Below are 91,513 nucleotides of genomic sequence, written 5' to 3'. Positions count from 1 at the left end.
TTTGATAAACACAACCCTACTCCCCCCGGGCCCCCCCCCCTCACCCCACCCCCCCCCCCCGGCGCAGCGGTCTCGCGGGGCGGACGGCACCGGGCCCGCCGTGCCGACCGCCCCCACCACCGGCCGGGAGGCGAGGGCAGGGCCTCAGGCAGGCCCGCCGAGGAAGGCCTGCGCTCTCGCCACGAACCCCGCGGCGTCCCGCCATGGATAGTGACCCGCGTCCGGCTGCACGGTGAGTTCGCCCTTCGGAAACAGCTCGGCGAACTCCCGCATCACCCGCGGCGGAGCCGCCACGTCCCACTGGCCGGCGAGGAGGAGGACCGGGGACAGGAAGTCGGCGAGAGACCGGCGGGTGACCGTGGGCGTGAAAGCACCCTCGGCTGCATACCCGGCCGCGGCCTCGGGGTTCTTGGCCCGCTCACCGGCCTCGTCGAGGGCCCGGGCCGCCTCGTCCCAGCGGGAGTGCCAGAAGGGGGCGACCGCCTGCCAGGAGTCGGCCGTGGCTCGGCCCACGGTGACCGCCTCCAGGGCCTCGTACGCAGGCGTGAACCAAGGCTCGTCGCGCCGTAGGCGGGCGGTCGCCAGACGGTCCTCGGCGGTGATCTCGAGACCGACGGCGAACACGCTCGGGGTGATCAGCAGGAGACGGGCGACGCGGTCGGGGTGCCGGGCGGCGTAGAGAACCGCCAGGTTGGCTCCGCCGGAGTGCGCGAGCAGGTCGACGCGGTCGAGCCCGAGGTGCTCGCGCAGCGCCTCGATGTCATCGACCTGACGATCGCAGCGGTACGACGTCACGTCCTCCGGGGTCGCCGACTCCCCCGTACCTCTCGGATCCAGTCCGATCAGCCGGCGGTGGGAGGTGAGCCCGCCGAGATCTCCCAGGTAGGCGGCGGACTGCATGGGGCCGCCGGGCAGGCAGACCAGAGACGGGCCGTCTCCCGACTCGTGATAGGCGAGACGGGTTCCGTCGGGTGCGGTGAAGGTGGGCATGAGCGCGAGCGTTTCAGGGCGGTGGGGACACGACAACCGGAATACCCACCGGTGCCCGCCCGCGCTCTGGCCCTGGGCATGGGCATGGGCATGGGCATGGGCATGGGCATGGGCATGGGCATGGGCATGGACGCATGTCCTTCACTGTTCGATGCGACCTTTCCCGTATCCGGAGAGTCCGCCTCCCTATGCACACGCACGTCCTGAACACGCAGGCCCAGGCGGACCGACTCGCCCCTCGACCGGGCCTTCCCGGCCCTGCCGGGCCTTGCCTGCCGGTCACACCGACCCCGCCCTCCGAGTGAGTCCCCGTTGATCGACAGCACGACCTCCAGCCGGGACGGACTCACTTCCGTCCCACCCACCGCCCTCCCGGACGTACGCGCGGACCGCCGCCGCCTGATCGAGTCGATACGTGCCCTCCGCCGTCTGCTCGACAAGCACCGCCCGTTCGAGCTCGCCGACCGCCGCCGCCTGAACCGCGAGGCGAGGGACCGGAGCCGCGCGGAAGCCACCCGTGGCAAGGCACTGCAACGCATCCACGAGAAGCAGGCGCGCCAGGAGCGTTCCCTCACCCGCCGGCTGAACGGCCTCGACGGCAAACGGGACCACCAGGAAAGACAAGCTCTCGCCGTCCTGCGCCGTGAGTCCATCGAGCGCACGCTCAACAGCAGCCGCCTCAGTGCAAGCGAGGTGAACGGCATCGGCAGCGGCCTGGTCCGGGCCCTCGCAGCCCAGGGCATCACCACAGCCGCCGACTTCACCCGCGTCAGCTGGGGCAAGGCACCCAACGGCAAGGGCGGCGAGGTCCTCTACATCCACCGCGCCCAGGGCCGCAAGGTGCACATCAACGGCATCGGCGAGCACCGGGGCCGACCGCTGATGGAGTGGCGCCGGGCCACTCTCGCCCGCGCCGAGTCCCGTGCCCCGCACGTACTTCCGCCGGACGAACGTCACCGCATCGCCGAGATCATCGAGGCCGAGCGCACCCGCCTCCAGGGGGAGCTGGCCGAGGCTCCCGGCACAGCGGAAGCCGCACACGCGGAAGCTGCCCAGCTCCACGCGGAGACACTTGAACGCCTCGCCACCGCCGAACGCGAGGCCACACGTCTCGCCGCCGAACGCCGCGCCGAGTTCGACGCGATGGCGGACCAGATGCTCGCCCTCCAGGCCGAACTGTCCGCCCACCTGGATCGGCACGGCGACGCGGGCGAACTGGGCGACAACACCGCTCCCCTGGGGCTGATGATCCCCTCCAGGCTCTTCGCCTTCGCTGCCACGGCGGAACTGCTGCGCCTGTGGATCCCTCGCAGGAAATGGCGGACACCGAGCCCGATGCCCTCCGGGACGATCCCGCAAGCCTTCGGAGTGTTCTTCGCCCTGACGGCCGCCGGCATGTTCGCGGACGAAAGCAGAGACGTGTTCGTGGCCGCTTGCGTCACGTCCGGTCTCGCCGTGGTACTGCTACTGACCGGGACCGGCCTTCGCCGGTCCGACGGGACCGACAGGCACGCAGGGGCCGAAGACCACTCAGACCTCCGCCACGAACCCCACGAACCGCTCCCATCCCTCATGCGCGACCGCGAAGTGAGGGCGCGTCACATCTTTGGAGTCCCGCACGCACACGGCCTGTCCGGTGAGGGCCACCTCGACACAACTGTCACCCTGGCTGCCGCTGTAACTGGACTTGTACCAGGCCAGTTCCGTCGTGCTCATAGCTCTCCTCGGAGTCGCTCCAGCAGACCCCGCGAGTCCTTGGCGTTCAGGGCCTGCGAGCGCAGTGTGTCATAGCGCTGCTGGAGGAGATTCACCTCTTTCGGGTCGGAGATCAGACGGCCGTTCTGCTGCCCCTCGGAGTACGCAAGGCGTTGTCCCCTTGGCGTCTCCAAAAGCTGCACAGGCCCATCCAGACAAGCATGCAATCCAGCTTCCAACGGCACGATCTGCAAGGTCACGTTGCGCGGCGCACTCAGCTCCAGCGCGTGGTCGAACATGGCCCGCATGTGCTCCGCGTCCCCGAATCGGCGCCGGAACACATGTTCCTCGACGATGAAGCTGAACGGCGTCGTCGGTCGCTCGAACAACAGTCGTTGTCGCTCCATCCGCATGGCCATGAAGCTTTCCAACTGATCGTCCGGTGTTACGGGGACGGTTCCCTCGAACACCGCCCGCGCATACCCCTCCGACTGCAACAACCCCGGCACCAGCCTGCACTCGTACGTGCACAGGCTCACCGCGACCCGCTCCAGCCGGGCCCACTGCCGGAACCAAGCCGCCAGCCCGACATCGCCCCGCCCCCGTGTCACGTACTTGGAACCCTTGCGTAGCGCACCGGTGTTACCGAGCAGCTCGTCCGCGCGCTCGACGAACGCCACATCCGGCATCCGACGGCCCAACTCCACCGACTCGACGGTGTGTCTGGAGAACCGGACCAGGTCCGCGAACTGCGCCCTGCTGTACCCCGCGTGCTCGCGCAGCGCTTGCGTGACCGCCCCGAAGGTCCGCAGGCTGTCCGAGGGGTCGGGCTCACGCTCCGCCTCGCCCCCCGTTGCGTCGTCGTTGTTCTCCATGCCGCCGCCGTCGGTCATCCGCGGCCACCTCCGGTTCCGTACACGTGCTGTCGGTCGCCCCCACGCCCGTAGGCACCCAGAGTGACGGACGGCGGTGCGTACCGTCCACAGAATGTGCCCGTACGCTGACCGAGCGTACGGACCGGCCGGGCTCACGCACCCGCCCCCGCCACGCCCCGCCCCCTCACGCGGCCTTCGCCACCCCCTCCCGGTGGCTCCGGATGATCTCCGCGTAATGGCGTCCCGTGCCCTTGATCGTGCGGGTCTGGGTGCGGTAGTCGACGTGGACGAGGCCGAAGCGCTTGTCGTAGCCGTACGCCCACTCGAAGTTGTCCAGCAGGGACCAGGCGAAGTAGCCGGCCAGGGGGGCGCCCTTGCGGGCCGCTGAGGCGCAGGCGGCGAGGTGGCCGGTCAGGTAGGCCTGGCGCTCGGGGTCGTCGACCTTGCCGTCGGAGCGGACGACGTCCGGGGAGGCGGAACCGTTCTCCGTGACGTACAGGCGGCGGGCCCCGTACTCGTCGGTCAGGCGCAGCAGGAGCGTCTCGATGCCGCTCGGGGCGACCTCCCAGTCCATGCCGGTGCGCGGGACGCCGGCCCGGCGGACGGAACGGGCGTGCGGGGCGGGCCCGTCGGGATCGTCGCTCACGGTGGCCGGGAAGTAGTAGTTCAGGCCCAGCCAGTCCAGCGGTGCGGCGATTACCGTCAAGTCGCCTTCGCGCTCGGGGAGTTCGACGCCGTACACCTCCCGCATGTCGGCCGGGAAGCCCCGGCCGTGCACCGGGTCGAGCCACCAGCGGTTGGTGTGACCGTCCATGCGGCGGACGGCGGCGATGTCCTCGGGGCGGTCGGTGGCGGGGTGGACGGTGGAGAGGTTGTTGACGATGCCGATCTCGGCGTGCGGGACCGCCGCCCGGATGGCCTGGACGGCGAGCCCGTGGCCGAGGAGCAGGTGGTAGGAGGCGCGGACGGCGGCCGTCAGGTCCGTGAGGCCGGGGGCCATCGTGCCTTCGAGGTGGCCGATCCAGGCCGAGCACAGGGGTTCGTTCAGGGTGGCCCAGTGGGTGACACGGTCGCCGAGCCGCTCGGCAGGCGGCCCCTCTCGGTTCGTGCCACGAACGTCACTGTCCGTGGCACGAACCTTCCGCAGGGCCGAGGGCCTGCGGCCTCGCGGAGGCGGGGACGCGGGCCCACCGGGGCCTACTGCCGCGTCGCCGTCACCGGCGCCGGGGCGTAGCCCGTCGGCCGGGCCGAGAACGTGCCCCGGCCCTGGGTCCGGCTCCGCAGCCGGGTCGCGTAGCCGAACAGTTCGGCCAGCGGCACGGTGGCGGTGACCACCGCCGAACCGCCGCGCACGGCCGAGTCGGTGACCCGCCCACGCCGGGCGGCCAGGTCCCCGAGAACCCCGCCGACCGCGTCCTCGGGGACGGTGACGGTCACCTCGACGACCGGTTCCAGCACGACCATCGCGCAGCCGCCCAGGGCCTCCCGCAGCCCGAGCCGGCCGGCCGTGCGGAAGGCCATCTCCGAGGAGTCCTTCACATGGGTCGCCCCGTCCGTCAGGGTGACCCGCAGCCCGGTGACCGGGTGCCCGCCCACGGGACCCTCGGCGAGGGCGTCCCGGCAGCCGGCCTCGACCGCGCGGACGTACTCCTGCGGCACCCGTCCACCGACGACGGCCGACCGGAACACGAAGCCGGTCTCCGCACCGACTCCCGCCTCGTCCGCGCCGAGCGGCTCGACGTCGAGCACGACCTGGGCGAACTGCCCCGCCCCGCCGTCCTGTTTGACATGCCGGAAGACCAGACCGGACACCCCTCGGGCGACCGTCTCGCGGTAAGTCACCCTCGGGCGGCCCACGTTGACCTCCAGACCAAGGCTGCGGCGGATCTTCTCCACCGCGACCTCCAGGTGCAGTTCACCCAAGCCCGACAGCACCGTCTGACCGGTCTCGGGGTCGGTCCGGACGACCAGCGACGGGTCCTCCTCGGCCAGCCGGGCAAGCGCCGTGGCCAGCCGGTCGGCGTCGGTGCTCGTGCGCGACTCCACCGCCACGGAGACGACCGGGTCGGCGACCCCGGGCGGTTCGAGGACGACCGGTGCCTCCGGCGCGCTCAGAGTCGAACCCGCACGGGCCGACCTCAGCCCCACCACGGCCACGATGTCCCCGGCGACCGCCCGCTCCAGCCGGGCATGCCGGTCGGCCTGCACCCGCAGGATCCGGCCGACCCGCTCGGTACGCCGCGCGCCCGAGTCCCACACCGCGTCTCCCTTCTCGATCGTGCCGGAATACACCCGCAGGTAGGTGAGCCGGCCGGTCGCGGTGGCAGCGACCTTGAACGCGAGGGCCGCGAACGGCGCGGACGGGTCGGCGGGCCGTTCTTCGCCGACGGCGTCACGCACACCGCCCTGGCCATCAGGCATACCGTCCTGGGCATCACGCACACCGCCCTCGGCACCTCGCTTCCCGTGGACGCCACCAGGCACACCGCGTACGGGTGGCACGTCCAGCGGCGACGGCAGATAGGCGACGACGGCGTCGAGCAGCGGTTCGATCCCACGGTTGCGGTAGGCCGAGCCGCACAGCACCACCACTCCGTCGCCCGTACGGGTCAGGTCGCGCAAAGCACCGGAGAGGGTCTCGGCGGAGACCGTCTCCCGGTCGCAGAACTCCTCCAGCGCGGCCGGATGCCGCTCCGCCACGGTCTCCTCCAGCAGCCGACGCCGACGCAGCGCCTCCTCCCGGAGATCTTCCGGCACGGCGCTCTCGACGGCCGCTTCACCGCCGTCGCTCCAGGTCAGCGCCCGCATCCGCAGCAGGTCGACCACGCCGGTGAAGCCGTCTTCCGCACCGATCGGCAGGTGTACGACCAGCGGAACCGGATGAAGGCGTTCCCGGATCGACGCCACCGCGGTGTCGAGATCGGCGCCCACCCGGTCCAGTTTGTTGACGAACGCGATCCTCGGCACGCCGTGCCGGTCGGCCTGCCGCCACACGGACTCGCTCTGCGGCTCCACGCCCGCGACGGCGTCGAACACCGCCACCGCCCCGTCGAGCACCCGCAGGGATCGTTCCACCTCGTCGGCGAAATCGACGTGCCCGGGGGTGTCGATCAGGTTGATCCGGTGACCGTCCCAGTCGCAGCTGACGGCCGCGGCGAAGATGGTGATTCCACGGTCGCGCTCCTGGGGGTCGAAGTCGGTGATGGTCGTGCCGTCGTGGACCTCGCCGCGCTTGTGCGTGGTCCCGGTGGCGTACAGGATCCGCTCGGTGACGGTGGTCTTGCCGGCGTCGACGTGGGCGAGGATGCCCAGGTTGCGGACGACGGAGAGCTGACGGTCGAGGTTGTTGCGCACGGCCCTTGGCCTTTCGGGGTGTTCCGAGAACGGGCAGCGCGATTTTCCGGACGAAGGCGGAACACGTGCGTGACGCACCATCAGGTGCGGTGCGCAAGCACCGGGTCGAAAGCGTGTTGCTGTGTTCGGACCTTCGTCAGGAGGCCCGGTGCCGGCCGCGCAGCGAGCACCGGACGGACGGAGACACGAGGATCACCTCGTAGCGGGAGCGGGGAGCGACGACAGCGGCGTGGACACGCATGGCCGGGCTCCCCTCGTTCGTCTCGGTACGGCGCCGCCCATGTCGTGGGCCGCACTCGGTGTTGGCGAGTGTAGGGGCGAACCCGCATGCTCCGCACGTGGTTTGTCGCGCCCGCCGCCGGCCGCCCCGACGCACGGATCGTGCCCGTCGTTCACACGGACACGGCCTGCGTCGCCGGGTAGAACTGCCTGCGCACCCGGCGCAGCCACGCGTCGGCGGCCGTCTCGTCGGGCTCTTCGGGCAGCACGCTGCGCGTCTCGGCGAACGCCTCCTCGAAACCGCGCAGCAGCGGCAGCGCGGCCTCGGGATCGGCGGCCACCTGTTCACCGAACCTGTGGTAGCTCTCCGGATCCTCGACGCGGATCGTCAACCGACCGGTGGAGTACAGCTCGTAGCCCTGGGTGCACAGCCGCTTGAGGTGGCGGGCGTGCTTGGCGGTCCGGTTGCGGGTGTCCGAGGAGAAGGTGCCGTCGTTGCGGTTCTGCAGCCTGCGGAACTGCTGGGTGGCGTAGCCGAGATAGGCGTCGCGCACCCGTCGGGCACTGAGCAACGTCTCGCGCAGCTCGATGAGTTCGTCGCCCAACGGGGTCCGCACCTCGTACAGCTCGGTCGGCAGCCAGACGAGTTCCATCACGGTCGGGTTGCCGCCGAGGGCGAGCCGGCACCACTTGGCGGCCTCGTGCAGCGTGCGGTCGGGTGCCGTGCTGACGTGCGACTCCTTCGGCCGGTGCAGTCCGTGCAGTTCCTCGGTGGGGGCGGCGAACATGCCGAGGCGGTCCACGTCGGAGCCTTCGCGCGCGAGCCCGTACGCGGTCGAGCCGACGATTCCGGACAGCAGGATGCTGGTGACGGTCACAGGTGCCCCCGGTCGTTCCCCTGATGCAGGTCTCCCGCCCCCGTGGCCGGGTGACAGGACCGCCATGATGCCCCGGTTACGGCCCGGACCACCTCGTATTTTCCCGGCCGGCCCCTCCGTTCCCCCCGCGTCCCGTCCCGCCCGCCGGTTCACCCGTACGGCTCCATGCGCTGGTCGAGCGGCCCGGCCGGTGATGCCGTGGAGGGGCAGTGGTAGCCCCACCAGAGCTCACAGGGTGCCCGGGAAGCACCCAGGCCGACGAGAGGAACCCTCGGGAACCCGCCGGGGGCGCGTCCACGCGGGACCGGCCCCGCCCCGCCCCGCCCCGTCCCGTCCCCGAACCGTCCTCAGGAGGTATCCGTGACCAGCCCTCGTCAGTCGTCCCGCCCGTCCACCCCGCCCCGCCCCTCCGGCCCGTCAGGTCCGGCCGGGCCGACGCGCCCCGGCCGTCCGGCCCGGGTGCTGGCCGCCGTCCTGGCCGCCGGAACGCTGCTCGCCGCGGCGGCCTGTTCGGACGGGGACGACGGCGCGTCGACGAGCTCGAGCGCCACGACCTCGTCGGCCGGACAACGGTCCGCCACCGCCTCCCCCACCATCACGCCGCTCACCTCGGCCGGCGCACAGACGGCGCTGATCACCGAGGGCGACCTGGAGGACAACTGGACGCAGGTGAAGAGCGCGGCCAGCTGGCGGAACCGGCTGCTCATCGGCACCGTCGACGCCGCCCAGTTCCTCACCGGCAAGACCCAGGCGGCCGACTGCCAACGCCTGCTCGACGGGCTCTACGACGAAGACCTCCTGGGGACTCCGCCCGGCCCGTCGGCGCTCACCGGCTTCACCGAGGGCGCGTCGCGGCTGCTCTACCAGGTCGCCGCCTATACGCCGGCCGGCCTGGACCAGTCGTTCGACTGGCTGAAAGCGCTGCCGACCACGTGCGACCAGTTCAACGCGGTCGCCTCCGACGGCTCCACCCGTACCGTGCAGGTCGTCGTGGCCTCCCTGCCCAAGGCGGGCGACACCCGGCAGGGCCTCACCGTGACGGTGGCGGGCCCCTCCGGTGGCACCCCGGTCACGCTCACCATGGATGTCGCCGTGGTACGGGTCGGGGACGACGCGATCACGGTGACCAACGGCGGAACGGACGGCGCGGACCACGACAGCACCGAGGACGCGGTCAGCCACGGCGTCACACGGCTCAAGGACGTGCGGGAAGGCCGTTCGCCGGCGCCGGAGCCCAGCGAGTTCGACTGAGCGCGCCTGGCTCGGCCGAGCGCGCCTCCCCGCTCCGGTCTTCTTCCTCCTACCAGAACCATGTGACATATTACTGCTGTGACCAAGCGACCGAGCGGTGACGTCGTGGTCGTCGGCGCCGGCATGGTGGGCGCCGCCTGCGCGTTGTACGCGGCCCGTGCCGGACTGGACGTGATCCTGGTCGACCGGGGCCCGGTGGCCGGCGGCACGACCGGCGGGGGCGAGGGCAACCTCCTCGTCTCCGACAAGGTGCCCGGACCCGAGCTGCAACTGGCTCTGCTTTCCGTGCGGTTGTGGGCCGAACTGGCCCAGGAGCTGGGCGCGGCCGTCGAGTACGAGCCCAAGGGCGGCCTGGTCGTCGCCGCAACGCCGGAGGCGCTCAGCTCCCTGACGGACCTGGCGGCGGGGCAGCGTACGGCCGGGGTGACGGCGGTCCGGGTCGACGCCGAGCAACTCCATGAACTGGAGCCGTACTTGGCGCCGGGGCAGGCGGGCGGCGTGCTGTACCCGCAGGACGCCCAGGTCATGCCCACCCTGGCCGCGGCTCACCTGGTACGGGCCTCGGGTGCGCGTCTGGAGACCGGCCGCACGGTGACGCGGGTACTGCGTGACACCGCCGGCGCCGTGCGGGGCGTCCGCACCGACCGGGGCGACATCCTGGCGCCGGTCGTGGTCAACGCGGCCGGGACCTGGGGGGCCGAGGTCGCCGCGCTGGCGGGGGTCGGGCTGCCCGTGCTCCCCCGCCGCGGCTTCGTCCTGGTCACCGAGCCGCTGCCGCGCCGGGTGCGGCACAAGGTGTACGCCGCCGGCTATGTGGCCGACGTGGCGAGCGACTCGGCCGCCCTGCAGACCTCACCGGTCGTCGAGGGGACCGCCGCCGGACCGGTGCTGATCGGCGCGAGCCGTGAACGGGTCGGCTTCGACCGGTCCTTCTCGCTGCCTGTCCTCCGTGCTCTGGCAGCGGGCGCGACGCGCCTGTTCCCGTTCCTGGAACACGTACGGGCGATGCGCACGTACCTCGGCTTCCGCCCCTGTCTGCCCGACCATCTGCCCGCCGTCGGGCCCGACCCACGGGTACCCGGGCTGTTCCACGCCTGCGGGCACGAGGGCGCGGGCATCGGGCTCGCGACCGGCACCGGGCGCCTGATAGCGCAGGCGCTCACCGGTGAGCGCCCGGAGCTGGACCTGACACCGTTCCGCCCCGAGCGCTTCGACCGCCCCGACTGCTTCGACCGCCCCGGCCGAACCGACTGCCGAACCGACCGTCCCGGCCGCCTTGACCGCTTCCCCGAGGAGGGCGCTCCGTGAACCCCCTGAAGTTGGTGCGGGCCCGCCCCGGCGCCCCGTTCACCGTCACGTTCGACGGCCGGGAGATCGAGGCACTGCCCGGGCAGACGATCGCCGCCGCACTGTGGGCGTCCGGCGTCACCGCCTGGCGCACCACGCGGGACTCGGGGCGGGCGCGCGGGGTCTTCTGCGGGATCGGCGTGTGCTTCGACTGCCTGGTGACCGTCGACGGCCGCCCCGGCCAACGGGCCTGTCTGGTACCGGCCGTGCCGGGCGCGGACGTCCGTACGCAGATCGGTACGGGCCACGATGAGTGATCACCGCCCGGTACTGGCGGTGATCGGAGCGGGCCCGGCCGGTCTCGCCGCCGCCCTGGCAGCCTCGGCCCGGGGCGTACGGGTGGTACTGATCGACTCGGCCGCGGCGGCGGGCGGACAGTTCTACCGGCAGCCCGCACCGGGACTCGGCGCCGGGCGTCCACAGGCCCTCCACCACCAGTGGCGCACCTGGCGGCGACTGGGTGCCGGGCTCGACGACCGCCTCGCCGCCGAGAGTGTCACGCAACTGAGTGACCATCATGTGTGGTGCGTGGAAAGGGGATCGCAGGATTTCACCGTGCATGCGCTGATCGGCCCGCAACAGGAGGAGTCCGTCGCGGTCCACGCCGACGGAGTACTGCTGGCGACGGGCGGCTACGAGAAGGTCCTGCCGTTCCCGGGCTGGACGCTGCCCGGTGTGGTCACCGCGGGCGGCGCCCAGGCGTTGCTGAAGGGCGGGCTCGTCCTGCCCGGCCGTACGGCGGTCGTGGCCGGCACGGGCCCCCTGCTGCTTCCCGTCGCCACCGGTCTCGCGGCCGCGGGCGTCGAGGTCCTCGCCCTGGTGGAGTCGGCCGGCCCGGCTGACTTCGTACGCCGCGCCGGAACCTGGGCCACGGCCCCCGCGAAACTCACCGAGGGATTCGCGTACGCGTCCCAACTCTTGTACCACAAAGTGTCCGTGATGGTCCGTCATGTAGTTGTGGAGGCTCACGGTACCGAGCGGCTGGAGTCCGTCACCGTCGCCGCGCTGGACTCCGAGGGCCGACCGGTGCCGGGCGCGGAACGGCGTCTCACCTGCGACGCCCTCGCCGTCGGCCACGGCATGCTGCCGCACACCGACCTCGCGGACGGACTCGGCTGCCGTCTGGACGGGCCGCGCGTCCATGTGGACGACGAGCAGCGCACCGAGGTCCCCGGTGTCTGGGCCGCCGGCGAGACCACCGGGATCGGCGGCGCGACGCTGTCGCTCGCCGAGGGACACATCGCCGGACGGTCGGCGGCGGCAAGGCTGACGGGCGTCGTCCCCGACCCGCACGACTGGGCTTCGGCCGCCCGGGCCCGTACGCGGCTGCGGTCGTTCTTCGCGGCCCTGGACGCCGCGTATGCCGCACGGCCCGTCCGATGGACGGAGCAGGTGACCGACGAGACCGTCGTGTGCCGCTGCGAAGAGGTCACCGCGGGCGCCGTACGCGAGGCTGTGGACACGCTCGGCGCGGGTGACCTGCGCACCGTGAAACTGCTGACCCGGGCCGGTATGGGCTGGTGCCAGGGCCGCATGTGCGAGCCCGGGGTGGCCGGCGTCGCGGGCTGTGAACCGGTCCCCGCACGACGGCTGCTGGCCCGCCCGGTACCCCTCGGCGTACTGGCCGCGCCCATCGATCCCCCGGCAGTTCAGTGACAGTGCTATGTCACACCTCATACGTCACCTCCCATGTCGCCTCTCGAAGGGACTCGCCCCATGACCGCGTCCGCCGTCCCCGCCGCGGCACCCGCCCCCGCCAGCCCTCGGCACCGCCCCTGGCGTGGCGTGCTGGTCGCCACCGCGCTCCCGCTGCGGGACGACCTCTCCGTCGACCACGACCGGTACGCCGAGCACTGCGCCTGGCTGGTGGCGAACGGTTGTGACGGTGTCGTACCCAACGGTTCCCTGGGCGAGTACCAGGTGCTCACGGCCGAGGAACGCACCAGGGTGGTGGAGACCGCGGTGGCAGCGATCGGCGGCGCGCGGGTGATGCCGGGCGTCGCCGCCTACGGCTCCGCGGAGGCCCGCCGCTGGACCGAGCAGGCGGCCGAAGCGGGCTGTGCGGCGGTGATGCTGCTCCCGCCGAACGCCTACCGCGCGGACGAGCGCGCCGTCGTGGCCCACTACGCGGAGGTCGCCGGAGCGGGTCTGCCTGTCGTGGCGTACAACAACCCGATCGACACCAAGGTCGACCTCGTGCCCGAACTGCTGGCCCGGCTGCACGGCGAGGGACACATCCAGGGCGTCAAGGAGTTCTCGGGCGATGTCCGCCGCGCGTACCGGATCGCGGAACTCGTGCCGGATCTGGACCTGTTGATCGGCGCCGACGACGTGCTGCTGGAACTGGCGGTGGCCGGAGCCAAGGGCTGGGTGGCCGGCTACCCCAACGCACTGCCGAAGTCCTCGGTGGAGCTGTACCGGGCGGCCGTGGCCGGCGACCTCACCACCGCCCTCCCCCTCTACCGTCAGCTTCACCCGCTGCTGCGCTGGGACTCACGCGTCGAGTTCGTGCAGGCGATCAAACTGTCGATGGACATCGTGGGGCGCCACGGCGGTGGTTGCCGCCCGCCACGGGTCGCGCTGCTTCCGGACCAGGAGGCAACCGTCCGCGCGGCCACCGAGAAGGCCGTCGCAGCCGGGCTGGCGTAGTGGCCGCCGCCCTGTGCAACCTCCGCAAAGAAAAGGGGACTTCGTGCGCAGCAAGTTCGTCCTGCACGCCGTCGACTCGCACACCGAGGGCATGCCCACCCGCGTGATCACCGGCGGGATCGGCACCATCCCCGGCGCGACGATGAACGAACGGCGGCTGTACTTCCGTGAACACCGCGACGACGTGAAGCAGTTGCTGATGAACGAGCCCCGCGGCCACTCCGCCATGAGCGGCGCGATCCTCCAGCCGCCCACCCGATCGGACTGTGACTGGGGCGTCGTCTACATCGAGGTCTCGGGCTATCTGCCGATGTGCGGGCACGGCACGATCGGGGTGGCGACCGTGCTCGTCGAGACGGGCATGGTCGAGGTCGTCGAACCGGTCACCACCATCCGTCTGGACACTCCGGCCGGGCCGGTCGTCGCCGAGGTGGCGGTCGAGGACGGCGCGGCCACGTCCGTGACCTTGCGGAACGTTCCCTCCTTCGCGGTCGGGCTGGACCGCACGGCGACGCTGGCCGACGGGCGGACGGTGACGTACGACCTGGCGTACGGCGGCAACTTCTACGCGATCCTGCCGCTGGCGGAGTTCGGGCTGCCCTTCGACCGCGCGCGCAAGGACGACATCCTGCGAGCGGGGCTGTCACTGATGGAGGCGATCAACTCCGAGGGAGAACCGGTCCACCCCGACGACCCGTCCATCCATGGCTGTCATCACGTCCACCTGTACGCGCCCGGCTCGACCGCCCGCCACTCCCGGCACGCGATGGCCATCCACCCGGGCTGGTTCGACCGCTCGCCCTGCGGTACGGGGACGAGCGCGCGCATGGCTCAGCTGCACGCCAGGGGCGAGCTGCCGCTGCACACCGAGTTCGTCAACGAGTCCTTCATCGGCACCCGCTTCACGGGCCGGCTCCTCGGCACTACGCAAGTCGCCGGCCGCCCGGCGGTACTGCCCAGTTTCACGGGCCGGGCCTGGATCACGGGGACGGCGCAGTACCTGCTCGACCCGACGGACCCGTTCCCGGCGGGGTTCGTCCTGTGACACCGGAGGCTCCGGCAGCGTGGACAATGGTGGTACGTGACATGGCACAGACGCGATGACACGGTGACCAGGCACAGCCCGCATCCGAGGAGACCCACGATGGACGCCCTGCCCGAGAGCGGCAGCCGGCAGCAGCCCGCCCCTCTGTCGCTCCCCGTGCTCGGCGGCCGGCCCACCAGCTACCGCGAGCGGGTCGCCGACGCCCTGCGTGCGGCGCTGATCGCGGGTGAACTGCGCTCCGGCGAGGTGTACTCGGCCCCCACCCTGGCCGCCCGCTTCGGCGTCTCGGCGACCCCGGTGCGGGAGGCGATGCTCGACCTCGCCAAGGAGGGGCTGGTGGACGCGGTACCCAACAAGGGGTTCCGCGTCACCGAGGTCTCCGACAGGCAACTCGACGAGTACACGCAGGTCCGTGCGCTCATCGAGATCCCCACCGTGGTGGCGCTGGCGACGACCGCGGACCCGGTGTCACTGGAGGCGCTGCGCCCGGCCGCCCGGGAGATCGTCGCCGCCGCGGTCGCGGGCGACCTCATCGCCTATGTGGAGGCCGACACCCGTTTCCACCTCGGCCTGCTCGCGCTCGCCGGCAACGCGCACCTCGTCGAGGTGGTCCGCGGTCTGCGTGGCCGCGCCCGCCTCTACGGACTGACCGCCCTCTCCGCATCCGGCCGTCTGCTGGCCTCCGCCGAGGAGCACCTGGAGCTCCTGGACGCCCTGCTGGCTCGCGATGAGCAAGCCGTGCACGAGGTCATGACCCGGCATCTGGGCCATGTGCGGAAGTTGTGGGCGTCCGCCGGGGAATGACCGGCGGAAGGGCCCGGCCGCGAGTGGAGTGGCCGCCGGTGGACCTCGGGCGCACCGCCTGAGGTGGATCGCGCGCTCGGCCCCCGCAGCCTGGCTTGCAGCCTTCCCTTCCTCCCCATTACCCGATCTGCCCTCGGACCACGCTGTGATCCTTGTCGCGGACAGGCCAAGAGTGGAGGAAGTGCCGGATGGGCAGTCATTCGCCGGTTCACGAGAGGATGGTGTGTCACCTGTGGGGGAATCCGTGCGGCTGTGCGTGATCGGTGCGGGGCTGTCGGGGCTGGCTACGGCACACGCCCTGAAGACAGCCGGTGTCGACTTCGTCTGCCTGGAGCAGGCGAGCGACGTCGGCGGGCTCTGGCGTCGGCCGCAGGCGGGCGAGCGCGGGCCCGGCTATCTGTCCCTGCACCTCAACACCGCCAAGCACCTCACGGGTTACTCGGACTACCCGATGCCCGCCTCCTACCCGCTCTACCCCCGGCACAGTCAAATAGCTTCCTATTTGCGCTCGTTCGCCGAGTGGTCCGGCGTACTGGACCGCATCGAACTGGGGACGACCGTGGATTCCGTGCGGCAGGAGGCCGACGGTGGATGGACGGTCGTCAGCCGGGACGCCGACGGTACGAGTTCGTCCCGCCGCTTCACGCAGGTGATCGTTGCCTCCGGGCACAACTCGGAGCCGTCGATGCCCGCTCTGCCGAGGGGCGCCGAAACGTTCAAGGGAACGATTCGGCACTCCCTCGACTACCGCGACGGCAGCGAGTTCGCCGGACAGCGCGTCATCGTCGTGGGGCTCGGAAACTCGGCGGTGGACATCGCCGCGGACCTCTCCCGGCACGCGGAGCTGACCGTCCTCTCGGTGCGCCGGGGACTGCACATCATGCCCAAGCAGTTGTTCGGCATGGCTCTGGACGAGATCGCCGACGCGCCGTGGTGGGTCAGCATGTCCCTGGCGGAGCAGCGCCGTTTCATCGAACAGACCCTGCTGATCGCCCGCGGCAAGCTCAGTGACCACGGGCTGCCCGAGCCGGATCACCCGGTCTTCGCCTCGGCCGTCACCATCTCCGACGAGATCCTCAGCCGCATCCGCCATGGTGCGGTCGCACCGAAGCCCTCGATCGACGCCGTCGACGGCGGCCAGGTCTCCTTCACCGACGGCACGTCGGTGAAGGCCGACGCGATCGTGTACTGCACCGGCTACCGGACGACCTTCCCGTTCCTGGAGCCCGGCTGCCCGGTCGGCGCACAGGGCACGGTCGAGTTGTACAAGCGGGTCGTCGCCCCCGATCGTCCCGGTCTGTTCTTCGCCGGTCTGATCCGCCCCGTCGGTTCGATCACGCGGCTGGTGGAGGCTCAGGCACGGTGGATCGGGCGGCTCGTCACCGGCGCCGCGGTGCTGCCGGAGGCGGAGGTCATGCACAAGGAGATCGCCACGTACCTGAGCGGTGTCGCGGGTCAGTACGGGCAGCGGGAGAGTGCGACGACCCAGGTCAACGTGGCACCCTACCTGCAGGAGTTGCGCGAGGAGTGAGCGCGGAGCGGGATGGTGCCGGGGTTCATCGAACTTCGGCCCGAAGCAGGAAAATACCCGCCCCGAAGGGCGGGTATCGAGCAGCACCGGGATCTGGCCGCGCACTGCCGTTGCCGTGGCGATGGAAACGTCATGCAGTCGGCGGTGCCGCCGAGAACAGTGCTCGCATCATTTGGTCAGCCAGTTGAGGAACTTGCTCCACACGCCTGCCTGTTCGGACTGGCGAGGCGCTCCCGCGCTCACCCGGGTCGGCTCCTGGTGGGTGCTCTGCCGGCTCGGCCGACTCACCGGCTTGATGGGGGTGAACCGCGCGGGGAGCGTGACCAGGCCGCGACTGAAAGCTCCCTGACGCCACGTCAGGCTTAGCTCGGGAATGCTGAGTTCGACGTCGGGCAGCCGGTTGAGAAGGTTCTCGATGGCCGACACGACGATCTGCCGGGCGGGTTCCTTCGAGGGGCAGGCGTGCGGGCCGGCGCTCCAGGCGAGGTGCGCACGGTTGCTGCCGGCCTTGCGGGCCGCCGACAGCGTGGGACCGGTGTTGGCGGCGGCGATGCTGACCAGCATCAGGTCACCGGCGGTGAGCTTCTGGCCGGCGAACTCCATGTCGGACACCGGGTAGTGCGCGGCGAAGTTCGTCATGGGCGGGTTCTCCCACAACGTGTCGTCCATCGCCTCCTCGATCAGCCCGCCCTCGTGGGCGTACCGGTCGTCGGTGAGCAGCCGGTGCAGGGTGTTGCCGATGAGGTTGACCAGGGGCTCGGCCCCCGCGCCCAGCAGCAGGGAGACCTGGTGCAGCATCTCCTCGTCGGACAGGCCGGCGTGATGCTTCAGCAGCCAGGAGGTGACGTCCTCACCGGGCTGGCGCCGTTTGAGGGCGATCAGCTCGCCGACGGCCTGGAACAGCACCTCGCTGGCCTTTTCGGCGTTGACTCCGTCGAACATGCCGGAGATGCCGAAGAAGACACGGTCGCCGATGTCGGCGGTGCAGCCGAAGAGCTCGTTGAACACGAACAGCGGGAGCTGCTTGGCATAGGAGCCGACGAGATCGGCCGAACCGCGTTCAGCGAACTGGGAGATGAGGAAGTCGGAGATCCGCCCCACGCTCTGGCTCAGCCGCATCGGGTCGATGCGCGCCATGCTGTCCGTGATGGGCTGACGAAGCCTCAGGTGCTCGGCGCCGTCGGAGGACATGCAGTTGGGCCGGTACGCAAGCACGGGAAGGACGGGGCTGTCGGGAGCGATCCGGCCTTCGTTGAAGTCCCGCCAGCGGCGCGCATCCTTGCGGAAGGAGCCGGAGTCCTGCAGGAGTTGGAGGGCGGTGGCGTATTCGGTGACGAGGGTGGCCTCGACTCCCGGGGCGATCTCCACGGGCGCGGTGGGCCCGTAGTGGCGCAGGTAGGCGTAGTAGGCCTGCGGGTCGGCCGCGAACTCCGGCCCGTACAGGGGCACTCTGCCGCCGGGCTGGTGCGCCGGGCACCCGGGCGGGGGCACGGGTGCGGTGGGTTGGTCCATGTCTGCTCCTAGTGTGCGCGGTCCTGCAGGTGGCGGACGAGGGTGATCAGCGCGTCGGCCGAAGACCGCTCGTCTCGCGCGTCGCAGGTCACGACGGGGGTGTCGTCGAGCAGGTCGAGTGCGTCGCGCAGAGCCGTCTCGTCCCGCAGGGGGGCGCCGTCGAAGTGGTTGACGGCGATGGCGTAGTCGAGCCCGTACTGCTCGATCAGGTCGATCACGGCGAAGGAGTCCGCGAGCCGCTCGGGGTCGACGAGCACCAGCGCGCCGAGGGCACCGCGCGCCATGTCCTCCCACATCTGGACGAAGCGCTGCTGGCCCGGCGTTCCGAACAGGTACAGCACGACACGGTCGCTGATGGTGAGACGGCCGAAGTCCATGGCGACCGTGGTGGTGGTCTTGCCCTGGACCCCCTTGAGGTCATCGATGGACTCGGCGGCCCGCGTCATCGTCTCTTCGGTGGTCAGCGGCTCGATTTCGGAGATCGCCCCGATGAACGTGGTCTTGCCGACCGCGAAGTGACCCACGACGAGGATCTTGACCGCCGTCTGCCTGGCCCCGTCGCGAACGTAGGCCTGCTCATCCAAACTTGGCCCTGAGACCATTCAGCACCTCCTCCAGGATGTCCCTGTCGGCGAGCGGGGCCCGCTGCACCGGCGGACGGGTGATGAGATAGCCGCCTTCGGTGAGGGCGGCGAGGAGGATCTTCACCACGCCCAGGGGCAGTTGGGTGTGCCCCGCGATCTCGGCGACCGAGAGGTAGCCGGCCGAGCACAGGTCCAACAGGTTCTGTTCCTCGGGGGACAGACGGGTCGGCCGCTGCTCGTGATCGGCGGCCGCCGTGACCAGGGTGATGAGCGAGAGCTGCCCCTCGTCGGGCAGCCCGCGGCCCTTGGTGATGACGTACGGACGCACTAACTCCGGCGTCTGCGGCTCCAGTTCGTCGAACCCGTTCATGACCGCACGCCGAGGTTCTCGCGCGGCGGCGTCGTCAGGGCCTTGCCGAGCTGGCCGACGAGCTGCTGCATCCGGAAGCTGATGTCCGCCATGTCGACATCCGGCGAGGCGGAGACGCCGAGGTACGCACCCTCGCCCGCGGAGATCAGGAAGACCCAGCCGCCTTCGAACTCGACCAGCGTCTGCCGCCACCGCATCTGCGGGTCCTCGCAGAAGAACGCGAGCGAGCGGCTGAGCGACTGCACACCGCTCATCGCGGCGGCCACCCGGTCCGCGTCGTCCTTGTCGAAGTCCTGCGTCCGAGCCATCAGCAGGCCGTCGGCGGAGATGAGGACGGCATGCAGCGCCCCGGGTATCTCCAAGGCACTGTCAAGCATCCATGACAGATCGTCGTTCACGAGACCTCATGCCCTTCGCTGCCAGCACCACGTGTGCTGCTCGACTTTTCCACGGGACTCGCAGGCGTGGCCCGGCCCGACTGGGTGCCCCGCTGGAAGGCGCCCATGATCGCCGCAGTCTCGGCGCCCGAGCGGGCGGGAGTGGACGAGGACGCGCTGCCGGGCACGATGGCCATGGGCCGCTTGCGGCGCCGCTTCGGCAGGCCGTCGGCGGTGGTGCTGGTGGAATGCCCGTCTTCGGGACCGCTGCGGCCCGGGGCGGCGACGGTGGGGGCGACCGGAGCCGGTTCCTTCTGCTCGGGTGCGTTGGTGAGCAGGTCGTGCGGCAGGAGGAGAACCGCCCGGACGCCTCCGTAGGGGGAGGTGGAGTCCACCGACACCTCGAAGCCGAAGCGTTCGCTGAGCACACCGATCACCGCGAAGCCGAACTGCGGCGGGTTGCCGAGTGCGGAAACACCCGTGACCCGCTGGCTCGACAGGAGCCTGTCGGCACGGGCGCGCTCTTCGTCGTTCATACCGACACCGGCGTCGTCCACGACGATGCAAATGCCCTTGGGCACGGTGCGAATATTGATTTCGACGACGGTGTCCGGGCTTGAATAGCTCGTCGCGTTGTCGAGCAGTTCGGCGAGGGCAAGTGCGACCGGTTCGACCGCACGGCTCGTGATGCCGAAGTCGACCTGCGAGAGGATTTCCACCCGCCGGTAGTGGCGAACCCTGCCCTGCGCGCTGCGTACCACGTCGTACACGGACGCGACATCACGTGCGCGTCCCAGCCAGCCGTCACAGAGGACGGCGATGGACTGGGCGCGCCGGCCGAACTGCGAGTTCGTGTGGTCGATTTCCAGGAGGTCCTGGAGAATAACCGACTCGCCGTATTTGTTCTGCAGCCGGGAGACAATCAACTGCTGTTCCGCGGCTAGGCCCTGAAGGGTCCGCATCGCGGACTTGAGGACCGTTTTCGTAGCGTCTTCGGCTCGTTCTCGAGCTGCCTCGACAGATTGCGCGTACTCGTTTTCCAACGCGGAGTAGTGGGACCTCAGCCCCGTGATCTCCTGCCTCAGAGCACGCGCCGCCCTGCGCTGCCGAACAATGAGGGCGACTGCGACGAGTACGGCCACGAGGAGAGCCCAGAGTACCGGGTTCTGTATGTAATGCGTCATAAGACTCTCTTCAGGCGACTGACGGCCAGTTGCTGAATTCCCGTCAACGCGGGTGGACCGGCGGACCGCCCGCACCGGGTGACCGCCCAGACTGTCCCCGTAGTCGGAGATGTCGTCTTGCACCCATCCGCCCGCTCTACAAGCGAGCGTGATCGTATCACCACACGATGAAGTCACAGACCGTCAACATGCTTACCTGGTTGAACATTGACGGATCGTCAGTAGTACTGGCAGGCGACTGGAGAGTGTCCGGGAAGTAGCCCTGCGAGGGGGCTGCCGAGGTACCCGACAGGACAACCGATAAACGGGCTTCCGCGACATTACGGAGGCAATGGACACGGAAACAACAAAACCCGCACCCGGCGAGACGCCGAATGCGGGCAATTGCTTTGGTGACCGAGCGGATTCCGCTCGATACATAGAGTGAGAGTGTCCGAGGGGGGACTTGAACCCCCACGCCCGATAAAGGGCACTAGCACCTCAAGCTAGCGCGTCTGCCATTCCGCCACCCGGACCAGGTGTTGCCGCTGCGCGAGGTCTCCCCGCGGCGACAGGGACAACAATACCAAGCTTTCGGAGTGCGTTTCACCCGCATATCCGCTGGCCGGGCGGCTGACGGTGACCGCCGCGCGAGACCTCGCCCCGGGTGACCGGGTGACCGGGTGATCACTTCGCCGTCGGCTCCTCGACGACGAGCATCCGCAGCGCCCGCAGCAGTCCGGCAGTCCGGCGACCGATCGTGGGTCCGGCAGCCCGGCAGCCCGGCAGCCCGGGCGCCCGACGCACCCGACGCACCCGAGGCACCCGAGGCACCCGAGGCACCCGAGGCACCCGAGGCACCCGAGGCAGCATCGGTCGGCCGGGCTGCCGGGAGGTGTCGGTTTTCGAGGTCGCCTGCCCGGATTTCCACGCTCGGCTGCACTCCATTGCGAGCGCGGCAAGACGTGCGCCGAGGAACGAGCTATGCACCGTCGTTGGCATCGCGCAGGGAATGAATCATGCTCTGCAGGATCCGGAACGCGCCTGACTGCTCGGTCTCGGTCATGCCGGCCAGCATTCTGACCTCGACGGACCGGACCGCTACGGTCGCCTTCTCCAGGCTCCGTCGGCCGCGAGGCGTGAGCCGCGCGGGAAGGACCTTCCCGACGGGTGCCTCCGCGGGCCTGGTCACGTAGCCGTCTCGTTCCAGGGCCTGGAGCAGCACGTTCATCGACTGCCGTGTCACGAACGCGCCCCGCGCGAGCTCGGAGTTCGACAAGCCCGGCCGTTGGGCCAGCAGCTCGAGGCAGGAGTAGTGCGTCACGCTCATCCCGAGTGGCCGCAGCACCTCCTCCATGGCTGCGCGCAGGGCGCTCGAAGCCTCTTTCAGTAGGTAGCCCAGTGATTTGTCCAGGTCGACGCCGGCACCGTTTTGACTCATGTCAGAAGTCTGACATAAATTGGTCTGTGTCAGGAATCTGACACGAAGCGAAGGAGCATCATCATGCCCGCCACCGGCCCCGACTTCATCTCGCTCCAGGCGCGCGACCTCGACGCTTCGCAGGCGTTCTACGAGCAGTACCTCGGCCTCGTCCGCTCGCATGCCGGACCTCCGCACGCCGTCGTCTTCGAGACGAAGCCGATCGCGTTCGCACTCCGCGACGTCGTTCCCGGCACCGATCTCGCATCCGTTGCCCAGCCCGGCATTGGTGCCGCGATCTGGCTCCACGCCACCGACGTCCAGGCCATCCACGATGCTCTCGTCGCCGACGGTCACACCATCGTCTCCGCACCGATTGACGGCCCCTTCGGCCGGACATTCACCTTCGCCGATCCCGACGGCTACCAAGTCACTCTCCACGACCGCACCTGATAAGCCGAACGCCACCGACGATCACCGTTTCCCCGAAGACCGCCGGTTGCGCCCGAGGCAACCTGGGGCACCTACCAGCGCACCGTGTCCGCCTACCGACACCCTGACCACCGCGCCAGCAAGAAGGCTCTCCACTACGTCACGCAACCCTGCAACGGCATCCCCGGCATCCTTACCCCCGTCAAGACCGGCACCCCCCGCAACCAGCGCACCAGTGCCCCCACCGGCCCCACTGTCGGGCATCACGCCCGGGCCGGGCAGGGCCCGCTGTACCGGCTGGCCGACTACCTCGACCAGCACGGCCGCCACCACCGCGCCGAGATCATCCCCCCATTGACTTCTGGACCGCGGCCGCCGCCTACGCCCACCCCGCCGACCTGATCACACTCGGAAATGCCGCCTGGGACCGTGGCCTGTACCGCGACGCCGCTCAACTCCACAAACACGCCACCACCCACGGCAACCCCCACGCCGCAACCGCCCTCGTCATCCACCTCCATACCCTGCACCCCACCGACCCGCGCCCCGCCCAATGGGCCGCCGCCCACGTGTCCCTCGACGACCCGTACGCCGTGGCCGATCTGCTGGACTGGCTGCGGGAGGCCGGGGCAGGGGAGCAGGTCACCGCGTTGACCGAACGGCTTACTGCCGCAGGGCATTTCAACCAAGCGGCGTAGGTCGTCCAGGTTGCGCGCGAGCCGGTCCATCGAATGCACCAGCACCGTGTCGCCCTCGCGCACGAACGCGATCAAATCCTCCAGCTTCGGCCGGGCGGCGTCCTTGCCCGATGCCTTGTCGGTGAAGACGCGCTCGACCGGCACGCCGTCGAGCTGGCGGACAGTGTTCTGGTCGACGCTGCTGACCCTTACATACCCGACCCGCACCGACGTGCTCCCTGCGGATGCTGACCAGCAAGGGTGTGAAGGTGGAGTTCGTGAAGGAGAGCCTCGCCTTCACCGGGGAGGACTCGCCCATGGCGACGCTGCTGCTGTCGGTGATGGGCGCGTTCGCCGAGTTCGAGCGTGCCCTGATCCTCGAACGCCAGCGCGAGGGGATCGCCGCGGCCAAGGCGCGTGGCGTCTACACCGGCCGCAGGCCCGCGCTCACCAACGAGCGTGCCCGCGAACTGCGCGAGCGGGCCGCCGCCGGCGAGCGTAAGTCCGTGCTGGCCAAGGATTTCGGTATCAGCCGCGAGACCGTCTACAGCTATCTGCGCACGGTGCCGGTCCCGGAATGAGGGTCGTCCGCGCGACGCTCATCGGCTCCGTTCCGGATCCAAGGAAGTGGAACAGCCTCAGATGAGGTCGAGGCGCCCCAGCACGCGGTCGATCACGAACCCCGACCGCGACAGGGTCCTGCGGATCACCGGCAGGAAGTCCACGAGGAAGGCGGTCTCGTTGGTCACCGTCACCAGCGGCCCCGACGCGGCGGCCTTCTCGGACCAGACCCCGGCCGGAGGGCGGCCCAGTGTCTCGTGGACCTGGCCGTGATCGCCGGCCAGCGCCAGCGCCAGCCAGCCCTGCAACTCCCTTACGGTCAGCACGGCCTTGCCGTCGCTGTCGTAGGTGCCGCGCTCGGCGACGGACGAGAACGTGGTGCCCGGCAGTTCGTGCACGAGCTGCATCATCGTGCCGATCAGCCGCTCGACGATCCCGCCGAAGTGGGGCTGGCCGGGCGGCCGGTAACGCAGCTTGATGCCGTGCTGGTCGCAGCCGCGGCGCAGGGCCTCGCTCTTGAACTCGGCCGCGTTGTCCAGGTACAGCTCGCGCGGCTTGCCGCTCATCGGCCATACCGCCTCCACGCCCAGCCGCTCCAGCCACGGCCGCTTATCCATCGCCGTGTGGGCCAGACACAGCCCGACCGAGGTCGCCGACGGCGCCTCCAGCGTCACCACCAGGCCCACCACGCACCGGCTTGCCACGTCGATCGCCGCCGTCAGATAAGGACGGCCGATCGGCAGCCGGTACCGCTCGTCGACCACGATCACATCCACCGGCGTGTGGTCGACCTGAACCTGCTCCAGCAGCCCGGTGACCGCCGGCGGTACACCCCCGGCCGACCGGAGAGGACGAACCGCCTCTCTTCCTTCGCGCCCCGAGACCGAAGTCACCGGGTCCAGCCGCTCGATCCGCCGCTGTACCGAGCCCCGCGAAGGAGTCCGCAGGCCGCGAGCCCGGCATTGACGCGTGATCTCCTTGTAGACCGCCGCCACCGAGCGGCGCTGCCGCGTCAAGTACCAGGTCCGTAGCGCTTCCTGGACGATCGTCTCGACCTCACCAGACAAACGCCCGCCGCCGCGGCCTCCGCTGGAACGGTCAGGCAGCAGGTCCGACACCACTCCCTCACCAGCGCGCCACCGTCCAAGCAGGACATACACCTGGCGCCGGGAGACCCGCAGCCGCTCGGCGGCCTCATCCGCCTCCGCCAGCCCCACTGTGTCCTTCGCCGCGAGCGACCCGATCACCTCGGCCTGCCGCACTGCGGTCTCCCACATCTGGGTCGGCGCGGTCAGCACCCCGCGCTCGGCCACCGGTTCCTCTGCCATCCGGAAGCCTCCGTCACGCACACGTCTACGGACAACTCGACCGTAATGCAGGCGAGTTCGGCCCGTCCGGCGCGTTCGCAGTTCCCTGCACTCGACAGGGAATCACCAACTCACCCGTGCACGCGACTTCGGAAACTGACAGCGATGACCGCGGACTACTTCGGCGAGAACAGCAACGCCAGCAACTACGGCATGGTCTACAGCTCCAAGCTCGTCTCGGGCCTCGTGGGCTCCGGAGTCGGCTCGATCGTGGTCGACGTGTGGGACTACGAGGGCGCGTTCGTCCTGGCGGGCAGCATCGGCCTCGCCTCCGCGGTACTGGCGCTCTTCCTCAGGGCGCCCGGCAGGCCGGCGGCCAGTCGCCGGATCATCCCCAATCCGCACCCGCTCGGCGAGGAGACGGCCTGACTTGGACCGATGCACACGAAAACGGCCGGGCGCCCTCGCAGGGCCCCGGCCACGGAGTCAAGGGGGGGCCAAGGGGACGCGGGGTCAGGGATCACCCAATTTCGCACGGGAGTTGGGGCCGCCGTCCCGCAACAGCTTGAGCAGGCGGGCCTGTTGAGCGTTCGCGGGTCGCGACGTCATGCGTCTCACGAGAGGGTCAACGGGGATCAGGACTTGTCGCGGGCGTGATACGACCGCCGGGTGTGCTCGGTGTGCTCACGCATCAACCGGGTGGCCAGCTCCTCGTCTTGGGCCGCGATCGCGGCGATCAGATCGCGGTGCTCGATCCAGGACTGGTGGCCGCGCCGGCGGGCGATCGGGGTGTAGTACCAGCGCACCCGGCGATCGACCTGGGCCGCGAGTTCGGCCAGTACCGCGTTGCCCGCGAGTTCGATGATCTTCGTGTGGAAGCGGGCGTTCAGGGCGACCGCGGTGTCCACGTCGTCGCTGGCCACGGCCAGCATGCCCTGCGCCAGGATCTCGTCCAGGGCCTCGACGCCGGCCTGGTCGGCGTGCGCCGCGGCCAGTCGCGCGGCCTCCGCCTCCAACAGCGTACGGACGCTGAGGAGTTGGTCCGCCTCGTCCTCGGTCGGCTCGTGCACGAAGGCGCCCTGGGCGGGCCTGAGGTCCACCCACCCCTCGGTGTTCAGCCGCTGCAGCGCCTCGCGCACCGGCTGCCGTGAGACGCCGAGGTGCGTGGCGAGTTCGCTCTCGACCAGGTGCTGGCCGGGCTGGAGGGCACGGGTGGTGATGAGTTCGAGCAGTGCCTCGTAGACGCGGTCCCGCAGCGGGCCGGGCCGTTCGAGTCTGGGCACCGCGCCCTGCGGCAGTCCTCTCGACAACATCGGTCGGTCCCCCTTCTGGGCAACACCGGGCAACTGCAGCCGGAAAGCCACGTATCGATTGGCGCACTCGGCTGTCCGCAGCCGATCGACCGGGCTACAGCCGGTAGCGACGGTCCGCGGCCGAGTATCGATTGTCTTTCGTCTACAGTCTACGGCGCACAGTAGCCAGAGCGGGGCACAGTCGATCGCGTCACACTACGCCGCGCCCTCCCCGTACCCATGCGCCCCGGCGCAGCCGCCCCCACTCACGGGCAGCGCACGACCTGTCCCGCGTACGACAGATTGCCGCCGAAGCCGAACAGCAGGACCGGGTCCCCCGTGGAGACCGCGCCCCGCTCGACGAGCTTGGAGAAGGCGAGCGGGATGCTGGCCGCGGAGGTGTTACCCGATTCGGTGACGTCACGCGCGATCACCGCGTTGACGGCGCCGATCTTCTGCGCGAGGGGTTCGATGATGCGCAGGTTCGCCTGGTGCAGGACGACGGCGGCGAGGTCCTCGGGGGTGAGGCCAGCCCGCTCGCAGGCCTTCCGCGCCAACGGCGGCAACTGGGTGGTGGCCCAGCGGTAGACGCTCTGCCCCTCCTGCGCGAACCGCGCCGGCTGCCCCTCGATGCGCACCGCGTGCCCCATCTCGGGCAGCGAGCCCCACAGCACCGGCGCGATGCCGGGCTCGGTGCCGTCGGGACAGGCCTCGACCACGGCGGCGCCCGCTCCGTCACCGACGAGCACGCAGGTCGTGCGGTCGCTCCAGTCGGTCACCTCGGACATCTTGTCGGCGCCGATGACCAGGGCACGGGTGGCGGCACCCGCCCGGACGGTGTGGTCGGCGGTGGCGAGCGCGTGGGTGAAACCGGCGCAGACGACGTTGATGTCCATCGCCGCCGGCTGCGGGATACCCAGGCGCGCGGCCACCCTGGCGGCCATGTTCGGCGAACGGTCGACGGCCGTGGAGGTGGCGACCAGCACCAGGTCGATGTCGCCCGGCGTGAGGCCGGCCGCCGCGAGCGCCTTGGCGGCGGCGTGCGCGGCCAGCTCGTCCACGGGCTCGTCGGGGCCCGCGATGTGGCGCGTACGGATGCCCACCCGGCTCCTGATCCACTCGTCACTGGTGTCGACCAGGCTCGCCAGGTCCTCATTGGTGAGCACCTTGGCGGGCTGGTAGTGGCCGACGGCGGCGATGCGCGAGCCGTTCATTGGGGGGTCCCCTCGTTGCCTTGGGTAGCGGGATCCACCAGTCTGATCAGTGACTCACGGGTACGAGGGCGCGTGAAGCGACAGGAAACCGGTTCCCTGGTTGTCGGCTTCCCCATAGCCCTCGGACTCCCGAGCAGTCGCCGAACCGTACCCGCCGCCCACCCGCCCCGCTGACACCACTACCCGGTGAACAGCTGCGTCGCCTTCTGTGCCAGCTCGTACACCCCATAGGCGAGCGGTGCGCCCACCCACCACACGGACCGCCTCGGCCACACGCACCACCTCGACCGCGCCTCCCGCATCGCCCACGCCTACCGCCCGGACTGCCCGGCTGCCCCGGCGATGCGCGCGAACCCCCGCCGCCCTCACTTCCGTACTGTAGACAATATTTCGTCGACAGGATTCGACAGTTCCTCGGTACCCCCGACCGAACGGAGCTCCCTCGCCATGAAGGTCGCAGTCCTCGGCGCCGGTGCGATCGGCGCCTACGTCGGTGCGGCGCTCCACCGCGCCGGCGCCGACGTGCACCTCGTCGCCCGTGGACCGCATCTCGCGGCCATGAGGCGGGACGGGGTGCGGGTGCTCAGCCCGCGCGGCGACTTCACCGCCCGCGCCCACGCCACCGACGACCCGGGTGAGATCGGCCCGGTCGACTTCGTCCTCCTGGGTCTCAAGGCCAACTCGTACGCGGCGTGCGGGCCGCTGATCGAGCCCCTGCTGCACGACTCCACGGCGGTGGTCGCCGCCCAGAACGGCATTCCCTGGTGGTACTTCCACCGACACGGCGGTCCGTACGACGGTCTGCGTATCGCGAGCGTGGACCCGGACGGCGCGGTCAGTGCGGTGCTCGCGCCCGAACGGGCTGTCGGCTGTGTGGTGTACGCGGCCACCGAGCTTCAAGGCCCGGGGGTCGTACGGCACTTGGAAGGAACCAGGTTCTCCGTCGGCGAGCCGGACCGCGGTCTGACCCCGAAGAACGCCTGCCGGGTCTGCGTCGTGGAGGTCGAGGGCTCCCGGACCCTGGTGCCTGCCTGTTCCCGCAGGGCGGAGCCCGGCATGGAGGTCCGTACCGGCACCGAACGGACCCGGCACAGCCGCAAGATCGTTCTCGAGCTGCTCGCGTCCTCGGTCGACCTGTCCACGACACCGACGGCCGCGGAATGGATCAAGGAGTACGAGGCGAAGCCGGACCGCTTCGGACCCGACGCGGCCCGGGCGAACGAGGAACCGAAGATCGACAACGATCTGTACGTGCACGATTACGGCAAGTGCGTCCTCTGCTACAAATGCGTGGACGCCTGCGGTGACCAGTGGCAGAACACCTTCGCGATCTCCGTCGCGAGGCGCGGTTTCGACGCCCGGATCGCCGTCGAGCACGACGCGGCGCTGACCGAATCGGCGTGCGTGTACTGCGGGAACTGCATCGAGGTGTGCCCGACCGGGGCGCTGTCGTTCAAGTCCGAGTACGACCGGCGAGCGGCCGGGAACTGGGACGAGTCGGCGCAGACCCGGACCACGACCGTGTGCGCGTACTGCGGGGTGGGCTGCAACCTCACGCTCCATGTGCAGGACAATGACATCGTGAAGGTCACCTCACCGCACGACAACCCGGTGACCCACGGGAATCTCTGCATCAAGGGCCGCTTCGGCTACCAGCACGTACAGAACCGGGGCTGATCACGAATGGGACGAGTCACCCAACGACGCAAAGTGATCCGCATCAGGGACGGAGTGGTCTCCGCCCGGCCGGACACCCTGGTCGCCGAGGAACCACTGGAGATCAGGCTCAACGGAAAGCCGCTGGCCATCACCATGCGCACGCCCGGTGACGACTTCGCGCTCGCCGCCGGTTTCCTGGTCAGCGAAGGCGTACTGGCCGCCGCATCCGATCTGCTGAACATCGTCTACTGCGCGGGTGCGACGGGAGAGGGAGGGTCCAACACCTACAACGTGGTGGACGTCCGGACGGCCGACGTGACGATGCCCGACATCACCCTCGAGCGGAACGTCTACACCACCTCCTCGTGCGGCCTCTGCGGCAAGGCGAGCCTGGACGCGGTCCGTACGACCACCCGCTGGCCCATCGCCGACACTCCCCCGCTCCGGATCGAGCCCGAACTGCTCTCGAGCCTCCCCGACCGGCTTCGCGAGGCCCAGCGGGTCTTCGACCGGACCGGGGGGCTCCACGCGGCGGCCCTGTTCTCCGAGGACGGCGAGCTGCTGGACGCACGGGAGGACGTGGGGCGGCACAACGCGGTCGACAAACTGGTCGGCCGCGCCCTGCAGAACGGGGACCTGCCCCTGTCGCGGACGATCCTGATGGTGTCGAGCCGGGCCTCGTTCGAGCTGGCACAGAAGGCCGTGATGGCGGGCGTCCCCGTACTCGCGGCGGTCTCGGCGCCCTCCTCCCTGGCCGTGGACCTGGCCGCGGAGACCGGACTGACCCTGGTGGGCTTCCTGCGGGGCAGCTCCATGAACGTGTACGCGGGTGAGGACCGCATCACCCTGCGGACCACGGCCGCCCAGGGCTGAACCGGTTCCCCGCGGCACGGCGGCGGGGCCCCGACCGGCGGGGAGCGCCCCCTGCGCCGCAGGGGCCCCGCCTCGGTCCGCCCCGCCTCGGTCCGCCCCGCCTCTACCGCGCCCCGCCTCTGCTCCGCCGCGACCCCGCCGGATCCCGCCCGCCTCAGTCGTTCGCGAAGCGCACGTCGGCCGCACGCGTCACCCTCCCCAGCCGGGGGAAGTCGAGTTTCACCGACGCCTCGTGCTCGGCCGCGGTGAGAGCGGACATCGCGTCCTCGACGAAGACCAGGTCGTAACCGAGGTCGCCGGCGGCGCGGGCGGTGGACTCGACGCCGAGGTTGGTGGCGACGCCGCCGAAGACGAGGGTGGTCACGCCGCGTTCGCGGAGACGATCGTTGAGCCCGGTCCCCTGGAAGGCGCCGATCGTCCGCTTGACGATCTCCAAGTCACCGTCGTGGAGCAGCCCTTGGACCAATCCGCTGCCGGGCGGCTGGTCGGCGACGCCGGGACGCTCGACGCGGACAAGAACGACGAGCGCCCCGGCCGAACGGAACGCCGACGCCAACTCCTCGGCAGCGGTGAGCACTTCGGCGCCTTTGCGGGGCTCCAGGGGCAGCGCGACGATGCGGTCCATCAGATCGACGAGGACGAGGGCGCTGCGCGCGGGGGCGAGTGGGAGAGCTGCGGTCATGACGGAACGTTATCCCTCGTCAGCCGTCCGTACCGGAAATCCGGATCAACATGCTCATGAAATGCTCACGTTCGGCAGCGGAGAGCGGGGCGAGCAACGCGTCGTTCGCTCCCCGAGCGGCCTCCTCACAGCGCCGGAGCAGCCGTCGGCCTTCCTCGGTGAGCGACACGGCGTTCTTCCGGCGGTCGTTCGGATCCGGCTCCCGCACGGCGAGTCCCGCGGACTGGAGGTCGTTGAGGACGCCGACCAGGTCCTTGGGATCGAGTCCGACACTGCGGCCGAGGTCGGCCTGGGCGACGGGGGCGAGGTCGCGGACGGCGGAGAGCACGACGTGGTGCCACATCCTGAGACCCTCGGCGGAGAGAGCGTCGGCCACGAGGGCGCGACCTCGCGCGGCGGCCCGGCCGAGGAGCCAGCTGGGGAGCGCGCGAATGGCGGCGAGGGGCGCTTCGGACATGGTCGCACCCTACCGGTAACTCATTGGACTTCCCAACGAACTTGCGGATACCGTTGGGATTCCCAACGAATTCTGGAGGTGCGATGCGTCGCGTCCGATACGACTCCACCGGCGGCCCCTTGTTCCTGGAGGAGGTACCCGTCCCGGAGCCGGGAGCAGGCGAACTGCTCGTACGCTGCGCGGCGATCGGCGTCACCCTCCCCGTCGTCCGCAAGGTCACGGAGGCCGCGGAACCGATCGCCCTCGGGGGCGAGATCGCCGGGGAGGTCGTGGCCGTCGGGGACGAGGTCACCCGGTTCCGGGGCGGCGAGCGGGTGACCGGCCTGTGTTTCGGCCACGGCTACGCCGACTTCGCGCTCCTGCGGGAGGCGATGACGTCGCCCGTCCCGGACGACGCGAGCGCGGTCGACGCGGTCGCCCTGGTCCGCAGCGGCCTGGTCGCGCTGGGCGCCCTCACCGCCGCGCGGCCCGAACCCGGCGAGACGGCTCTCGTCACCGCCGCGGCGAGCGGGGTGGGCCATCTCGCCGTGCAGCTCGCGCGGGCGCGTGGCGCGACCCGGGTCGTGGGCGCCGTGTCCGACCCGGCCAAGCGCGACTTCGTGAGCGCGCTGGGCGCCGACGACGTCGTCACCTACGACCGGGACGACTGGGACGCCCGCGCCGACTACGTCCTGGACGGGGTCGGCGGCGCGTTGCTCACCCCCGCCCTCGCGGCTCTCGCTCCCGGCGGACGGCTCGTGGCGTACAGCTCCGGCGGCGGGACGATCCAGGCCTACGACCTGCTGGTGGGCGCCAAGTCCGTGATCGGCTTCCAGATGGCCCGGGTCGCGCGCGGGAATCCCGGATTGTACGAGCAGTGGCGCCAGGAGCTGTGGCACCTGTTCCGGGCGGGGAGGCTGAAGCCGGCCGTACACGAGGAGTTCGCCCTCAAGGACGCGGCCGCGGCGCACGCGACGATCGAGTCACGGAGCAATGCGGGCAAGGTCGTCCTGGTGCCGTGAGCAGGTCGGCGGCGGCCGTCTCACGCCCCGACCGGCGCCCGTCTCACGCGGCCGTCGGCGACCGCTCGTCGACGGGTTCCCGCGACGCCTCCCGCGGGTCCCTCGCCCGGCGTTTGGCGATGACCGCGCACACCATCAGCTGCATCTGATGGAAGAGCATCAGCGGCAGCACCGCCAGCGAGGCGTGCGCACCGAACAGGACGCTCGCCATGGGCAGCCCCGAGGCGAGGGACTTCTTGGATCCCGCGAACTGGATGGCGATGCGGTCCTCGCGGTCGAACCGCAGCGCCTTGCCGCCGTACCAGGTCAGGGTGAGCATCACCGCGAGCAGCACCGATTCGACGACGAGCAGGCCACCCAGCCGTACGGCGCTGACCTGGTGCCAGATGCCCCGGACCATGCCCTCGCTGAACGCCGTGTAGACGACGAGGAGGATCGAGCCCCGGTCGACGAGCCCGAGCACCTTCCTGTGCCGGGTCACGAACCCGCCGATCCACCGGCGCAGCAGTTGTCCCGCGAGGAACGGCACGAGCAGTTGCAGCACGATCTCCACCAGCGAGTCGGCGGAGAAGCCGCCGCCACCACTGCCGAGCAGGGCGGCCGCCAGCAGCGGCGTGACGACGATGCCGACCAGGGAGGAGAACGAGCCCGCACAGATGGCGGCCGGCACGTTGCCACGGGCGATGGAGGTGAAGGCGATCGACGACTGGATGGTCGACGGAACCAGGGTGAGGAAGAGCAGCCCCTGGTAGAGCGGGTGGGTGAGGAACACCGGGACAAGACCGCGCGCGGCCAGGCCCAGCAGCGGAAAGACAAGGAAGGTGCAGCCGAGGACGGTGACGTGGAGCCGCCAGTGCTTCAGTCCGTCCAGCGCCTCACGGGTGGACAGCCGGGCGCCGTACAGGAAGAAGAGGAAGGCGATCGCGGCCGTGGAGGCGCCGGAGGCCACGTCGGCGGCGGCGCCCCGGGCCGGGAACAGCGCCGCGAGGCCGACGGTCCCTAGCAACAGCAGGATGTAGGGGTCGACCGGCATCCAACTCGGCCAGTGCAGGCGTTTCACGGTGCTCCACGTGCGGTTCGACAGGCTTGCGACGGGGCTCGGAGAGCCCCTCCCCATCGTCCTCCCGCGCACCGTGATCGGGAATCCGGTATACCGCTCTCACTGTCATCGGATATCGCGATGACCGGAGCGCAAGGGGCTACTGTGACGGGCGTGTACGAGCCCACCCATCTGCGCACCTTCCTCGCCGTCGCCCAGACGTTGAGTTTCACGCATGCGGCGCGGCGGCTGGGACTGCGGCAGTCCACGGTCAGCCAGCACGTGCGACGCCTCGAGGACGCGACCGGGCGGGCGCTGTTCACCCGGGACACGCATTCCGTGGAGCTGACGGAGGACGGCGAGGCGATGCTCGGGTTCGCCCGCCGGATCCTGGACGTCCACGAGCAGGCCTCGGCGTTCTTCGCCGGCACCCGGCTGCGCGGCCGGCTGCGGTTCGGCGCCTCCGAGGACTTCGTACTGACGAGGCTGCCGGAGATCCTGGAGGGATTCCGCTACGACCATCCCGAGGTCGACCTCGAACTGACGGTGGAACTGTCGGGCACCCTGCACGAGCAACTCGCGGCCGGGAAACTGGACCTGGTGCTGGCCAAGCGGCGCCCCGAGGATCCCCGGGGCGAGCTGGTGTGGCACGACGGGCTGGTGTGGATCGGCGCGGAGCGGCTGCGTCTGGACGCCGACCGTCCGGTCCCGCTCATCGTGTTCCCGCCCCCGGGCATCACCCGCGCCCTGGCCCTGGAGGCGCTGGAGCGACAGGGGCGGGCCTGGCGGATCGTATGTACGAGCGGCAGCCTCAACGGCCTCATCGCGGCGGCCCGGGCGGGGCTCGGCGTGATGGCTCACTCACGGGGTCTGATCCCGCCCGGCCTGGTGCGGATCCCGGAGCGGGCGGGGCTGCCGGAGCTGGGACGGGTCGACTTCGTGCTGGTGCACGGGCGCCGGCTCACCGCGGCCCAGGGCGCCGCGGATGCGCTGGCGGCGGCGATCCTGGCGGGCGGTGACCGGCTGCACCGGCGGACCGCATCCGGGCGCCGGCTGGACCGGCCGGGGGACGCCGTCGGCTGAGCACGGGCACACGCACGCGTACTTGTACCCCACATCACGGCCGACGGCCCACGGCCGACGGCCGACGGCCCACGGCCCACGGCAGGCACCTGACGGCTGACGGCTGACGGCTGACGGCTGACGGCTGACGGCTGACGGCTGACGGCTGACGGCTGACGGCTGACGGCTGACGGCTGACGGCTGACGGTCCACCGCCTACCGCCTACCGCCTACCGCCCAGCGTGCTGGTAGGTCAGCTGTTTCACCCTTCGCATGAACGGCATCGCCTCCACGTGCTGGACGCCCTCCAGCTGCCCCAGGGGCCCGCTGAGGTAGGCGTAGAGGCCGGCCGTGTCCCGGACCACCGCGGTGACGACGATGTGCGAGGGGCCGGCGGTGGCCGAGGCGAAGGCGACCTCGTCGTGGGTCGCGAGCGCCTCCCCGACGGAGTGCAGGGCGGAGGGTGCCGTGGTGATCCACAGGAGGGCGGCGAGGGGATAGCCGAGGCACTCGGAGTGGTATTCGACGTCGATGTAGACCGCGCCCGAGGCGAGCAGGGCGGCGAGGCGGCGTTTGACGGCGGACTCGGAGCGTCCGGTGGCGCGCTGGAGTTCGGGGTGGCCGGCGCGGCCGTCGCGTTCCAGAACGGCGAGCAGGGGTTCGTCCTCGGGCTCGATACGGGCCCGCCCCACCCTGGCCGCGGGGTCGTGAGGCGGTGCCAGGGCCTCGAGCTGACCTTCGTCCAGCGCACCGGACTTCAGCAACCAGCCGCTCGGCCCGCCGTAGAAGCGGTGCAGGAGCTGCTGGGCGCGGATCTCTACGACGCTCGGAGTGCGCGGCAGCTTGCTGAGCAGCAGGTCGTCGTGGTCGCCGGGATGGCGGGGCCGGGACATGCAGGCGATCTCGGTGCCGCCGGAGCCCAGGCCGATCCATTGTGTGTCGGGCCGCCTGGCGAGCGCTTCGGCGATGACCGTGGCGCTGTCGGGAACGCAGCGCAGGCGCAGCATCCACTGGTCCTGTCCGAGGCGTTCGGCGTCCCGGACGGCGACGACCCTGAGCCCGGCCTCGGCGGTGAGCCGGCGATAGCGGCGCGCGATCGTCTGGTCGGAGACGCCCAGGACCGCGCCGAGCCTGCTGAAGGAGGCCCGCCCGTTCGCCTCCAGCGCCGTGAGCAACCGGAGATCCAGTCCGTCCAGCTTGCCTTGGGTGTCGAATTCCATGTCTGTTGGCCTCCCCCGCATCGGATTCAGTCGTCCAGGCACCTGATACCACGGTGATCGGCCTCGTCCCGTCCATCGTACGGAGCGCTGGGTGTCAATCGCGGAGGAAAGACGGAGGAACGGGACATGCGCATATGGGGGCCGCTGGCAGCGGTGTGCCTGGGCACGTTCATGTTGTTGCTGGACGTGACGATCGTGATCGTGACGCTGCCGGACATGGCGCGGGGGTTGCACGCCTCGCTGAGCGATCTGCAGTGGGTGGTGGACGGGTACGCGCTCGCGCTGGCCGCGCTGCTGCTGGGGGCGGGGGCCACCGCCGACATCCTGGGGCGCCGCCGGGTGCATGTGGTGGGGGTGGTGCTGTTCGCGACGGCGTCGCTGCTGTGCGGGCTGGCGAACGGCCCGGACACCCTGGTGGCGGCGCGGGCCCTGCAGGGGGTGGGTGCGGCCGCGATGCTGGCGACGACGCTGCCGCTGCTCGGCTCGGTCTACCAGGGCCGGCAGCGGTCGACCGCGCTCGGGGTGTGGGGCGCGGTGAGCGGCGCGGCTGCGGCGGTCGGGCCGGTGCTGGGCGGGCTGCTGGCCGAGGGGCCCGGCTGGCGGTGGATCTTCTACGTGAACCTGCCGGTGAGCGTGGTCGCGGTGTGGCTGACGCTGAAGGCGGTGCCGGAGTCCAGGGGGCCGCGCGGGATGCGGGTCGACTGGGCGGGCACGGCGACCTTCGCGGTCTTCGCGGGCGGGACGGCGTACGCCGTCGTGCGGGCCGGCGCGGACGGCTGGACGGCGTCCGCGACGCTCACCTCGTTCGGGCTCGCCGCACTCGGGCTGGTGTGCTTCGTGCTCGCGGAGCGGCGGGCGGCACATCCGCTGCTCGACCTGTCGCTGCTGCGCAGGCCGGCGTTCGTGGGGGTGATGGTGGGCGCGCTGGCCTTCAACGGTGTGGCGTTCGGGGTGACGCCGTACCTGTCCATCTGGATGCAGACACTGCTGGGGATGAGCCCGGTGCGCGGCGGGCTGACGCTGTTGCCGATGACGGTGGCCGCCATGGTCACGGCGGTCGTGGTGGGTAAGCGGTTCCACGGCGCTCCGGCCCGACTGACCATCGGCGGCGGGCTTGCGCTGATCGGCGCGGGCTGTTTCTGCCAGGCCGTGCTCGGCGCGGGTTCGGACTGGACGGCGCTGGTGCCCGGCTTCGTGCTGGTGGGCATCGGAACCGGTTTCGTCGCGCCCACCGTGGCGGGGGCGGCGCTGGCCTCGGTGGAACCGGCGCGGGCCGGGATGGCGGGCGGGGCCGTGAACACCGTACGGCAGCTGGGGTACGCGCTCGGGGTCGCGGTCTTCGGCACCGTGGTGACCTCCCGGATGACCGGCACCCTCCCGCACGACGCGTCGCACGCGCTGGCGGGCGGTGGCGCCGGTGCGCTGCGCGGCTCGTTCCCCGAGCACACCCTGCGGTCCGCGTTCGCCTCCGGGCTCGATGCGGCGCTGGTGACGGCGGGCTGCGCGGGCGTGGTCGCCGCGGCGCTCGTGCTCGCCCTGGTCAGGCCGCCGCGCGCGGCCGCGGCGGCGGTGACGCGAGCGGATGCTCCCGCGCTGCCGGCGTTGCCGGAGGACCGGGCGGCCGATGGGGCGACCCCCCGCCCGTGATCTTGGGAGGGGGTTCGTGCGGCGCGGGCCGTGACGGGCGTCCGAAGGGTCGGACAGCGTAAGCGGTACGGGCAGATTCGGTGGAGATTACGGTGCCGAAACTTACTCGTCCGTCAGTTTTCTGTCCGACCCTTCCCCATGTGAGCCCATTTTCCGGCACTGACCAGCACAGACGAGAGCATCGCTCGTCTTCCGCCCCCCTCCCTTCCTGTCGTCGGGTGGGGTAGCTTTCACGGCGCTGTGCGGCCATGAGAAGCGGGGTGCGGGTTTGCGCGAGTTCACCAACCCTCCGTTGGCGTCGGCACCGCCGGTGGGCGGTCTGGCCGACGTCGTGTTCCGGCACGCCCAGGAGGACCCGCGGTACGTCGCGCTCGGCCGTAAGGACGAGGACGGCGAATGGCGGGACGTGACCGCCGGCGAGTTCCGCGACGAGGTCCTCGCCCTCGCCAAGGGGCTCCTCGCCCAGGGCATCCGCTTCGGCGACCGCGTCGCGATCATGTCGCGTACCCGTTACGAGTGGACGCTCTTCGACTTCGCCCTGTGGACGATCGGCGCCCAGGTCGTGCCGGTCTACCCGACCTCCTCGGCCGAGCAGTGTTTCTGGATGCTCTACGACTCGGAGTGCACCGCCGCGGTCGTCGAGCACGAGGACCACTCGATGACGATCGCCACCGTCATCGACCGCCTCCCCCGGCTGCGGCAGCTGTGGCAGCTGGACTCGGGCTGTGTGCAGGAGCTGTACGACGCCGGCGCCTCCCTCGAGGACGACGTGGTGCACCGGCACCGGGAGGCGGTCACGCCCGACTCGACCGCGACGATCATCTACACCTCCGGTACGACGGGCCGGCCCAAGGGCTGTGTCATCTCGCACGGCAACTTCATGTTCGAGGCGGACACCGTCATCGAGCGCTGGGAGCCGGTGTTCCACTCCAAGAAGGGCGACGAGGCGGCGACCCTGCTGTTCCTGCCCCTCGCGCATGTCTTCGGGCGGATGGTGCAGATCGCCGCGGTCCGCGGCAAGGTCCGCTTCGGCCACCAGCCCCAGCTGCACGCGGCCGCCCTGCTTCCCGACCTGGCCGCTTTCAAGCCCTCGTTCTTCCTGGCCGTGCCGTACATCTTCGAGAAGGTCTTCAACGCGGCCCGCCGCAAGGCGGAGCGGGAAGGCAGGGCCGGGCCGTTCGAGAAGGCCGTCGACGTGGCCGTGAACTACGCCGAGGCGGTCGAGGCGAAGGCGTGGGGCATCGGGCCCGGCCCTTCCGCGGGTCTGCGGATGCAGCACCAGCTGTTCGACAAGCTCGTCTACTCCAAGGTGCGCGCGGCGATGGGCGGGCGGGTGCGGCACGCCATGTCCGGCGGCTCGGCCATGGACCGCAGGCTGGGCCTGTTCTTCGCCGGCGCGGGCGTACAGATCTACGAGGGTTACGGCCTGACCGAGACGACGGCGGCCGCGACCGCCAACCCGCCCGGGCGCACCAGGTACGGCACGGTCGGCCAGGCCATCCCCGGCATGACCGTGCACATCGCGGACGACGGCGAGGTCTGGCTGCGCGGCGACAACGTGTTCCAGGGCTATCTCAACAACCCCAAGGCCACCGACCAGACCCTGCACGACGGCTGGCTGGCCACCGGTGACCTGGGGGCGCTGGACGAGGACGGTTACCTCACCATCACCGGCCGCAAGAAGGAGATCCTGGTCACCTCCGGCGGCAAGAGCGTCTCGCCCGGGCTGCTGGAGGAGCGGGTGCGTGACCATCCACTGGTCAACCAGTGCATCGTCGTCGGCAACGACCGGCCCTTCGTCGCCGCCCTGGTCACCCTCGACCAGGAGGCCGTCGAGCACTGGCTCCAGATGCGCGGCAAACCGCGGCTGACGCCGGTCGACCTGGTGCGCGACCCGGATCTGGAGGCGGAGGTGCGCCGGTCCGTCGTAGCGGCCAACACACTGGTCTCGAAGGCCGAGTCCATCCGCACCTTCCGTATCCTCGCCCAGCCCTTCACCGAGGAGCACGGGCTCCTGACCCCGTCACTGAAGCTGAAGCGCAAGGCCATCGAGAACGCCTACGCGGACGAGGTCGACGCGCTGTACCGCTCATGAGGTTCCCGGCGAATCCTCGGCGGTGTGGGGCGGCGGTGTGAGACGGCCTTCCGGCGGGTAGGCGACGACGGAATTCGGCGGTCAGGAATGCATCACGCGCCGTGATCGTTGAGGATGGAGTACGACTTTGACGGACAACCGAAGGATCAAGAGCTCGTGAGCAGCAAGGTCCCCCAGATCATCCTCAACAACGGCGTGGAGATGCCCCAGCTGGGCTTCGGTGTCTGGCAGGTTCCGGACGACGAGGCGGAGCAGGCGGTCTCCACCGCGCTGGAGGCCGGGTACCGCAGCATCGACACAGCGGCGATCTACGGCAACGAGGAGGGCACCGGCAAGGCCATCGCCTCCTCCGGCGTGCCCCGCAAGGACATCTTCGTCACCACCAAGCTCTGGAACAGCGACCAGGGGTACGACTCGACGCTCCGCGCGTTCGACGCCTCCCTGGACAAGCTCGGTCTGGACTACCTGGACCTGTACCTCATCCACTGGCCGCTGCCGTCCCGCGACGGTTACGTGGACTCGTACAAGGCGTTCGAGAAGCTCCTCGCGGACGGCCGGGTACGAGCGATCGGCGTGTCCAACTTCCTGCCGGAGCACCTGAAGCGGCTGGTCGGCGAGACGTCGGTGGTCCCGGCGGTCAACCAGATCGAGCTGCACCCGCATCTCCAGCAGCACGCCTCGCGCGAGGTCCACACGGAGCAGGGCATCGTCACCGAGGCCTGGTCTCCGCTCGGCCAGGGCAAGGGCCTCCTCGAGGTCCCGGCGATCGTGGCCATCGCCCGCAAGCACGAACGCACCCCGGCCCAGGTGGTGCTGCGCTGGCACCTCCAGCTCGGCAACGTCGTGATCCCGAAGTCGGTGACGCCGTCGCGGATCAAGGAGAACATCGACGTGTTCGACTTCAGCCTGGACACCGAGGACCTGGCGGCGATCAGCGCCCTCAACGAGGACCGGCGGATCGGTCCGGACCCGGCGACGTTCGACGTCGGCTGAGGTTCCCCCGCTCGTTTCGAGGGCGCCCCCGCTCGGGGGGCGCCCTCGACGCGTCGGATGGCTCGTCAGTTGGGCTGCCCGATCGGCCGTACGACGACGGTGTTGACGTCGACGCCCGCGGGTTGCCGGATGGCCCACACGACGGAGTCGGCGATCTGGTCGGCGGTCAGCAGGTGCCCGGGCGGCAGACTGCCGTAGCTGTCCCAGAACGGGGTCTCCACCCGGCCGGGGGCGACCAGCGTCACGCCGACCCCCCACTCGGTGACCTGGCGACGGGTGTTCTCCGCGAGTCCGGTCACCGCCCACTTCGTCGCCCCGTAGATGTTGCCCGGGGTGGGCACGAAGCCCGCGACACTGCCGATCAGCACGATCCGGCCCCGGGTCTCCTTCAGCGCGTCGATCGACGCCCGGATGAGGAGGGCGGGGCCGAGTACGTTGGTCAGCACCATGTCGGTCCACCCTGCCGGGTCGCCCTCGGCGACCGAGTCGTGGGTGGCGGTTCCCGCGTTGGCGACGACCGTGTCCAGTCGACCGTACTCCCCGAGCGTACGGTCGACCGCCGACCGCACGCGGTCGTGGTCGGCGGCGTTCCCCGCCACCGTCAGCAGTTCCTTCGGCTCCCCGAGTTCCGCGGCGAAGGCGCGCAGCCGCTCCTCTCGTCGGCCGGTGACGGTGACGCGGTACCCGGCGTCCAGCAACTGCCGTGCGACGGCGGCGCCGATGCCGCTGCCACCGCCGGTGATCAGTGCGACCGGAGAATCCGAAGTGCCCGATGCGCTGCTCATGATGTGGCCCCCATTGCGTCGGCTGCGTGTCCTGGCTGTGCGCGCCGGCTGCGTCGCGTCGCGACTCGCCGTGCGTCGCGCGGTACGCAGTCCACCACTTGGAGCGCTCTCCAAGTCAAGTGCCACCAGGCCGACTTGGCTCCGGGCCACGGCCTACCGGACGGGCTTCACCGCCGTGTGCACGGTGTGCGCCGCGAGCACGAACACGTCCGCCCTGCGCTGCACGCCACCCTCGTCCTGCGGGTCGAGCAGCCGGTCCACCGTGGCGCGGTCGTCGGGGTCCAGGGTGTCGCCGTAGACGTCCCGCAGCCGGGAAAGGGACGCGGCGATGTAGGCACGGGCCCGGTCGGAGGCGGGCGCCGGCAGGTCGAGCAGGAAGCTGCGGGTCCGTGCGTGCTTCAGACCGGCCGCGCCGAGCAGTGCCGCCCAGTTCTCGGTCTCGTCGACGGAGCCGGGCAGGTCGGACCTCATCCGCGCGAACCACTCCTCCTGCAGCGCGTCGAGCCGTGCCTCCAGACCGGGCCTCCCGAAGCCGAGCTCGCGGGGCAGGAACCGGGTCGGCAGACCGCCCTCCATGATCGCCAGCGTTCCGCCCGGCGCGAGGCGCTCCGCGAAGGCGGCCAGGGCGGCGCGCTGGTCGCCCAGGTGGTGCAGACTGCGGCCGGCCCACAACAGGTCGGCCGGGTAGTCCAACTCGGCAAGTGCATCGGGCAGTTCACCGACCAGAGTGCCGAAACGGTCGCCGTACCCGAGCCGCTCGGCGCGCCGGCGTGCCCGCTCCAGCAGCGGAGCGGAGCCGTCGGCCGCCACGACCCGCGCACCCGGGAACGTCTCGGCGAACAGACAGGAGACGACTCCGGGGCCACTGCCCACGTCCACGATCAGGCCCGGCTCGGTGACCTCCTTCCCGAGCCAGGACAGGGCCCGCTCGTACAGAGGCGTGAACAGTTCGGCCTGCGCTTCGAGGTGCGGGGCCATATCGGCCCAGTCGATGTCGGTGCCGTGACCATGGCCATGCCCATGCGGATGGGTCTGCGTATGGCCTGGGGCATGGCCATGCCCCTGAGTGTGCTGGTCGCCGTGGGATTCCTGCGGGTGGTGCGCCATGGTGTCAGCCTCTCGTCCGGTGTGCCGTAAGCGTGCGCCGACGCACCGGCCCGGTGCCACCTTTGTTGCCGGTGCGGCAAAAAGCAGGTTGCTCACGGCAAGCCGGATCACGTCTGTCCGGCCGCCCTTTCGAGCCGGGGCGGCCGGACAGGAACCGCTGGGCGGTGGGGTTCGCCATCCGCCGGGGGCCGGCCCGGCCACGCGGGCCTGATCGCCGGCCCCGGCGGATCACCGTCGTCTCACCTCACTGCCGAGCGGACCCGCCCACCGGCCTACAGCGGCGGGTACGCGTTCTGCATCAGCTGCTGGAACTGGGCCGAGAACCAGCGCCCGGACAGCGGCGCGTTCGGCAGGGCTCCCGACAGGTTGTTGTTGTTGCGGGGGTTGCCCGTGTACGTCGGGTCGCACATCCGGTCGAAGCCCTTGCCCTCGTCGTTCGCGATGGCGGAGCTGGAACCGTCGGACTCACCCGGCGGCTTCATCCACACATACGCGTCGATCCCGGTGGCCGGAGCCGCCTTGGGACGCTCACCGAGGCCGGCGCCGGACTGGTTGCACCAGTTGCCGATGTGGATACGGCGGTCGTAGCGGCCGCCGTCGACGTAGGTGTCCACGCTGGTCGTGGCACCCGGACCGGCGGGCCGGGCGGTGCCGCCCCAACCGTTGCGGGAGGTGTCGATCAGCATGCCGATGTCCGACTTGAAGCCGGAGCTGACCAGCTGGTTTCGGAACGCCTGGGCGTACGACTGCTCGTCGACGTACCGGTTCCAGTCCACCCATTTGGACTCACGGACCGACTTGCCGGCCACGGAGTCGTTGATGGTGAAGTTGTTCTCCTTGAGGGCGCTGTAGTTCGCCGTGTTGGTGATGAAGCCGTGCACGTCGTCGACGGTCGCGCCTTCGGCGGTGGCCGCCTGGTAGAAGAGCTGGGCTGAGGGGGCGAAGTTGTCGTCCCAGCCGAGCCAGCCGTGGTGACCGGCGTCGATGTAGTTGTAGACGTTGGGGATCGCGCCCAGCTTGTTCAGCGCGTAGCCGACGCCCTTCACATAGTTGCCGTTGGCCTTCATGGTGTCGCAGGCCGCGGTGGCGGTGGCCCGGCTGCCGGTGTTGGTGACCAGGTTGGGCAGCGAGTCGATCTCGATGGTGGTGACGATCCGCAGACCGGCGTACTTGCTGTCGGCGAGGATCGTCGCGATCGGGTCGATGAACTGCGTCTTGTACTTGTCGATCTCCGTCGGGCCGAGCTCGCCGTTGGAGGCGAGGGCCGCGCAGTCACGTCCGGGGAGGTCATAGACGACCAGCTGGACGACTTCCTCGCCGCTGCCCTTCTGGGCGAGGGCCGCGTCCAGGTGGGCGCGCAGGCCCATGCCGCCGTTCGCACCGTTGATGGCGGCGATGCGGTCGAGCCAGACGCCGGTGGGCTGGTTGGAGATACGGCTGCCGCCCGTCTCGGCGGCGGCCTTCGCCGACCATTCGGGGTTCACGTACACCTTGGCGCCCACGTAGGGGTTGTCGACCTTGGTGGACGGGGTGCCGGGGCCCGTCGGGGTGCCGGGGTCGGTCGGGGTGCCGGTGCCACTGTCGACGTTGCAGGTCACTCCGTCGAGCGTGAACGCGGTCGGGATCGCGTTGGTGCCGGTGTAGGTGCCCTGGAATCCGAAGCTGACCGAACCCCCGGTCGCCAGCGTCCCGTTGTAGGTCTCGTTGTTGGCGGTGACGGCCGTGCCGGACTGGGTGACCTTCGCGTTCCACGCGTTGGTCACCTTCTGAGTGCCGACGTACGCCCATTTCACCGACCAACTCGACTTCGCGGCCGAGTTGTTGGTCACGGTGACGGCGGTGGTGAAGCCGGTGCCCCAGTCGTTCTGCACCTTGTAGTCGACGCTGCACGGGATGGCGGCGATGCCGGAATCGCCGGGGACGACGGCGAGCGCCGTCCCGGAGGCACCGGCTACCAGCGCCAGCGCGGCGAGTACCGCTGTTCTGCTACGGCTCATGAGTGCGGGTTTCCTTCTCGGTTGCGGGTGTGGTCCGTTGCTTCCGTTGCTCTTTCCGGTGGTTCGGTCCGGTGGGGCCGTCCGGTGGTCCGGTCCGGCTGTCCGGTGGCGCCTATCCGTCGAGTGCGCGCAGGTGGTCGCGCAGGCCGGTGCCGTACGCGGTGGGCGTCCCGTCGTAGCTGGAGATCAGGGACGGACCGGTGGAGCAGTCCCAGGTGTTCCAGGTCCAGCCCAGGTACGACAGGCCGCGGTCGTCGAACCACTTCATGACCTGATCGACGAAGCCGTGCGAGCAGGTGTTCTCCCCGATCTCTCCGGCCACGAGCGGCACTTGGGCCGCCACCGGGGCCAGGCTGGAGTTCCAGCAGCTCTCGTTGGCGCAGGTGTTGAAGTTGTAGACGTGGTACGCGGCGGCGAGATTGCCGGTCGGGTCGGTGGGCCGGTACGTCAGCCACTGGCTCAGGTCGTTGGAGTACGCGAGCCCGCCGGCCAGGATCACGTTCCTGGCGCCGGTCGCGCGTACGGAGTCGACGAGATCCTGCATGCCGGCGACCTCGTACCCGATGCCGGGACAGGTGCCGCCGTCCCGCCAGCACTGCCACGCCTGGGTGGTCGTGGAGGTGGCGCGGTCCGGGTAGGGCTCGTTGAACAGGTCGAACACGACGGCCTGGTCGTTCTTGAAGGTGTTGGCCACCGAGGTCCAGAACGACGGGGTGTACTGCATGTCGGGCATGGGCTTCTGGCAGCCGGCGTGCACATCCGAGCACCCGGCCGAGTTTCCGGTGTACTGCCCGTAGTTCCAGTGCAGTTCGACGATCGGCGTCATGCCGTGCGCCTCGATGCGGCTTACCAGATCCTTGACGGCGTTGACGTAATTGGTACCGCCGTACGCGGAGTTGATGTTCGACAGGCCCAGCCAGCACTCCTCGTTGAGCGGGATGCGGACGGTGTCGACCTTCCAGTCGGCGATCGCCTTGACCGCGGCGTCGTCGACCGGCCCGTCCCAGATACCGCGCCCCTGGACGCACATGAACTCGCCGCCGGAGCGGTTCACGCCGAGCAGACGGCGCGTCTTGCCGCCGGCGTCCACGAGCTTGTTTCCGGAGACGTGCAGCGCGGGGGGCTGGTCACCGGTGTCCGGTGGGTCCGTGGTGGGTGGCGTGGTCGGGGTGGGTGTGGGGGTGGGCTGGGTGTCGGCGTTGCAGGTCGTTCCGTTGAGCCTGAACGTCGTCGGCACGGCGTTCGTCGCCGACGCGGAGGCGATGAAGCCCGCGCTGACGCTCGCGCCGGTGCCGAGGGAGCCGTTCCAGCTCTCGTTCGCGGCGGTGACGGTCGTACCGGACTGGGACCACTTGGCGCTCCAGCCCTGGGTGACTTTCTGGCCGTTCGCGAAATCGAAGGTCAGGTTCCAACTGCTCACCGGCGACGCGTTGTTGGTGATCTTCACGGCACCCTGGAAGCCGGCGTCCCATCGGCCGGTGACCGAGTACTCCACCGTGCACGCGGGCGCGGCTCCCTGGGCCGTGACGACCGGTAACAGGGCACCCGCAACGAGGGCGACCGTGCCGGCGACGGCTGAAAGTACTGAACGCGGGGGGTGTCGCATGAGCGACTCCTTGCAGATCAGGCGCGTCGTGACGGACGCGTCGACTGATGGAATCGCTCCCACTGGTGTCTCGAAGCTAGCGCCATGTGCCGGCGAAGAACAGAGGCGACGCTGACTTTCCCTCAACCTCCGTCGTCGAATCTTTTCGACTCTTCAAGCACCTTGACCGCTCTCACCCCCATCCCCACTATGGGAGCGCTCCCACTGGTTCAAGGCTTGTTGCTCCTCCCCCACATCTCCGAGCCGCAAGGAGGAACCAGCACCATGGATCCCTCACGCAGACGTCGCGGGGCGCGGCGCCTGTGGACCGCCGCCGTGGCGGCCCTCGCGCTTCCCCTCGCCATGCTGAGCACGAGTTCGACTCCCGCCCAGGCGGCCGCACTTCAGTGCAGCGTGGACTACAAGACCAATGACTGGGGTTCAGGGTTCACCGCGGACCTGACCCTTACCAACCGCGGTACCGACCCGATCAGCGGCTGGGCCCTGACGTACACGTACGCGGGCAACCAGAAGCTGACGAACGGATGGAACGGCAGCTGGTCGCAGTCCGGTCAGCAGATCACCGTGAACAACGCCTCGTACAACGGGACGGTCGCCGCGGGCGCGGCGGTCAGCACGGGTGCGCAGTTCACCTACAGCGGGACCAACGCCGCGCCCGCGAGCTTCGCGGTCAACGGCACCACCTGCGCCGGCGCGCACCAGCCGCCGGTCACCGTGCTGACCAGCCCGGCCGCGGGCGCCGTCTACACGCAGGGGGACGCGGTGCCGCTCGCGGCGACCGCGGCGGCCGCCGACAGCGCGACCATCAGCAAGATCGAGTTCTATGACGACACGACCCTGCTGGGCACGGACACGAGCTCGCCGTACACCCTGTCCGCCTCTGGGTTGTCCGTGGGCAGTCACTCCCTGGTCGCCAAGGCCTACGACAGCCTGGGCGCGTCGGCGTCGTCGACCCCCGTCGGCATCACGGTCGCCTCGGGACCGGCCGTGGTCGCCTCCGCGAACCAACTGGCCGTGCAGCAGGGCAGGACGGGCACCTACTCGCTGAAGCTGTCGACCCAGCCGTCGGCGAACGTGACCGTCACGACCGCCCGCACCACAGGCAACACGGGCCTGACGGTGACGGGCGGCGCGAGCCTCACCTTCACCCCGTCGAACTGGAGCACCGCCCAGAACGTGACCATCACGGCCAACGCCTCCGGCACGGGCGCGGCGACCTTCGAGTCGACGGCGACCGGGCACGCGAAGGCATCGGTCACGGCCACCGAGATCGCGGGCACCAAGGCGTACGACGCCCGGTTCCTCGACCTCTACGGCAAGATCACCAACCCGGCGAACGGCTACTTCTCCCCCGAGGGCATCCCGTACCACTCGGTCGAGACGCTCATCGTCGAGGCTCCGGACCAGGGGCACGAGACGACGTCCGAGGCCTACAGCTACCTCCTCTGGCTGCAGGCGATGTACGGGAAGATCACCGGCGACTGGACCAAGTTCAACGGCGCCTGGGACATCATGGAGAAGTACATGATCCCCACCCACGCCGACCAGCCGACGAACTCGTTCTACAACGCGTCGAAGCCGGCGACGTACGCGCCCGAGCTGGACACCCCGAACGAGTATCCGGCGAAGCTGGACACCGGTGTGTCCGTGGGACCGGATCCCATAGCCGGTGAACTGAAGACCGCGTACGGCACGGACGACGTCTACGGCATGCACTGGCTGCAGGACGTCGACAACACCTACGGCTACGGCAACGCGCCCGGCAAGTGCGAGGCCGGCCCGACGGACACCGGTCCGTCGTACATCAACACCTTCCAGCGCGGCTCGCAGGAGTCGGTGTGGGAGACGGTGCCACAGCCGACCTGCGACGCCTTCAAGTACGGCGGCACGAACGGGTACCTGGACCTGTTCACCGGCGACTCCTCCTACGCCAAGCAGTGGAAGTACACCGACGCCCCCGACGCCGACGCACGGGTCGTCCAGGCCGCGTACTGGGCGGACATCTGGGCCAAGGCCCAGGGCAAGGGCGGTGACGTGTCCGCGGCTGTCGGCAAGGCCGCGAAGATGGGCGACTACCTGCGCTACGCGATGTACGACAAGTACTTCAAGAAGATCGGCAACTGCGTCGGACCGACCGCCTGCCCGGCCGGCACCGGCAAGGACGCCTCGCACTACCTGCTGTCCTGGTACTACGCCTGGGGCGGCGCGACGGACACCAGCGCCGGCTGGGCCTGGCGCATCGGATCCAGCCACACCCACGGCGGCTACCAGAACCCCCTGGCCGCCTACGCGCTCAGCAGTTACGCCGACCTGAAGCCCAAGTCGGCGACCGGACAGGCGGACTGGGCCAAATCCCTCGGTCGGCAGCTGGAGTTCTACCGCTGGCTGCAGTCCAGCGAGGGCGCCATCGCGGGCGGGGCGACGAACAGCTGGGCGGGCCGCTACGCGACTCCCCCGGCCGGCACGTCGACCTTCTACGGCATGTACTACGACCAGCAGCCCGTCTACCACGACCCGCCGTCCAACCAGTGGTTCGGCTTCCAGGCGTGGTCGATGGAGCGGGTCGCCGAGTACTACCAGCAGACGGGGAACGCGAGCGCCAAGGCGGTCCTCGACAAGTGGGTCGACTGGGCGCTGTCCAAGACCACCATCAACCCGGACGGCACCTTCCGGATCCCTTCCACCCTCCAGTGGTCGGGCCAGCCCGACACCTGGAACGCGTCGACTCCGGGAGCCAACACGGGACTTCACGTCACCGTCGCGGACTACACCAACGACGTCGGGGTGGCCGCCGCGTACGCCAAGACCCTGACGTACTACGCCGCCAAGTCCGGTGACACGGAGGCGAAGACGACCGCCAAGGCGCTCCTGGACGGGATGTGGGCCAACAACCAGGACGCCCTCGGCATCGCGGTCCCGGAGACCCGCGCCGACTACAACCGCTTCGACGACGGCGTGTACGTCCCGAGCGGCTTCAGCGGCAAGATGCCCAACGGTGACACGATCAACTCCTCCTCGACCTTCGCCTCGCTGCGCTCGTTCTACAGGAACGACCCGGCCTGGTCGAAGATCGAGAGCTATCTCGCGGGCGGAGCCGCGCCCGTCTTCACGTACCACCGGTTCTGGGCCCAGGCGGACATCGCCCTGGCCATGGGCTCGTACGCGGAGCTTCTCGAATAAACCCCGCTGAGCGCTCCGCGGGTCGGCGGTGTTCGTCTGCGGGCCGGATGTCGCCGGTCGCACAGTTCCCCGCGCTCCTGGTCGCCCTTCGGGGCTCCGGGGCACGGGGTGGCACCGCCTTCTCGCGGAACCGCTCGAGGCTTCGCGTACGTGGCCCCGTCACCGGACGACGGGGCCCTGGCCGGGCGGCCCCCACCCGCACTGGGGGCCGCCCGGCAGTCGCACGTCCCCGCCCCCCGCACCACCATCCCCCCGCACCCATGGCTTCGCGAGGAAGGACCCCCACCGTGCGAAGAACCCGGATCCTCACGGCCGTACTGGCGCTCGCCGCCGGCCTGATCGCGGGCAGCCCGCCCGTGCTGGCCGCCGACGGCAGCCCGAGGACGACACTGGCCGCAGAGTCGTACACCTGGAAGAACGCCCGGATCGACGGCGGCGGCTTCGTGCCCGGCATCGTCTTCAACCGCAAGGAGAAGAACCTCGCCTACGCCCGCACCGACATCGGCGGCGCGTACCGCTGGCAGGAGTCCGGCAAGACCTGGACTCCGCTGCTGGACTCGGTCGGCTGGGCGGACTGGGGGCACACGGGCGTGGTGAGCCTGGCCTCCGACTCCGTCGACCCGAACAAGGTGTACGCGGCGGTCGGCACCTACACCAACAGCTGGGACCCGGGCAACGGGGCCGTGCTGCGCTCCGCCGACCGGGGCGCGAGCTGGCAGAAGACGGATCTGCCCTTCAAGCTGGGCGGCAACATGCCCGGCCGCGGGATGGGCGAGCGCCTCGCGGTCGACCCGAACAGGAACAGCGTGCTGTATCTGGGCGCACCGAGCGGGAAGGGCCTGTGGCGGTCGACGGACTCGGGTGTCACCTGGTCGCAGGTGACGAACTTCCCGAACGTCGGCAACTACCAGCAGGATCCGACCGACACGAGCGGGTACGCCTCCGACAACCAGGGAATCGTGTGGGTCACGTTCGACGAATCCACGGGGACGTCCGGCGCCGCGACGAAGACGGTCTACGTCGGCGTGGCGGACAAGGACAACGCGGTGTACCGCTCGACGGACGCGGGCGCGACGTGGACACGGCTGGCCGGACAGCCGACGGGGTATCTGGCGCACAAGGGCGTGCTGGACAGCGTCAACGGCTACCTGTACCTCGCGTACAGCGACAGGGGCGGCCCGTACGACGGCGGCAAGGGCCGGCTGTGGCGGTACGCGACGGCCACCGGCACCTGGACGGACATCAGCCCGGTGGCGGAGGCCGACACCTACTACGGCTTCAGCGGGCTGACCGTCGACCGTCAGAAGCCCGGCACCGTCATGGCCACCGCGTACAGTTCCTGGTGGCCGGACACCCAGATCTTCCGCTCGACGGACAGCGGCGGCACCTGGACGAAGGCGTGGGACTACACCTCGTATCCCACCCGTGCGAACCGGTACACGATGGACGTCTCGTCCTCGCCCTGGCTGACCTGGGGCGCGAACCCGTCGCCTCCGGAGCAGACGCCCAAACTCGGTTGGATGACCGAGTCGTTGGAGATCGACCCGTTCAACTCCAGCCGCATGATGTACGGCACCGGCGCGACGATCTACGGCACGGAGAACCTGGCCGCCTGGGACAGCGGGGGCCAGTTCACCATCAGGCCGATGGTGCAGGGGCTGGAGGAGACCGCGGTTCTGGACATCGCCTCTCCGCCGTCCGGCGCTCCGCTGCTCAGCGCGCTGGGCGACATCGGCGGCTTCCGCCACACGGACCTGACGAAGGTGCCGTCGATGATGTTCACCGCCCCGAACCTCACGACGACGACGAGCCTGGACTACGCCGAGACGAACCCGAACACCGTGGTCCGGGTCGGGAACCTCGACTCGGGACCGCATGTGGCGTTCTCGACTGACAACGGCGCCAACTGGTTCGCGGGGACGGACCCTTCGGGGGTCAGCGGTGGCGGGACGGTGGCCTCGGCGGCTGACGGCAGCCGCTTCGTGTGGAGCCCGGCGGGCACCGGCGTGCAGTACACCACCGGTTTCGGTACCTCGTGGCAGGCGTCGAGCGGGATCCCGTCCGGTGCGGTCGTCGAGTCCGACCGGGTCGACCCCAAGACCTTCTACGGGTTCAAGTCGGGTAAGTTCTACGTGAGTTCGGACGGCGGAGCGACCTTCACCGGTTCCGCGGCGACCGGTCTGCCGAGCGGGGACAGCGTGCGGTTCAAGGCGCTGCCGGGCACGAAGGGCGACGTCTGGCTGGCGGGCGGGGCGAGTGACGGGGCGTACGGGCTCTGGCACTCCACCGACTCCGGGGCGACCTTCACGAAGCTGCCGGGCGTCGAGCAGGCCGACACGATCGGGTTCGGCAAGGCGGCTACGGGAGCGTCGTACCAGACCCTGTACACCAGCGCGAAGATCGCCGGGGTCCGCGGCATCTTCCGTTCGACGGACAAGGGCGCGACCTGGACCCGCGTCAACGACGACGCCCATCAGTGGGGTTGGACGGGCGCGGCGATCACGGGCGACCCGAGGGTGTACGGGCGGGTGTACGTCTCGACGAACGGCCGGGGTGTCGTCTACGGCGACACCTCCGACGCGAGCGGCGGGGACGGAGGCGGGGGAACCGACCCCACGCCGCCCACCCCGACGGGCGCCTGCGCGGTGACGTACACGATCACCAACCAGTGGTCGGGCGGCTTCCAGGCGGACGTCAGGCTCGCCAACACCGGCACGAGCGCCTGGTCCGGCTGGAGCCTCGCCTGGGCCTTCCCGAGCGGCCAGACCGTCTCCCAGCTGTGGAACGCCGACTACACCCAGTCGGGTTCGACGGTGACGGCGAGGAACGTCGGCTGGAACGCCAACGTGGCGGCCGGCTCGTCCGTGAGCTTCGGCTTCACGGGGAGTTGGTCGGGGTCGAACCCGAAGCCGAGCGCGTTCAGGCTGGGTGATCGGAGCTGCACCGTGGGGTGAGCCCGGCCCCGGCCAACCGGATGGTCCCGTTCAGCACCACCGCCCGTTTTCTCGCTCATACGATCGATCCTGCCTCCACCGGGAGGCAGGATCGTGGGGAGTGGAACATGGGAGTGTCCAGACGTGCCCTGCTGGGCTATTCGGGTTCGGCGGCGGCAGGCGCGGTCATCGCGTCCGCCGGCCCGGCCCAGGCCGAGGGGGCCGAAGTCGCCGAACAGGCCTCCGAGTCGACCCCGGAGTGGATAGGAGGCGCCGAGTTCCGCGGTACCACCCCGCCGGGCCCGGAGGATGGCCACATCATCGCGTCCTTCAGCATCGACCTGATGTCCTCGCCGACGGCGCAGGACGTCACCGCGCTGGATGTCGCCAACGCCATCAACGCGCTGATCACCTCCCGCGGTTGGCCCGCCATGCAGTTCTACGGGACCGTGCGCAAGGCCCTGAACTGACCGGCCGTACGACGCGAGGAGGCCCCGTCCCCTTGAATTCGCCCTTCGGGCGGGGCCTCCTCGCGCCCTGTCAGGGGGTGTAGACCGTCGGCCTGGGCGCCGTCGCCATCCCGTTGCCGAGGAAGTAACTCGGGTGCGGGGGCTGGTTGTAGGCGGTGTTCTGCCAGGCCAGTCCCGTGCGGTACATCGTGTCGTGGAGCAGCGTCGTGATGCGTGTCGTCGTCTCGTACGGCGTCGAGTAGACGCGCAGGGCCGTGTTGTCGCTGGTCGGCCAGATGACCTCCTCGCGCCAGTCGCCGAGGATGTCGCCGGACAGCGACGGGGTGGCCTTGGTGCCGTTGTCGGAGTGGACGCCCGAGCCGGTCAGCAGCCGGGTGTCCGAGGACGGGCCGTACTTGTCGATGTGGGTGCCGTCGAGGAGCTCGCGGACGGGGTCGGCGTCCCACCAGGAGAGGAAGTTGACGGAGGACGGTTCCCGGCCCTTCGTCGCGCCCGCCTCGTCCCGGATCGAGCTGTCGGAGGCCGACCAGACCTCGGCGCCGTCGTTGCCCGCCCAGATGTCACCGGCGACTCCGCGGCCGTTGTCGCAGCAGGCCGCGAGCTGCCAGTCGACCGCCCCTGTGGCCGGGTCGATGTACAGCTCGGCGGGCTGGCCCGTCCCCTCCGAGACCTTGAAGTACTCGAGGCCGGCGTGCGACGGGTCGAGGTCGCCGAGGTGCTGGGCGTCGCCGTGTCCCGTCTTCGTCGTCCACAGGCCGCTGCCGTTGTCGTCGACCGCCATCGCGCCGTAGACGATCTCGTCCTTGCCGTCGCCGTCGACGTCCCCGACGGACAGGCTGTGCGAGCCCTGGCCGTCGTAGCCCTTGCCGGTGTTGGTGGAGGAGTTGGTGTCGAAGGTCCAGCGGCGGGTGAAGGCGCCGCCCCGCCAGTCCCAGGCGGCGATCACCGTGCGCGTGTAGTAGCCGCGCGCCATGATCAGGGAGGGACGGGAACCGTCCAGGTAGGCGGTGCCCGCGAGGAAGCGGTCGACGCGGTTGCCGTAGGAGTCGCCCCAGGACGAGACCGTGCCGCGGGCCGGGACGTAGTCGACGGACTGCATCGCCTTGCCGCTCTGGCCGTTGAACATGGTCAGGTACTCGGGGCCTGACAGTACGTAGCCGCTGGAGTTGCGGTGGTCGGCGGTGGAACTGCCGATCACCGCTCCTGTGCCGTCCACCGTGCCGTCAGCGGTCTTCATGGCGATCTCGGCCCTGCCGTCGCCGTCGTAGTCGTACACCTGGAACTGCGTGTAGTGGGCGCCGGAGCGGATGTTGCGGCCGAGGTCGACACGCCACAGGCGGGTGCCGTCGAGCTTGACGCCGTCGACGATCGTGTTGCCGGTGTATCCCGACTGGGAGTTGTCCTTCGCGTTCGTCGGCTGCCACTTCAGGACGATGTCCAGGGCGCCGTCGCCGTCCAGGTCGCCGACGGAGGCGTCGTTGGCCTCGTAGGTGTAGGCGACACCGTCCGGGGTCGTGCCGCCGGCCGGCGGGGTGAGGGGCACGTCCTTGTATCCGGTGCGGAACTGGACCGCGTGGACGGAGTCGGCCTGTTCGACGCCGTTCACGAGGGCGCGGACCGTGTAGTCGGCCTGCGCCGGGGCGCCGGAGTGGAAGTAGTTCGTCGAGCCGGTGACCGGGGCCGGGTTGACCTTCGTGCCGGCCCGGTAGACGTTGAAGGAGACGCTGTCGGGGTCGGTGCCGAGCCAGCGCCAGCTGACCAGGTTGCCGCTGTCGGTGTGCACGCTGACGACGCCCCGGTCGAGGGCCTCCACCTGGCGGGCGGTTGCGGCGACGGGGGCCGCTCCCGCGCGAGTGAGGCCGAGCGTGAGGGACGTGCCGGTGCCGAGCGCGGTCGGTCCGGCGCCGACCAGGGCCGTGACGGCGGCCAGCGCGGAGAGGACGGCCCTTCGCCTGCGGCGCTTGCGCGGAGGGGGATCCGCGTGCGGGTGAGGCTCCGGGTGCGGACGGGTATGCGGGTGCGGTTGCGGGTGCTGCACGGGACGTACCTCCTGGGAGGGACGGATGTGTTCCGCCTCTCAGTTGCCGCCGCGGACAGGCGAGTTGCCGTACAGCGCGGCCAGTTCTGTCACCGTCCGGGCGATCCGCTCACGCAGTTCCGGCGGCTGGAGCACCTCGATGTCCGCGCCCAGGCGCAGGAATTCGGCGTGGGCGTGCTCGACGGACTCGATGGGGACCCTGGCCACCGTCCAGCCGTCCGGCCCGGCGGGTCCGTCTTGTCGCACCGCACGGGCGAGGGCCACCCCCGGCGCCAGTCGCACCACCGCCTCCGCCCTGTCCTGGTACAACCGCTGGTGGAAACCCCGTTGGTACGCCGTCCAGTGGGCGGCCAGGTCGAAGTCGTCGGGCCGGGTGAACCCCTCGTCGGAAGAGGCGAGTTCGAGGATCTGGTCGACGCGGAAGGTACGCGGGCCGGGGCCGGCGACGACGTACCAGCGTCCCGCCTTCAGGACCAGGCCGTAGGGCTCGAGCCGGCGTTCGACGTCGGTGGGCTCCCGCCAGCGGCGGTATTCGATGTGCAGGATCTTGTTGTTCCACACCGCGTCGGCGACCGCCGGCAGATACGGCACCTCGTCAGTCCCCGCGTCCGTGTACCAGCCGGGCGCGTCCAGGTGGAAGCGGCCGCTGATCCGGTCCGCGTGCACCCTGAGTTCCGGCGGCAGCGCGGCACGCACCTTGAGCTGCGCGGCGGCGAGGACCGGACCGAGGCCCAGTTGGGCGGCGGGACCGGGGACCCCGGCGAGGAACAAGGCCTCCGCCTCGTCGGCGGTCAGGCCCGTCAGGCGGGTGCGGTATCCGTCGAGCAGGCGGTAGCCGCCGGCATGACCGGCGTCGCCGTACAGCGGGACGCCCGCCGCGCCCAGTGCCTCCACATCCCGGTAGACGGTACGCACCGACACCTCCAGCTCCTCCGCGAGCTGGGCGGCGGTCATCCGGCCCCGGGTCTGGAGCAGCAGCAGGATCGACACGAGTCGGCTGGACTTCACTGACACAGGATGTCAGTGAAGTCGGCCTAGCGTCCTGCCCATGACCTCTGTTTCCCACGATCCTCGTCGTCCCCCCGCCCTCTCCTCCACCTCCTCCTCCATGCCCCCGTTCGCGGAGAAGCTGCTGACGGTGCACCCGCCGATCGAGGTGGCGGGACGGTGGATCAAGCGCTACCACGTCACCTCCGACCCGGCGGGCATCGCACCAGAGGTGCAGCGGGCGGCGTACGCGATCCTTCCCGAGCTGCTGCCGGCGCCGGACGGGACGCCGCCCGCCACCTTCGTCGTACTGCACCGGGGTGGCGACGACGGCGCCTACCTCAACGCCTACAGCTGGGTGTGGGACAACGTCCTGCACTTCCGGGGCGCGGCCGCGGGCCAGCCGGTGCTCGACTGCCCGGACGGCGACCCGAGCCACTTCGTCACGACCGACCGGCCCTGGATCGGCTGCGTCTGGGAGCTGCCGCCGATCCTGCACGAACGGGACGCGTGGGTACGGCACGTACTGGCCCGCCGCGCTCCCGAAGTCCCCGATGTCGATGCCTACTTGACCGATTCCCTGGCCGAGGGAACGACGGGAGACCGCTCATGAGCAGCGCGCACGACTTCGACTTCCTCCACGGTGCGTGGGAGGTCCGCCACCGTCGGCGCACCGAGTTCCTCGACCCCGACAGCGACTGGGAGGAGTTCCCGTCCACGGCCCGCTGCCGGCCGCTGTTCGACGGGGCCGCGAACATCGACGAGATCGACATGCCGCACCTCGGCACGAAGGGGCTGACGCTGAGGCTCTTCGACCCGGAGAGCGGTCAGTGGTCGCTGAACTGGTCGTCCAGCAGGAGCGGAAGGCTGTTCCCACCGGTGATCGGCAGTTTCGGCGACGCCGACGAACAGCACGGCGGCCGACGCGACCGCGGTGAGTTCTATGGCGACGACACGCACGACGGCAAGGACGTGCGGGCCCGGTTCGTCTGGTCGGGGGTGTGCGACACCTCCGCCCGCTGGGAGCAGGCCTTCTCACTGGACGACGGGGAGACCTGGCTGACCAACTGGATCATGGACTTCACTCGCCCGGAAGCGGACCGGGAACCGGTTTCCGGAACGCCCTCAGGGTGAACGCGGGGTCCGGGCGGGGCCGGTCCTGGTCGGGCAGGGCCGCGAGGCGGTCGGCGAAGTCGTCGGCCAGGGGGTCACCGGGCGGCAGCGTGACGAACCAGCCGCGCCGCAGGTCGGTGACGGCCCGGCGCGGGCTGCGGCCCTGGCCCCGCCCGGCGAAACCGGCCCGCCCGGCCGGGACCAGCCCGGCTTCCACGGCGTACGCCTCCACCAGCGCCGCGGTGTCGGAGGCCGGCCGGTGCGGGCGCGCGGACAGCACGACATCGATGTCGCTGCCCACGTTGTGGGAGGCGCCCTTGTCGACGGTGGTGACGTACACGCCGCCGGGCCGCAGCACCCGGGCGCACTCGGCGACGATCCGCCGCGCGTCCGCGGCGTCCTCGACGAGGTGCAACAGCCACACGCTGCTCACTGCGTCGAACTCCCCTTCCCGGAAGGGGAGTCGGCGGCCGTCGGCGAGGATGACCGCTCCGGGCAGCCGGGCGGCGGCATGCCGGGCCATGGCGGGCGACCGGTCCAGGCCCGTCACCCGCAGTCCGGGCCGGCCGGCCACCAGGCGCCGGGTGACGATGCCCGTGCCGCAGGCCACGTCCAGCAGGCCGCGTGCCCGGTCCGGCACGAGACCGAGGACGCCCTCCGCGGCAGCCGCCGCCCTGGGCTCGCCGCCGCGCCAGGCGTCGTAGCGTTCGGCTTCCTCGTCGTAGTCCAGCACCCGCGCTCCCCGTTCCTCGACCGCCGCACCCCTGCTCGTACAGTTCCGCGTCGCCCGTGCGGTCCGCCCCGCCCGTGCGGTCCGCCCCGCGCGTGCGGCCCGCCCCGCCCGTACCGTCCTCCCCCTCCCCCTCCCTCTCCGTCCGACGAGTAGGCGCGGGTCGGCGCGGGCGTCAGCGCGCCCCGTGCGCGGGGGCCACGGCCTCCACCCGGCGGGCGAGTTCCACGTCGAGGTCGGTGACGGCGTCGCCCGCGCTGTGGGTGTTCACGGCGAGGGCCACCGAGTGGTAGCCGAGGGTGAGCTCCGAGTGGTGATTCAGCTCCTCCTGGATCCGCGCCACGTGGACGACCAGGGAGGTCGCGGCGAAGTGGGAGTCGAGCCGGTAGGAGCGGGTGAGGCGGCCGTCGTCCAGGGACCAGCCGGGCAGCTCGGACAGTCGCTCCTCGATCTCCTTTTGCGACAGCGGTTCGACGGCCATGGCACGGCTCCCTTCCTGGTGTCGCGTACCTGTCCAGCGTGCCACAGGAAAGCCGTGGCGGCCCTGGTCAGAAGGGTTCCGTCCGGCTCAGTCGCGGAGGAGTTCGGCGGCCAGGTCGTCCGCCAGCGCGGCGATCACGGCCCGGCCCTCCACCTGCTCCAGCCACTCGTGCGGGAGCCCGGCGTCGCCGTGCCGCGCGCCCAGGATGTTGCCGCAGATGGAGCCCGTGGAGTCGCTGTCGCCGGAGTGGTTCACGGACAGGAGCAGCGCGTCCTCGGCCCGGTGTGCGGCCAGAGCCGCGTAGACCCCGATGGCGAGGGCCTCCTCGGCGACCCAGCCGGCACCCAGTGTCTCCACCTTCTCGGGGCTCGGGTCGCCCTCGGCCGCCAGGTCCAGAGCCTGGTTGAGGGCGGCCGAGGTCTCCTCGTGGCCGGGGTGGCGGCCGAGCAGCCGCAGGGTGCGCAGGGCCGCGGCCTCGACGGACTCCCCCCGCATCAGGTACGCCACGATCGCGGCCAGCGCCCCGGCCGCGTAGTAGCCGGTCGGGTGGCCGTGGGTCGTCTGGGCGCAGCGGGCCGCCATGGCGAAGGCGTGGTCGGCGCGGGAGTGGGCGAGACCGAAGGGCGCGGAGCGCATCACGGTGCCGCAGCCCTTGGAGCCGGGGTTGACCGGCCCGGGCGCGCCGCGCAGCTCGGCCCAGGGGTCGGGAACGTGGTTCTGGGCGAGCCCGGACAGGCAGGCGTTGCCGGGGGCGCGGCGGGCGTACAGCCAGCGCTCGGCGAGGAGACCGCCCGTGACCCCGTCGGCCGGTCCCGGCCGCTGCTGGGTCTGGAGCCAGCGTCCGTACGCCTCGCGCACCAGGGCGGTCTCCGCCCCGTCGATGCCCTTGAGCCGGGCCCGCCTGGCGGCCGTACGCAGGCCCTCGACGGTGAACAGGGTCATCTGGGTGTCGTCGCTGACGCGGCCGACCACGCCCTCTTCGCCGGGGACGAGCCCGGTCAGGCCCCTCGGTCCGTGGGCCGCGCGGATGCGGTCGAGGGAGGAGAACTCGACCGCGTAGCCGAGTGCGTCACCGAGTGCCCCGCCGAGGAGACAGCCGCGTACCCGGGCGCGGTACACCGCCGTCGACTCCAGGGAAGACTTCCGCCGGTCGTTCATCCAAGCGCTCCTCAACTACGGTCGTGCGTATGACTATTGTCGGGACCGGTACGGGCACCACCTCCGCCACCCCCGCCGACCGGGGCGCCGGCCCGCTGCTGCGGGACTGGCGGGAGCGGCGGCGGATGAGCCAGCTGGAGCTTGCGCTGCGCGCCGACTCCTCGGCCCGGCACATCAGTTTCGTCGAGACGGGCCGGTCCCGGCCCAGCGAGGAGATGGTGCTGCGGCTCGCCGAGCACCTCGACGTGCCCGTGCGCGAGCGCAACGCGCTGCTCCTGGCCGCCGGTTACGCACCGCGTTACCCGCAGACTCCGCTGGACGACCCGGCGCTGGACGCGCTGCGCGCGGGCCTGGAACGGCTGCTCCAGGGTTACGAGCCGTATCCGGCGCTGGTGATGGACGCGCGCTACGACGTGGTGGCGGCCAACCGCGGGATCGCGATGCTGCTGGACGGGGTTTCCGAGTCGTTGCTGGAGCCCCCGCTCAACGCGATGCGCCTCACCCTCCACCCGCGGGGCCTCGCACCGCGCATCCGCAACCTGCGGGAGTGGCGCGGTCACCTGCTCGCGCAGATGGAGCGGCAGATCGCCCTGTACCGCTCGGCGCCACTGCGGGAGTTGTACGAGGAGGTCGCCGCGTACCCGGTGACCGAAGGCGGGGCGGGGACCGGAAGCGGCCCGGCGGACGAACCGGCTGATCCTGTGCCGCACTTCGCGCTGCCGATGCGGATCGAGCACGAGGGGCGGGTCCTGTCCTTCATCTCGTCCGTCTCCACCTTCAACACCCCCATGGACGTGACCGTCGCCGAGCTGGCCATCGAGACGTTCCTCCCCGCGGACCCCGCCACGGTCAAGTACCTGCACACGCTGTTGAGCTGAGGAATCCCCGGGCGGCGATTCAGCTGAACGTCCGACTCCGTTCCGGTGGCAACGCGGCCGGAACGTGACACACTGGCCCGCGTGCCTCGACGCGTAGGGGAGACGTGGGGTGAGTGAGCGACGGCCCGCACCCACGGTGGGCCAGGTGGTACTGGGCAGGCGGCTCCAGGAGTTGCGTGAGGCGGCCGGCCTCGGCCGCGAGGATGCGGCCCGCGCCCTGCGCGTGGCCCCAGCGACCGTGCGGCGCATGGAAACGGCCGACGTCGGGCTGAAGGTCCCCTATGTGCAGGTGCTGCTGGAGGCGTACGGCGTCTCCGAGGAGGAGACCGAGGCGTTCGTCTCGCTCACCGAGGAGGCGAACCGGCCCGGCTGGTGGCAGCGCTACCACGACGTGCTGCCGGAGTGGTTCAGCCTGTACGTGAGCCTGGAGGGCGCGGCCCGGCTGATCCGCTCCTACGAACCACACTTCGTGCCCGGGCTGCTCCAGACGGAGGCCTATGCGCGCGCCGTGCTGGAGGCCGGGACCGTCGGGCAGACCACGCCGGAGTCGATCGAGCGGCACGTGTCCCTGCGGCTGGCGCGTCAGCGGCTGCTGGAGAGCGACGACCCGCCCCACCTGTGGGTGGTGATGGACGAGACGGTGCTGCGCCGCCCGGTCAGCGTGGACGCCGGCGTGATGTCCGAACAACTCGACAGGCTGATGGAGTTCGTCGAGCGCGACCGGATCACCCTGCAGGTCTCCGAGTTCGCCGCCGGCCCGCATCCGGGGACGTCCGCGCCGTTCTCCCTGTTCCGTTTCGCCGAGCCCGAACTGCCCGACATGGTCGTCACGGAGTATCTGACCGGCGCTCTGTACCTCGACGACCGCAAGGAGGTCTCCGCGCACCTGGAGGTCCTCGACCACATGACGACGCACGCCGCGTCCGCGCATCACACCAAGAAGATCCTGCGGGACGCCCGCGGCAGCCTCTGAGCACGCCCCGTCACCCCGAGCTTCGTCCTGGCTCGCACCCGACCTCAAGAGGAGCAGACCCGCATGACCGGATCCGAGGCCGAGCAGGTATCCGCGTCCGCCCGCATCGACACCAGCAGGCCGCACCCGGCCCGCGTCTACGACTGGTGGCTGGGCGGCAAGGACAACTACCCCGTGGACGAGGAACTGGCCCGCAGGATCCTGGCCGTGGACGGCACGGTGCTGCGCGGGGCGCGGGCCAACCGCCGGTTCATGCAGCGGGCCGTCCGCACGGCCGCCGAGGCCGGGATACGCCAGTTCCTGGACATCGGCACCGGCATCCCCACCCAGCCCAACCTGCACCAGGTGGCGCAGGGCGTGGCCCCGGAGTCCAAGGTCGTGTACGCGGACAACGACCCGATCGTGCTGCGGCACGCGGAGGCCCTGCTGCACGGCTCGGCGGAGGGCTCCACCCGGTATGTGCACGCCGACGTCCGCGATCTCGACACGCTGCTGCACCGGGCCGCCGACACCCTGGACCTCACGCGGCCGGTCGCGCTGTCGCTCGTGGCGCTCACTCACTACCTGAGCGACGACCCGGCGGGCGACGACGTGTACGGCCTGCTGAAGAAGTACGTCGCCGCACTCGCACCGGGCAGCCTGCTGATCCTCTCCCAGGTCACCCCCGACCTGAACCCGGAGGCCATCGGTAAGGCCGCCGAGAACTTCCGGCGCAGCGGCACCCCCTTCCACCCGCGTTCGCTGGCGGAGTTCGCCCGCTTCTTCGAGGGCCTGGAGCTGCTCGGGCCGGGCGTGATCCCGGTCTCCGGCTGGCGGCCGGACCCGGAGGACGTGGCGGTCCAGGCGGAGGGCATCGTGCCGGTGTACGCGGGAGTCGCCCACAAACCCTAGAGCCGGCATCGCGTCACGCCCGTCGGGAGGTCCGGTGAAGGCCCCTGCTCGCACACCCGACGCGGCCGTACCGCTCCGGTAGCATCGGTGACCGCGAGTCAACGATGCTTCACGGGCGGGCACTGCGGGGGAAGCGGGCATGGTCAAGAGGTACGTGGTCGCGCCGCAGGGAGGTCGTGGCGCTTACCCCGACATCGGGTCCGCGCTGCGCGCCGCGAGTGCGCGGGGCCGGGCCGCCCGGGTGGAGATCGCCCCGGGGCACTACGAGGAGACGCTGACCGTCCGGGGCGACATCGAGCTGGCCGCGCTCGGTGACGCCGGTTCCGTGGTGGTGAGCCGGCCCCGGGGCACCGTACTCGACGTGTCGGCGGGGTCGGTCGTGGTGCGCGGTCTCGTACTGGTCGGCCGTGACGCGGACGCGGGTGTCGTCGACTGCCACGCGGGAACCCTCACCCTCGACCGGGTGGCGATCCGGGCACACGACGGGGTCTGTGCGCATGCCAAACCGGGCACGTCCGTGACGCTGACGGACAGCGAGTTCCGGTACGGCCGTACCGTCTTCGCCGGTTCCACCGGGTACGTCGAGCGGTGCCGGTTCACCGACGCCGCCGACAACGCGCTCGCGGTCATCGAGAGCGCCCGGGTCACGGTCCGGGACAGCCGGATCGACGGCACCCGCATCCACGGCGTGCGCGTCAGCGACGCCTGGGCCCATCTCGCCGGGTGCCACGTCACCGGCACGGAGAAGGCGGCCGTCATGGCGGACACCCGGGCGGAGCTGACCGTCGAGGGGTGCATGGTCGAAGCCGTGGACATGGCGGGACTGGCTTTCATCGAGCAGTCCCGGGGCTCCGTGCGGGGCACGCGCGTCACCGACGCCGAGAACGGGATCCTGGTGGCGAGCGGCGCCGACCCCTCGGTGCGCGGCAGTGTGTTCGCCGACTGCCGTGACACCGGCATCCACGTCCAGGACTCGGGTCGTGGCACGTTCGAGGACTGCGAGATCCTCGGCGCGGGAAACGTCGCGGTGCTGTCGACCCGGGGCGGCGCCCCGCGTGTGAGCGGCTGCCGCGTCTCGGGAGGCAATGTCGGCGTCGCCGTCACCGAGAAGGCCAGAGGCCACTTCACCCGCGTCGACGTCCGCGACCTGACCGGCGTCGCACTGCGGGTCTGGGACGAGAGCAGGGCCGAGTTCACGCAGGTCCGCGTCGAGCGCTGCCCGTTCGGCCTGGAGACACGCGGCAACGGCGGCACGACGGCCGAACTCACCGACGCGAGGATCCTCGACTTCGACATGGCCGCCGTGGCCGCCGTCGGCCAGTCCCGGGTGTCGCTGAAAGGGGTGTCGGCGGAGCGCGGGCTGCTGGGGTTCGGCGCCGGCGAGGAGGCGCAGCTGCACGTGCGTGACAGCGCGGTCTCGGCCGTGAGCATCGGTGGGGCCCTGGTGTTCGGCACGGCGCGGCTCGTGGCGCGCAACCTCACCGTCACCGGCGCGGAGTCGTACGGCCTGTGCGGAACGGGCTCCGCGTATCTGGACGTCGCCGACAGCCGTTTCGACGACTGCGCGGCCACCGGCCTGCGCTTCGACGACGCGTGCGGCGGCCGGCTGGCGGACTGTGCCGTCACCGGGACGACGGGTGTGGCGGTGCAGCACAACGGCCGCGTCAAGCTGGTCTCGCTCAGTACGTCGCTGCCGGTCAGGGAGATCACGGAGCCGGCCCCGCCGCCCACGGTCGTCAACCACTACCACGGTCCGGTCTTCGTCGAGGCGGTCCACAGCGCCCAGTTGGCGTGGAACAACACCAACGTCGTTCAGCAGCAGGCCGGTCAGATCGACAACTGTGATCCGAGCGGCCGGAGCGATCACGACGGTCAGAGCGATCACAGCATCCAGAGCAGCCAGAGCGATCAGGACGGAGCCGGCCGATGAACGACCCGCAGCAGGTGCACCATCACGACGGTCCGGTGTTCAACGGAGGTGTGTCGAACTCCCAGTTCGCCTGGAACAACGAGACGGCCACCCAGAACCAGCAGCTCAACAACACGGTCGCCCCGGGACACGAGGCGCTCGCGACGCTGGTGACCGACCTGCTCCGGCAACTGCCCCGCGCCGGTCTCGGCGACCGTGAGCGCGAGGACGCCGAGAGCGCGGCGCAGGAGGTCCTCGCGGAGATCACCGGCCCGGAGTCTCCCGAGCCGGGCAGGCTCCGCCGCTCGGTGACCATGCTCAAGGGAGCCCTGGCACCCGTCGCGACCGGCCTCGTGGCCGGGACGGCGGTGGGAGCGCAGGAATGGGCCCAGTCGGCGATCAGAGGACTCACGGGACTCGGCTGAGAGCGGAGAGCCGGGCGGCCGTGTCGGCGTCGCTGTCCAGCAGCGCCTTGAGGTCCCGGGCGGGGGCCGGAGCGAGGGGCCGGGGGGCACGGCGGGGCGCGGGGGCCCGGTACCGGCTCCCGCACCCCGGACCCGGAGCGGTGGCGGGCTCAGGCGAGCTTGGCCGACAGGGTGATGGTCGTGCCGGTGAGGGCCTGGCTGACCGGGCAGTTCTTCTTGGCGTCCTCGGCGGCGGCGACGAACGCGTCGTTGTCGAGGCCCGGGACGGTGCCCTCCACCGTCAGGTGGATGCCGGTGATTCCCTCGCCCGGCTGGAAGGTGACGTCCGCGGAGGTGACGAGCTTGGTGGGCGGGGTGCCGGCGCCGGCCAGGCCGTGCGACAGCGCCATCGAGAAGCAGCTGGAGTGGGCGGCGGCGATCAGCTCCTCCGGGCTGGTCCTGCCGTTCGCCTGCTCGGCTCGCGACGGCCACGACACCGGCTGCCGGCCGATGCCGGAGGAGTCGAAGTTCACGACCCCGTTGCCCTCGAGCAGGTTGCCTTCCCAGACCGTGTGTGCGGAGCGCGTGGTGGCCACGGTTCTTCCTTTCGCATGGGGTTCTGCATGGGGTGCTGCTTGGGTTCTGCCTGCGGTTCCCGTCGGACGGGTTTCCGTACCCCATCCGATCACACTCCGCGTCGCCGCACCCGGAACACCGGCCGTCGGGGCTGTCCGTCGCCGGTCGCGGCCGTCACCGGGCCCGTCCGGCGGCGCCGCCTCGACGCTCCGTGCTCAGGCGGCGTGTTCCTCCGGTGCCGTCCCGAGCGGTATCTGGGGCCCGTTGGACTCGCGCAGCCAGCGGCGCAGGACGCGGTGCACGTGCTCCGCGCCGACCAGTTCCTCGTCGTCCTCGACGGGTGCGGACAGCCCGAGCGGGGACAGCAGGAACGGTCTGCCCTGGGCGCCGCCGAGGCCGCCGTGGGAGCCGATCTGCTCCTCGAAGGCGAGGACCTCGCCGTCGGCCGGGTCGTGGAAGGAGTTGACCATGATGTCGGCGGTGTGCGGGAAGGCGTGGGTGCGGCGCACCGCGTCGGCGGCGCCGGGCCCGAACGCGGCCAACGGGCCGGGCCTGCGGTCGAGTTCGGCCAACGGGATCTCCGCACCGAACGGGCCGAGGACGACCCCGCCGTGCTCCTCGCTGCGGACGAGGAGGAAGCCGACGCCGGGGTGGTCGGCGAGAGTGGTCAGCAGGCCGGGGTGGCGGGCGTCGATCTCCTCCTTGCTCATCCGGTGCGGCACGTCCGGGAAGGAGATCAGGCCGAGGTTGCCGGAGGCCAGCACGACCGGCTCCGAGCGGCGGCCGGACCGGCCGTAACGTTCGCCGCCCTCCTCGACGGGCCGGCGCAGCGCCGCCCGGACGGCCGCCCTGGCCTCGGCGCCGCTGTGGGTGCGTTCGGCTCTGCGCGGCACGGGCAGCCCGCAGCCGGCCCGCACCAGGTCGCCGAGGGTGAGGCCGTAGCGGGCGTGGAACGTTTCGCCCGGGCTCTGGCCGTGGTCGGACAGGACGACGATCCGGTACGGGCGGGGGGCGTGCTCGGCGACGTTCTCGAGCAGCGCCAATGCCCGGTCGAGGCGGCCCAGGACCTGCTCGGTGTCCCGGCCGAGCGGCCCGGAGTGGTGCGCGACCTCGTCGTACGCCACCAGGTCGGCGTAGACGGCGGTGCGGCCGGCGAGCATGTCGCCCGTCACGGCGGCCACCACGACGTCGCGCTCGACGACGGTCGCGAAGGCACGGACGAAGGGGTAGAGACCGCCCCGTCCGACGCGCGGGCGTTCCTTGCGCAGCCGGGCCCGGGTGGACTGGACTGTCTCGCGGACCACCTCGGCGACGAACGACAGGGCGGTACGCACGGCGTTGGCCGGGTCGGAGAAGTAGGCGAAGTAGCCGGCCCGGGACCGGGTCTCCCGGCTGCGCCGGCGGGTGGCGATGGACAGCACGAGGGCCTGTTCGTCGGCGCCGCCGCTGAAGAGGTTGCCGCGGCTGGCGCCGTCGGCGGACAGCAGCCCGCCGTCACCGGTGCGCTCGACCGCCCGGCGCTGGAGTTCGGCGGCGCTGGTGGGACGGTTGCAGACCATCACCTCCCCGGTGTCCTTCTCGTACCAGCGGAAGGCGGGCACGTCGTGGTTGCTGCCGTGCAGGATGCCGAGCTGGCTGGCGCCGGTCTGGCTGGACCAGTCGGTGCGCCAGGAGGTGAGCCGGTGGCTCGGGCGGGGGCTTCCCGCCCGGCCCCATATGCGGCCGGGTACGCGGCCCGTTTCCGGGACGGTGCCCAGCCACTTGGCGACGGTCGGCATCAGCCCCTTGCGCACCGCGAGCGAGAGCACGTCGTGGCCGACGCCGTCGAGCTGGAGGAAGACGGTGCCGGGGGTCGCGGGGCAGGCGGGGCCACCTCTTCGGCGGCGGTCGGCCAGCCGGTACAGACGGCGGCGGTAGGCGTCGTCGTCGCGGACGGCCAGGGCGCCGCCCGTCGCGGAGGCGACGGCCGACATCACGGCGGCGACGATGACGGCGGTCTCGGGGGCCGCCTCGCTCTGCCCGGAGGGGTTCAGACGCAGGGCGAGCAGTAGCAGCGAGCCGTTGAGGAAGAACACCAGCAGACCGAGGACCAGTGCCGGGACGAGCAGCAGCAGACGCACCAGCAGGGGCCAGGCCACGGCCGACAGCACACCGAAGACCCCGGCGCCGACGGCGGCGGTCATGGCGATGGTGGTGCCGCTGTCGCCGTCGGCGGACTGCAGCCGGAAGTCGGGCAGGATCCCCGCGAGCACCAGCATGGTGAGCGTGGAGACCGCCCACACCGCGACGCTCCGCCCGACCTGACTGACGGCCCGCCGCCAACGCACCCCACGCACGCCCCGTACACCTCACGTTCCGGCCCCGACGCCCGCGGCGACCGCCTTCACCCTGTCATACCGGGGTGACGGGCACCCCGGGACTACCGCCCGTCGTAGCCGGCCGTCGGCATCGACAGCCGGCGGTGCACCCGGGCCTTCATCTGGGCGTCGTAGGCGGGCTCGGCGCTGCCGACCGTCTCCACCCGCACGCCCCGCCGCGCGCACTCCGCGGAGAACTCCTCCACGGAGGACAGCGCGCTCTCCAGCACCCGGCGGCTGGGGGCGACGAACAGATCGACGCCGGCCCGGACCCCGTCCCACAGCACGCAGTGGTCGGGGCGCAGCCCGCGCACCAGGAGTTCCCGGCCGACGACGTAGCCGCGCTCCGCGGCCCACCGCGCGCACATCGCGTGCTGGCTGCGGGAATCGACCAGGAAGGGATCGTCGTCCAGTTCCTCGAGCGGCGTCAGACTCGCGATCGCCGTGACCCGCATGACCCGCACCGGTCCCATGGCGTCCCCCTCACCTCCGGGTTTCGCCGCCGACCATACTCCTGCCCGTAGGCTTCGGGGGAGTCGCTCGAAGGAGGCAAAGAGGTGGCGGTGGAGATCACGTGGTGGGGGCACGCCACCTGCACGGTCGAGGATTCGGATGTACGTGTGCTCACCGATCCCCTGTTCGCCCGCAGGCTCGCGCATCTGCGCCGGCGCCGGGGCGCGCTGCCCCCGCCCGGCGCCTGGCGCGCGGACGTGGCGCTCGTCTCCCACCTGCACGCCGACCATCTGCATGTGCCCTCGCTGGCGCGCCTTGCGCCGGGCACGCGCCTGCTGGTGCCCCGGGGCGCGCCGCGCGCCGTGCCCGGCCTGCGCCGCCTGCGGCATCTGCGGCTGAGCGAGATGGCGCCGGGCGACGAGACCACCGTCGCCGGAGTGCGGATACGGGCCGTGCCCGCGCACCACGACGGGCGGCGGCTGCCGGTCGGACGGCACCGCTCCCCCGCGCTCGGGTACGTCGTCGAGGGCGAGGCCAGGACGTACTTCGCCGGGGACACCGGCCTGTTCGAGGACATGGCCAAGAAGGTCGGGCCGGTCGACGTGGCGTTGCTGCCCGTGGGCGGCTGGGGGCCGTATCTCGGCGAAGGGCACCTGGACGCGGGACGCGCGGCCGAGGCGCTGGCCCGGCTGGCGCCGCGCAGCGCGGTGCCGGTGCACTACGGCACGTACTGGCCGATCGGGATGGACGCCGTGCGCCCCCATGAATTCCATGCTCCCGGCGAGGAGTTCGTGAGGTTCGCGGCGGAACGGGCGCCGGACGTGGCGGTGCACCGGCTCGGGCACGGGGAGAGCGTGCGCCCGGAGGTCTCACGGTGAAGTGGTGGCTCGCCACGGCCGTGACGGTCCTGCCGACACAGTCCACGCAGCAGGCCCTCGGCTATCCGTCGCTCTTTCTGCTGGTGCTGATCGGGGCGCTGGTGCCGGTGGTGCCGACGGGGGCGCTGGTGAGTTCGGCGGCGGTGGTCGCCGTCCATCAGACGGTGCCGTACGCGCTGGCCACGGTGTTCCTGACGGCGTCCCTCGCGGCGTTCTGCGGGGACGCGGCGCTGTACTGGCTGGGGCGGCGCGGAATGCGGTCGAAGAACGGCTCGCGCTGGCTGGAGGCGATCCGCTCGCGGGCGCCCGAGGAGCGGCTGGAGCAGGCGCAGGGCAAACTGGCCGACCACGGCACGACCGTGCTGGTGCTGTCCCGGCTGGTGCCGGCCGGCCGGATACCGGTGATGCTGGCCTGTCTGATGGCGGACTGGCCGCTGCGCCGCTTCGCGCGGGGCAATCTTCCGGCGTGTCTGGCCTGGGCGGTGACCTACCAGCTGATCGGGATACTCGGCGGCTCGCTGTTCCCCGAGCCCTGGGAAGGCGTGGTCGCCGCGATCGCGCTGACCGTGCTGATCGGCGCGGCCCCGAGTCTGTGGCGCCGGGTCCGGGGAACCAGGGCCGCCTAGCCCGGCCCCCGTGGCGGTACGGCTGCCGTGCCGCGACGGGATCCGGTCCCGGTGTGGCAACGGGGCCGGCCGTACAGCTCAGGCGCGGTGCTGCTCCTGTACTCGTGCTGCTCCAGTACTCGTGTTGCTCCAGTACTCGTGTTGCTCCAGCACTCGTGCTGCTCCACTGCTCCTGTTACTCCAGTACTCGTGAGCCTCCCACCGGCAGGTCCCACAGGTCGTCGCGATCCAGCCCCGCCTTCTGCCAGGCGGCACGCACGCGCGTGAGGGGTTCGAGGACGGGCTCGGCGGACAGCACGAACGTGCCCCAGTGCATCGGGGCCATGCGGCGCGCACCGAGGTCGAGGGTGGCGCGGACCGCCTCCTCCGGGTCGCAGTGGACGTCACTGAGCCACCAGCGGGGGTCGTAGGCGCCGATGGGCAACAGGGCGAGGTCAATGCCGGGGTAGCGCCGGCCGATGCGGGAGAACCAGTGGCCGTAGCCCGTGTCCCCGGCGAAGTAGAGGCGCTGTCCGTCGGGCGCGGTGAGCACCCAGCCGCCCCAGAGGGAGTGACAGGTGTCGGTGAGGGACCGCTTGGACCAGTGGTGGGACGGCACGAAGTCGAAGCGCACACCGGACAGTTCGGCCGCCTCCCACCAGTCGAGCTCGGTGACTTGGGTGAACCGCCGGCGCAGGAACCAGCGTCCGAGCCCGGCCGGCACGAACACGGGTGTGTCGCGCGGGAGTCGGCGCAGTGTCGGGGCGTCCAGATGGTCGTAGTGGTTGTGGCTGATGACGACCGCGTCGACGCGCGGCAACGCGTCCCAGGCAACGCCGACGGGGGTGATCCGGGCCGGGGTACCGAGGATCCGGCGGGACCAGACCGGGTCGGTCAGGACGGTGAGACCGCCGATGCCGATCACCCAACTGGCGTGCCCTGCCCAGGAGACGGCGACCGTGCGGGCGTCCACACGGGGCAGTGGGGCGGGCGCGAAGGGCAGCCGGGGAATGTCGGCGAGACCGTCCTTGCCGGGCCGCACGGAGCCCTCGCGGGCGAACCGGGCGAGGGCCTTGAGACCGGGCAGCGGTGAGGTCAGCCGGTCGTGGAAGGTCCGCGGCCACACCCGCCGCTCCCCCGGCGGGCGGGGCTCGGCGAGCGGCGGGACGGGCGGCGCGAGCGGGGACAGGGGGGCCGGGACGTCGGCGTCCTGGGTGGTCACCGTGCTGGTGGTCGACTCGGACTGCTGCGTCATCGAGGAGGCTCCCATCGCTGAGCGTCGTCACGGAGGTCGTCGAAGACCGACCTCAGAAGCATCAACGCGCGTTGCACGTGTGGCAGTTCCAGCGGCGCGGGTGCCGTGAGGCATTGCGCGCGCTGCGCGTCCGTACCGTCCAGCAGCATTCCGGTGGACAGCCGGACGCGCAGTGCCCCGAGGTCGTCCCCGAACCGGTGGCCGCCCGGCGCGGGCATACCGAGCCGGGCGGAGAGGAAGTCCTCCAGGTCCTGGGCGTCGCCGACATCGTGCGCGGCGAGCGCGGTGCGCAGCGGGTCGAGGTCGGCGTACAGGTGACGGCCGGCCCGGGGCGGGAGGGCGAGGCCGCCCGCCCCGACCACGGTGGCGTGCACGGCGTCCGCCACGCGTGCGTGCAGGCGTACGGCGGCGGCCACGCGCGCGGTGACCGGCTCGGGCTCGGTCAGGGCGTACGCGGCCGCGGCGGCGACCGGTGCGGCCACCCGCGCGCCGAGCGCGGTCAGCACGTCGAGCACACGCGCGTGCAGGGCGTCGCCGGTGGCCGAGGCGGGGAACCGGGCGACGGCCGCCGGCCAGCCGGTGGGCAGCAGCGCGCCGGCGAGGTCACTGACGACGGTGACCTGTTCCGGCAGCAGCTCGGCGGGGCCCACCAGCACGTTGTCGCGCGGGGCGTGCAGCGTGTCCCGCCAGGTCTCGTCGCTGACCAGGTGCAGGCCCTCGCCCGCGGCGGCCTCCACCGCCTCGTGCAGCACCTCCGGCGGCGCGACGGTCGCGGTGGGGTCGTCGGCGACGGACAGCACCAGCAGCCGCGGGTCCCCGCCCTCGGCGCGCACCCGGCGCACCGTCTCCAGCAGGGCGTAGGGGTCCGGAACGCCGCCGCACTCGGCGGGAGTGGGCACGTGGAAGACGGGTCTTCCCAACAGACGGGCGTACGGCGCCCACCAGGCCGCGCAGGGGCGGGGCACCAGGACGTCGCCGCCGAGTGCGGCGGTCAGCGCGAGCAGCAGTGCGGGGGCGCCCGGTCCGGCGACGACCCGCCCGGGCCCGACGGGGGTGCCGCGCCGCTCCCAGTAGCCGTGGGCGGCGTCGAGGAGGGCGGGACCGCCGCCGACCGGCTCAGCGTCGGCGCGGCCGGCGGCCCCGGCGAGCACCGAGACGAGTTCGGGCAGCACCGGCAGCGCGTCCGTGGGCAGCGGCGGGCCGTACCGGACGGGCCCGTGGTCCTCCGCTGCCGTCCGCCGCATGTGCTCCTCCGCGCAGTCCGTCCCTGGTGCTGTGCCTTGTCCCTTGCCGGGTGCTGTGTCTTGTCCGGTGCCGGGTGCTGTGTCCTGTCCGGTGCCGGGTGCTGTGCCTTTGTGCTGTGCCTGGCCCGGCGCCTCGTGCCGTGCCTTGTGCCGTGCCGGGTGCTGTACTTGACTCCGTGTCTCGTGCCGTGCCGGGTGCTGTGCCTGACTCCGTGTCTCGTGCCGTGCCTGGTGCTGTGCCCTGTGCCGTGCCCGGTGCCGTCCGTGATGCTGTGCCTTACCCCGTGCCTGGTGCTGCACCCCGTGCCTGGTGCTGCGACCGAGGCCCTGTGTCGTACCGGCCGCCCGGACCACCTCGTGATCCCTGTCTGCCTGACGTCCCGTGCGGGGCGGGCGGGAACCGGCCGCCCGTACGGGACCTGACGCTCGTGCGAGGCGGATCGTGCCCCAGGGATCTGAGTACCCCGTGGGACCTCACCCCATGGCCGCCTCCTCGAGTAGCGCCGGTCACAACGCGGGCCTGCCCGGCCTCCGGCAGGTTCGTTGCCTCCGGAGGGGCCGGCGTACCCCGCAGGGCCGGTGCCGCAGGCAGGGCCAGTGCCCCGGGGAGGATCCGCGCCCCCGCCGGAGTCGGCGCCCCGCGGCGGGAGCAGCGCCCTCGGCGGAAGCAGTGCCCCTGGCCGGAGCAGCGCCCCGGGCGGGATCGGTGCCGCCGCCAGGATCAGCGCCCCGGGCGGGTTCAGGCGCCGTCCTCCCGGTCCCGGCGGCGCAGCCGGTGCACGGCGGCGCCGAGCGCGCCGGCGATCAGCAGGCCCCCGGCGGCCAGCGCGGGAACGGAGTCGGTGAAGGCACCGCCCTCACCGGCCTGGACGCCGTGACCGACGGTGGCGGGGGCGCAGCCGGGGTCATGGGACGCGGCGGCGCGGGCCTGCGGCTCGGGTGGGGCGCACGGCGGAACGGTGCGGCATGCCTCGGCGTGGCCCGGGGCGGTGCCCTGCGCCTGCGGACACGGTCGGCCGGTGCCGCAGGTCGCGGCGGACGCCGACCCGCACGGCTGGGTCTCGCCGTGCGAGACGTCCAGCGTCGCGCTCCACGGCCTGCCCTGTCCGCCGGGCGCCGCCGGGCAGGCTCCGTCGACCGTCCAGGCGGCGTCCGGTCCGACCGCGTCCGGGCTCACCTCGAGATCGGCGGCCGGCGCGATACGGGCGGTGCCCCGGTAGGCGCCCCCGGACTGCGCGTCGTCGGCGCCGGGAACCTTGCTGAGTTTGACGGTGCCTTCGGCGAAGGCCTGGGACGTGGCGTCGACGCTCTCGGGCGCGGCACCGCCGAGGGGGCCGCAGGAGACGGACACGGTGACGCTGCCGCCCGGGGCGACGGTGCCCGGGCTGACCTCCGCCGCCGGGTCCGCGGACGCGGCCGGAGCGACGGCGACCAGGACGGCACCGGCCGCGGCGAGGGCGGTGAGGAAGTGGGCGGTGCGACGCATGGGACGGTTCCTTCGGCCGACGACTGCGGGTCGGGGCGTTGTGCTGCCCCACGGCCATCAGAGCCCGAGGACCGTCCGGCCGCGCGCGGCCGGACGCCATTGGCGGGACGCGGACCCCCAACCGGGTGACCGCGGACCTCTTCGCCGCGGTGCGCCCCTCCTACGCCGCGTCCTTCAGAACCTGGTCCCGCAACCGGCTGCAGCACCGGTTGATCAGCCGGGACACATGCATCTGCGAGATGCCCAGCTGCTCGGCGATCCGGCTCTGCGTCATGTCCCCGAAGAACCGCATGTACAAGATCGCCCGCTCCCGTTCAGGCAGCGCGGCCAGCCGCAGCCTGACGGCCTCACGGTCGACGACCGTGTCCAGCGCCGGGTCCGCCGCCCCGAGCGCGTCGCTCAACGAGTACCCGTCCTCGCTGCCCGACAGCTCCGCGTCCAGGGACAGCGCGGTGAAGCTCTCCAGTGCCTCGATGCCGGTGCGGACGTCCTCCTCGCTGAGCTGTGCCTGCTCGGCGATCTCGGCGACGGTGGGCCGCCGCCCGGAGACGGTCCCGGCCAGGTCCTGGCCGGCGAAGCGCACACGGTTGCGCAGGTCCTGGACGCGCCGCGGCACGTGCAGGGCCCACATGTGGTCGCGGAAGTGCCGCTTGATCTCGCCGGTGACGGTGGGAACGGCGTAGCTCTCGAAGGCGTTCCCGAGTCCGGGGTCGTAGCGGTCGACGGCCTTGACCAGGCCGAGGGCGGCGACCTGACGCAGGTCGTCCAAGGACTCGCCGCGGCTGCGGAAGCGCCCCGCGAGGCGGTCGGCCATGGGCAGCCAGGCCTCGACGATCTGGGTGCGAAGCGTGTCGCGCTGGGGCCCCGGGGGCAGGGTCACCAGCCTGCGGAAGGCGCCGGCGGTGTCGGGGGCGTCGTCGTGCGGGTGGCGCTTCGCGTTCGCTCGGTACGGCATGGGGCGTGGCAACTCCCTGGGAAGTGCTTCGGATCGGCCGGTCACCGGGGGACGGCGACAGCGGCCCGACAGAGCCTGCCGGGGTCGCGAAGTCGCGGCCTCCCACGGACGTGCCTCCGGTCCGAAGCACTGTGACTGCGCCTGCCCAGGACCCCCGCCGCCAAACACCCGGCGAGGTTTTCCGGCGCTTTTGGCGGTCACCCGTCACGGGCGACGGCTCCACCCCGAGCCCGTGTCCCCTGCCCAGGAGGTCCCTCCCATGAGCACCAAGGTCTCCGACCACGTCCTTCACCGACTGCGCGCGTGGGGTGTGGAGCAGGTCTTCGGTTACCCCGGCGACGGCATCAACGGCCTGCTCGCCGCCTGGGGCCGGGCCGGGGACCAGCCCCGTTTCATCCAGGCGCGGCACGAGGAGATGTCCGCGTTCCAGGCGGTCGGTTACGCCAAGTTCAGCGGACGGCTCGGGGTGTGCGTGGCGACCTCGGGGCCGGGCGCGATCCACCTCCTCAACGGCCTGTACGACGCGAAACTCGACCATGTGCCGGTCCTCGCGATCGTCGGGCAGACGCACCGCACGGCGATGGGCGGCTCGTACCAGCAGGAGGTGGACCTGCACTCGCTGTTCAAGGACGTCGCCTCGGAGTTCGTCGAGACGGTGACGGTCCCCGAGCAGCTGCCGAACGTCCTGGACCGGGCGATCCGCACCGCGTACGCCCGCCGCTGTCCGACCGCGGTCATCATCCCCGGGGATGTGCAGGAACTTGTCTACGAGGCGCCCACCCACGAGTTCAAGATGGTGCCGTCCAGTCTCGGCCTGAGCGATTGGACGACGGTCCCGTCGGAGGAGCCGTTGCGGCGGGCCGCCGAGATCCTCAACTCCGGTGACAAGGTGGCGATCCTGGCCGGCCAGGGCGCGGCCGGGGCCCGCGCCGAGGTCGAGCGGATCGCCGAACTGCTCGGCGCGGGGGTCGCGAAGGCGCTGCTCGGCAAGGACGTGCTGAGCGACGAACTCCCGTACGTCACCGGTTCGATCGGTCTCCTCGGCACCCGCCCGTCCTACGAGCTGATGCGCGACTGCGACACCCTGCTGACGATCGGCTCGTCCTTCCCGTACGCACAGTTCCTGCCGGAGTCCGGCAAGGCGCGGGGCGTGCAGATCGACATCGATCCGCACATGGTCGGGATGCGCTACCCCTACGAGGTGAACCTCGTCGGCGACGCCGGGGAGACCCTGCGCAGGCTGATCCCGATGATCAGGGGCGAGGAACGTGGCCGGGAGTGGTTCGACACCGTGTGCGACAACGTACGGCGCTGGGACGACGTGCTGGAACGGCGGGCGCGGCTGTCGGCCGATCCGATCAACCCGGAGTACGTGGCCCACACGCTGGATCCGCTGCTGCCGCCCGACGCGATCGTCACCTCGGACTCGGGCTCGGTGGCGAACTGGTACGCCCGCCATCTCACGATGCGCCCCGGCATGCGGGCCTCCCTCTCCGGCACGCTGGCATCGATGGGCTGTGGCGTTCCGTACGCGATCGGCGCGAAGTTCGCCCATCCGGACCGGCCGGTGATCGCGCTGGTCGGGGACGGGGCGATGCAGATGAACGGGCTCGCCGAGCTGATCACGGCGGCCAAGTACAAGGACCGCTGGCTGGACCCGCGCCTGGTGGTCGCGGTGTGGAACAACCGCGATCTGAACCAGGTGACGTGGGAGATGCGCGCCATGGGCGGCGCCCCGTCGTTCCTGCCCTCGCAGGAGCTGCCGGACGTGCAGTACGCGGCGTTCGCCCGTTCCCTGGGGCTGACCGGGGTGCGCGTGGAGACGCCCGAGGACGTGGAGGCGGGCTGGCGTGCGGCCCTGGAGGCGGACGGCCCGGCGGTCGTCGAGTTCCTCACCGACCCGGCCGTTCCACCGATCCCGCCGCACGCGACCTGGGAGCAGATGGAGGCGACGGCCGCGTCGGTCCTCAGGGGCGACGCCGACCGGGGCTCCATGATCAGACAGGGCTTCAGGGCGAAGGTGCAGGAGTTCCTGCCGGGGCGGGAGACGAAGTAGTACGGCCCCGTGTCGGCTCCCTGTCCTCGGGTACGCGGTGGCCACCGCCGAAGATCTGGAGGGAAGGACATGCAGCGAGGCAGCGACCGGTTGAGCGTGCACCGGGACGACGAGATGAAGCACGAGTTGCAGGGCCTGCTGAGGTCCGGACACCCCACGCGGACCGAGGAGTGGCACGACCCCGAGCCGTCCGCCGAGGACGACCCCGAGATCGCGGGCGGGCCGGTGGTGCCGGGGAACCCGCGGGCGACGCTGGCGTCGGTGCGGCTCGAGCTCGCCCGGATCCTGGGACGGAGTTCCTTCCCGGCGGACGCGGGCGCGCTGGCCATGGGTCTGCGCCACGAGAACGCGCCCGACGCGCTCGTGGACGCCGTACGGCAGCTGCCGGGCAAGGACCACTACGCCAACGTCCAGAAGCTGGCCGAGGCGCTGGTCGGCAGCGGCCGGTGACCGGGCGGTACCGGCCGCCGACACCGCCGCGCGCAAGAAGCGCACGAACCGCACGAACCGCAAGGACACGGAAAGGACGTTGAACTCTCATGCGCATCGCGTTTCTGACGGCACCCGAAGGCGTCGAGCAGGTCGAGCTCACCGACCCCTGGCAGGCGGCGGTGGAAGCGGGCCACGAGCCCGTCCTGGTGTCGACCGAGGCCGGCGAGATCCAGGCGTTCAACCATCTCGACAAGGCGGACACGTTCCGGGTGGACGAGGTCGTCGGTGAGACGTCCGCGGAGTCCTTCGGCGGACTGGTCCTGCCGGGCGGCGTCGCGAACCCGGACTTCCTGCGCACCGACGACAAGGCCGTGGCGTTCGTCAGGGACTTCTTCGAGCGGGGCCGCCCGGTCGCCGCGATCTGCCACGCCCCGTGGACCCTCGTCGAGGCGGACGTCGTACGGGGCCGGGTGCTGACCTCGTGGCCGAGCCTCGAAACGGATCTCCGCAACGCCGGCGCCACCTGGGTCGACGAGCAGGTGAAGGTCTGCGACCACGGCCCGAACAAGCTCGTCACCAGCCGCAAGCCGGACGATCTGAAGGCCTTCTGCGAGACGTATCTGGACGTGTTCGCGCAGGAAGCGAGCTGATCAACGGCTGACCTCGGGCGTCGGCGTCGGGCGTCGCGTCGGGCATCGGCGTCAGCGTCGGCCGTCGGCCGTCGGCCGGACACTGTGGACAGTCGACGGCGGACGGCCGCAGGCGAGCGCCGACCGCTGCAGGTTGTCACGCGGCGGTCGCGCACCCCGGCGGTCGCGCGGGAGAACCAGGCGGCTTGTGGTCGGCGAGAACCAGGCGGCTTGTGGTCGGCGAACGACCAAGGACGCCACCAGCAGTCGTACGGCTCCGGTGGGCTCAGGCCCCGCCGGGGCCGTCCGCCGTTCCCCGGCCCCACTTGCCGACCGGGGTGCCCGGGCCGCCCGCCTCGGTCGCCCGGATCCCGGCCCTGGCCGGGCGGACCGAGTCGGCGCCGACGGCCCGTTCCCTCGCCCCCTCGCGGGTACGGCCCGGGGAGACGAGGCGGCGCGGGTTGCGGCGCAGGTACTCGCCCTCCAGCTGGGCCATGCGGTCGTTGTGGGCGCGCAGAGCGTCGTTGGAGCCGTGCAGCAGCGTGTCGTGGCGGGTGCGGTGGATCGTCTCCAGCTCTCTCATCAGCTGCTGGTCGTCCAGCCTGTCCGGGTCGACTCCGGTCATGGTGTTGCCCCGCTCGTCGTGTTCGTCCATACGGTTCGGGTACCCGCCCGGGGGCATGCTCAGCACTCCCCCGAGCGGCATCCGGGCGGAAGCCGTGGAGCGCGCGTGTCTTCGTCCCACTGTACGAACATTCCGGCGCCCGGGCCTCCGCCCGGGCGACCGCCTGGGATCGTCTCCCTACCTGGCCCGCTCCACGCGCCGCTCGTCCCACACGGGCTCCGTGGTCTCCCGGACCCGCCCGTCGCTGCCGAAGACCAGGTAGCGGTCGAAGGCCCGGGCGAACCAGCGGTCGTGGGTGACGGCCAGGACCGTGCCGTCGAACGCCTCCAGGCCCTCCTGAAGGGCTTCGGCGGACTCCAGGTCGAGGTTGTCGGTCGGCTCGTCGAGGAGCAGGGCCGTGACGCCCTGCAGTTCGAGCAGCAGGATCTGGAAGCGGGCCTGCTGGCCGCCGGACAGCCGGTCGAAGGTCTGTTCCGCCTGCTGGGTCAGCTCGTAGCGGCGCAGCCGGGACATGGCCGCGCCCCGGTCCTGGGAGTGCTCGCTCCACAGGATGTCCAGGAGAGTGCGGCCCATCAGCTCGGGATGGGCGTGGGTCTGGGCGAAGTGCCCCGGCACCACACGCGCGCCGAGTTTCCACTCCCCCGTGTGCGCCACGGTGTCACCCGCCAGCAGCCGCAGGAAGTGCGACTTGCCCGAGCCGTTTGAGCCGAGGACGGCGACCCGCTCGCCGTAGAAGACCTCCAGATCGAAGGGCTTCATCAGGCCGGTGAGTTCGAGACCCTTGCAGGTGACCGCTCGTACGCCGGTGCGGCCGCCCTTGAGGCGCATCGTGATGTCCTGCTCGCGGGGCGGCTCCGGCGGCGGCCCTGCCTCCTCGAACTTGCGCAGCCGGGTCTGGGCGGCCTGGTAACGGGAGGCCAACTCATGGCTGATGGAGGCCGCCTGACGGAGGCTCAGAACCAGCTTCTTCAGTTGTGCGTGCTTCTCGTCCCAACGGCGGCGCAACTCCTCGAAGCGGGCGAAGCGTTCACGGCGGGCCTCGTGATAGGTGGCGAAACCGCCGCCGTGCACCCAGGCGTCGGCGCCGGCCGGGCCGGGCTCGACGGAGACGATCTTCTCGGCGGCGCGGGAGAGCAGTTCCCGGTCGTGGGAGACGAAGAGCACCGTCTTGCGGGTCTCCTTCAGCCGTTCCTCCAGCCACCGCTTGCCGGGTACGTCGAGGTAGTTGTCCGGCTCGTCCAGCAGCAGCACCTCGTCGGTGCCGCGCAGCAGCGCCTCCAGCACGAGCCGTTTCTGCTCGCCGCCCGAAAGGGTCCGGACCAGCCGGAACTGGGCCTTGTCGTACGGGACGCCGAGCGCGGCCGTGGTGCACATGTCCCACAGCGTCTCGGCCTCGTACCCGCGCACCTCGGCCCAGTCGGCGAGGGCCTGCGCGTACTGGAGCTGGGCGGCCTCGTCGTCGACGGTCATGAGCTCGTGCTCGGCCCTGTCGACGGCCTGCGCGACCTCTCGGATGCGGGGCGACGCGACGGACACCAGCAGGTCCCGTACGGTCGTCTCGTCCCGTACGGAGCCCACGAACTGGCGCATCACGCCGAGGCCGCCGGACACGGTGACGGTTCCGCCGTGCGGTTTCAGCTCGCCCGAGATCAGCCGCAGCAGGGTGGTCTTGCCGGCTCCGTTGGGTCCGACCAGCGCCACCACGGCCCCTTCGCCCACCCGGAAGGACACGTCGCCGAGCAACGCCCTCCCGTCGGGGAGGTAGTACTCGAGGTGCGCGGCTTCCAGGTGTCCCATGAGGACGCATTGTGCGGGCCGCCCGCGGGATGCGGCAAACCGTTATGCGCGCACGCCGCACGCAGCGCCGCACCGCCCGTCACCCACCGGCCGTCCACCGGCGCCGCTGATCAACCACCGACTCCCCCGGCCACCGACGCAGGCCACCGCCGACACCAGCCAGTGCCTGTCCCACCGAGCCACCCCGGCAGTGTGCGCCGGCACCGTCAGCCGCCACCGTCAGCCCCGTGGTCCGCCACCCTGCGGCAGTCCAGCTGTCGCGGGCGCCATCGTCGCAGTCCGCCGGCCGCCGATGCCTGTCGGTGGCAGCCCTGCCGAGCCACCCGGCAGAGCGCGCCGCCACCGTCAGCACGCCGCGATCCGCCACCCGGCGGCCGTCAGCCGTCCCGGGCGCCACCCTCCACCCGCATCCGCCACTCGCCACCGGTCGCGGGCGCAGTCGGTGGCTGTCAGCCGTCCCGGTCCGTCAGGGGCTGTCCCGTCGGGCCGCCCTCGCCCGCGGGCACGACCGTCGCGCCCGCCCAGGACAGGGCCTTCCAGCCGTCGGCCGGGGAGCCCTCCAGGACGACGGTGCCGGCGTTGGCCAGGCGGTGAGCGGTGGCGAAGGGGATGTCGACGTTGCCGGCGCGGGCGGCCGCCCAGGTGCGGATCGCGGCGCCGTGACTCACCATCGCGACGGTCTCCGCACGGCTCGCCGCGGCTTCGGCGACCACGGCGTCGTACCGCGCCAGGAACTCGGCGCCGCTCTCCCCGCCCGGCATACGCAGACCGACGTCGCCCGCCGCCCAGGCGAACACCGTGCGCATGTAGAGCTCGCCGTGCGCCGAGTCACCGGACAGCATCTCCAGATCACCGGCGGTGATCTCCCGGATGCCGTCGCGGACGAGGACGTCGAGGCCGCGGGCGGCGGCCAGCGGGGCGGCGGTGAGCTGGGTGCGCACGAGAGTGGAGGCGTAGAGCGCCTCGATGCCCTCGTCGACGAGGGCCTGCGGCAGGGCGGCGGCCTGCCGCAGGCCGAGTTCGGTGAGACCGGGGCCGGGGACGGCGGTGTCGAGCAGGTAGTCCACGTTCGTGGGGGTCTGGCCGTGGCGGACGAGCAGCAGTCGCATGCAGTGACCCTCCCGGTCGAAAGGCCGCCCCCGCACAAGAAACGGCCACTCGAGGGTACCCGCAGCGCATGATTCCAAATGTCGATCCCACCGCCCTGAAGCCCGGTCGGCACGGCCTGCGCCGCCGGTTCCTCGCCCTCGACGGCCGGCTGTTCGAGTTCGCCGCCGAGCGGCACTGGCCGGCCGGCGAACCGGTCCTGCCACGGCTGAGCCGCAGCGCGAACCACGGGGTGCTGTGGTTCGCGACGGCGGCGGTCCTCGCCGCGTCCGGCACGCCCCGGGCCCGCCGCGCCGCCGCCCACGGGCTGGCCTCTCTCGGCCTTGCCTCCCTCGCCATCAACACCCTCGGCAAGCGCTCGGCGCACCGGGCCCGGCCCGTGCTGGACGCGGTGCCGCGGGGGCGGCGGCTGAAGCGGCAGCCGATCACCACGTCCTTCCCTTCCGGCCACTCGGCGTCGGCGGCGGCCTTCGCGGCCGGGGTCGCCCTGGAGTCGCCGGCGTGGGGCGCGCTGGTGGCGCCGGTCGCGTTCTCGGTGGTGATGTCCCGGGTGTACACCGGCGTCCACTTCCCGAGCGACGTGCTCGCGGGCGCGGCGCTCGGGGCGGGCGCCGCCCTCGCGGTCCGGCACGCTCCCCGCCCCTGGCGGCAAGGCCGCCAGGGGCGGGCGGAAACACGGGCGACCTCGGAAACACGGGAGACATCGAAGTCACCGCGGTCATCGAAGTCACCACAGTCACGGAAGTCACCGCGGTAGTCGGAGCCACCGGGGTCACTCGGGTCCAAAGGGCGGCAACCGCAGGGGACTGACGCACCATCAGTCCGTAATGCGATACGAAGTGTCTCAGCATCCGATCATCGGCGTACCGTGAGATCACCGGGGACCCGGTTCGTCGAGAAGGGGTGGAGCCATGTCTGAAGCACAGGAGACGGCCGTCTACACGCACGGACACCACGAGTCGGTGCTGCGTTCGCACACCTGGCGGACCGCCGCCAACTCCGCGGCCTACCTGCTGGCTTCGCTGAAGCCGCACATGAAGGTCCTGGACGTCGGCTGCGGGCCCGGCACCATCACGGCCGACCTGGCCGCCCTGGTCCCCGACGGACACGTCACCGGCGTCGACCAGGCGCCGGGAATCCTGGAGCAGGCGCGGGCCACGGCCGCCGAGCGGGGTCTGACCAACATCGACTTCGCGGTCGCCGACGTGCATGCCCTGGCCTACCCGGACGACACGTTCTGCGTCGTCCACGCCCACCAGGTGCTCCAGCACGTGGGCGACCCTGTGCAGGCGCTGCGCGAGATGCTGCGGGTGACCAGGCCCGGCGGTTACATCGCGGTCCGCGACTCGGACTACGCGGCGATGACCTGGTACCCCGCCTCGCCCGGAATGGACGACTGGCTGGACCTGTACCGCCGGGTGGCCAGGTCCAACGGCGGCGAACCGGACGCCGGACGCCGGCTGAAGTCCTGGGCGCTGGCCGCGGGCTGCACCGACATCACGGCCACCTCCGCCACCTGGACCTTCAGCACCGCCGAGGAGCGGGCCTGGTGGAGCGGCCTGTGGGCCGACCGCACCCTGGCCTCGGCGTACGCGGAGCGCGCCACGCGGGGAGGGCACGCCACGGTGGAGCGGCTGCGCGCCGTGTCGGAGGCCTGGCGGGACTGGGGGCGGCGGGAGGACGGCTGGTTCAGCGTCCTGCACGCGGAGATCCTGGGCCGGAAGGCCGTCTGATCCGCGACGGTCAGCAGAGGACCCGCGGACGAATCGCGCACGGAACGTGAACGAAGCGCGAATGATTCCGGGAATCCGGGAAACCCGCATTGCAGGAGGTTGACACTATGGTTCCCATCCTGCTGGTACTGCTGCTGGTACTGATTCTTTTCGGTGCCGGATTCGCGGTGAATTTGCTCTGGTGGATCGCGCTCGCGGTTCTGGTCCTCTGGCTGCTCGGCTTCCTGGCTCGCGGCACGAATGCCTCGGGAGGCAGGGGCCGCTGGTACAGGTGGTGAACTGAAGTACGACGTGGCAAAACGAAATACCACCCGCTTCCCCGGGCGTGAGCGACTCACCAACCGTGAGCGGCTCATTCCCGGGGAAGCAGCGGTCCCAGCGGCCCGAGGTCCAGATTGAGGTCCTCGGGCCGCAGTCCGTAGCGTTCACGCAACTCGGTCATGCGATCGTCGAGCAGCATCAGGGTGAGCCCGATCCGCTCCTCCTGTTCCTCGTTCAGATCACCCGTGTCGAAGCGGCGCAGCGCCTGCCGTTCCATCAGCTGACGGAGCAACTCCACGACGGTCAGGACGAGTTTGACCAGATCCCGCTCGACCGTGTCGGGCTCGAGATCAACATGGTTGCGTCGCTCCGTCACAGCAACTCCCCCCAGGGCGACGGCACCTGTTCATTGACCGAACTGATCAGTGCGTTCAGATCGATACGGACGAGGTCGACGTCCGCGATGCGCAGGGTGATGTCCCCCGTGATGACGACCCCGCCGGCCAGCAGCCGGTCGAGCAAATCGACAAGGGCGACCTCACGGCGCTCCACCACGGTCATACCCCCTGCACCTCCCCCGGGTCACCCGCGCCGGTCTCCGTGGCCCGCGACTCCGCCGCGGCCTCCACGAAGGAATAGGCGGCCCACGGTCCTGTGAGTTCCACCCGCATTCCGGATTCCTCACCCTTGGTGCGATCCACGATTTCCACGAATTCCTCGGATTCGGCGCGCGGAACGAGATAGGCGGCGTTCAGCACATTCTGTCCTGTCGCCTTGGAGAGGGCGGCGTTCTGCGGCGGGTGGAGGCGGGCGGCGTCGGCGCGCGCGGACAACGTGGTGTGCAGGCGTCCGGCGAACCGCTCGGCCCGCTGCCAGGTGTCCTCGTGGGCCCGGGCCGCCCTGCGTCGCTGCATCAGATAGTCGCGGCCCGAGGCGGGCTTCGTCACCGTCTGCTCGGACTCCTCCTGCACCTCGGGTTCGACATACACCTTCACCCCCCACTCGACCCGGCCCGCGAGACGGTCCAGGGTGCGCCGGAAGTCGTCCTCGCGCTCCTCCATCATCACGCGGACGCCGCTGTCGTCCCGGAACACGGTGGCGAGCCGGAGCGGCAGGGGCGTGCTGACGGCGGTCAGCGCGTCGATCACCTGCTGATGGGCGCGGGCGGTCTCCGTCAGCCAGTCCAGGTCCTCCAGACGGCGCCGGAGCGGCCCCTCGGCGAAGTCCCGCTCCGGCACATGGCTGACCACGGCCACCAGGCCGTGGTGGTTGAGCAGTCGGGGCGGATCGCCCGCCACCCCCGACAGGTCGGCCTGGAGGGGCGCGCCGAGGGGGCGGCAGACGGCGTACACGTAACGCAGTCCGGTCATGCGGACTCCTCCCGGACTTCCTTCGGGGCACGGCCCAGCTCCAGTTCCTCCAAGCGCGCCAACCGCTCCCGCAACTCGGCGTTCTCCCGCGCGAGTTCGTTGCGGCGCGCACCGGAGGACAGGGCCGGGTCGTCCTCCCACCAGTCGATGCCCATCTCCTTGGCCTTGTCGACCGAGGCGACGATGAGGCGGAGCTTGATGGTGAGCAGTTCGATGTCGAGCAGGTTGATCCGGATGTCGCCCGCGATGACTATGCCCTTGTCGAGGACACGTTCCAGGATGTCGGCGAGGTTGGCTCCGCCGCCCTGGCCGTACGGCTCCGGCATCCGGCTCGACATGCTCATCGACGGCTCCTGCGCTTGGCGTGCGCCTCCTCGTCCCGGGGCTCCTCCTCCTCGGGCTCGCCCTCGGGCTGCTCCTCCTCGTCGTACTCCTCGTACTCGTCCTCGGCGGCCTCGTCGCTCTCGTCGTCCGCCGGCTCGCCCTCCTCGTCGTACTCCTCGCCCTCTTCCTCGTCCGCGGGCTCGTCCTCGGCGTACGGGGCCTCTTCCTCGTCCTCCTCATAGTCCTCCGGGCCGCCGTCCTCGGCATCCCGCGGCTCGTCGCCCTCCTCGGGCTCGCCGTTCTCCTCGTTCTCCTGGTTCTGCTCGTTCTCCTCTTCCTCGGCGATCGCGTCCTCGTGGGACGTGACGACCTCGCCGTCGCGGATCTCCCCGCGCCAGCTGTCCTTCGCCTCACCCTTGATGGTGATGAAGCGGGCGAAGTTCTTGAGGTCGAGGCGGGCGCGGCGGCCCTGGGCACGCCAGATGTTGCCGGTCTTCTCGAAGAGACCCGTCGGGTAGTACTCGATGACCAGCAGGATCCGGGTGAGGTTCTCGGCGAGCTCGTGGAAGGAGACGACGCCCTTGGTCGTGCCCTTGGCGCCCTCCGACGTCCAGGCGATCCGGTCGTCCGGCACCTGTTCGGTGGTCTTCGCCTTCCAGCTGCGGTTGGACCAGAAGACCTTCGCCTGCCAGTCGCTGGTGGTGTCGTCGGCGCGGTTGGCGCTCTTGACGCCCTTGGCGAAGGTGCTGAAGTCCTGGTACTGCGTCCACTGGTCGTAGGCGGTGCGCAGCGAGACGCCGACGTCGATCGTCTCCATGATGACGGTCGGCTTGTTGCCCGCGCTCTTCTTGCCCTTGCCGCCCTTGCCGCCGCCGAGGTTCTTGAAAGCGCCGGTCACCTTGTCCTTGACTCGCGAGGCTCCGAGTTCCACTGCGGAGCGCAGCGGCCCCTTGCCCTCGGCGATCTTGCGACCGCCGTCGAGGGCGAGTTTGGCGAAGCCCGGACTGCTGCCCTCGGCGATGTCGTTGAGTTTGTTCGTGGTTTCGCCGAGCTTGTGGCCGACGCCGGTCAGCAGGCGCGTGGCCTGCGCGGAGAGGTATTCCTGCACCTCTTCCTTGAGCCGGTCGGCGGCCTCGCTGTGAGCGAGTCCGGAGAGCGGGTTGCCTCCTGCCGCCTTGCCCGCGGTGGAGTCCGCGGACGTCGCGGATTTGGCGGATCCCAGGGTGTCGGTCATCGGTCGCCGCCTTCCTTCGTCCGCCGGGTCCTGGAGGCGGTGCCCGAGGCGGTCCTCGAGCCCGGCTTCCTGGCCGAGGCGGTCTTCTTCGCGGCCGTGCCGCGGGCCGGAGCCTTCCTGGCGGGCGCCTTCTTCGCGGGGGCCTTCTTCGCGGGGGCCTGCTTGGCCGTCTTCTTCGCGGGGGCCTGCTTGGCCGTCTTCTTCGCGGGGGCCCTCTTCGCGGGGGCCTGCTTGGCCGTCTTCTTCGCCGGCGCCTTCTTCGCCGGCGCCTTCTTCGCCGCGGTCTTCCTCGGCGGTGCCTCTTCCTCCTCCTCTTCCTCGTCCTCGTCCTCGGCCCGAGGCTCCTCGTCCTCCTCCTCTTCCTCTTCCTCTTCCTCGGAGGCGTCCCTAGGCTCCTCTTCCTCCTCCTCTTCCTCTTCCTCCTCCTCGTCCTCTTCCTCGGCCCGAGGCTCCTCTTCCTCTTCCTCCTCCTCGTCCTCTTCCTCGGCCCGAGGCTCCTCTTCCTCCTCCTCGTCCTCTTCCTCGGCCCGAGGCTCCTCTTCCTCCTCCTCTTCCTCCTCCTCGTCCTCGTCCTCGGCCCGAGGCTCCTCGTCGTACTCCTCGTCGGCCTCGTCGTCGTCCTGCTCGCCGTCCTGGCCGGGCACGACGCCCTCGAGCTGATCGCGCACCTCCGCGGTGCGGCCGTGCAGCCGGTCCGCGAGCGCCTCGATCTGCCGCTCGACCATCGCGCCGGAGGCGGCCTTGCCGACCCCGCGCAGGTCCTGGCGCAGCTGATCCCCGATCTCCTTGAACTGCGGGTTGTTCTGCAGCTGCTGGGAGACCAGGTCGGCAATGCCCTTGGGTGTCAGGTTCATCTTCTTGCCCGCCACCAACGAGCCCAGGGCGAAAGCCATTTTCATCTTCTTCGTACGTCCGAGGACGTATCCGGCCCCCACCGCGAGTCCCAGTCCTACTCGGTTCATCCTGTCCACCCGTCGTCCGTTCCCGCGCTCCTGCGCGTCGCGCTCTCGAGCCGGTCGAGGAGGGCGTCCTCCTCGCGGTCGAACTCCTCCGGGGTGATCTCTTCGGCGTCCAACCGCTCCTCCAGCCGGGCCAGTTCGGCACGGACCGTGGACGGGTCGTAGTAGATCCGCTCGGCCTCCTGGACCAGCTGTCCGATCACCCAGCCGCTGCCGCGCACCGGGGCGAACGGCAGCAGCAGTACCTCTGAGATCAGTCCCATGACGCACCTACTCCGTGGTGGTGCCCGCCGGTTCGGCCGGGCCGGGTTCGACGAAGCTGTACGGCGGCAGCGGTCCGTTGATGCGCAGTTCGAGGTGCGGCCGGCCCTTGCGGAGTTCCTCCGCCGCCTCCAGGAACCCGGCCGCCGAGTCCCGGTCCACCAGGAACGAGACATTGACCAGCCAGCCCGTGGACTCGGGACCCATGCTGGTGGCCGCGGCCAGCGGCTGGAGGTTCTGCTGCACGTCGACCGCGTCCTCGGCCTCCTTGCCCTTGACCGCGGCGGCCACCATCTCGCCGAGCTGGAGCCGCTGTTCATGGCTGCCGCCGCCCGCCTGCCGGTTGGCCTCGGCGAGGGACCGCAGCTCGGGGTTCTCCGCCATCACCAGGTGCAGGACGGCCTCCTCGACGTGCGTGGCCTTGATGTTGTACTCGACCTTGTTGTCGAGGGCCCGCAGCCGCTCCTCGTAGTGCTCGGTACGCTCGGCGAGCACCCCGGTGACGGAGCTGTCGTCGGGGGCGACACTCCCGAACCGCATGGGCAGCACGCAACCGTCGGCGCCCGCCTCGGCGAGCACGGCCTGGTGGGCGAGCAGTTCCCTGCGCTTGGGCCGCAGCCCCTCGGGGGCGTCGCTGACGACGGCGGCCAGGGTGCCCTCCTTCAGGACGCGGATCGGCAGGGCCGGGTCGCCGACGCCGGCCAGGCCCTCGGGGAGGGCGGAGTGCGAACTCGCGACGATGCCGTACACGTAGGTGCTCACTCCTGCTCCTCCTTCCTGCGTGCAGCGGTGCTCTTGCGCGCCCGCGGCCTGGACTCCCGCTCCGGGGAAGCCTCGTCACGGGACTGCTTGAAGGCGTCGGAGATCGTCTCCGCGGCACCGGACAGCGCGCCCTTGGACTTGCCGCGCGCTCCGGATTCGGTGATCTCGCCGACCAGGTCGGGCAGGCCCGGGCTCTTGCGCGGCCCCGCCTCCAGGTCCAGCCGGTTGCACGCCTCGGCGAAGCGGAGGTAGGTGTCGACGCTGGCGACCACGACCCGTACATCGATCTTGAGGATCTCGATACCGACCAGGGACACCCGCACGAACGCGTCGATGACGAGACCCCTGTCGAGGACGAGCTCCAGCACGTCGTAGAGGCCGCTGGAGCCACCTCCACCGCCGGACTGTTGTGCCGGGACAACGGTCATCTCTACCGCGCCTCCTTGTCTGGGATTGAGTGATCGGACAGTGCTGCGGTCCGGCGGCCTAGCGCCCGCCGGACCGATGTGCGTCGGCGCGCCCGCGCTCGTAGCGGCGGACGCGCTTGTAACCGGTGAGCTGGCCCTGCGGATCGAGGTCGACCTGGTAGCTCGCCATCAGGCTCATCGTGTCGGGCACGCGGGTGAGCTCCAGGACCTCGATCTCCAGGGACCAGCCGTCCTGCGTCTGCTCGAAGGAGGAGACGCTCTCGGCGGTCATGCCGGTCAGCTCCGCGAGCTGGGCGCGCGCCTGTCGCAGCACCTCCATGGGGCCCGGCCGGTTCTCCGCCACGTCGTCCTTGCCTTCCTTGCTCGGTGAAGACTTACGTGAGTCGTGCGACTCATGTGATCTATGAGAAATATGTGAGTTACGTGACGTGTGTGACTCTGCTTTGCTGTGTGTGTTCACCTTGGCCACCTCTTCTACCGGGTGGCCCGAGAGCTCTTGGCCAAACATTCACGCGTCACGAAGTGCGTCGAGCCGGCGCCGGGCCGGTCCCAGGGCACGCCCGCGGCCCGGCAGAACGGCCCAGGGACGGGTGTGGCCCTGCTCGGCGGCGTCGGGCGGGTGGGCCGGGCGGTCGAAGTCGTAGCGGAAGTGGTGGGCGAGCGGCACGGCCATCAGCTCCGCGGCCGACATCGATGACGTCGGATGCCCGGACCCCGCAGCGGCGGAGGCACGCACGCTGGCGACCCGCAACTGCTGTCCGAGTTGAGCGAGTTCGGCGGTGTCCATCAAACTACCGGTCTCCTTCTGTACGCCCTTCGCCACGCTCGACGGGGCCGGGGGCGGGCTCGTTGCCGTCCGCCCCCCGACCGGACTGCTGCTTCGCGGGCTCGGCGGCGGTCTCGTCGTTCCGCCCGGTCGCCGGTCCGGAACTGTGCTGCCCCACCTCCGGTGTCGGCGCCGTGATCGACTGGGAGCCGTCCTCGGGCGACCGCTGACCCGCGCGGGGCCCGCCGTCGCCGTCTCCATGCCGTCCCACCTCGGGTGTCGGCGCGGTGATCGACTGGGAGTCGTCCTCCGGGGAGGGGTGCTGCTCGCCGGACCCGCCTGTCGTCTGGTTCACGTCGTTCGCGTCGTTCACGTCGTTTCCCTCATTCCTGTCGTGGGTGTTCTTGCCGTGGGTGTTCCTGTCGGCCGTGTTCCTGTCGGCCGTGTTCCTGTCGGCCGTGTTCCTGTCGGCCGTGTTCCTGTCGGTCTCGTCGGCCGGGGCATTCCCGGCGTTCACGTCCGCCTCGGTGGCCGCGCCGGGTCCGGAGGCCGCCGTCTCGCGCCTTCGGTCGTGCGGCAGCCGTGCCAGTTCCGGCGACGCCGTGTCCAGCGGTACCGAGCGGGACCGGACGAGACCCAACTGCACGTCCTGGCGCGGGAGTACGGCGTCCAGCAGCCAGTCGGCGGCGACCCGGACGCGGTTGCCGGGCATGGCGGCGAGATGGTAACCGCGGGTGACCGCGCCGGCCGCGGGACCGGACAGATGGACGCCGAGCGGATTGGCGGCCGCCTGTACGCCGCCCAGGTCCACGACGAACCCCAGGTCCTTGTGCCGGTACGGTCGCAGACCGGCTGCGCGTCCGCCCGCGCCGAGCGAGGCGGCGACGTTCTGCCCGGCCACCTTGCCCTGCCGCCACGCGTGCTGCGCGGTCATCGGCGTGTACTCCCCGGGCCTGTCCAGATCCGGCACGGCGGCCGCGTCACCGCACGCGAACACCTCGGGCCTGCCCGGCACCTGGAGCGTCGGCTCGACGAGCAGCCGCCCGCGTTCCAGGGGCAGCCCGAGCGACTCCACCAGTGGATCGGGCCGTACGCCCACGCACCACACCAGGGTGCGGGTGTCGACGAACTCGCCGTCGGTCAGCAGCACCCCGTCCCGCGTGGCCTCCTTCACGGAGGTTCCCATGCGTATCTCGACGCCCCGTTCACGCAGCACCCGGTCGGCGGTACGGGACAGGCGTTCGTCCAGTTCGGGCAGGACGCGCGACGCGACGTCGAGCAGCAGCCAGCGCGGCCGCATGCCCCTGCGCAGGGGGTGGGCGCGGACCAGGGCGTCGGTGAACAGCTGTCCCTGCGCGGCCACTTCGGTACCGGTGTATCCCGCGCCGACCACGACGAACGTACAACGTGCCGTGCGCTCGTCCGCGTTGTCGCCGGAGGCGGCCGACTCCACCTGCCGGATGAGGTGATCGCGCAGGTAGAGGGCTTCGGGCAGGCCGCGGAACCCGTGCGCGTGCTCGGCGACCCCCGGGATGGGCAGCAGCTTGTCGACGCTGCCCGCGGCGAGGACGAGCCGGTCGTAGCCGAGGGTGCCCCGGTCGCCCTCGGGGTCCGTGTAGTGGACGGTCCGCGTGTCGAGGTCGATGTGGCCGGCCTCGCCGAGCACCAGCCGCACCGCACGCAGGTTCGCCGACAGGGAGACGGTGACCCGGCGCGGTTCGAGGATGCCGGCCGCCACCTGGGGCAGCAGGGGCACGTACAGGAAGTGGTCGGTCGGGTTGAGCAGGGTGATGTCGGCGCGGCCCCGGGACGCCCGCGACAGGGTGCGGGCCGCCCGGTACCCGGCGAAGCCGGCTCCGACGATCACGATGCGGGGGCGGCTCACGTAAGCCTCCGAAGGGGTGCGGCGGTCGTCATGCGAAGGTTTCCGCGTCCCCCGGGCAGGAGCCGCCAAACGTGCGCCGGTTTCCCGTCCGGGCGCCGGGTACTCGGAGCGCGACCCGACCCGCCCAGTCTCGGAGGTACTTTTCATGCCCGAGTACGGCTACTTCCTGTCCTGCGAGGAGTTCGGCCCCGCAGACCTCGTCGAGCAGGCCCGGATGGCCGAGCAGGCCGGTTTCCAGGCGCTGTGGATCTCCGACCACTACCACCCGTGGAACGACGCACAGGGGCAGAGCCCGTTCGTCTGGTCGGTGATCGGCGCACTGTCGGAGGCGGTGTCCCTGCCGATCGAGACGGCCGTGACCTGTCCGACCGTGCGGATCCACCCGGCGGTGGTGGCGCAGGCGGCCGCCACGTCCGCGGTGATGACCAACGGCCGTTTCCGCCTCGGCATCGGCACGGGCGAGGCCCTGAACGAGCACATCCTCGGCGACGCCTGGCCGCCCGCGAACGTACGCATGGAGATGCTGGAGGAGGCGGTGCAGATCATGCGCCGGCTCTTCACGGGCGAGGAGGTCAGCCACTACGGCACGCACTACAAGGTGGAGAACGCCCGCCTGTACACCGTCCCCGACGAGCCCGTCCCGATCGACATCTCGGGCTTCGGCCCCAAGGCGACCTCGCTCGCGTCCCGCGTGGGCGACGGCTTCATCACGATGATGCCGCAGGAGTCGATGGTGGAGCAGTTCCGCAAGGGCGGCGGCGGAGCCAAGCCGGTCAGCGGCGGCACGAAGGTCTGTTACGGCACGGACCGCGCCGAGGCCGTCCGTACGGTGCACCGGCTGTGGTCGAACCAGCTGCTGCCCGGCGAGATGGCGCAGATCCTGCCCACTCCGAGCCACTTCGAGCAGTTGCAGCCGCTGGTCAGCGAGGAGATGGTCGGCGAGAACACGGTGTGCGGCGACGACGTCGACGAGCACGTCGAAGCCCTCACCGCCTTCGCCGACGCGGGCTTCGACCGGATCTACGTCAACCAGATCGGCCCCGACCAGCGCGGCTTCTTCGACTTCTACCGTACGAAGGTGCTGCCCCGCCTCCAGTGAGTCCGACCGTCGTCAACTCCTCGGGGGCACGCATCGGGCGGCCCCGCGGCAACTGTTGCCG

At 71.1% G+C, this 91,513-nt stretch carries 81 protein-coding genes, 1 tRNA gene and 10 pseudogenes; 39 read left to right on the top strand and 53 right to left on the bottom strand.

Translation table 11 applies throughout. The features are described from left to right. Positions 1 to 144: 144 nt before the first annotated feature. The 7 genes and pseudogenes from ACFWBB_RS17680 to ACFWBB_RS17650 form a co-directional block, all read right to left on the bottom strand. Positions 145 to 990 (bottom strand): alpha/beta fold hydrolase, encoded by an 846-nt coding sequence (locus ACFWBB_RS17680; protein WP_385272526.1) that lies wholly within the window; start codon positions 988 to 990, stop codon positions 145 to 147. Positions 991 to 1,269: 279 nt separating this feature from the next. Beyond that, entirely contained in the window at positions 1,270 to 2,190 is a 921-nt protein-coding gene (locus tag ACFWBB_RS17675) for a hypothetical protein (protein WP_385272523.1), read from the bottom strand. A 330-nt stretch (positions 2,191 to 2,520) separates the two neighbouring features. Further along, the gene (locus ACFWBB_RS17670) at positions 2,521 to 2,706 is read right to left on the bottom strand and encodes a DUF397 domain-containing protein (RefSeq protein ID WP_385272520.1); all 186 of its coding nucleotides are present in this window, start codon (positions 2,704 to 2,706) and stop codon (positions 2,521 to 2,523) included. Next, positions 2,703 to 3,578 (bottom strand): helix-turn-helix domain-containing protein, encoded by an 876-nt coding sequence (locus ACFWBB_RS17665; RefSeq protein WP_385272517.1) that lies wholly within the window; start codon positions 3,576 to 3,578, stop codon positions 2,703 to 2,705. Before ACFWBB_RS17665 ends, ACFWBB_RS17670 begins: the two co-directional genes overlap by 4 nt. 166 nt (positions 3,579 to 3,744) lie before the next feature. Next, positions 3,745 to 4,647, bottom strand: a pseudogene (locus ACFWBB_RS17660) (family 1 glycosylhydrolase); the annotation flags it as partial. Positions 4,648 to 4,757: 110 nt separating this feature from the next. Then, positions 4,758 to 6,914, bottom strand: coding sequence for an elongation factor G (locus ACFWBB_RS17655; protein ID WP_385272514.1), 2,157 nt, complete (start codon positions 6,912 to 6,914; stop codon positions 4,758 to 4,760). Between the two features lie 392 nt (positions 6,915 to 7,306). Beyond that, positions 7,307 to 8,011 carry a DNA polymerase beta superfamily protein gene (locus ACFWBB_RS17650; protein WP_385272511.1) on the bottom strand — a complete coding sequence of 235 codons (705 nt, stop codon included), beginning with the start codon at positions 8,009 to 8,011 and terminating at the stop codon, positions 7,307 to 7,309. A 459-nt stretch (positions 8,012 to 8,470) separates the two neighbouring features. Here ACFWBB_RS17650 and ACFWBB_RS17645 point away from each other — a divergent pair, with 459 nt between their 5' ends. From ACFWBB_RS17645 to ACFWBB_RS17610, 8 genes are all read left to right on the top strand, one after another. Continuing rightward, positions 8,471 to 9,262 carry a hypothetical protein gene (locus tag ACFWBB_RS17645; RefSeq protein WP_385272538.1) on the top strand — a complete coding sequence of 264 codons (792 nt, stop codon included), beginning with the start codon at positions 8,471 to 8,473 and terminating at the stop codon, positions 9,260 to 9,262. A 78-nt stretch (positions 9,263 to 9,340) separates the two neighbouring features. Continuing rightward, the gene (locus ACFWBB_RS17640) at positions 9,341 to 10,570 is read left to right on the top strand and encodes an NAD(P)/FAD-dependent oxidoreductase (protein ID WP_385272508.1); all 1,230 of its coding nucleotides are present in this window, start codon (positions 9,341 to 9,343) and stop codon (positions 10,568 to 10,570) included. Next, positions 10,567 to 10,866 carry a (2Fe-2S)-binding protein gene (locus tag ACFWBB_RS17635; protein WP_385272505.1) on the top strand — a complete coding sequence of 100 codons (300 nt, stop codon included), beginning with the start codon at positions 10,567 to 10,569 and terminating at the stop codon, positions 10,864 to 10,866. The genes ACFWBB_RS17640 and ACFWBB_RS17635 overlap by 4 nt, the downstream gene beginning before the upstream one ends. After that, the gene (locus ACFWBB_RS17630; RefSeq protein ID WP_385272502.1) at positions 10,859 to 12,265 is read left to right on the top strand and encodes an FAD-dependent oxidoreductase; all 1,407 of its coding nucleotides are present in this window, start codon (positions 10,859 to 10,861) and stop codon (positions 12,263 to 12,265) included. Before ACFWBB_RS17635 ends, ACFWBB_RS17630 begins: the two co-directional genes overlap by 8 nt. Positions 12,266 to 12,325: 60 nt before the next feature. Continuing rightward, positions 12,326 to 13,258, top strand: a complete 933-nt coding sequence (locus ACFWBB_RS17625; RefSeq protein ID WP_385272499.1) for a dihydrodipicolinate synthase family protein — start codon at positions 12,326 to 12,328, stop codon at positions 13,256 to 13,258. Between the two features lie 43 nt (positions 13,259 to 13,301). Then, complete coding sequence (locus ACFWBB_RS17620; RefSeq protein ID WP_385272496.1) at positions 13,302 to 14,303, top strand: proline racemase family protein; 1,002 nt, start codon at positions 13,302 to 13,304, stop codon at positions 14,301 to 14,303. A gap of 99 nt (positions 14,304 to 14,402) precedes the next feature. Beyond that, on the top strand, positions 14,403 to 15,107 hold the full coding sequence (locus tag ACFWBB_RS17615; protein ID WP_385272493.1) for a GntR family transcriptional regulator: 705 nt from the start codon (positions 14,403 to 14,405) through the stop codon (positions 15,105 to 15,107). Between the two features lie 244 nt (positions 15,108 to 15,351). Continuing rightward, a complete protein-coding gene (locus tag ACFWBB_RS17610; protein ID WP_385272535.1) occupies positions 15,352 to 16,638 on the top strand; it encodes a flavin-containing monooxygenase in 1,287 nt (428 codons plus the stop codon). Between the two features lie 168 nt (positions 16,639 to 16,806). Here ACFWBB_RS17610 and ACFWBB_RS17605 read toward each other — a convergent pair whose 3' ends face one another. From ACFWBB_RS17605 to ACFWBB_RS17575, 7 genes are all read right to left on the bottom strand, one after another. Continuing rightward, positions 16,807 to 18,150 carry a cytochrome P450 gene (locus tag ACFWBB_RS17605; RefSeq protein WP_385272490.1) on the bottom strand — a complete coding sequence of 448 codons (1,344 nt, stop codon included), beginning with the start codon at positions 18,148 to 18,150 and terminating at the stop codon, positions 16,807 to 16,809. Positions 18,151 to 18,158: 8 nt separating this feature from the next. Then, positions 18,159 to 18,752, bottom strand: coding sequence for an ATP/GTP-binding protein (locus ACFWBB_RS17600; protein ID WP_385272487.1), 594 nt, complete (start codon positions 18,750 to 18,752; stop codon positions 18,159 to 18,161). Then, positions 18,727 to 19,104 (bottom strand): DUF742 domain-containing protein, encoded by a 378-nt coding sequence (locus tag ACFWBB_RS17595; RefSeq protein ID WP_020125672.1) that lies wholly within the window; start codon positions 19,102 to 19,104, stop codon positions 18,727 to 18,729. Before ACFWBB_RS17595 ends, ACFWBB_RS17600 begins: the two co-directional genes overlap by 26 nt. Then, positions 19,101 to 19,502: a roadblock/LC7 domain-containing protein gene (locus ACFWBB_RS17590; protein ID WP_385272484.1), complete on the bottom strand. Its 402-nt coding sequence runs from the start codon at positions 19,500 to 19,502 to the stop codon at positions 19,101 to 19,103. The genes ACFWBB_RS17595 and ACFWBB_RS17590 overlap by 4 nt, the downstream gene beginning before the upstream one ends. Next, positions 19,499 to 20,665 (bottom strand): ATP-binding protein, encoded by a 1,167-nt coding sequence (locus tag ACFWBB_RS17585; RefSeq protein ID WP_385272481.1) that lies wholly within the window; start codon positions 20,663 to 20,665, stop codon positions 19,499 to 19,501. Before ACFWBB_RS17585 ends, ACFWBB_RS17590 begins: the two co-directional genes overlap by 4 nt. Positions 20,666 to 21,095: 430 nt before the next feature. Continuing rightward, positions 21,096 to 21,180, bottom strand: a tRNA-Leu gene (locus ACFWBB_RS17580). A 446-nt stretch (positions 21,181 to 21,626) separates the two neighbouring features. Then, positions 21,627 to 22,085 carry a MarR family winged helix-turn-helix transcriptional regulator gene (locus ACFWBB_RS17575; RefSeq protein WP_385272478.1) on the bottom strand — a complete coding sequence of 153 codons (459 nt, stop codon included), beginning with the start codon at positions 22,083 to 22,085 and terminating at the stop codon, positions 21,627 to 21,629. Between the two features lie 63 nt (positions 22,086 to 22,148). On the opposite strand from ACFWBB_RS17575, the gene ACFWBB_RS17570 reads away from it, so the two are divergent. Next, positions 22,149 to 22,517, top strand: coding sequence for a VOC family protein (locus ACFWBB_RS17570; protein ID WP_385272475.1), 369 nt, complete (start codon positions 22,149 to 22,151; stop codon positions 22,515 to 22,517). Between the two features lie 659 nt (positions 22,518 to 23,176). Here ACFWBB_RS17570 and ACFWBB_RS17565 read toward each other — a convergent pair. Then, positions 23,177 to 23,401, bottom strand: a pseudogene (locus tag ACFWBB_RS17565) (recombinase family protein); the annotation flags it as partial. 20 nt (positions 23,402 to 23,421) lie between these two features. On the opposite strand from ACFWBB_RS17565, the pseudogene ACFWBB_RS17560 reads away from it, so the two are divergent. Further along, positions 23,422 to 23,754 (top strand): annotated as a pseudogene (locus ACFWBB_RS17560) (recombinase family protein); the annotation flags it as partial. Positions 23,755 to 23,835: 81 nt separating this feature from the next. Here ACFWBB_RS17560 and ACFWBB_RS17555 read toward each other — a convergent pair. After that, positions 23,836 to 25,062 (bottom strand): annotated as a pseudogene (locus ACFWBB_RS17555) (DNA-binding domain-containing protein); the annotation flags it as partial. A gap of 141 nt (positions 25,063 to 25,203) precedes the next feature. Here ACFWBB_RS17555 and ACFWBB_RS17550 point away from each other — a divergent pair. Then, a pseudogene (locus ACFWBB_RS17550) lies at positions 25,204 to 25,470 on the top strand (MFS transporter); the annotation flags it as partial. Positions 25,471 to 25,676: 206 nt separating this feature from the next. Here the strand turns inward: ACFWBB_RS17550 and ACFWBB_RS17545 are convergent. Together ACFWBB_RS17545 and ACFWBB_RS17540 are read right to left on the bottom strand one after the other, a co-directional pair. Continuing rightward, positions 25,677 to 26,354: a GntR family transcriptional regulator gene (locus ACFWBB_RS17545; protein ID WP_385272472.1), complete on the bottom strand. Its 678-nt coding sequence runs from the start codon at positions 26,352 to 26,354 to the stop codon at positions 25,677 to 25,679. 245 nt (positions 26,355 to 26,599) lie between these two features. After that, the gene (locus ACFWBB_RS17540) at positions 26,600 to 27,547 is read right to left on the bottom strand and encodes a beta-ketoacyl-ACP synthase III (RefSeq protein WP_385272469.1); all 948 of its coding nucleotides are present in this window, start codon (positions 27,545 to 27,547) and stop codon (positions 26,600 to 26,602) included. Between the two features lie 447 nt (positions 27,548 to 27,994). On the opposite strand from ACFWBB_RS17540, the pseudogene ACFWBB_RS17535 reads away from it, so the two are divergent. The 3 genes and pseudogenes from ACFWBB_RS17535 to fdhD form a co-directional block, all read left to right on the top strand. Beyond that, a pseudogene (locus ACFWBB_RS17535) lies at positions 27,995 to 28,522 on the top strand (2-dehydropantoate 2-reductase); the annotation flags it as partial. Further along, positions 28,511 to 29,224, top strand: a pseudogene (locus ACFWBB_RS17530) (4Fe-4S dicluster domain-containing protein); the annotation flags it as partial. The pseudogenes ACFWBB_RS17535 and ACFWBB_RS17530, both read left to right, overlap by 12 nt. 6 nt (positions 29,225 to 29,230) lie before the next feature. Next, complete coding sequence (fdhD, locus tag ACFWBB_RS17525) at positions 29,231 to 30,079, top strand: formate dehydrogenase accessory sulfurtransferase FdhD (RefSeq protein ID WP_385272466.1); 849 nt, start codon at positions 29,231 to 29,233, stop codon at positions 30,077 to 30,079. A 154-nt stretch (positions 30,080 to 30,233) separates the two neighbouring features. Here fdhD and ACFWBB_RS17520 read toward each other — a convergent pair whose 3' ends face one another. Together ACFWBB_RS17520 and ACFWBB_RS17515 are read right to left on the bottom strand one after the other, a co-directional pair. Further along, the gene (locus ACFWBB_RS17520; protein WP_385272463.1) at positions 30,234 to 30,761 is read right to left on the bottom strand and encodes an isochorismatase family protein; all 528 of its coding nucleotides are present in this window, start codon (positions 30,759 to 30,761) and stop codon (positions 30,234 to 30,236) included. A gap of 19 nt (positions 30,762 to 30,780) precedes the next feature. Continuing rightward, entirely contained in the window at positions 30,781 to 31,218 is a 438-nt protein-coding gene (locus ACFWBB_RS17515) for a MarR family winged helix-turn-helix transcriptional regulator (protein WP_385272460.1), read from the bottom strand. Between the two features lie 83 nt (positions 31,219 to 31,301). Between ACFWBB_RS17515 and ACFWBB_RS17510 the strand changes: the two genes are divergently transcribed. Then, positions 31,302 to 32,219 carry a zinc-binding alcohol dehydrogenase family protein gene (locus tag ACFWBB_RS17510; RefSeq protein WP_385272457.1) on the top strand — a complete coding sequence of 306 codons (918 nt, stop codon included), beginning with the start codon at positions 31,302 to 31,304 and terminating at the stop codon, positions 32,217 to 32,219. Between the two features lie 43 nt (positions 32,220 to 32,262). On the opposite strand, the gene ACFWBB_RS17505 is transcribed toward ACFWBB_RS17510, so the two are convergent. Then, on the bottom strand, positions 32,263 to 33,336 hold the full coding sequence (locus ACFWBB_RS17505; protein WP_385272454.1) for a bile acid:sodium symporter family protein: 1,074 nt from the start codon (positions 33,334 to 33,336) through the stop codon (positions 32,263 to 32,265). Positions 33,337 to 33,432: 96 nt separating this feature from the next. On the opposite strand from ACFWBB_RS17505, the gene ACFWBB_RS17500 reads away from it, so the two are divergent. Continuing rightward, entirely contained in the window at positions 33,433 to 34,341 is a 909-nt protein-coding gene (locus tag ACFWBB_RS17500; protein WP_385272451.1) for a LysR substrate-binding domain-containing protein, read from the top strand. A gap of 209 nt (positions 34,342 to 34,550) precedes the next feature. On the opposite strand, the gene ACFWBB_RS17495 is transcribed toward ACFWBB_RS17500, so the two are convergent. Beyond that, on the bottom strand, positions 34,551 to 35,540 hold the full coding sequence (locus ACFWBB_RS17495) for an Lrp/AsnC family transcriptional regulator (protein WP_385272448.1): 990 nt from the start codon (positions 35,538 to 35,540) through the stop codon (positions 34,551 to 34,553). Between the two features lie 126 nt (positions 35,541 to 35,666). Between ACFWBB_RS17495 and ACFWBB_RS17490 the strand changes: the two genes are divergently transcribed. The 3 genes from ACFWBB_RS17490 (at position 35,667) to ACFWBB_RS17480 (ending at position 40,275) form a co-directional block, all read left to right on the top strand. After that, positions 35,667 to 37,187: an MFS transporter gene (locus tag ACFWBB_RS17490; protein ID WP_385272445.1), complete on the top strand. Its 1,521-nt coding sequence runs from the start codon at positions 35,667 to 35,669 to the stop codon at positions 37,185 to 37,187. A 268-nt stretch (positions 37,188 to 37,455) separates the two neighbouring features. Beyond that, the gene (locus ACFWBB_RS17485) at positions 37,456 to 39,282 is read left to right on the top strand and encodes an AMP-dependent synthetase/ligase (protein ID WP_385272442.1); all 1,827 of its coding nucleotides are present in this window, start codon (positions 37,456 to 37,458) and stop codon (positions 39,280 to 39,282) included. Positions 39,283 to 39,438: 156 nt separating this feature from the next. Then, positions 39,439 to 40,275 (top strand): aldo/keto reductase, encoded by an 837-nt coding sequence (locus tag ACFWBB_RS17480; RefSeq protein WP_385272439.1) that lies wholly within the window; start codon positions 39,439 to 39,441, stop codon positions 40,273 to 40,275. A gap of 65 nt (positions 40,276 to 40,340) precedes the next feature. Here the strand turns inward: ACFWBB_RS17480 and ACFWBB_RS17475 are convergent, their stop codons facing one another. Then, positions 40,341 to 41,060: an SDR family oxidoreductase gene (locus tag ACFWBB_RS17475; RefSeq protein ID WP_385272436.1), complete on the bottom strand. Its 720-nt coding sequence runs from the start codon at positions 41,058 to 41,060 to the stop codon at positions 40,341 to 40,343. Between the two features lie 153 nt (positions 41,061 to 41,213). Then, entirely contained in the window at positions 41,214 to 42,038 is an 825-nt protein-coding gene (locus ACFWBB_RS17470; RefSeq protein WP_385272433.1) for a class I SAM-dependent methyltransferase, read from the bottom strand. Positions 42,039 to 42,068: 30 nt separating this feature from the next. On the opposite strand from ACFWBB_RS17470, the gene ACFWBB_RS17465 reads away from it, so the two are divergent. Next, positions 42,069 to 42,197 carry a hypothetical protein gene (locus ACFWBB_RS17465; RefSeq protein ID WP_385272430.1) on the top strand — a complete coding sequence of 43 codons (129 nt, stop codon included), beginning with the start codon at positions 42,069 to 42,071 and terminating at the stop codon, positions 42,195 to 42,197. 242 nt (positions 42,198 to 42,439) lie between these two features. Here the strand turns inward: ACFWBB_RS17465 and ACFWBB_RS17460 are convergent, their stop codons facing one another. Beyond that, entirely contained in the window at positions 42,440 to 44,164 is a 1,725-nt protein-coding gene (locus tag ACFWBB_RS17460; RefSeq protein WP_385272427.1) for a glycoside hydrolase family 6 protein, read from the bottom strand. 112 nt (positions 44,165 to 44,276) lie between these two features. Beyond that, a complete protein-coding gene (locus tag ACFWBB_RS17455) occupies positions 44,277 to 45,770 on the bottom strand; it encodes a cellulase family glycosylhydrolase (protein ID WP_385272424.1) in 1,494 nt (497 codons plus the stop codon). 264 nt (positions 45,771 to 46,034) lie between these two features. Between ACFWBB_RS17455 and ACFWBB_RS17450 the strand changes: the two genes are divergently transcribed. The 3 genes from ACFWBB_RS17450 (at position 46,035) to ACFWBB_RS17440 (ending at position 52,353) form a co-directional block, all read left to right on the top strand. Next, positions 46,035 to 48,950 carry a glycoside hydrolase family 48 protein gene (locus tag ACFWBB_RS17450; RefSeq protein ID WP_385272421.1) on the top strand — a complete coding sequence of 972 codons (2,916 nt, stop codon included), beginning with the start codon at positions 46,035 to 46,037 and terminating at the stop codon, positions 48,948 to 48,950. 287 nt (positions 48,951 to 49,237) lie between these two features. Next, positions 49,238 to 51,904, top strand: a complete 2,667-nt coding sequence (locus ACFWBB_RS17445) for a cellulose binding domain-containing protein (RefSeq protein WP_385272418.1) — start codon at positions 49,238 to 49,240, stop codon at positions 51,902 to 51,904. A 107-nt stretch (positions 51,905 to 52,011) separates the two neighbouring features. Then, positions 52,012 to 52,353: a hypothetical protein gene (locus ACFWBB_RS17440; protein WP_385272415.1), complete on the top strand. Its 342-nt coding sequence runs from the start codon at positions 52,012 to 52,014 to the stop codon at positions 52,351 to 52,353. A gap of 70 nt (positions 52,354 to 52,423) precedes the next feature. Here ACFWBB_RS17440 and ACFWBB_RS17435 read toward each other — a convergent pair whose 3' ends face one another. Next, positions 52,424 to 54,283 carry a rhamnogalacturonan lyase gene (locus ACFWBB_RS17435; protein WP_385272532.1) on the bottom strand — a complete coding sequence of 620 codons (1,860 nt, stop codon included), beginning with the start codon at positions 54,281 to 54,283 and terminating at the stop codon, positions 52,424 to 52,426. A 147-nt stretch (positions 54,284 to 54,430) separates the two neighbouring features. Continuing rightward, positions 54,431 to 55,399, bottom strand: coding sequence for a helix-turn-helix transcriptional regulator (locus tag ACFWBB_RS17430; RefSeq protein ID WP_385272412.1), 969 nt, complete (start codon positions 55,397 to 55,399; stop codon positions 54,431 to 54,433). 100 nt (positions 55,400 to 55,499) lie between these two features. On the opposite strand from ACFWBB_RS17430, the gene ACFWBB_RS17425 reads away from it, so the two are divergent. Together ACFWBB_RS17425 and ACFWBB_RS17420 are read left to right on the top strand one after the other, a co-directional pair. After that, positions 55,500 to 55,991, top strand: a complete 492-nt coding sequence (locus tag ACFWBB_RS17425; RefSeq protein WP_385272529.1) for a hypothetical protein — start codon at positions 55,500 to 55,502, stop codon at positions 55,989 to 55,991. After that, positions 55,988 to 56,512, top strand: a complete 525-nt coding sequence (locus tag ACFWBB_RS17420) for a hypothetical protein (RefSeq protein WP_385272409.1) — start codon at positions 55,988 to 55,990, stop codon at positions 56,510 to 56,512. The genes ACFWBB_RS17425 and ACFWBB_RS17420 overlap by 4 nt, the downstream gene beginning before the upstream one ends. Here ACFWBB_RS17420 and ACFWBB_RS17415 read toward each other — a convergent pair. The 3 genes from ACFWBB_RS17415 to ACFWBB_RS17405 form a co-directional block, all read right to left on the bottom strand. Then, positions 56,460 to 57,224: a class I SAM-dependent methyltransferase gene (locus ACFWBB_RS17415; RefSeq protein WP_385272406.1), complete on the bottom strand. Its 765-nt coding sequence runs from the start codon at positions 57,222 to 57,224 to the stop codon at positions 56,460 to 56,462. The genes ACFWBB_RS17420 and ACFWBB_RS17415 overlap by 53 nt on opposite strands. A 172-nt stretch (positions 57,225 to 57,396) precedes the next feature. Further along, positions 57,397 to 57,702, bottom strand: a complete 306-nt coding sequence (locus ACFWBB_RS17410; protein WP_385272403.1) for a 4a-hydroxytetrahydrobiopterin dehydratase — start codon at positions 57,700 to 57,702, stop codon at positions 57,397 to 57,399. An 87-nt stretch (positions 57,703 to 57,789) separates the two neighbouring features. Then, positions 57,790 to 58,860, bottom strand: a complete 1,071-nt coding sequence (locus tag ACFWBB_RS17405) for an ADP-ribosylglycohydrolase family protein (RefSeq protein ID WP_385272400.1) — start codon at positions 58,858 to 58,860, stop codon at positions 57,790 to 57,792. 29 nt (positions 58,861 to 58,889) lie between these two features. Here ACFWBB_RS17405 and ACFWBB_RS17400 point away from each other — a divergent pair, with 29 nt between their 5' ends. From ACFWBB_RS17400 to ACFWBB_RS17380, 5 genes are all read left to right on the top strand, one after another. Further along, a complete protein-coding gene (locus ACFWBB_RS17400; RefSeq protein ID WP_385272397.1) occupies positions 58,890 to 59,738 on the top strand; it encodes a helix-turn-helix domain-containing protein in 849 nt (282 codons plus the stop codon). A 109-nt stretch (positions 59,739 to 59,847) separates the two neighbouring features. Next, the gene (locus ACFWBB_RS17395; RefSeq protein WP_385272394.1) at positions 59,848 to 60,711 is read left to right on the top strand and encodes a helix-turn-helix domain-containing protein; all 864 of its coding nucleotides are present in this window, start codon (positions 59,848 to 59,850) and stop codon (positions 60,709 to 60,711) included. 63 nt (positions 60,712 to 60,774) lie between these two features. Continuing rightward, entirely contained in the window at positions 60,775 to 61,602 is an 828-nt protein-coding gene (locus ACFWBB_RS17390) for an SAM-dependent methyltransferase (protein ID WP_385272391.1), read from the top strand. Positions 61,603 to 61,741: 139 nt separating this feature from the next. Then, a complete protein-coding gene (locus ACFWBB_RS17385) occupies positions 61,742 to 63,532 on the top strand; it encodes a right-handed parallel beta-helix repeat-containing protein (RefSeq protein ID WP_385272388.1) in 1,791 nt (596 codons plus the stop codon). Next, on the top strand, positions 63,529 to 63,936 hold the full coding sequence (locus ACFWBB_RS17380; RefSeq protein ID WP_385272385.1) for a hypothetical protein: 408 nt from the start codon (positions 63,529 to 63,531) through the stop codon (positions 63,934 to 63,936). The genes ACFWBB_RS17385 and ACFWBB_RS17380 overlap by 4 nt, the downstream gene beginning before the upstream one ends. A gap of 149 nt (positions 63,937 to 64,085) precedes the next feature. On the opposite strand, the gene ACFWBB_RS17375 is transcribed toward ACFWBB_RS17380, so the two are convergent. From ACFWBB_RS17375 to ACFWBB_RS17365, 3 genes are all read right to left on the bottom strand, one after another. Continuing rightward, the gene (locus ACFWBB_RS17375; RefSeq protein WP_385272382.1) at positions 64,086 to 64,511 is read right to left on the bottom strand and encodes an OsmC family protein; all 426 of its coding nucleotides are present in this window, start codon (positions 64,509 to 64,511) and stop codon (positions 64,086 to 64,088) included. A gap of 195 nt (positions 64,512 to 64,706) precedes the next feature. Then, positions 64,707 to 66,827 (bottom strand): phage holin family protein, encoded by a 2,121-nt coding sequence (locus tag ACFWBB_RS17370; protein ID WP_385272379.1) that lies wholly within the window; start codon positions 66,825 to 66,827, stop codon positions 64,707 to 64,709. An 83-nt stretch (positions 66,828 to 66,910) separates the two neighbouring features. Further along, complete coding sequence (locus tag ACFWBB_RS17365) at positions 66,911 to 67,321, bottom strand: hypothetical protein (protein WP_385272375.1); 411 nt, start codon at positions 67,319 to 67,321, stop codon at positions 66,911 to 66,913. 84 nt (positions 67,322 to 67,405) lie between these two features. Between ACFWBB_RS17365 and ACFWBB_RS17360 the strand changes: the two genes are divergently transcribed. Then, the gene (locus tag ACFWBB_RS17360; protein ID WP_385272372.1) at positions 67,406 to 68,179 is read left to right on the top strand and encodes an MBL fold metallo-hydrolase; all 774 of its coding nucleotides are present in this window, start codon (positions 67,406 to 67,408) and stop codon (positions 68,177 to 68,179) included. Further along, positions 68,176 to 68,805, top strand: coding sequence for a DedA family protein (locus tag ACFWBB_RS17355; RefSeq protein WP_385272369.1), 630 nt, complete (start codon positions 68,176 to 68,178; stop codon positions 68,803 to 68,805). Before ACFWBB_RS17360 ends, ACFWBB_RS17355 begins: the two co-directional genes overlap by 4 nt. Before the next feature lie 175 nt (positions 68,806 to 68,980). Here ACFWBB_RS17355 and ACFWBB_RS17350 read toward each other — a convergent pair whose 3' ends face one another. From ACFWBB_RS17350 to ACFWBB_RS17335, 4 genes are all read right to left on the bottom strand, one after another. After that, positions 68,981 to 70,039, bottom strand: coding sequence for an MBL fold metallo-hydrolase (locus ACFWBB_RS17350; protein ID WP_385272366.1), 1,059 nt, complete (start codon positions 70,037 to 70,039; stop codon positions 68,981 to 68,983). Then, positions 70,036 to 71,283 carry an aminotransferase class I/II-fold pyridoxal phosphate-dependent enzyme gene (locus ACFWBB_RS17345; RefSeq protein ID WP_385272363.1) on the bottom strand — a complete coding sequence of 416 codons (1,248 nt, stop codon included), beginning with the start codon at positions 71,281 to 71,283 and terminating at the stop codon, positions 70,036 to 70,038. The genes ACFWBB_RS17350 and ACFWBB_RS17345 overlap by 4 nt, the downstream gene beginning before the upstream one ends. Before the next feature lie 739 nt (positions 71,284 to 72,022). Then, positions 72,023 to 72,769, bottom strand: a complete 747-nt coding sequence (locus tag ACFWBB_RS17340) for a hypothetical protein (protein ID WP_385272360.1) — start codon at positions 72,767 to 72,769, stop codon at positions 72,023 to 72,025. 160 nt (positions 72,770 to 72,929) lie between these two features. Next, positions 72,930 to 73,724, bottom strand: a complete 795-nt coding sequence (locus tag ACFWBB_RS17335) for an RNA polymerase sigma factor SigF (protein WP_385272357.1) — start codon at positions 73,722 to 73,724, stop codon at positions 72,930 to 72,932. Between the two features lie 259 nt (positions 73,725 to 73,983). Between ACFWBB_RS17335 and ACFWBB_RS17330 the strand changes: the two genes are divergently transcribed. The 3 genes from ACFWBB_RS17330 to ACFWBB_RS17320 all read left to right on the top strand — a co-directional run bounded on the left by ACFWBB_RS17330 (position 73,984) and on the right by ACFWBB_RS17320 (position 76,862). Continuing rightward, entirely contained in the window at positions 73,984 to 75,780 is a 1,797-nt protein-coding gene (locus ACFWBB_RS17330) for a thiamine pyrophosphate-requiring protein (RefSeq protein WP_385272354.1), read from the top strand. A gap of 69 nt (positions 75,781 to 75,849) precedes the next feature. Beyond that, a complete protein-coding gene (locus tag ACFWBB_RS17325) occupies positions 75,850 to 76,230 on the top strand; it encodes a DUF2795 domain-containing protein (protein WP_385272351.1) in 381 nt (126 codons plus the stop codon). A gap of 89 nt (positions 76,231 to 76,319) precedes the next feature. Beyond that, positions 76,320 to 76,862: a type 1 glutamine amidotransferase domain-containing protein gene (locus ACFWBB_RS17320; protein WP_385272348.1), complete on the top strand. Its 543-nt coding sequence runs from the start codon at positions 76,320 to 76,322 to the stop codon at positions 76,860 to 76,862. A 358-nt stretch (positions 76,863 to 77,220) separates the two neighbouring features. Here ACFWBB_RS17320 and ACFWBB_RS17315 read toward each other — a convergent pair. From ACFWBB_RS17315 to ACFWBB_RS17305, 3 genes and pseudogenes are all read right to left on the bottom strand, one after another. After that, positions 77,221 to 77,496, bottom strand: a pseudogene (locus ACFWBB_RS17315) (DUF6158 family protein); the annotation flags it as partial. Positions 77,497 to 77,643: 147 nt separating this feature from the next. Continuing rightward, positions 77,644 to 79,263 (bottom strand): ABC-F family ATP-binding cassette domain-containing protein, encoded by a 1,620-nt coding sequence (locus ACFWBB_RS17310; RefSeq protein ID WP_385272345.1) that lies wholly within the window; start codon positions 79,261 to 79,263, stop codon positions 77,644 to 77,646. Between the two features lie 449 nt (positions 79,264 to 79,712). After that, positions 79,713 to 80,372, bottom strand: a complete 660-nt coding sequence (locus ACFWBB_RS17305; RefSeq protein ID WP_385272342.1) for a histidine phosphatase family protein — start codon at positions 80,370 to 80,372, stop codon at positions 79,713 to 79,715. Between the two features lie 68 nt (positions 80,373 to 80,440). Between ACFWBB_RS17305 and ACFWBB_RS17300 the strand changes: the two are divergent. The 3 genes and pseudogenes from ACFWBB_RS17300 to ACFWBB_RS17290 all read left to right on the top strand — a co-directional run. Then, positions 80,441 to 80,998: pseudogene (locus ACFWBB_RS17300) on the top strand (phosphatase PAP2 family protein); the annotation flags it as partial. A 283-nt stretch (positions 80,999 to 81,281) separates the two neighbouring features. Further along, complete coding sequence (locus ACFWBB_RS17295; RefSeq protein ID WP_385272339.1) at positions 81,282 to 82,103, top strand: class I SAM-dependent methyltransferase; 822 nt, start codon at positions 81,282 to 81,284, stop codon at positions 82,101 to 82,103. 107 nt (positions 82,104 to 82,210) lie between these two features. Further along, complete coding sequence (locus ACFWBB_RS17290; RefSeq protein WP_385272336.1) at positions 82,211 to 82,381, top strand: hydrophobic protein; 171 nt, start codon at positions 82,211 to 82,213, stop codon at positions 82,379 to 82,381. Between the two features lie 74 nt (positions 82,382 to 82,455). Here ACFWBB_RS17290 and ACFWBB_RS17285 read toward each other — a convergent pair whose 3' ends face one another. The 12 genes and pseudogenes from ACFWBB_RS17285 to ACFWBB_RS17230 form a co-directional block, all read right to left on the bottom strand. After that, positions 82,456 to 82,740 carry a gas vesicle protein K gene (locus ACFWBB_RS17285; protein ID WP_385272333.1) on the bottom strand — a complete coding sequence of 95 codons (285 nt, stop codon included), beginning with the start codon at positions 82,738 to 82,740 and terminating at the stop codon, positions 82,456 to 82,458. After that, positions 82,737 to 82,925, bottom strand: coding sequence for a gas vesicle protein (locus ACFWBB_RS17280; RefSeq protein ID WP_189925808.1), 189 nt, complete (start codon positions 82,923 to 82,925; stop codon positions 82,737 to 82,739). The genes ACFWBB_RS17285 and ACFWBB_RS17280 overlap by 4 nt, the downstream gene beginning before the upstream one ends. After that, a complete protein-coding gene (locus tag ACFWBB_RS17275; RefSeq protein ID WP_385272330.1) occupies positions 82,922 to 83,734 on the bottom strand; it encodes a GvpL/GvpF family gas vesicle protein in 813 nt (270 codons plus the stop codon). Before ACFWBB_RS17275 ends, ACFWBB_RS17280 begins: the two co-directional genes overlap by 4 nt. After that, positions 83,731 to 84,078 carry a gas vesicle protein gene (locus ACFWBB_RS17270; RefSeq protein WP_385272327.1) on the bottom strand — a complete coding sequence of 116 codons (348 nt, stop codon included), beginning with the start codon at positions 84,076 to 84,078 and terminating at the stop codon, positions 83,731 to 83,733. Before ACFWBB_RS17270 ends, ACFWBB_RS17275 begins: the two co-directional genes overlap by 4 nt. After that, entirely contained in the window at positions 84,075 to 85,292 is a 1,218-nt protein-coding gene (locus tag ACFWBB_RS17265; RefSeq protein WP_385272324.1) for an SRPBCC family protein, read from the bottom strand. Before ACFWBB_RS17265 ends, ACFWBB_RS17270 begins: the two co-directional genes overlap by 4 nt. Continuing rightward, positions 85,289 to 86,254: a DNA primase gene (locus ACFWBB_RS17260; protein ID WP_385272321.1), complete on the bottom strand. Its 966-nt coding sequence runs from the start codon at positions 86,252 to 86,254 to the stop codon at positions 85,289 to 85,291. The genes ACFWBB_RS17265 and ACFWBB_RS17260 overlap by 4 nt, the downstream gene beginning before the upstream one ends. Further along, complete coding sequence (locus tag ACFWBB_RS17255) at positions 86,251 to 86,514, bottom strand: gas vesicle protein GvpG (protein WP_385272318.1); 264 nt, start codon at positions 86,512 to 86,514, stop codon at positions 86,251 to 86,253. Before ACFWBB_RS17255 ends, ACFWBB_RS17260 begins: the two co-directional genes overlap by 4 nt. Before the next feature lie 7 nt (positions 86,515 to 86,521). Beyond that, positions 86,522 to 87,274 (bottom strand): GvpL/GvpF family gas vesicle protein, encoded by a 753-nt coding sequence (locus ACFWBB_RS17250; RefSeq protein WP_385272315.1) that lies wholly within the window; start codon positions 87,272 to 87,274, stop codon positions 86,522 to 86,524. Further along, positions 87,271 to 87,702, bottom strand: a complete 432-nt coding sequence (locus ACFWBB_RS17245) for a gas vesicle structural protein GvpA (RefSeq protein WP_385272312.1) — start codon at positions 87,700 to 87,702, stop codon at positions 87,271 to 87,273. The genes ACFWBB_RS17250 and ACFWBB_RS17245 overlap by 4 nt, the downstream gene beginning before the upstream one ends. Before the next feature lie 58 nt (positions 87,703 to 87,760). Continuing rightward, entirely contained in the window at positions 87,761 to 88,210 is a 450-nt protein-coding gene (locus ACFWBB_RS17240) for a gas vesicle protein (protein ID WP_385272309.1), read from the bottom strand. Positions 88,211 to 88,285: 75 nt separating this feature from the next. After that, positions 88,286 to 88,489 (bottom strand): annotated as a pseudogene (locus ACFWBB_RS17235) (transketolase); the annotation flags it as partial. A 4-nt stretch (positions 88,490 to 88,493) separates the two neighbouring features. Further along, positions 88,494 to 90,353: an FAD-dependent oxidoreductase gene (locus tag ACFWBB_RS17230; RefSeq protein ID WP_385272306.1), complete on the bottom strand. Its 1,860-nt coding sequence runs from the start codon at positions 90,351 to 90,353 to the stop codon at positions 88,494 to 88,496. A 145-nt stretch (positions 90,354 to 90,498) separates the two neighbouring features. Between ACFWBB_RS17230 and ACFWBB_RS17225 the strand changes: the two genes are divergently transcribed. Next, entirely contained in the window at positions 90,499 to 91,452 is a 954-nt protein-coding gene (locus tag ACFWBB_RS17225; protein ID WP_385272303.1) for an LLM class F420-dependent oxidoreductase, read from the top strand. Positions 91,453 to 91,513 lie beyond the last annotated feature (61 nt).

Origin of the sequence: Streptomyces sp. NPDC060000, assembly GCF_042737375.1 — a bacterium.
GTDB lineage: Bacteria > Actinomycetota > Actinomycetes > Streptomycetales > Streptomycetaceae > Streptomyces.
This window is presented reverse-complemented; position numbering and strand designations above follow the sequence as displayed.

Bases quoted from the DNA above. Each gene is read 5' to 3' on its own strand.
- ACFWBB_RS17265 (WP_385272324.1), bottom strand. From the start codon at position 85,292: ATGACCGACACCCTGGGATCCGCCAAATCCGCGACGTCCGCGGACTCC.
- ACFWBB_RS17350 (WP_385272366.1), bottom strand. From the start codon at position 70,039: ATGACGCAGCAGTCCGAGTCGACCACCAGCACGGTGACCACCCAGGAC.
- ACFWBB_RS17585 (WP_385272481.1), bottom strand. From the start codon at position 20,665: ATGACGCATTACATACAGAACCCGGTACTCTGGGCTCTCCTCGTGGCC.
- ACFWBB_RS17625 (WP_385272499.1), top strand. From the start codon at position 12,326: ATGACCGCGTCCGCCGTCCCCGCCGCGGCACCCGCCCCCGCCAGCCCT.
- ACFWBB_RS17570 (WP_385272475.1), top strand. From the start codon at position 22,149: ATGCCCGCCACCGGCCCCGACTTCATCTCGCTCCAGGCGCGCGACCTC.
- ACFWBB_RS17630 (WP_385272502.1), top strand. From the start codon at position 10,859: ATGAGTGATCACCGCCCGGTACTGGCGGTGATCGGAGCGGGCCCGGCC.
- ACFWBB_RS17440 (WP_385272415.1), top strand. From the start codon at position 52,012: ATGGGAGTGTCCAGACGTGCCCTGCTGGGCTATTCGGGTTCGGCGGCG.
- ACFWBB_RS17325 (WP_385272351.1), top strand. From the start codon at position 75,850: ATGCAGCGAGGCAGCGACCGGTTGAGCGTGCACCGGGACGACGAGATG.
- ACFWBB_RS17470 (WP_385272433.1), bottom strand. From the start codon at position 42,038: ATGGCCCCGCACCTCGAAGCGCAGGCCGAACTGTTCACGCCTCTGTAC.
- ACFWBB_RS17510 (WP_385272457.1), top strand. From the start codon at position 31,302: ATGCGTCGCGTCCGATACGACTCCACCGGCGGCCCCTTGTTCCTGGAG.
- ACFWBB_RS17495 (WP_385272448.1), bottom strand. From the start codon at position 35,540: ATGGAATTCGACACCCAAGGCAAGCTGGACGGACTGGATCTCCGGTTG.
- ACFWBB_RS17420 (WP_385272409.1), top strand. From the start codon at position 55,988: ATGAGCAGCGCGCACGACTTCGACTTCCTCCACGGTGCGTGGGAGGTC.
- ACFWBB_RS17385 (WP_385272388.1), top strand. From the start codon at position 61,742: ATGGTCAAGAGGTACGTGGTCGCGCCGCAGGGAGGTCGTGGCGCTTAC.
- ACFWBB_RS17680 (WP_385272526.1), bottom strand. From the start codon at position 990: ATGCCCACCTTCACCGCACCCGACGGAACCCGTCTCGCCTATCACGAG.
- ACFWBB_RS17280 (WP_189925808.1), bottom strand. From the start codon at position 82,925: ATGACCGTGGTGGAGCGCCGTGAGGTCGCCCTTGTCGATTTGCTCGAC.
- ACFWBB_RS17405 (WP_385272400.1), bottom strand. From the start codon at position 58,860: ATGAACGACCGGCGGAAGTCTTCCCTGGAGTCGACGGCGGTGTACCGC.
- ACFWBB_RS17520 (WP_385272463.1), bottom strand. From the start codon at position 30,761: ATGACCGCAGCTCTCCCACTCGCCCCCGCGCGCAGCGCCCTCGTCCTC.
- ACFWBB_RS17365 (WP_385272375.1), bottom strand. From the start codon at position 67,321: ATGGGACCGGTGCGGGTCATGCGGGTCACGGCGATCGCGAGTCTGACG.
- ACFWBB_RS17245 (WP_385272312.1), bottom strand. From the start codon at position 87,702: ATGACCGTTGTCCCGGCACAACAGTCCGGCGGTGGAGGTGGCTCCAGC.
- ACFWBB_RS17595 (WP_020125672.1), bottom strand. From the start codon at position 19,104: ATGAACGGGTTCGACGAACTGGAGCCGCAGACGCCGGAGTTAGTGCGT.
- ACFWBB_RS17545 (WP_385272472.1), bottom strand. From the start codon at position 26,354: ATGTTGTCGAGAGGACTGCCGCAGGGCGCGGTGCCCAGACTCGAACGG.
- ACFWBB_RS17290 (WP_385272336.1), top strand. From the start codon at position 82,211: ATGGTTCCCATCCTGCTGGTACTGCTGCTGGTACTGATTCTTTTCGGT.
- ACFWBB_RS17390 (WP_385272391.1), top strand. From the start codon at position 60,775: ATGACCGGATCCGAGGCCGAGCAGGTATCCGCGTCCGCCCGCATCGAC.
- ACFWBB_RS17450 (WP_385272421.1), top strand. From the start codon at position 46,035: ATGGATCCCTCACGCAGACGTCGCGGGGCGCGGCGCCTGTGGACCGCC.
- ACFWBB_RS17240 (WP_385272309.1), bottom strand. From the start codon at position 88,210: ATGTTTGGCCAAGAGCTCTCGGGCCACCCGGTAGAAGAGGTGGCCAAG.
- ACFWBB_RS17310 (WP_385272345.1), bottom strand. From the start codon at position 79,263: ATGGGACACCTGGAAGCCGCGCACCTCGAGTACTACCTCCCCGACGGG.
- ACFWBB_RS17665 (WP_385272517.1), bottom strand. From the start codon at position 3,578: ATGACCGACGGCGGCGGCATGGAGAACAACGACGACGCAACGGGGGGC.
- ACFWBB_RS17505 (WP_385272454.1), bottom strand. From the start codon at position 33,336: ATGGGGAGGGGCTCTCCGAGCCCCGTCGCAAGCCTGTCGAACCGCACG.
- ACFWBB_RS17475 (WP_385272436.1), bottom strand. From the start codon at position 41,060: ATGAGCAGCGCATCGGGCACTTCGGATTCTCCGGTCGCACTGATCACC.
- ACFWBB_RS17490 (WP_385272445.1), top strand. From the start codon at position 35,667: ATGCGCATATGGGGGCCGCTGGCAGCGGTGTGCCTGGGCACGTTCATG.
- ACFWBB_RS17455 (WP_385272424.1), bottom strand. From the start codon at position 45,770: ATGCGACACCCCCCGCGTTCAGTACTTTCAGCCGTCGCCGGCACGGTC.
- ACFWBB_RS17465 (WP_385272430.1), top strand. From the start codon at position 42,069: ATGGCCATGCCCATGCGGATGGGTCTGCGTATGGCCTGGGGCATGGCC.
- ACFWBB_RS17295 (WP_385272339.1), top strand. From the start codon at position 81,282: ATGTCTGAAGCACAGGAGACGGCCGTCTACACGCACGGACACCACGAG.
- ACFWBB_RS17460 (WP_385272427.1), bottom strand. From the start codon at position 44,164: ATGAGCCGTAGCAGAACAGCGGTACTCGCCGCGCTGGCGCTGGTAGCC.
- ACFWBB_RS17575 (WP_385272478.1), bottom strand. From the start codon at position 22,085: ATGAGTCAAAACGGTGCCGGCGTCGACCTGGACAAATCACTGGGCTAC.
- ACFWBB_RS17275 (WP_385272330.1), bottom strand. From the start codon at position 83,734: ATGACCGGACTGCGTTACGTGTACGCCGTCTGCCGCCCCCTCGGCGCG.
- ACFWBB_RS17345 (WP_385272363.1), bottom strand. From the start codon at position 71,283: ATGCGGCGGACGGCAGCGGAGGACCACGGGCCCGTCCGGTACGGCCCG.
- ACFWBB_RS17670 (WP_385272520.1), bottom strand. From the start codon at position 2,706: ATGAGCACGACGGAACTGGCCTGGTACAAGTCCAGTTACAGCGGCAGC.
- ACFWBB_RS17605 (WP_385272490.1), bottom strand. From the start codon at position 18,150: ATGGACCAACCCACCGCACCCGTGCCCCCGCCCGGGTGCCCGGCGCAC.
- ACFWBB_RS17340 (WP_385272360.1), bottom strand. From the start codon at position 72,769: ATGCGTCGCACCGCCCACTTCCTCACCGCCCTCGCCGCGGCCGGTGCC.
- ACFWBB_RS17320 (WP_385272348.1), top strand. From the start codon at position 76,320: ATGCGCATCGCGTTTCTGACGGCACCCGAAGGCGTCGAGCAGGTCGAG.
- ACFWBB_RS17600 (WP_385272487.1), bottom strand. From the start codon at position 18,752: ATGGTCTCAGGGCCAAGTTTGGATGAGCAGGCCTACGTTCGCGACGGG.
- ACFWBB_RS17425 (WP_385272529.1), top strand. From the start codon at position 55,500: ATGCCCCCGTTCGCGGAGAAGCTGCTGACGGTGCACCCGCCGATCGAG.
- ACFWBB_RS17255 (WP_385272318.1), bottom strand. From the start codon at position 86,514: ATGGGACTGATCTCAGAGGTACTGCTGCTGCCGTTCGCCCCGGTGCGC.
- ACFWBB_RS17380 (WP_385272385.1), top strand. From the start codon at position 63,529: ATGAACGACCCGCAGCAGGTGCACCATCACGACGGTCCGGTGTTCAAC.
- ACFWBB_RS17335 (WP_385272357.1), bottom strand. From the start codon at position 73,724: ATGCCGTACCGAGCGAACGCGAAGCGCCACCCGCACGACGACGCCCCC.
- ACFWBB_RS17225 (WP_385272303.1), top strand. From the start codon at position 90,499: ATGCCCGAGTACGGCTACTTCCTGTCCTGCGAGGAGTTCGGCCCCGCA.
- ACFWBB_RS17330 (WP_385272354.1), top strand. From the start codon at position 73,984: ATGAGCACCAAGGTCTCCGACCACGTCCTTCACCGACTGCGCGCGTGG.
- ACFWBB_RS17400 (WP_385272397.1), top strand. From the start codon at position 58,890: ATGACTATTGTCGGGACCGGTACGGGCACCACCTCCGCCACCCCCGCC.
- ACFWBB_RS17540 (WP_385272469.1), bottom strand. From the start codon at position 27,547: ATGAACGGCTCGCGCATCGCCGCCGTCGGCCACTACCAGCCCGCCAAG.
- ACFWBB_RS17515 (WP_385272460.1), bottom strand. From the start codon at position 31,218: ATGTCCGAAGCGCCCCTCGCCGCCATTCGCGCGCTCCCCAGCTGGCTC.
- ACFWBB_RS17410 (WP_385272403.1), bottom strand. From the start codon at position 57,702: ATGGCCGTCGAACCGCTGTCGCAAAAGGAGATCGAGGAGCGACTGTCC.
- ACFWBB_RS17305 (WP_385272342.1), bottom strand. From the start codon at position 80,372: ATGCGACTGCTGCTCGTCCGCCACGGCCAGACCCCCACGAACGTGGAC.
- fdhD (WP_385272466.1), top strand. From the start codon at position 29,231: ATGGGACGAGTCACCCAACGACGCAAAGTGATCCGCATCAGGGACGGA.
- ACFWBB_RS17260 (WP_385272321.1), bottom strand. From the start codon at position 86,254: ATGAACCGAGTAGGACTGGGACTCGCGGTGGGGGCCGGATACGTCCTC.
- ACFWBB_RS17270 (WP_385272327.1), bottom strand. From the start codon at position 84,078: ATGAGCATGTCGAGCCGGATGCCGGAGCCGTACGGCCAGGGCGGCGGA.
- ACFWBB_RS17615 (WP_385272493.1), top strand. From the start codon at position 14,403: ATGGACGCCCTGCCCGAGAGCGGCAGCCGGCAGCAGCCCGCCCCTCTG.